Source organism: Pseudomonas sp. 8AS (assembly GCF_902506505.1).
Classification (GTDB): domain Bacteria; phylum Pseudomonadota; class Gammaproteobacteria; order Pseudomonadales; family Pseudomonadaceae; genus Aquipseudomonas.
This window is the reverse complement of sequence record NZ_LR733406.1, coordinates 2,731,809-2,845,078: the sequence shown is the minus strand read 5'-3', so window position 1 is coordinate 2,845,078 and position 113,270 is coordinate 2,731,809. Positions and strand designations below refer to the sequence as shown.

103 protein-coding genes (2 of these 103 cut by a window edge) are annotated in these 113,270 nt (G+C 66.0%); 39 read left to right on the top strand and 64 right to left on the bottom strand.

Annotation, left to right across the window (positions count from 1 at the left end):
- On the top strand, positions 1-582 hold the 3' portion of the coding sequence (locus tag GV001_RS13175; protein ID WP_160080538.1) for an ABC transporter ATP-binding protein. The gene continues 135 nt to the left of window position 1, outside the view; 582 of the gene's 717 nt are visible here — the last part of the coding sequence; its start codon lies off the left edge, out of view; the stop codon is at positions 580-582.
- A gap of 145 nt (positions 583-727) precedes the next feature.
- On the opposite strand, the gene GV001_RS13170 is transcribed toward GV001_RS13175, so the two are convergent.
- From GV001_RS13170 to GV001_RS13160, 3 genes are all read right to left on the bottom strand, one after another.
- Positions 728-2,314, bottom strand: coding sequence for an ABC-F family ATPase (locus GV001_RS13170; protein ID WP_160080536.1), 1,587 nt, complete (start codon positions 2,312-2,314; stop codon positions 728-730).
- Positions 2,315-2,423: 109 nt separating this feature from the next.
- The gene (locus GV001_RS13165; protein WP_160080534.1) at positions 2,424-2,771 is read right to left on the bottom strand and encodes an MmcQ/YjbR family DNA-binding protein; all 348 of its coding nucleotides are present in this window, start codon (positions 2,769-2,771) and stop codon (positions 2,424-2,426) included.
- A 7-nt stretch (positions 2,772-2,778) separates the two neighbouring features.
- Positions 2,779-3,057, bottom strand: coding sequence for a peptidylprolyl isomerase (locus GV001_RS13160; protein ID WP_160080532.1), 279 nt, complete (start codon positions 3,055-3,057; stop codon positions 2,779-2,781).
- Positions 3,058-3,204: 147 nt separating this feature from the next.
- On the opposite strand from GV001_RS13160, the gene GV001_RS13155 reads away from it, so the two are divergent.
- Complete coding sequence (locus tag GV001_RS13155; protein WP_178091824.1) at positions 3,205-4,407, top strand: PilT/PilU family type 4a pilus ATPase; 1,203 nt, start codon at positions 3,205-3,207, stop codon at positions 4,405-4,407.
- A gap of 36 nt (positions 4,408-4,443) precedes the next feature.
- Here the strand turns inward: GV001_RS13155 and GV001_RS13150 are convergent, their stop codons facing one another.
- The 3 genes from GV001_RS13150 to GV001_RS13140 form a co-directional block, all read right to left on the bottom strand.
- On the bottom strand, positions 4,444-5,340 hold the full coding sequence (locus GV001_RS13150; protein ID WP_160080530.1) for a ribose-phosphate diphosphokinase: 897 nt from the start codon (positions 5,338-5,340) through the stop codon (positions 4,444-4,446).
- Positions 5,340-6,917, bottom strand: a complete 1,578-nt coding sequence (locus tag GV001_RS13145) for a thymidine phosphorylase family protein (protein WP_160080528.1) — start codon at positions 6,915-6,917, stop codon at positions 5,340-5,342. The genes GV001_RS13150 and GV001_RS13145 overlap by 1 nt, the downstream gene beginning before the upstream one ends.
- 140 nt (positions 6,918-7,057) lie before the next feature.
- Positions 7,058-7,720, bottom strand: a complete 663-nt coding sequence (locus GV001_RS13140) for a hypothetical protein (RefSeq protein WP_160080526.1) — start codon at positions 7,718-7,720, stop codon at positions 7,058-7,060.
- A gap of 350 nt (positions 7,721-8,070) precedes the next feature.
- Here GV001_RS13140 and GV001_RS13135 point away from each other — a divergent pair, with 350 nt between their 5' ends.
- Positions 8,071-9,264: a Fic family protein gene (locus GV001_RS13135; protein WP_160080524.1), complete on the top strand. Its 1,194-nt coding sequence runs from the start codon at positions 8,071-8,073 to the stop codon at positions 9,262-9,264.
- 30 nt (positions 9,265-9,294) lie between these two features.
- On the opposite strand, the gene GV001_RS13130 is transcribed toward GV001_RS13135, so the two are convergent.
- The 15 genes from GV001_RS13130 to GV001_RS13060 all read right to left on the bottom strand — a co-directional run bounded on the left by GV001_RS13130 (position 9,295) and on the right by GV001_RS13060 (position 24,734).
- Positions 9,295-11,250 (bottom strand): acetoacetate--CoA ligase, encoded by a 1,956-nt coding sequence (locus GV001_RS13130; RefSeq protein WP_160080522.1) that lies wholly within the window; start codon positions 11,248-11,250, stop codon positions 9,295-9,297.
- A 195-nt stretch (positions 11,251-11,445) separates the two neighbouring features.
- Entirely contained in the window at positions 11,446-12,348 is a 903-nt protein-coding gene (locus GV001_RS13125; RefSeq protein WP_160080520.1) for a hydroxymethylglutaryl-CoA lyase, read from the bottom strand.
- 79 nt (positions 12,349-12,427) lie between these two features.
- Complete coding sequence (locus GV001_RS13120; protein WP_160080518.1) at positions 12,428-14,371, bottom strand: acetyl/propionyl/methylcrotonyl-CoA carboxylase subunit alpha; 1,944 nt, start codon at positions 14,369-14,371, stop codon at positions 12,428-12,430.
- Between the two features lie 79 nt (positions 14,372-14,450).
- Entirely contained in the window at positions 14,451-15,245 is a 795-nt protein-coding gene (locus tag GV001_RS13115) for a gamma-carboxygeranoyl-CoA hydratase (RefSeq protein ID WP_160080516.1), read from the bottom strand.
- A gap of 79 nt (positions 15,246-15,324) precedes the next feature.
- Positions 15,325-16,932: a carboxyl transferase domain-containing protein gene (locus tag GV001_RS13110; protein ID WP_160080514.1), complete on the bottom strand. Its 1,608-nt coding sequence runs from the start codon at positions 16,930-16,932 to the stop codon at positions 15,325-15,327.
- A gap of 145 nt (positions 16,933-17,077) precedes the next feature.
- A complete protein-coding gene (locus GV001_RS13105; protein ID WP_160080512.1) occupies positions 17,078-18,241 on the bottom strand; it encodes an isovaleryl-CoA dehydrogenase in 1,164 nt (387 codons plus the stop codon).
- A gap of 28 nt (positions 18,242-18,269) precedes the next feature.
- Complete coding sequence (locus GV001_RS13100; RefSeq protein WP_160080510.1) at positions 18,270-18,671, bottom strand: MerR family DNA-binding transcriptional regulator; 402 nt, start codon at positions 18,669-18,671, stop codon at positions 18,270-18,272.
- Positions 18,672-18,789: 118 nt separating this feature from the next.
- Positions 18,790-19,311 (bottom strand): DoxX family protein, encoded by a 522-nt coding sequence (locus GV001_RS13095; protein WP_160080508.1) that lies wholly within the window; start codon positions 19,309-19,311, stop codon positions 18,790-18,792.
- A complete protein-coding gene (locus GV001_RS13090; RefSeq protein WP_160080506.1) occupies positions 19,308-20,093 on the bottom strand; it encodes a DUF2063 domain-containing protein in 786 nt (261 codons plus the stop codon). The genes GV001_RS13095 and GV001_RS13090 overlap by 4 nt, the downstream gene beginning before the upstream one ends.
- Positions 20,090-20,986, bottom strand: coding sequence for a DUF692 domain-containing protein (locus GV001_RS13085; protein ID WP_178091862.1), 897 nt, complete (start codon positions 20,984-20,986; stop codon positions 20,090-20,092). Before GV001_RS13085 ends, GV001_RS13090 begins: the two co-directional genes overlap by 4 nt.
- A 23-nt stretch (positions 20,987-21,009) precedes the next feature.
- Positions 21,010-21,324, bottom strand: a complete 315-nt coding sequence (locus GV001_RS13080; protein ID WP_160080502.1) for a DUF2282 domain-containing protein — start codon at positions 21,322-21,324, stop codon at positions 21,010-21,012.
- A gap of 254 nt (positions 21,325-21,578) precedes the next feature.
- Complete coding sequence (locus GV001_RS13075) at positions 21,579-22,361, bottom strand: DNA-binding domain-containing protein (protein ID WP_160080500.1); 783 nt, start codon at positions 22,359-22,361, stop codon at positions 21,579-21,581.
- A complete protein-coding gene (locus GV001_RS13070) occupies positions 22,352-23,197 on the bottom strand; it encodes a DUF692 domain-containing protein (protein ID WP_160080498.1) in 846 nt (281 codons plus the stop codon). The genes GV001_RS13075 and GV001_RS13070 overlap by 10 nt, the downstream gene beginning before the upstream one ends.
- A 58-nt stretch (positions 23,198-23,255) precedes the next feature.
- Positions 23,256-23,516 carry a hypothetical protein gene (locus GV001_RS13065; protein WP_160080496.1) on the bottom strand — a complete coding sequence of 87 codons (261 nt, stop codon included), beginning with the start codon at positions 23,514-23,516 and terminating at the stop codon, positions 23,256-23,258.
- Positions 23,517-23,816: 300 nt separating this feature from the next.
- Complete coding sequence (locus tag GV001_RS13060; protein WP_160080494.1) at positions 23,817-24,734, bottom strand: LysR family transcriptional regulator; 918 nt, start codon at positions 24,732-24,734, stop codon at positions 23,817-23,819.
- Between the two features lie 160 nt (positions 24,735-24,894).
- On the opposite strand from GV001_RS13060, the gene GV001_RS13055 reads away from it, so the two are divergent.
- On the top strand, positions 24,895-26,124 hold the full coding sequence (locus GV001_RS13055; RefSeq protein ID WP_160080492.1) for an acyl-CoA dehydrogenase: 1,230 nt from the start codon (positions 24,895-24,897) through the stop codon (positions 26,122-26,124).
- A gap of 147 nt (positions 26,125-26,271) precedes the next feature.
- Positions 26,272-29,478 (top strand): DUF1631 family protein, encoded by a 3,207-nt coding sequence (locus GV001_RS13050; RefSeq protein WP_160080490.1) that lies wholly within the window; start codon positions 26,272-26,274, stop codon positions 29,476-29,478.
- Between the two features lie 16 nt (positions 29,479-29,494).
- Here the strand turns inward: GV001_RS13050 and GV001_RS13045 are convergent, their stop codons facing one another.
- From GV001_RS13045 to xthA, 4 genes are all read right to left on the bottom strand, one after another.
- Positions 29,495-29,683 (bottom strand): hypothetical protein, encoded by a 189-nt coding sequence (locus GV001_RS13045; protein ID WP_160080488.1) that lies wholly within the window; start codon positions 29,681-29,683, stop codon positions 29,495-29,497.
- Complete coding sequence (locus GV001_RS13040) at positions 29,683-30,681, bottom strand: TerC family protein (RefSeq protein ID WP_160080486.1); 999 nt, start codon at positions 30,679-30,681, stop codon at positions 29,683-29,685. The genes GV001_RS13045 and GV001_RS13040 overlap by 1 nt, the downstream gene beginning before the upstream one ends.
- A 343-nt stretch (positions 30,682-31,024) precedes the next feature.
- Positions 31,025-32,401 carry a substrate-binding domain-containing protein gene (locus GV001_RS13035; RefSeq protein ID WP_160080477.1) on the bottom strand — a complete coding sequence of 459 codons (1,377 nt, stop codon included), beginning with the start codon at positions 32,399-32,401 and terminating at the stop codon, positions 31,025-31,027.
- 251 nt (positions 32,402-32,652) lie between these two features.
- On the bottom strand, positions 32,653-33,465 hold the full coding sequence (gene xthA, locus GV001_RS13030; protein WP_160080475.1) for an exodeoxyribonuclease III: 813 nt from the start codon (positions 33,463-33,465) through the stop codon (positions 32,653-32,655).
- Positions 33,466-33,598: 133 nt separating this feature from the next.
- Here xthA and GV001_RS13025 point away from each other — a divergent pair, with 133 nt between their 5' ends.
- The 8 genes from GV001_RS13025 to GV001_RS12990 all read left to right on the top strand — a co-directional run bounded on the left by GV001_RS13025 (position 33,599) and on the right by GV001_RS12990 (position 45,603).
- Positions 33,599-34,243 carry a GNAT family N-acetyltransferase gene (locus tag GV001_RS13025; RefSeq protein ID WP_160080473.1) on the top strand — a complete coding sequence of 215 codons (645 nt, stop codon included), beginning with the start codon at positions 33,599-33,601 and terminating at the stop codon, positions 34,241-34,243.
- 206 nt (positions 34,244-34,449) lie between these two features.
- On the top strand, positions 34,450-35,796 hold the full coding sequence (locus tag GV001_RS13020) for a sodium:alanine symporter family protein (protein ID WP_160080471.1): 1,347 nt from the start codon (positions 34,450-34,452) through the stop codon (positions 35,794-35,796).
- Positions 35,797-35,853: 57 nt separating this feature from the next.
- Positions 35,854-36,354: a thiol peroxidase gene (tpx, locus tag GV001_RS13015; RefSeq protein ID WP_160080469.1), complete on the top strand. Its 501-nt coding sequence runs from the start codon at positions 35,854-35,856 to the stop codon at positions 36,352-36,354.
- A gap of 158 nt (positions 36,355-36,512) precedes the next feature.
- Positions 36,513-37,721 carry an MdtA/MuxA family multidrug efflux RND transporter periplasmic adaptor subunit gene (locus tag GV001_RS13010; RefSeq protein WP_160080467.1) on the top strand — a complete coding sequence of 403 codons (1,209 nt, stop codon included), beginning with the start codon at positions 36,513-36,515 and terminating at the stop codon, positions 37,719-37,721.
- Positions 37,718-40,810, top strand: a complete 3,093-nt coding sequence (locus tag GV001_RS13005; RefSeq protein ID WP_160080465.1) for an MdtB/MuxB family multidrug efflux RND transporter permease subunit — start codon at positions 37,718-37,720, stop codon at positions 40,808-40,810. Before GV001_RS13010 ends, GV001_RS13005 begins: the two co-directional genes overlap by 4 nt.
- A gap of 85 nt (positions 40,811-40,895) precedes the next feature.
- Positions 40,896-44,003 (top strand): efflux RND transporter permease subunit, encoded by a 3,108-nt coding sequence (locus tag GV001_RS13000; protein ID WP_160080463.1) that lies wholly within the window; start codon positions 40,896-40,898, stop codon positions 44,001-44,003.
- On the top strand, positions 44,000-44,140 hold the full coding sequence (locus tag GV001_RS12995; RefSeq protein WP_160080461.1) for a hypothetical protein: 141 nt from the start codon (positions 44,000-44,002) through the stop codon (positions 44,138-44,140). Before GV001_RS13000 ends, GV001_RS12995 begins: the two co-directional genes overlap by 4 nt.
- Positions 44,137-45,603, top strand: a complete 1,467-nt coding sequence (locus GV001_RS12990) for an efflux transporter outer membrane subunit (RefSeq protein WP_160080459.1) — start codon at positions 44,137-44,139, stop codon at positions 45,601-45,603. The genes GV001_RS12995 and GV001_RS12990 overlap by 4 nt, the downstream gene beginning before the upstream one ends.
- A 1-nt stretch (position 45,604) precedes the next feature.
- Here GV001_RS12990 and GV001_RS12985 read toward each other — a convergent pair whose 3' ends face one another.
- Positions 45,605-46,264: a glutathione S-transferase family protein gene (locus GV001_RS12985; RefSeq protein WP_160080457.1), complete on the bottom strand. Its 660-nt coding sequence runs from the start codon at positions 46,262-46,264 to the stop codon at positions 45,605-45,607.
- A gap of 231 nt (positions 46,265-46,495) precedes the next feature.
- On the opposite strand from GV001_RS12985, the gene GV001_RS12980 reads away from it, so the two are divergent.
- From GV001_RS12980 to GV001_RS12965, 4 genes are all read left to right on the top strand, one after another.
- Positions 46,496-46,885, top strand: coding sequence for a DUF2946 domain-containing protein (locus tag GV001_RS12980; protein ID WP_160080455.1), 390 nt, complete (start codon positions 46,496-46,498; stop codon positions 46,883-46,885).
- An 81-nt stretch (positions 46,886-46,966) separates the two neighbouring features.
- Positions 46,967-49,132 carry a TonB-dependent siderophore receptor gene (locus GV001_RS12975; protein WP_160080453.1) on the top strand — a complete coding sequence of 722 codons (2,166 nt, stop codon included), beginning with the start codon at positions 46,967-46,969 and terminating at the stop codon, positions 49,130-49,132.
- 16 nt (positions 49,133-49,148) lie between these two features.
- Complete coding sequence (locus GV001_RS12970; protein ID WP_256664999.1) at positions 49,149-50,681, top strand: PepSY domain-containing protein; 1,533 nt, start codon at positions 49,149-49,151, stop codon at positions 50,679-50,681.
- The gene (locus GV001_RS12965) at positions 50,672-51,133 is read left to right on the top strand and encodes a copper chaperone PCu(A)C (protein WP_160080451.1); all 462 of its coding nucleotides are present in this window, start codon (positions 50,672-50,674) and stop codon (positions 51,131-51,133) included. The genes GV001_RS12970 and GV001_RS12965 overlap by 10 nt, the downstream gene beginning before the upstream one ends.
- Before the next feature lie 3 nt (positions 51,134-51,136).
- Here GV001_RS12965 and GV001_RS12960 read toward each other — a convergent pair whose 3' ends face one another.
- From GV001_RS12960 to GV001_RS12940, 5 genes are all read right to left on the bottom strand, one after another.
- Positions 51,137-52,426, bottom strand: coding sequence for a glycosyltransferase family 4 protein (locus tag GV001_RS12960; RefSeq protein ID WP_160080449.1), 1,290 nt, complete (start codon positions 52,424-52,426; stop codon positions 51,137-51,139).
- Between the two features lie 133 nt (positions 52,427-52,559).
- Positions 52,560-53,948, bottom strand: coding sequence for a TolC family protein (locus GV001_RS12955; protein ID WP_160080447.1), 1,389 nt, complete (start codon positions 53,946-53,948; stop codon positions 52,560-52,562).
- Between the two features lie 68 nt (positions 53,949-54,016).
- On the bottom strand, positions 54,017-57,196 hold the full coding sequence (locus GV001_RS12950) for an efflux RND transporter permease subunit (RefSeq protein WP_160080445.1): 3,180 nt from the start codon (positions 57,194-57,196) through the stop codon (positions 54,017-54,019).
- An 11-nt stretch (positions 57,197-57,207) separates the two neighbouring features.
- A complete protein-coding gene (gene mexE, locus GV001_RS12945) occupies positions 57,208-58,449 on the bottom strand; it encodes a multidrug efflux RND transporter periplasmic adaptor subunit MexE (protein ID WP_160080443.1) in 1,242 nt (413 codons plus the stop codon).
- 246 nt (positions 58,450-58,695) lie between these two features.
- Entirely contained in the window at positions 58,696-59,613 is a 918-nt protein-coding gene (locus GV001_RS12940) for a LysR family transcriptional regulator (RefSeq protein ID WP_160080441.1), read from the bottom strand.
- Positions 59,614-59,825: 212 nt separating this feature from the next.
- On the opposite strand from GV001_RS12940, the gene GV001_RS12935 reads away from it, so the two are divergent.
- The 3 genes from GV001_RS12935 (at position 59,826) to GV001_RS12925 (ending at position 62,299) form a co-directional block, all read left to right on the top strand.
- On the top strand, positions 59,826-60,839 hold the full coding sequence (locus tag GV001_RS12935) for a zinc-dependent alcohol dehydrogenase family protein (RefSeq protein WP_160080439.1): 1,014 nt from the start codon (positions 59,826-59,828) through the stop codon (positions 60,837-60,839).
- Positions 60,840-60,959: 120 nt separating this feature from the next.
- Positions 60,960-61,649: a phosphoribosyltransferase gene (locus GV001_RS12930; protein WP_160080437.1), complete on the top strand. Its 690-nt coding sequence runs from the start codon at positions 60,960-60,962 to the stop codon at positions 61,647-61,649.
- A complete protein-coding gene (locus tag GV001_RS12925) occupies positions 61,649-62,299 on the top strand; it encodes a dienelactone hydrolase family protein (protein WP_160080435.1) in 651 nt (216 codons plus the stop codon). The genes GV001_RS12930 and GV001_RS12925 overlap by 1 nt, the downstream gene beginning before the upstream one ends.
- Here GV001_RS12925 and GV001_RS12920 read toward each other — a convergent pair whose 3' ends face one another.
- Positions 62,300-62,866 carry a phosphoribosyltransferase family protein gene (locus GV001_RS12920; RefSeq protein WP_160080433.1) on the bottom strand — a complete coding sequence of 189 codons (567 nt, stop codon included), beginning with the start codon at positions 62,864-62,866 and terminating at the stop codon, positions 62,300-62,302.
- A 57-nt stretch (positions 62,867-62,923) separates the two neighbouring features.
- Positions 62,924-63,664 (bottom strand): fumarate/nitrate reduction transcriptional regulator Fnr, encoded by a 741-nt coding sequence (gene fnr / locus GV001_RS12915; RefSeq protein ID WP_160080431.1) that lies wholly within the window; start codon positions 63,662-63,664, stop codon positions 62,924-62,926.
- Positions 63,665-64,212: 548 nt separating this feature from the next.
- Between fnr and GV001_RS12910 the strand changes: the two genes are divergently transcribed.
- On the top strand, positions 64,213-65,109 hold the full coding sequence (locus GV001_RS12910) for a universal stress protein (RefSeq protein ID WP_160080429.1): 897 nt from the start codon (positions 64,213-64,215) through the stop codon (positions 65,107-65,109).
- Between the two features lie 122 nt (positions 65,110-65,231).
- Here the strand turns inward: GV001_RS12910 and GV001_RS12905 are convergent, their stop codons facing one another.
- Positions 65,232-65,774, bottom strand: a complete 543-nt coding sequence (locus GV001_RS12905) for an Hsp20/alpha crystallin family protein (RefSeq protein ID WP_160080427.1) — start codon at positions 65,772-65,774, stop codon at positions 65,232-65,234.
- Between the two features lie 195 nt (positions 65,775-65,969).
- On the opposite strand from GV001_RS12905, the gene fdhF reads away from it, so the two are divergent.
- The 4 genes from fdhF (at position 65,970) to GV001_RS12885 (ending at position 72,680) form a co-directional block, all read left to right on the top strand.
- Positions 65,970-68,054: a formate dehydrogenase subunit alpha gene (gene fdhF, locus GV001_RS12900; protein WP_160080426.1), complete on the top strand. Its 2,085-nt coding sequence runs from the start codon at positions 65,970-65,972 to the stop codon at positions 68,052-68,054.
- Complete coding sequence (locus GV001_RS12895; protein WP_160080425.1) at positions 68,041-69,060, top strand: 4Fe-4S dicluster domain-containing protein; 1,020 nt, start codon at positions 68,041-68,043, stop codon at positions 69,058-69,060. Before fdhF ends, GV001_RS12895 begins: the two co-directional genes overlap by 14 nt.
- Positions 69,057-69,902, top strand: a complete 846-nt coding sequence (locus tag GV001_RS12890; protein ID WP_160080424.1) for an FAD/NAD(P)-binding protein — start codon at positions 69,057-69,059, stop codon at positions 69,900-69,902. Before GV001_RS12895 ends, GV001_RS12890 begins: the two co-directional genes overlap by 4 nt.
- 126 nt (positions 69,903-70,028) lie before the next feature.
- Positions 70,029-72,680 (top strand): cation-transporting P-type ATPase, encoded by a 2,652-nt coding sequence (locus GV001_RS12885; RefSeq protein WP_160080423.1) that lies wholly within the window; start codon positions 70,029-70,031, stop codon positions 72,678-72,680.
- Between the two features lie 319 nt (positions 72,681-72,999).
- Here the strand turns inward: GV001_RS12885 and GV001_RS12880 are convergent, their stop codons facing one another.
- The 4 genes from GV001_RS12880 to gorA form a co-directional block, all read right to left on the bottom strand.
- Entirely contained in the window at positions 73,000-73,653 is a 654-nt protein-coding gene (locus GV001_RS12880) for a paraquat-inducible protein A (RefSeq protein ID WP_160080422.1), read from the bottom strand.
- The gene (locus GV001_RS12875) at positions 73,640-74,311 is read right to left on the bottom strand and encodes a paraquat-inducible protein A (RefSeq protein ID WP_160080421.1); all 672 of its coding nucleotides are present in this window, start codon (positions 74,309-74,311) and stop codon (positions 73,640-73,642) included. Before GV001_RS12875 ends, GV001_RS12880 begins: the two co-directional genes overlap by 14 nt.
- A 73-nt stretch (positions 74,312-74,384) precedes the next feature.
- Positions 74,385-75,008: a trimeric intracellular cation channel family protein gene (locus GV001_RS12870; protein ID WP_160080420.1), complete on the bottom strand. Its 624-nt coding sequence runs from the start codon at positions 75,006-75,008 to the stop codon at positions 74,385-74,387.
- Between the two features lie 5 nt (positions 75,009-75,013).
- Positions 75,014-76,372: a glutathione-disulfide reductase gene (gorA, locus tag GV001_RS12865; protein ID WP_160080418.1), complete on the bottom strand. Its 1,359-nt coding sequence runs from the start codon at positions 76,370-76,372 to the stop codon at positions 75,014-75,016.
- Between the two features lie 84 nt (positions 76,373-76,456).
- On the opposite strand from gorA, the gene GV001_RS12860 reads away from it, so the two are divergent.
- Positions 76,457-76,879, top strand: coding sequence for a VOC family protein (locus GV001_RS12860; protein ID WP_160080416.1), 423 nt, complete (start codon positions 76,457-76,459; stop codon positions 76,877-76,879).
- 59 nt (positions 76,880-76,938) lie between these two features.
- Here the strand turns inward: GV001_RS12860 and galU are convergent, their stop codons facing one another.
- From galU to ppsA, 10 genes are all read right to left on the bottom strand, one after another.
- The gene (gene galU / locus GV001_RS12855) at positions 76,939-77,778 is read right to left on the bottom strand and encodes a UTP--glucose-1-phosphate uridylyltransferase GalU (RefSeq protein ID WP_160080414.1); all 840 of its coding nucleotides are present in this window, start codon (positions 77,776-77,778) and stop codon (positions 76,939-76,941) included.
- Between the two features lie 44 nt (positions 77,779-77,822).
- A complete protein-coding gene (locus GV001_RS12850; protein ID WP_160083350.1) occupies positions 77,823-79,184 on the bottom strand; it encodes a UDP-glucose/GDP-mannose dehydrogenase family protein in 1,362 nt (453 codons plus the stop codon).
- Positions 79,185-79,348: 164 nt separating this feature from the next.
- Complete coding sequence (locus GV001_RS12845) at positions 79,349-80,380, bottom strand: OmpA family protein (RefSeq protein WP_160080412.1); 1,032 nt, start codon at positions 80,378-80,380, stop codon at positions 79,349-79,351.
- A gap of 113 nt (positions 80,381-80,493) precedes the next feature.
- Entirely contained in the window at positions 80,494-81,084 is a 591-nt protein-coding gene (gene sigX, locus GV001_RS12840) for an RNA polymerase sigma factor SigX (protein WP_160494024.1), read from the bottom strand.
- 84 nt (positions 81,085-81,168) lie between these two features.
- On the bottom strand, positions 81,169-81,993 hold the full coding sequence (locus GV001_RS12835) for a mechanosensitive ion channel domain-containing protein (RefSeq protein WP_160080408.1): 825 nt from the start codon (positions 81,991-81,993) through the stop codon (positions 81,169-81,171).
- Between the two features lie 2 nt (positions 81,994-81,995).
- Entirely contained in the window at positions 81,996-82,244 is a 249-nt protein-coding gene (locus GV001_RS12830) for a CrfX protein (RefSeq protein WP_178091823.1), read from the bottom strand.
- Positions 82,245-82,293: 49 nt separating this feature from the next.
- Positions 82,294-83,289: a zinc transporter ZntB gene (locus GV001_RS12825; RefSeq protein WP_160080404.1), complete on the bottom strand. Its 996-nt coding sequence runs from the start codon at positions 83,287-83,289 to the stop codon at positions 82,294-82,296.
- A gap of 54 nt (positions 83,290-83,343) precedes the next feature.
- On the bottom strand, positions 83,344-83,832 hold the full coding sequence (gene rraA / locus GV001_RS12820; protein WP_160080402.1) for a ribonuclease E activity regulator RraA: 489 nt from the start codon (positions 83,830-83,832) through the stop codon (positions 83,344-83,346).
- Between the two features lie 218 nt (positions 83,833-84,050).
- Complete coding sequence (locus GV001_RS12815) at positions 84,051-85,019, bottom strand: alpha/beta fold hydrolase (RefSeq protein WP_160080400.1); 969 nt, start codon at positions 85,017-85,019, stop codon at positions 84,051-84,053.
- Positions 85,020-85,159: 140 nt separating this feature from the next.
- Positions 85,160-87,532 carry a phosphoenolpyruvate synthase gene (gene ppsA, locus GV001_RS12810; RefSeq protein ID WP_160080398.1) on the bottom strand — a complete coding sequence of 791 codons (2,373 nt, stop codon included), beginning with the start codon at positions 87,530-87,532 and terminating at the stop codon, positions 85,160-85,162.
- Here ppsA and GV001_RS20175 point away from each other — a divergent pair.
- The 3 genes from GV001_RS20175 to GV001_RS12800 are packed head-to-tail and all read left to right on the top strand — an operon-like array spanning position 87,479 to position 89,172.
- The gene (locus GV001_RS20175; RefSeq protein ID WP_256664915.1) at positions 87,479-87,667 is read left to right on the top strand and encodes a hypothetical protein; all 189 of its coding nucleotides are present in this window, start codon (positions 87,479-87,481) and stop codon (positions 87,665-87,667) included. The genes ppsA and GV001_RS20175 overlap by 54 nt on opposite strands.
- 19 nt (positions 87,668-87,686) lie before the next feature.
- On the top strand, positions 87,687-88,505 hold the full coding sequence (locus GV001_RS12805; RefSeq protein ID WP_160080396.1) for a pyruvate, water dikinase regulatory protein: 819 nt from the start codon (positions 87,687-87,689) through the stop codon (positions 88,503-88,505).
- Between the two features lie 19 nt (positions 88,506-88,524).
- The gene (locus tag GV001_RS12800; protein WP_218583027.1) at positions 88,525-89,172 is read left to right on the top strand and encodes a LysE family translocator; all 648 of its coding nucleotides are present in this window, start codon (positions 88,525-88,527) and stop codon (positions 89,170-89,172) included.
- 12 nt (positions 89,173-89,184) lie between these two features.
- Here GV001_RS12800 and prpF read toward each other — a convergent pair whose 3' ends face one another.
- The 5 genes from prpF to GV001_RS12775 form a co-directional block, all read right to left on the bottom strand.
- The gene (prpF, locus tag GV001_RS12795; RefSeq protein WP_160080394.1) at positions 89,185-90,372 is read right to left on the bottom strand and encodes a 2-methylaconitate cis-trans isomerase PrpF; all 1,188 of its coding nucleotides are present in this window, start codon (positions 90,370-90,372) and stop codon (positions 89,185-89,187) included.
- A 53-nt stretch (positions 90,373-90,425) separates the two neighbouring features.
- The gene (gene acnD / locus GV001_RS12790; RefSeq protein WP_160083336.1) at positions 90,426-93,035 is read right to left on the bottom strand and encodes a Fe/S-dependent 2-methylisocitrate dehydratase AcnD; all 2,610 of its coding nucleotides are present in this window, start codon (positions 93,033-93,035) and stop codon (positions 90,426-90,428) included.
- Between the two features lie 14 nt (positions 93,036-93,049).
- Complete coding sequence (gene prpC, locus GV001_RS12785; RefSeq protein ID WP_160080392.1) at positions 93,050-94,210, bottom strand: 2-methylcitrate synthase; 1,161 nt, start codon at positions 94,208-94,210, stop codon at positions 93,050-93,052.
- A 75-nt stretch (positions 94,211-94,285) separates the two neighbouring features.
- Positions 94,286-95,170 (bottom strand): methylisocitrate lyase, encoded by an 885-nt coding sequence (prpB, locus tag GV001_RS12780; protein WP_160080390.1) that lies wholly within the window; start codon positions 95,168-95,170, stop codon positions 94,286-94,288.
- The gene (locus tag GV001_RS12775; protein ID WP_160493746.1) at positions 95,167-95,916 is read right to left on the bottom strand and encodes a GntR family transcriptional regulator; all 750 of its coding nucleotides are present in this window, start codon (positions 95,914-95,916) and stop codon (positions 95,167-95,169) included. Before GV001_RS12775 ends, prpB begins: the two co-directional genes overlap by 4 nt.
- 278 nt (positions 95,917-96,194) lie before the next feature.
- Between GV001_RS12775 and GV001_RS12770 the strand changes: the two genes are divergently transcribed.
- From GV001_RS12770 to pabB, 4 genes are all read left to right on the top strand, one after another.
- Positions 96,195-96,728 carry an ATP-dependent zinc protease gene (locus tag GV001_RS12770; RefSeq protein WP_160083334.1) on the top strand — a complete coding sequence of 178 codons (534 nt, stop codon included), beginning with the start codon at positions 96,195-96,197 and terminating at the stop codon, positions 96,726-96,728.
- 6 nt (positions 96,729-96,734) lie between these two features.
- Positions 96,735-98,261: an inactive transglutaminase family protein gene (locus GV001_RS12765; RefSeq protein WP_160080386.1), complete on the top strand. Its 1,527-nt coding sequence runs from the start codon at positions 96,735-96,737 to the stop codon at positions 98,259-98,261.
- A gap of 6 nt (positions 98,262-98,267) precedes the next feature.
- Entirely contained in the window at positions 98,268-99,251 is a 984-nt protein-coding gene (locus GV001_RS12760; RefSeq protein ID WP_178091860.1) for an alpha-L-glutamate ligase-like protein, read from the top strand.
- A 114-nt stretch (positions 99,252-99,365) separates the two neighbouring features.
- Positions 99,366-100,709 carry an aminodeoxychorismate synthase component I gene (gene pabB, locus GV001_RS12755; RefSeq protein ID WP_160080382.1) on the top strand — a complete coding sequence of 448 codons (1,344 nt, stop codon included), beginning with the start codon at positions 99,366-99,368 and terminating at the stop codon, positions 100,707-100,709.
- Between the two features lie 69 nt (positions 100,710-100,778).
- On the opposite strand, the gene thrH is transcribed toward pabB, so the two are convergent.
- Positions 100,779-101,396 (bottom strand): bifunctional phosphoserine phosphatase/homoserine phosphotransferase ThrH, encoded by a 618-nt coding sequence (gene thrH, locus GV001_RS12750; RefSeq protein ID WP_160080380.1) that lies wholly within the window; start codon positions 101,394-101,396, stop codon positions 100,779-100,781.
- Positions 101,397-101,581: 185 nt separating this feature from the next.
- On the opposite strand from thrH, the gene GV001_RS12745 reads away from it, so the two are divergent.
- Entirely contained in the window at positions 101,582-102,316 is a 735-nt protein-coding gene (locus GV001_RS12745) for a phosphoadenylyl-sulfate reductase (protein WP_218583025.1), read from the top strand.
- Between the two features lie 71 nt (positions 102,317-102,387).
- Here the strand turns inward: GV001_RS12745 and cysB are convergent, their stop codons facing one another.
- The 5 genes from cysB to GV001_RS12720 form a co-directional block, all read right to left on the bottom strand.
- Complete coding sequence (gene cysB / locus GV001_RS12740) at positions 102,388-103,362, bottom strand: HTH-type transcriptional regulator CysB (protein WP_160080376.1); 975 nt, start codon at positions 103,360-103,362, stop codon at positions 102,388-102,390.
- A gap of 138 nt (positions 103,363-103,500) precedes the next feature.
- Entirely contained in the window at positions 103,501-103,989 is a 489-nt protein-coding gene (locus GV001_RS12735) for a universal stress protein (RefSeq protein ID WP_160080367.1), read from the bottom strand.
- 91 nt (positions 103,990-104,080) lie between these two features.
- Positions 104,081-104,986, bottom strand: coding sequence for a 5'-nucleotidase (locus GV001_RS12730; RefSeq protein WP_160080365.1), 906 nt, complete (start codon positions 104,984-104,986; stop codon positions 104,081-104,083).
- A gap of 7 nt (positions 104,987-104,993) precedes the next feature.
- Entirely contained in the window at positions 104,994-105,941 is a 948-nt protein-coding gene (locus GV001_RS12725; protein ID WP_160080363.1) for a putative 2-dehydropantoate 2-reductase, read from the bottom strand.
- On the bottom strand, positions 105,941-106,288 hold the full coding sequence (locus tag GV001_RS12720) for a co-chaperone YbbN (RefSeq protein ID WP_160083332.1): 348 nt from the start codon (positions 106,286-106,288) through the stop codon (positions 105,941-105,943). The genes GV001_RS12725 and GV001_RS12720 overlap by 1 nt, the downstream gene beginning before the upstream one ends.
- 37 nt (positions 106,289-106,325) lie before the next feature.
- Between GV001_RS12720 and GV001_RS12715 the strand changes: the two genes are divergently transcribed.
- Together GV001_RS12715 and GV001_RS12710 are read left to right on the top strand one after the other, a co-directional pair.
- Positions 106,326-106,745 carry a PilZ domain-containing protein gene (locus GV001_RS12715; RefSeq protein ID WP_160080361.1) on the top strand — a complete coding sequence of 140 codons (420 nt, stop codon included), beginning with the start codon at positions 106,326-106,328 and terminating at the stop codon, positions 106,743-106,745.
- 148 nt (positions 106,746-106,893) lie between these two features.
- Entirely contained in the window at positions 106,894-107,970 is a 1,077-nt protein-coding gene (locus GV001_RS12710) for a 3-deoxy-7-phosphoheptulonate synthase (protein ID WP_160080359.1), read from the top strand.
- Between the two features lie 57 nt (positions 107,971-108,027).
- On the opposite strand, the gene GV001_RS12705 is transcribed toward GV001_RS12710, so the two are convergent.
- Positions 108,028-108,300, bottom strand: a complete 273-nt coding sequence (locus tag GV001_RS12705; RefSeq protein WP_160080357.1) for a GNAT family N-acetyltransferase — start codon at positions 108,298-108,300, stop codon at positions 108,028-108,030.
- Positions 108,301-108,318: 18 nt separating this feature from the next.
- The gene (locus GV001_RS12700) at positions 108,319-109,584 is read right to left on the bottom strand and encodes a hypothetical protein (protein WP_160080355.1); all 1,266 of its coding nucleotides are present in this window, start codon (positions 109,582-109,584) and stop codon (positions 108,319-108,321) included.
- Between the two features lie 303 nt (positions 109,585-109,887).
- Here GV001_RS12700 and GV001_RS12695 point away from each other — a divergent pair, with 303 nt between their 5' ends.
- The gene (locus GV001_RS12695; RefSeq protein ID WP_160080353.1) at positions 109,888-110,139 is read left to right on the top strand and encodes an Lpp/OprI family alanine-zipper lipoprotein; all 252 of its coding nucleotides are present in this window, start codon (positions 109,888-109,890) and stop codon (positions 110,137-110,139) included.
- Between the two features lie 132 nt (positions 110,140-110,271).
- Here GV001_RS12695 and GV001_RS12690 read toward each other — a convergent pair whose 3' ends face one another.
- The 3 genes from GV001_RS12690 to GV001_RS12680 form a co-directional block, all read right to left on the bottom strand.
- Positions 110,272-111,240 carry a L,D-transpeptidase family protein gene (locus tag GV001_RS12690; RefSeq protein WP_160080351.1) on the bottom strand — a complete coding sequence of 323 codons (969 nt, stop codon included), beginning with the start codon at positions 111,238-111,240 and terminating at the stop codon, positions 110,272-110,274.
- 74 nt (positions 111,241-111,314) lie between these two features.
- Positions 111,315-111,596, bottom strand: coding sequence for a hypothetical protein (locus GV001_RS12685; RefSeq protein ID WP_160080349.1), 282 nt, complete (start codon positions 111,594-111,596; stop codon positions 111,315-111,317).
- Positions 111,597-111,652: 56 nt separating this feature from the next.
- Positions 111,653-112,258: an arylesterase gene (locus GV001_RS12680; protein ID WP_160080347.1), complete on the bottom strand. Its 606-nt coding sequence runs from the start codon at positions 112,256-112,258 to the stop codon at positions 111,653-111,655.
- Positions 112,259-112,268: 10 nt separating this feature from the next.
- Here GV001_RS12680 and GV001_RS12675 point away from each other — a divergent pair, with 10 nt between their 5' ends.
- Together GV001_RS12675 and GV001_RS12670 are read left to right on the top strand one after the other, a co-directional pair.
- Positions 112,269-112,952, top strand: coding sequence for an ABC transporter ATP-binding protein (locus GV001_RS12675; protein ID WP_160080345.1), 684 nt, complete (start codon positions 112,269-112,271; stop codon positions 112,950-112,952).
- A protein-coding gene (locus GV001_RS12670; RefSeq protein WP_160080343.1) for an ABC transporter permease crosses the window boundary here: on the top strand, positions 112,952-113,270 show its 5' end (the start). The gene runs 2,186 nt beyond the window's last position; 319 of the gene's 2,505 nt are visible here — the first part of the coding sequence; its start codon is at positions 112,952-112,954; its stop codon lies off the right edge, out of view. The genes GV001_RS12675 and GV001_RS12670 overlap by 1 nt, the downstream gene beginning before the upstream one ends.

Sequence of the window (113,270 nt, the reverse complement as noted above, 5' to 3'; positions counted from 1 at the left end):
ACGCTGCTGATGTCGATCTTCGGCCAGCCACGGGCCTCGGCCGGGCAGATCCTGTTCCGCGGTACCGACATCACCCACAAGTCCTCGCACTACGTGGCCTCCAACGGCGTGGCGCAGGCGCCGGAAGGACGCCGGGTGTTCCCCGACATGAGCGTGGAGGAGAACCTGCTGATGGGCACCATCCCCATCGGCACGGCGCATGCCGACGAGGACATGCAGCGTATGTTCGAGCTGTTCCCGCGGCTCAAGGAGCGGCGCAACCAGCGCGCCATGACCATGTCCGGCGGCGAACAGCAGATGCTCGCCATCGCCCGCGCGCTGATGAGCCGGCCCAAGCTGCTGCTGCTCGACGAGCCGTCGCTGGGCCTGGCGCCGATCGTGGTCAAGCAGATCTTCCAGACCCTGCGCGAGCTGGCCACGACCGGCATGACCATCTTCCTGGTGGAGCAGAACGCCAACCACGCGCTGCGCCTGTCGGATCGCGCCTACGTGATGGTCACCGGGGAAATCCGCCTGAGCGGCAGCGGCGAGGAACTGCTGGGCAACCAGGAGGTGCGCAACGCCTATCTCGGCGGGCACTGAGTTTCACGCAAACAAAAAGGGCATCCCGTGGGATGCCCTTTTTGTTTTTCATGATCGGCGTAGGTTGGGGTTGAGCGTAGCGAAGCCCAACGCAGCCAGCGCCTGGCCCTGATTGTTGGGCTTCGGCGCTGCGCCTCAACCCAACCTACACAATCACACCCTGGCTGCGCAGGTAGTCATCGTAGGTGCCGCTGAAGTCGGTCACGCCGTTGTCGCTCAGCTCGATGATGCGGGTGGCCAGGGAACCGACGAACTCGCGGTCGTGGCTGACGAAGATCAGCGTGCCGGGGTAGTTCTCCAGCGCCAGGTTGAGCGCCTCGATGGATTCCATGTCGAGGTGGTTGGTCGGTTCGTCCATCACCAGCACGTTGGGCTTCTGCAGGATCAGCTTGCCGAACAGCATGCGGCCCTGTTCGCCACCGGAGATGACCTTGACCGACTTGAGGATCTCGTCGTTGCTGAACAGCATGCGCCCGAGGGTGCCGCGAATGACCTGCTCGCCCTGGGTCCACTGGCCCATCCAGTCGAACAGGCTGACGTCGTCCTCGAAGTCGTGGGCGTGATCCTGGGCGTAGTAGCCCACTTCTGCGCTCTCGGTCCATTTCACCGAGCCGGCATCCGGCGCCAGTTCGCCGACCAGGGTGCGCAGCAGGGTGGTCTTGCCGATACCGTTGGGGCCGATGATGGCTACGCGCTCGCCGGCTTCGACGGTGAAGCCGAAGTTCTTGAACAGGATCTTGCCGTCGAAGCCCTTGGACATGTGCTCCACGGTCACCGCCTGGCGGTGCAGCTTCTTGGTCTGCTCGAAGCGGATGAACGGGCTGACGCGGCTGGACGGCTTGACCTCGGCCAGCTGGATCTTGTCGATCTGCTTGGCGCGGCTGGTGGCCTGCTTGGCCTTGGAGGCGTTGGCCGAGAAGCGGCTGACGAAGGTCTGCAGCTCGGCGATCTGCGCCTTCTTCTTGGCGTTGTCCGAGAGCAGCTGCTCACGCGACTGGGTCGCGGCGATCATGTACTCGTCGTAGTTGCCCGGGAACAGGCGCAGCTCGCCGTAGTCCAGGTCGGCCATGTGGGTGCAGACCGAATTGAGGAAGTGGCGGTCGTGGGAAATGATGATCATGGTGCTGTTGCGCTGCACCAGAATGTTTTCCAGCCAGCGGATGGTGTTGATATCCAGGTGGTTGGTCGGTTCGTCCAGCAACAGCACTTCCGGATCGGAGAACAGTGCCTGGGCCAGCAGCACGCGCAGCTTCCAGCCCGGCGCCACTTCGCTCATCGGGCCGAAGTGCTGCTCCAGTGGAATGCCCAGGCCCAGCAGCAGTTCGCCGGCGCGGGATTCGGCGGTGTAGCCGTCCATCTCGGCGAACTCGCCTTCCAGCTCGCCCACCTTCATGCCGTCTTCTTCGCTCATTTCCGCCAGCGAATAGATGCGGTCGCGCTCGGCCTTGACCTTCCACAGCTCCTCGTGACCCATGATCACGGTGTCGATCACGTTGAATTCTTCGTAGGCGAACTGGTCCTGGCGCAGCTTGCCCAGGCGCACGTTCGGCTCCAGCATCACCTGGCCGCCGGAAGGCTCCAGATCACCGCCGAGGATCTTCATGAAGGTCGACTTGCCGCAGCCGTTGGCGCCGATCAGGCCGTAGCGGTTGCCGTTGCCGAACTTGACGGAAACGTTCTCGAACAGCGGCTTGGCGCCGAACTGCATGGTGATATTGGCGGTAGAGATCACGACTGAAATCCTGGGGAGCGAGGGCGCGGCTGCGCAAAAGGGCGCGATTGTAGCGGTTTAGGCGCTAGAAAGGCAGTCGGCGGGACGGATGGGGCGCTTTGCGCGCCTACTAGAGCAGCAGGCCGAGCTTCAGGCGCTTGGGCAGCTTGCTCACCACCAGCTGGTGCGAGCGGGTCAGCAGCTCGCGCAGCTCGGCGTCGCCCAGCGGGCAGGGCTGCGCCATGCTGACCCAGTGGGCGCGGGCCAGGTAGGGCGCGGGGTGGATGCCGGGGCGGTCGCAGTAACCGAGGAACAGGTCGCTGTCGACCTTGAAGGCCAGGTCGTCGTGGCTGCGCAGGTGGAAGAGGGCGAACATCTTGTTCTGCGCCACCGAGAACACCCTCACGCCGCCCCATTTGATGTCCTCGCGGGCGCCCGGCAGGCTCAGGCAGAAGGCGGCGATCTGTTCGGGCGTCATCTGGGCGTCACTCGCGGAAGAAGACCTGGACCAGATGGTAGCCGAACTGGCTCTTGATCGGGCCGTGCACGGTGCGCAGCTCCTTCTTGAAAATCACCTGGTCGATGGCGCGCACCATCTGCCCGGGGCGCACTTCGCCCAGGTCGCCGCCGCGCTTGCCGGACGGGCAGGTCGAATACTTGCGCGCCAGCACGTCGAAGGCTTCGCCGGCGGCAATGCGCTTCTTCAGGGCGGCTGCTTCCGCTTCGGTCTTGACCAGAATGTGGCGGGCCATTGCCTTTGCCATGACGGGGTCCTCATTTTGCTCGGGCCGCTATTGTGCCAGTATTTGTTGCGCCATCAGAATGGCGCCAGTTTTAAGGCCTTCTCGTCGGGCAATGCCGCGCCGATCTTGGCCTACCTTATTAAGTCTTCACCGACGGAAGCGCTACCCATGGACCTCTCCGCAATGCTGAAAATCCTGGCGACCCAGGATGGCTCCGACCTCTACCTGTCCACGGGGGCGCCGCCTTGTGCCAAGTTCAACGGCGTACTCAAGCCGCTCAGCAACGAGCCGCTCAAACCGGGCGACGTGGCCGCGATTGCCGCCGGCGTGATGGACGCCGAGCAGCGCGCCGACTTCGAGCGCGAGCTGGAGATGAACCTGGCGATCTCCCTGCCGAACATCGGCCGCTTCCGCATCAACATCTTCAAGCAGCGCAACGAAGTCTCCATTGTCGCGCGCAACATCAAGATGGAGATCCCCAAGTTCGAAGACCTCAAGCTGCCGGAAGTGCTGCTCAAGAGCATCATGGAAAAACGCGGCCTGGTGCTGTTCGTCGGTGGTACCGGCTCGGGTAAGTCGACCTCCCTGGCGGCGCTGATCGACTACCGCAACCGCAACAGCGGCGGCCACATCATCACCATCGAGGACCCGGTGGAGTACGTGCACCGGCACAAGAAGTCGATCATCAACCAGCGCGAAGTCGGCGTGGACACCCGCAGCTTCCACGCCGCGCTGAAGAACACCCTGCGCCAGGCGCCGGACGTGATCCTGATCGGCGAGATCCGCGACCGCGAGACCATGGAACACGCCCTGGCCTTCGCCGATACCGGCCACCTGGCGATCTCCACCCTGCACGCCAACAACGCCAACCAGGCGCTGGACCGCATCATCAACTTCTTCCCAGAAGAGCGCCGGCCGCAGTTGCTCAACGACCTGGGCAACAACCTCAAGGCCTTCGTCTCCCAGCGCCTGGTCAAGACCGTGGACGGCAAGCGCCGCGCGGCGGTGGAGGTGCTGCTCGGCACCCCGACCATCCGCGACCAGATCAAGCGCAACGACTTCTCCGAGATCAAGGAGACCATGGAAAAGTCGAAGAACCTCGGCATGCAGACCTTCGACATGGCGCTGATCGACCTGGTCCACGAAGGCAGCATCAGCGAGGAAGAGGCGGTGAAAAACGCCGACTCGGCGAACAACGTGCGCCTCAAGCTCAAGCTGCACCGCGAGAACCCGACCAACGCCGCGGCCGCCCCTGTCGCCGCACCAGCCCCGGCTGCCGCAGCGCCTGCCGTTGCGGCCGGCAGCTGGGAATTGAAGCTGGAAGCCCTGCCCGAGGACGAACCGGCTGAGGACCCGGGCCGCCTCAGCTAGGGATGGCGACGCGGTTGCGGCAGTGCGGGGCGCCGTTCAGCGCAGCAGCGGCCTGAGGGCTGAGGCCAGGTAGGGCGCCATGGCCACGGCATTGCTCGGATGGGCGATGCAGTCGGTGCTCCACACCTGGCCGACCCCGGCGGCGCGGATGGTCGCCAAGGCATCGCCGGCGAACAGGGCATGGGTCACCGCCACATCCACCGAGCTGGCGCCGGCGGCCAGCAGCTGGCGGCAGGCCTGGGCCAGGGTGCGGCCGGAGCTGGCGATATCGTCGAGCAGCACCACCTGACGCCCGGCCAGCGGCATGTCGGGCAATTCGATGGAAACCTCGCGATCACCGTGGCGCACCTTCCGGCAGACGCCGTGGGCAAAGCCGTGGCCGGCGGCCGCGACCTCGATCCACTGCAGGGATTCGGCATCCGGGCCGATCAGCACCGCCTGCGGCCGTTGGCGGGCGATCAGCTCGGCCAGGGCAGGAGCGCCGGAGAGGGTCACGGCATCGGCCAGCGGCACCGCTTCATGCAGGCTGGCGACCCGGTGCAGGTGCGGGTCGACGGTGATCAGGGCGTCGAAGTGCTCGGCGAGGAAGCGACCGACGATGCGCTGGCTGACCACCTCGCCGGGGTTGAAGGCGATGTCCTGGCGCATGTAGGCCAGGTACGGGCTCACCAGCAGCAGGCGCCGGGCGCCTAGGGCACGGGCTTCCCCGGCCAGCAGCAGGAGCTCGACCAGGCGCTCGTTGGGGTGGTCGAGACCGCGGTAGATCACCAGTTGCTCGGGCAGGCGGGCATCTTCGTCCAGCGGCAGGCGCAGGCGCAGCTCGTCGTCGGGGAAACGGTGGCGCTCGATGGCGGCGGCCTCCAGGCCACAGGCCGCGGCCAGGCGCAGGGCGGCGGCGCTTTCATCGTCGAAATACAGCAACAGGCTTTGCATCAGAACTCCACGAAAACGTTGGGCACCTGGTCCGGGCGACCGAGGCTGAAACCGTTGGCCCGCTCGCAGGCCTGGCGGGCGAAGCTGAGGTCGGCGGGGAAGTCGGCATGCACGCGGTACAGGCAGTCGCCGGCCCTGACCGTCTCGCCGAGCTTGCGCAGCAGGTCGACGCCGGCGCCCTGCACCTTGGGTGCGCCGGCCAGGCGGGCGATGCGCGCCAGTTGCAGGTTGTCGATGCCGGTCACCACTGCGTCGCGCTCGGCCAGCACCTCGAAGGTCAGCGCCGCCAGTGCCGGCTGGTTGAGGTCGAAGGCCTTGGCGCCCTGGGCCTGGATGATCGCCTGCATCTTGTTCAGCGCGCGACCGGAGTCGAGGATGTCGCGGGCAATCGCATAGCCGTCGCCGCCGCGCACGTCCGGGTCGAACTCGAGCATGCGCCCGGCCAGGCGCAGGGCCTTCTGGCGCAGGTCATTGGGCGCGCGCGGATCGTTCTGCAGCACCTGCATCACGTCGCGCGCCTCCAGCACCGGGCCGATGCCGTTGCCGACCGGCTGGCGGCCATCGGTGATCACCACGTCGATGGTCAGCGCCAGGCGCGAGGCAACGAATTCGAACAGCTTGCGCAGGCGCTGGGCCTCGGCCATGGAGCGCACCTTGGCGGTGGGGCCGATGGGGATGTCGAGCAGCAGGTGGGTGGAGCCGGCGGCGATCTTCTTCGACAGGATCGAGGCGACCATCTGCCCCGGCGAATCGATGGACAGCGGCCGCTCCACCGAGATCAGCACGTCGTCGGCCGGCGACAGGTCGCTGGCGCCGCCCCAGGCCAGGCAGCCGCGCTGTTCGCGGACCATCTCGCACAGGCGCTCGAAGGGCAGCTCGACATTGGCCAGCACCTCCATGGTGTCGGCGGTGCCGGAGGGCGAGGTGATCGCCCGCGAGGAGGTCTTCGGGCAGAGCATGCCGTGGGCGGCGACGATCGGCACCACCAGCATCGAGGTGCGGTTGCCGGGGATGCCGCCGATGCAGTGCTTGTCCACCACCGGATGCTCGCGCCAGTCCAGGCGCCGGCCGACATGGGCCATGGCGTCGGTGAGGAAGTACACCTCCTCGCGGTCCAGCTCGCCCTGGTTGCAGGCCACCACGAAGGCGGTCAGTTCGATCTTCGAATAACGGTGCTCGGCGATATCGCGCACTATGGCCTGGAAATCCTCGCGCTGCAGGCGCTCGCCGGCGATCTTGCGGTGCAGCGCGGGGATCGACGCGGCCGGCTCGGCCTGGGCAATCGAGGCCAGCTCGCCGGCCTGGGCGCCGAGCTGGGCGAAGGCATCTTCGGACAGACCCAGTTCGTCGCAGCCGACAATCGCCAGATCATCGGTCAGGTTGAGGCTGGCCAGGATGCGCCTGCCATTGACGCGGATCTCCACCTTGGCCAGGGCCTGGAAACCCTCGGCACGGCAGGCCGCGCAGTCACGGTGCAGGTAGGCGACGTTTTCCCGGTAGGTATCGATGGCGACCCGGCGCAGCTTCAGGCGAACCGGCGGTTTCTCGGTGGCGGTGGCGTCGGAAGAGAGGCTCATGGGGCTGCTTCGCTGGGAACATGCCTTTATGTACCCGCATCCTCGCGGCCTTGCCAAGCGCTGCGGGGCAATTTGTCACGCCAGCTTGCGCCAGGTCAGGGAAAAGGCGCTGGCGTCGATATCCAGCGCCCCGAGCAGCCTCAGCAGCCGGGTTTGACCAACCCGCTGCCGATGCTGATGGCGTTCACCTCGACATTGGCAAAGCTCTGCTGCGCCTGGCCGTCGAAGTCGCGCTCGCAGTTGAAGCGGGTTTCCATCACCCAGTCTTCACCCTTGGCGGCGGTCATCTGCTGCTGCCAGCGGCTGGAGGCTTCGAGGGCGGCATCGCCGGCCAGCACCAGTTCCAGCATCACTTCGCGGAAGCTCACCGCATGCGGGCCTTCCCAGTGGGCATAGACCGAAGGGTCGGCCGCATTGCCGCACAGGGTCAGGCAGTCGGAGTAGAAACTCAGGTCGCCGGCGGCCTGCTGGAAACTGCCGACGGTGAGCGGCTGGCCGGCTGGCGGGGCGAAGGATTCACCGAGGAAGCTGGTCAGGTCGGCCTGGCAGCTGGGTGTCAGCTCCAGGCGCAGGGCCGTGACGCTGTTGTTCTGGATGGTGGCGGTGATGTTGCAGCCACTGATGCGGAACAGATGCTGGTCGCCATAGGACTGGCGTGGAATCCCGGCGATGGACTCGAAGTAGCGCTGGTTGGTATCCAGCATGTCGCCGTTGAACACTTCAGCAACGCTGGCGGCCTGGGCGAGCGGGGCGCAGAGGGCGAGCAGGGCGGTGGCGAAGAGGGTGCGGGCAGGCTGCTGCATGGCTGAGTTCCTTTCATGACTACGGTTTGGCAAGGCTGTTGGTGGCCCTGAAGCGCTATCGAGGGGCTCCAGCAGGCGCTCGCTGTCTAGCGCTTCGTGGCGGCGGCAGCGTGACTGGCTACTGGGGCCGGCAGATCGCGCGGGCTTGCGCCGGGGGACAGTAAACAACAGGACCAGGTTTTGCCAGCCTTAGCTGGGAGCGCCGCCTGAAATGTGAAAATAAATGTGAAGCTTGTCAGTCGAAACGCCTTTCAATTTATTGTCTGAGGCCTTTATCTAAGCAGTGTTCCAATATTTATGAATGTGAAATAAAGTGTGAAGAAACTTACTGAGGTTGGAGTCCGGATCGCATGCCTTTGATCACCTCGAAGAGCTGGCTGGACCCCGTGCTGCCGGAAGACTTGCCGCCCTCGATCATCAGCCGTGCCGACGCGCTGCCAAGCAAGGCGGCCTTCCTGGCCGGACGGCTGGCAACGGAAACCGCCGAACAGCTGACCCGCCTGCTGCGGATCACCAACACCTACTACTCGAACCTGATCGAGGGCCAATACACAGCTCCCGCCGACATGCAGCGCGCGCAGAGCGCACCGAAGCGCGAGCGACGCCTGCTCAAGGACCTGGCAATCCAGCATATGGAGGCGCAGCTGGTATTCGAGCGCGCCTTGCGCCGCTACCCAGCCGAAGATTTCCGCCAATTGTTCGACCCGGCGCTGGTGTCGGCCCTGCATTACCGGCTGTTCAAGGACGCCGACGCGGCCAGTCGCACGCTCGCCGATGGCCGCCTGATGCAACCCGGGCGGCTGCGCAGCACGGCCGACGAGCAGGTGGTGGTGGGCCAGCACGACGCACCGGATGCGGCTGCGGTACTGGCGATGCTCAGGCATCTGCAGGAGGGGTTCGGCCGTATCGTCGATCCCCGTCGGCAGTTGATCGCCGTGCTGGCCAATCATCACCGGCTGGCCTGGGTCCACCCCTTTGTCGATGGCAACGGCCGGGTCGCGCGCCTGCTCACGCATCTGCAACTGGTGCACCTGGGCTTGCAGCCCGGCCTGTGGTCACTGGCTCGCGGCCTGGCTCGCCGGCACGAGGAGTACTACCGGATGCTGGCACTGGCCGACAGGCCGCGCGAGGGCGACCTGGATGGCCGCGGGCAGATGTCGCGCCGGCATTACTTCGGCTTCATCGAATTCATGCTCGATGTCTGCCACGACCAGATCGACTACATGACGGCCGCGCTGAACCGCGAAGCTCTGCGCGAGCGGGTAACGCGGGCCTTCAGGTACAACGAACGGCTGTTGCAGCTGAAGGTCAGGCCGGAGAGTGGCCCGGCCGTGCTGGCGCTGATTCTGCAGGGGGCCATGCCGCGCAACGAGCTCAAGGTATTCACCGGCCTCACCCCGCGGCCGGCAATCGACGAGCTGCAGCGCCTGATCCAGGCCGGCGTGGTGCTCAGCCCGACGCCGAAATCCAGGCTGGTACTGCCCGGCCTGCCGGCCTGGTTCGCCCAGGAGATATTCCCGGACCTGCACCGGCGTTTTCAGTGATGGCTGTTCACCCGGGGCAGCCTGGGGCCATCAGCTCTGCAGCTCGGCCAGGTCGCGGTACAGCTCCAGCGCCTGGGGATTGGCCAGGGCGTCGGTGTTCTTCACCGGTTTGCCGTGCACCACGTTGCGTACCGCCAGTTCGACTATCTTGCCGCTGATGGTTCGCGGGATGTCGGCCACGGCGATGATCTTGGCCGGCACGTGGCGCGTGGTGGTGTTGGCGCGGATCACCTGGCGGATCTGCGTCTGCAGCTCCTCGGTGAGCGCCACGCCCTCGCGCAGGCGCACGAACAAGACCACGCGCACGTCGCCGTCCCAGTCCTGGCCGATGGCGATGGATTCCAGCACTTCCTCGACCTTTTCCACCTGGCGATAGATCTCGGCGGTGCCGATGCGCACGCCGCCGGGGTTGAGTACGGCGTCCGAGCGGCCGTGGATCACCAGGCCGCCGTGCTCGGTGATTTCCGCGTAGTCGCCGTGGGCCCAGATGCCGGGGAAGGTGGCGAAGTAGGCGGCCTGGAACTTCTCGCCTTGCGGGTCGTTCCAGAAGCCCACTGGCATCGAGGGGAAGTGCCGGGCGCAGATCAGCTCGCCTTTCTCGCCGATCACCGCCTGGCCGGCGTCGTTCCACACCTGCACGTCCATCCCCAGGCCCTTGCACTGCAGCTCGCCGCGCCACACCGGCAGCACCGGGTTGCCGAGGGCGAAGCAGGAGACGATATCGGTGCCGCCGGAAATGGAGGACAGGCAGACATCGCGTTTGATGTCGCGGTAGACGTACTCGAAGCTCTCATGGGCCAGCGGCGAGCCGGTCGAGAGAATGGCCTTCAGGCGGCTCAGTTGGTGCGTCTGGCCGGGCTTGGCGCCGGCCTTTTCCAGGGCGGCTAGATACTTGGCGCTGGTGCCGAAGAGGCTGATGTTCTCGGCATCGATCAGGTCGATCAGGCGCTCGGCACCCGGATGGAAGGGCGAGCCGTCGAACAGCACCAGGGTAGCGCCGAGGGCTAACCCTGAGACCAGCCAGTTCCACATCATCCAGCCGCAGGTGGTGTAGTAGAAGAGGGTGTCGTCGGCCGTGAGGTCGGTATGCAGGCCGAGCTCCTTCACATGCTGCAGCAGGGTGCCGCCGACGCCGTGGACGATGCACTTGGGTACGCCGGTGGTGCCGCTGGAGTAGAGGATGTACAGCGGCTGCTCGAAGGCGACCGGGGTGAATTCGAGTTCGCCGCCGGGCTGGTAGAAGTCCTGCCACAGGCTGATTCGAGCAACTGACTTGTAATCAGTAGGTCTGGCTTCGGGGCGCGAATAGGGCACCACCACCAGTTGCTTCAAGCTGGGCAGACGATCGAGGATCTCGTTGAGCTTGCCGGTCAGGTCGAGATTCTTGCCGGCGTAGCGGTAGCCGGCGGCGGCGATCAGCACCTTGGGTTCGATCTGACCGAAACGGTCGATTACGCCCTGGGTGCCGAAGTCCGGCGAGCAGCTCGACCAGGTGGCGCCGAGACTCGCCGTGGCGAGCATGCCGACCACCGTCTGCCAGGTGTTGGGCATAAAGGCTGCGACCCGGTCGCCCACGCCGACCCCGGCTGCACGTAGGCTCTTCTGCAGGCCGGCGACATGGGCGGCCAGCTCGGCATAGCTCAGTTGCTCGCGCGAACCGTCCTCGCCGATGGCGACCAGGGCCGGGTGGGCGTCGCGGCGGCGCAGCAGGTGTTCGGCGAAGTTCAGGGTGGCGCCGGGGAACCAGTGGGCGCTGGGCATGGCGGTGCCTTCGCGCAGCACGCACTCGGGCTGGGCACCGAAGCGGATGTCGAAGAAATCGACGATGGCCTGCCAGAACGCCTCGCGCTGGTCCACGCTCCAGGCGTGCAGGGCCGGGTAGTCGGCCAGCTGCAGGGCATGGCGCTGGTTGACGAAGCGGCGGAAGGCATCCATGCGCGTGGCGGCGATGCGGTCGGCGGAAGGGGCCCAGAGCGATTGGTGCATCTCGATTCCTCGATTGTTCTTGTCGTTCGCGCCACAGCCTAAAGGCGCGCCCGGCTGTCGGTAATGCCTTGCCGGCTGGTTTGCCGGCTGCCCGGCGCCGCGCCTGTGGCGTTGCCGCACCGCCGCCTGCGCAGCCGCTGGCAGCAGGCGTTGGGCGCTTTACAGGCCGTCAGGAAAAGCTGACAGCCCGGCCGCTCAGCGCTGCGCCAGGGAGGCGCGCGCCACCCGCGAGCCATTCGCCCGGCCGAGCACGTCGCAGATGCGCTGGCCGGCGGCAATCAGCCGGTCCATGTCGATGCCGGTGTCGATGCCCAGCCCGTTGAGCAGGTAGAGCACGTCCTCGGTGGCGACGTTGCCGGTGGCGCCCTTGGCGTAGGGGCAGCCGCCCAGCCCGGCGACCGAGCTGTCGAACACGCTGATGCCTTCCAGCAGGCTGGCATAGACATTGGCCAGGGCCTGGCCGTAGGTGTCGTGGAAGTGCCCGCCGAGCTTGTCGCGCGGGATCTTGCCGGCGCAGACCTCGAACAGGCGGCGGGTGGCGCCGGCGGTGCCGGTGCCGATGGTGTCGCCCAGGGAGACTTCATAACAGCCCATGGCGAACAGCTCGGCGGCCACACTGGCCACCTGCTCGGGCGCTACGCTGCCCTCATAGGGGCAGCCGAGCACGCAGGAGACGTAGCCGCGCACGCTGATGCCATGCTGCTTGGCGGCGTCCATGATCGGCACGAAGCGTTGCAGGCTGTCGCTGATCGAGCAGTTGATGTTCTTCTGTGAGAAGGCCTCGCTGGCCGCGGCGAACACCGCGACCTCCTTGACTCCGGCGGCCACGGCGGCCTCGAAGCCCTGCATATTCGGCGTCAGCGCGCCGTAGACCACGCCGGCCTTGCGCTGGATCTGCGCGAACACCTCGGCACTGCCGGCCATCTGCGGCACCCACTTGGGCGAGACGAAGCTGCCGACCTCGATATAGCCGAGGCCGGCGGCGCTCAGCTCATCGACCAGGCGTACCTTGTCGGCCACGCTGATCGGCTGTTTCTCGTTCTGCAAACCGTCGCGCGGGCCGACTTCGACCAGGCGCACGTGTTGGGGTAGGTTCATTGCCGGTCTCGTTCTTCATTACCGAATTGATGGGGATGGCTTGGGGCCCATGGTGCGCACGGCGCACCGACTGTTGCAATCAAGCGTCGTCCAGCTCCACCAGCACTGCACCTTCGCTGACCATGTCGCCTTCGCCGCAATACAGCGCCTTGACCGTGCCGGCCTGCGGCGCGCGGATGCTGTGCTCCATCTTCATCGCCTCCAGCACCACCAGGGCGGTACCGGCCTCGACGTGCTGGCCGACTTCGACCAGCACGCGGACGATGCTGCCGTTCATGGGGGCGGCCAGGCCACCCTGGTGGCTGTGGCTGGCTTCGGCGGCGGCAATCGGGTCGAAGCGGCTGACCGGATGCAGCTCGCCGTGCCACTCCAGGTACAGGGTGTCGCCCTGGCGGATGGCCGGCAGGCGGCGCTGCAGCTCGCCCTCCTGGTACACCAGGGCCTGGCCTTGCAGCTGCGCGTTGGCGCAGGGGCGCGCCTTGCGCTCATGCTCGCCGCTGCACAGGTGCAGTTCGGTTTCCGCCGGCAGGCCGGCGCGCCAGCCGTTGCGGGCGCTCCATGGCGAATGATAGTCGTCGTGGCGCGGGCACAGCGGCTCGCTCTGCACCCAGGCGGCGGCTGCCAGTTGCCAGAAACGCTCGGGCAGTTCGCCGGCGGCCGGCAACAGGGCGTCCTGGTGTCGGCCGATAAAGCCGGTATCCAGTTCGGCGCCGGCAAAGGCCGGGTGGGCCAGCACGCGTCGGAGGAAGGCCAGGTTGGTCTTGAAGCCGCCGACCGCGGTTTCCGCCAGCATGGCCAGCAGGCGCAGGCGGGCCTGCTCGCGGTCCTCGCCCCAGGCGATCAGCTTGGCCAGCATGGGGTCGTAGAAGGGCGACACGCTGTCGCCCTCGGCCACACCGCTGTCCACCCGGCGGCCTGGGCCTGCGGCCGGCTCGCGATACAGCTTGAGGTCGCCGGAGGCGGGCAGGAAGTCGTTATCGGTGTCCTCGGCGTACAGGCGCACCTCGATGGCATGGCCATTGAGCGGCACCTGTTCCTGGCTGATCGGCAGCGCCTCGCCACGGGCCACGCGGATCTGCCAGGCCACCAGGTCGAGGCCGGTGATGGCTTCGGTGACCGGGTGTTCCACCTGCAGGCGGGTATTCATCTCCATGAAGAAGAACTGGCCACGGGCATCCAGCAGGAACTCCACGGTGCCGGCGCCGACATAGCCGATGGCCTGGGTGGCCTTGACCGCCGCCTCGCCCATGGCGCGGCGCAGCTCGGGGCTCAAGCCCGGGGCGGGGGCTTCCTCGATCACCTTCTGGTGGCGGCGCTGGATCGAGCAGTCGCGCTCGTTGAGGTACAGGCAGTTGCCGTGGCTGTCGGCGAATACCTGGATCTCCACGTGGCGCGGCTGCAGCACGTATTTTTCCACCAGCATGCGCGAGTCGCCAAAGGCCGACTGGGCCTCGCGCTGGGCCGACTGCAGGGCCTCGGCCAGCTCGGCTTCGCACTCGACCACCTTCATGCCCTTGCCGCCGCCGCCGGCAGCGGCCTTGAGCAGCACCGGGTAGCCGATGGTGTCGGCGGCGCCGCGGAAGGTCGCCAGGTCTTGGGCCTCACCGTGGTAGCCGGGCACCAGCGGCACGCCGGCAGCCTCCATCAGCGCCTTGGCCGCCGACTTGCTGCCCATGGCATCGATGGCGGCGGCGGGCGGGCCGAGGAACACCAGGCCGGCTGCCTCGATGGCGCGGGCGAAACCGGCGTTCTCCGAGAGAAAACCATAGCCCGGGTGGATGGCCTGGGCGCCCGTGGCCTGGGCCGCGGCGATGATCTTGTCGATCAGCAGGTAGCTGTCGGCCGGCTTGGCGCCGCCGAGGTTCACCGCGCTATCGGCCTCGCGCACATGGCTGGCATTGCAGTCGATGGCGCTGTGCACGGCCACGGTCTTCAGGCCCAGTGCCTTGGCGGTGCGCATCACCCGGCAGGCGATTTCGCCACGATTGGCCACCAGCAGGGTGTCGATGTGCTTGTGGCTCATGCTTGCGGCTCCTGCCGGAGGTTTGAACCTTTATCCAGCGGATTGCCGAGCAGGGCGTGCAGGGGTGGAATCATCATGCTTATTGCTCCTGCCAGGCGGGCGTGCGTTTCTCCAGGAAGGCATTCAAGCCTTCCTGGCCTTCGGCGCTGACGCGGATGCGCGCGATGGCGTTCTCGGTGTAAGTACGCAGGGCGGGGCTGAGCACGCCGCTGGCGACTTCGCGCAGCAGGTCCTTGCTCACCTGCATGGCCTGCGGGCTGTTGAGCAGTAGGTTGCTTACCCAGCCTTGCACCTGGGCGTCCAGCTCGGCGGCCGGGTAGGCCTCGGCCAGCAGGCCCAGTTCACGGGCGCGGTTGCCGGAGAAGCGTTCGGCGGTCAGTGCGTAGCGGCGCGCGGCGCGCTCGCCCAGGGCCTGGACCACGAACGGGCTGATCACCGCCGGGGCCAGGCCGATGCGCACTTCGGAGAGGGAGAACAACGCATCTTCGGCGCCGATGGCCATGTCGCAGCAACTGACCAGGCCCACGGCGCCGCCGAAGGCCGCACCCTGGACCACGGCCAGGGTGGGGATCTTCAGGCCGTTGAGGTTGTACATCAGCTCGGCCAGCTCGCGGGCATCACTCAGGTTGGCGTTGTAGTCGAGCCGGGCCGAGGCCTGCATCCAGGCCAGGTCGGCACCGGCGGAGAAGTGCTTGCCGCGCCCGCGCAGCAGCAGGAAGCGCAGGCTCTGGTTGCTGGCCACGACTTCGAGGGCAAGGATCAGCTCGCGGATCATCTCGGCGTTGAAGGCGTTGTTCTTCTCCGGGCGGTTCAGCCACAGGGTGGCGAAGCCGCGCGGGTCTAGTTCCAGCTGTACGGTGGTGAAGTCGGTCATGGCCGTTCCTGTAGGGTGCGCTGTGCGCACCAGAGTCCGAGGTGATGGTGCGCATGGCGCACCCTACGGTCGATGCTGCTCACATGCGGAACACGCCGAAGGTGGTCGGCTCGATGGGCGCATTGAGGCTGGCGGACAGCGCCAGGCCGAGCACGTCGCGGGTCTGCGCCGGGTCGATGACGCCGTCATCCCACAGCCGGGCGCTGGAGTAGTAGGGGTGGCCCTGCTGCTCATACTGGGCGAGGATCGGCTGCTTGATGCGCGCCTCTTCCTCGGCGCTGAACGGCTGGCCGGCACGCTCGTTCTGTTCGCGCTTGACCTGCACCAGCACGCCGGCGGCCTGCTCGGCGCCCATCACGCCGATGCGCGCGTTGGGCCACATCCACAAAAAACGCGGCTCAAAGGCGCGGCCGCACATGCCGTAGTTACCGGCGCCGAAGCTGCCGCCGATGATCACGGTGAACTTTGGCACCCTGGCGCAGGCCACGGCGGTGACCAGCTTGGCGCCATGCTTGGCGATGCCGCCCTCTTCATATTTTTTCCCGACCATAAAGCCGGTGATGTTCTGCAGGAACAGCAGCGGGATGCCGCGCTGGCAGGCCAGTTCGATGAAGTGCGCGCCTTTCTGCGCGGCCTCGGCGAACAGGATGCCGTTGTTGGCCAGGATCGCCACCGGGTAGCCGTGGACATGGGCGAAGCCGCACACCAGGGTGGTGCCGAACAGCGCCTTGAACTCATCGAACTGGCTGCCGTCGACGATACGGGCGATCACTTCGCGGACATCGAAGGGCTGCTTGGCATCTGCCGGGATCACCCCGTACAGCTCCTCGCCAGCGTACAACGACTGGATCGGCGCACGGCTGTTTAGTACGCCCTGCTTGCGCCAGTTGAGGTTGGCGATGCTGCGGCGGGCGATGGCCAGGGCGTGCTCATCGTCCTCGGCGTAATGGTCGGCCACGCCGGACGTCTTGCAGTGCACATCGGCGCCGCCCAGTTCCTCGGCGGTCACCACTTCGCCGGTGGCGGCCTTCACCAGCGGCGGGCCGGCCAGGAAGATGGTGGCCTGGTTGCGCACCATGATGGTCTCGTCGCTCATCGCCGGCACATAGGCGCCGCCGGCGGTGCAGGAGCCCATCACGACTGCAATTTGGGGAATCCCCATGGCGCTCATATTGGCCTGGTTGAAGAAGATCCGCCCGAAGTGCTCGCGGTCGGGGAACACTTCGTCCTGGCGCGGCAGGTTGGCGCCACCGGAGTCGACCAGATAGATGCACGGCAGGCGGTTCTGCTGGGCGATGGTCTGCGCGCGCAGGTGCTTCTTCACGGTCAGCGGGTAGTAGCTGCCGCCTTTTACCGTGGCGTCGTTGGCGATGATCATGCACTCGACGCCTTCGACCCGGCCGATACCGGCGACCACGCCGGCGGCCGGCACGTCCTCGCCGTAGACCTCATGGGCGGCCAGCTGGCCGACTTCGAGGAAGGGCGAGCCGATGTCCAGCAGGCGATTGATGCGCTCGCGCGGCAGCAGCTTGCCGCGGGAGGTGTGGCGTTGCTGGGCCTTGGCGCCGCCGCCTTCGTGGACGCGGGCGAGCAGGGCGCGCAGGTCGCTGACCTGGGCGAGCATGGCTGCCTGGTTGGCGGCGAACTCCGGCGAACGGGTGTTGATCTGGGTATGCAGGATGGCCATTGAGGGCGCTCCACTGTGTTCTGATCGCTCCCACGCTCTGCGTGGGAGTGAAGCCTTTGACGCTCTGCGTCTGCTAGTGCGGACGCGGAGCGTCCTGCTCGGAGGTTCCCACGCGGGAGCGTGGGAACCATCAGTCAACCACGCCTTACTTGGTTTCGTTGTACAGCTCGCGGCCGATCAGCATGCGGCGGATTTCGCTGGTGCCGGCGCCGATCTCGTAGAGCTTGGCGTCGCGCAGCAGGCGGCCGGCCGGGTAGTCGTTGGTGTAGCCGTTGCCACCGAGCAGCTGGATGGTGTCGAGGGCCATCTTGGTGGCCATCTCGGCGGTGTAGAGAATCACTGCGGCGGCGTCCTTGCGCGATTCCTCGCCGCGGTCGCAGGCCTTGGCCACGGTGTACAGGTAGGACTTGGAGGCGTTCATGCCGGCGTACATGTCGGCCAGCTTGCCCTGCACCAGCTGGAACTCGCCGATCGACTGCTTGAACTGCTGGCGCTCGTGCACGTAGGGCAGCACCACGTCCATGCAGGCGCTCATGATCCCGGTCGGGCCGCCGGAGAGCACGGTGCGCTCGTAGTCTAGGCCGCTCATCAGCACGGCCACGCCACGGCCTTCGCCGCCGAGGATGTTCTCCTCCGGTACCTCGCAGTCCTCGAACACCAGCTCGCAGGTGTTGGAGCCGCGCATGCCCAGCTTGTCCAGCTTCTGGTGGCGGGAGAAGCCCTTGTAGTCGCGCTCGACGATGAAGGCGGTCATGCCGCGCGAGCCGGCGTTGACGTCGGTCTTGGCGTAGATCACGTAGGTGTTGGCGTCCGGGCCGTTGGTAATCCACATCTTGTTGCCGTTGAGGATGTAGCGGTCGCCGCGCTTGTCGGCGCGCAGCTTCATCGACACCACGTCGGAGCCGGCATTTGGCTCGCTCATGGCCAGGGCGCCAACGTGTTCGCCGGAGCAGAGCTTGGGCAGGTACTTGGCCTTCTGCTCGTGGGTGCCGTTCTTGCGGATCTGGTTCAGGCACAGGTTGGAGTGAGCGCCATAGGACAGGCCGACCGAGGCCGAGGCGCGGCTGATCTCCTCCATGGCCACCACGTGGGCCAGGTAGCCCATGTTGGTGCCGCCGTATTCCTCTTCGACTGTCATGCCGAGCAGGCCCATGTCGCCGAACTTGCGCCACATGTCCATGGGAAACGCGTTGTCGCGATCGATCTGCGCCGCCCGCGGGGCCAGCTCGGCCTGGGCGAACTGGTGCACCGCGTCGCACAGCATGTCGATGGTCTCGCCGAGAGCGAAGTTGAGGGTCGGGTAGCTCATGGTTCCACCTGTAATTGTTAGATTAGGTTCAGGAAGTAACACTTTGATTTTTTATGGTTTCTGCCATGGCCAGATGGCAGCGCTCCTCGGCGGTATCCAGCTCCAGTTGCATCTGTTGGATGTCCAGTAGCTGCTGGGCGAGTTGCTCGCGGCGGGCGCTGATCTTGGCCATGAAGGTTTCCAGCTGCTTGCGATTGCCGCCGGCCGGGTCATACAGCTCGATCAGTTCCTTGCACTCGGCCAGGGAGAAGCCGATGCGCTTGCCGCGCAGGATCAACTTGAGGGTGACCTTGTCCTTGGCCGTATAGACCCGCTCCTGGCCACGCCGCTCGGGGGCGAGCATGCCTTGCTCCTCGTAGAAGCGGATGGCACGGGTGGTGATGTCCAGCTCGCGGGCCAGGTCGGAAATGCTGTAGGTGATGCTGCTCATGGGGCGCTCGGGCTATTACCTTGACGTTAACGTAAAGCATGCTTGACGTTAACGTCAAGCATGCATCACGACTCTCGTCCGGGCAGTGGCTGGGCGCGACTTTCGTTCGCTGAACGGCTCAGTGACCGCGGTAGCCGCAGTGCCTGGCGATCAACCGATCGACGGCCAGGGCACCGGGCCCTTTGGCCACCAGGTAGAGCAGCACGGTGGCCCAGACGCCATGGGTGGGGTAGGCATCCGGATAGACGAACAGCTGGATCGTCAGGGTCATGCCGAACAGGGCCAGCGCCGAGAAGCGCGTGGCCAGACCGATCAGCAGCAGCACCGGGAACAGGTGCTCGCTGAAGGCGGCGAGGTAAGCCGCCAGCTCAGGCGGCAGCAAGGGCACCCGATATTCATGGGTGAACAGCGCAATGGCCGAGTCGGCCAGCCGCGGCCAGCCAAATTCGAAGGTTGCGGAAACCAGGTCGATGGTCAGGCCCTCGACCTTGGTCTGCCCGGACTTCCAGAACACCGCGGCGATGGAGAAGCGGCCGAGAAAGGCCAGCAGGCTATGGGGGATCAGGTCGAGCAGATCGATGATGCGTCCGAGCAGACGAACGGGAAAACTGCGCTGGGCGAACGGTGCGGGCGAGTTCATAGCGGTTGGCCTTGGGGGGGAGGGAGGGGGTGCAGCCGGGCGATGGCCCCGTTGCGGATCAGCAGCGCCAACTGGGCGCTCAGGTCGAAGCTCGGCTCGGTGTCTTGCGCCTGGGCGGCCGCGTCACCCAGCGGCACGCCTTGCTGCAGGCAGTGGATGAAGCGGGCGCCGCCCGCCGGCACGCGGATGACCTCGACCTCCAGAGCATTGCGCAGTACCAGGGCGTGTTCCGGCTGCCATGGATCGACGGCCTCGATCGCCAGCACACCCTGATGGGCGGCCCACAACGAGACCACGGCAAAAGGCGAGCTGAGCAGGCCCAGCGCGGGCTGCAGCTGAAACAGCAGGGGGCCCAGGCACTCGGGCCTGGCCAGCACCGCGGCCAGCTCCCGGGCCTCCAGCACGGGCGCGTCGGCGGCGTGGTAGGCGCGCACCCGCAGCGCTTCGAGGCGCGCCACATCGGCCAGATAGGGCAGGCCGGCGGCCGGTTCGAAGCCTCCGAGGAAGGCCGCGAAGTCCTCGCCATACTGGGCGAGGACCGGCGAACGGGGCGGCGCGGCATGCATGTAGACCCGCGCCATGGCGGCAAAGAATGCCTCGCCGACCAGCTCCCGGACCACCGGATAGGTTTCGCCCAGGGCGTCGATCAGCGAATGGATCACATTGTTGCGATAGACCGCGAAGCGCTTGCTCGGGTCGCAGCCGTTCCAGGCTTTCAAGCCGGGCGGGCAGGGTGCGTCGGGGTCGAGCAGCGCGGCGGCGAAGCGCTGCTGGCTGTTCATGCCCGGGCCTGCTGCAGTGGCGGGCGCTGGCTGGCGAGCAGGCGTTCGGCTTGCTCCGCCTCGGCGAGCAGCACCGCGAAGGCCGGCACCTGGTTGTCGCGCTCGATCAGCGTCGGGGTCGGGCCGATCCGTTGCAGCACCCGCACATAGAGCGCCCACACCGCATCATCCACCGCGGCGCCATGGCTATCGATCAGCAGCCGGGCACCAGCGCCGTCGCGATCCTCGGCGAAGCCGGCGAGGTGGATCTCACCCACCGCGTCCAGGGGCAGGGCGGCGATATAGGCGTCGGCATCGCGCTGGTGATTGATGCTGGACACATAGGCGTTGTTGATGTCCAGCAGCAGGCCGCAGCCGGTGCGCCGCACGACCTCCGAGATGAAGCTCGGCTCATCCATGCTCGAGCAGGCGAATTCGAGGTAGGTCGCCGGGTTCTCCAGCAACATCTGCCGTTGCAGGCGCGACTGCACCCGGTCGATATGCTCGCAGACGCGCGCCAGCGTGGCGGTGTCGTAGGCCAGCGGCAGCAGATCGTTGAAAAACAGATCACCGTGGCTGGACCAGGCCAGGTGCTCGGAAAAGGCCTGCGGGCTATAGCGTTCGATCAGGCCGGCCAGGCGCGCCAGGTGGGCCTCGTCGAGGGGGCCTTCGGCGCCGATGGAAAGGCCCACGCCGTGCAGCGACAGCGGGTAGCGTTGGCGGATCAGGCCGAGGTAGTGGTGAAAGGGGCCGCCGTCGACCATGTAGTTTTCCGCATGAACCTCGAAGAAACCCAGGTCGACCGGGTTTTCCAGTATTTCCCGGTAGTGCTGGGGCTTGAGCCCCAGACCGGCGTGCGCGGGCAGGCGCGCGCCGCCCGCGGGAGCGTCGCCAAGGGGTGAGTCGAGCTGCATCATCGGCGCTCCCGAACGGCCGGTCAGGCCTTTTCCTTGTAGGCCGCGAGTTGGCCGAAGCCGGTCGGCGAAGTTGGCGAGACGGTTTTTTCGCAAGTCCCCTTGGGCACCAGCTTCCAGGCGTTGCCCTGGTAGTCGATCCTCGAGGTCCCGGCGCAGGTGGTGCCGGGGCCCGCCGCACATTCATTCTTGCCCTTGAGCGCTATGCCGAAGCACTTCTCGTCGTCGGCGGCCTGGGCGTTGGTCGAGCTCAGCGGCGCACCGGCAATGCTCAGGGCGGTGCCCAGGGCCAGAGCCAGGGCGGCTGCCTGGGTGTTCCGGGAAATCGTGGTGTTCATGGTGTTTCTCCTTGCTGGGGGTATGTGGAACTTGTGATTTTTGCCTTCGGGCCTCGTCCAGTGGGGGCTGGTCAGGGCGGGCGCGCCCTTGGGCAACCAGGGGCGCAGCCTTCACCAGCCATTAGAGAAAGCACGGCTGCGTTTGTTACAGCCCGTTGGGGCGGGCAGTGCGCCGCTGGTTACTGGCGCCACTGGCCGCCTGCAGGATGGCCGCCTGGCCGGTCAACGACGCGGCATGATTTACCCTGCGGGGCTCATGCCTGGCGCTGCAGGATGCCTTCGCCGATCCACTGTTTGAGCCAGGTGGCGGCCTGCAGCGGCGCGGCGTCGCCATGGGTCGCCAGCTCGCCACACAGCTCGGCGAAACTCCAGCCCTGTTGGCTCATGCCGTGCAACGCCTCGGCTTCCGCCGGGTCCAGGCTGCGGTAGCGGCTGATCAGGTCCTGGCGCCAGACCAGGCAGACCTGCGGCTGCTCCAGTGCTGTGCTGGCCGGCAGCTCGTCCGCGGCCTTGGCCGCGCGCCACAGCGCCAAACTGTTGTAACGGCAGACCTGCCACTGCACGCTGGGCAGCAGGCGTACTTGCAGCCCGGGCCAGTTCGCGGCCGGGAGCGCGGCCATGCACTGCAGAGTCAGCGGTTCGCCGGCGGCGGCGTCGAAGGCCAGGGTGAAGGCCCATTCCAGGCGCGCCAGTTCGGCCAAGGGGGCGCCCTGGGCAGCGTCCAGGTATGCGTCGATGAAGTCCGCCAGCTGCGCGCCCAGCCAGCGCAGGCTGAAATGGCGGGAGGGATGGGCCTGCAGATAGGCATGGGCCAGGCGCTCGAACGGGTCGTCGCCGAGCCACTGGAGCAGGGCCGGATAGTCTTCGCGCAGGGCCTCCAACAGGCGCGCCCGGTAGGCGTTGTGATAGATGGCCAGGCCGTCCTCGGCGCTCAGGGCGGGGCTGCCGAGCAGGCTGTCGCGCAACGCCGCGTTGGGCTGCGGCTGGGTGCCGAGCAGGTAGTTCTCGAGTTCGTGTTGCCAGTCGTTCAGGCGCATGCGGCCTCCGTGCCGAGGGCCACGGCCGCCAGGGCGCGGGCCCGGTCCAGTTCGGCGAGCAGCTCGTCCAGCGGCGGGAAGTGATCGTCGCGCTCCAGCAGGGTGGCGACCGGGCCGAGGTGCTGCAGGGTGCGCTGATAGAGCTGCCAGACCGGATCGCTGACCGGCTGATCGTGGGTGTCGATCAGGTAGCTGCCGCAATCGCTGTGCCCGGCCAGGTGCAGCTGGCGGATGCGGCTGACCGGCAGCGAACTGATGAAGGTCCAGGGGTCGAAGTCGTGGTTGCGCGCGCTGACATAGACGTTGTTGACGTCCAGCAGCAGCTCGCAGCCGCTGAGTTCGCTGAGGGCGGCGAGGAACTGCCACTCGCTGAAGTCGGCGCTCGCGGTGCGCACGTAACTGGAGACATTTTCCAGCACCAGGGGCCGCTCCAGTACGTCCTGCACCTGGCGTACGCGGGCGGCCACATGCTGCAGGCTTTCCTCGGTGTAAGGTAGCGGCAGCAGGTCGTGCAGCTGATGGGCGCTGCCGCGGCTCCAGCACAGGTGGTCGGAGACCCATGCCGGCTGCACCCGTTCGGCCAGTTGCCTGAGCCGTTGCAGATAGTCGCGATCCAGCGCATGGGGGCCGCCGATGGACAGCGACACGCCATGCATCACCAGCGGATAGCGCTCGCCGATGGCATCCAGGTAATACAGCGCCTTGCCACCGTCGACCAGGTAATTCTCCGAGACGATCTCGAACCAGTCCACCGCCGGGTGCCGCTCGAGTATCTCGCTGTAGTAGGGGGGGCGCAGCCCCAGGCCGTAGCCGAGGCAGGGAATGGCTGAAGGCATGCCGGGCTCCTTCGCAGAAAAGGGCGGGGCGGCCTCACTGCGGCCGCCCCGCATGCACTTACTCGCCTTTGTCGACTTTGCCGCCGGCGGTGTTGCACTCGGCCAGGGTCATGTTCTTGAAGCCTTGCCCCTTGCAGGAGCCCTGTCCCTTGCAGGCGTTTTTCGCGGTCTTGCAGTCGTTCTGGCCCTTGCAGGCGTTGACGCCGAAACACTGCACCGTCTGGGCTTCCTCGGCCATGACCTGGGTCGGGATGCTGGCGAACAGTCCGGCGGCGGCCAGGGCCAGGGCGGCGCCGGTCATAGCAGCTTTAGTGGTCATTGGTGTCTCCTTAAGTGGGTTGGGGACGTCGGCCGTGGACGGCTCACTCAGGCCCGACACACCATAGAGTGTGGACCACCAGGTGGCGTTACAACGGGGCGAATATATTCCGCGAAGAGCCGAAAACAGGCTCTCGTGGCCGCGTGGCCGATTCAGTCATTAGAGTGCGGCGCCAGGCGACCTTGCCGCGGATCGAAGTAGCCCTGCGACTCGTCGCAGCGCCTGTCTCGCGGCCTCGCCAAGATTTCTCAACGGTCGGCGAAATGCCCTACGGCCTTTCCGGGTTGCCCCGGCGCCCGCTCAACTCTTGGCTTCCAGCGCCACCACCTGCTGGCACAGTTCGATGATCTGCTCGCGCATCCAGCGGTTGGCCGGGTCCTGGTCGGTACTTTCGTGCCAGTACAGGTGGGTTTCCAGGGACGGCACATCATTGACCGGCAGCTGCACGTAATGCAGGCCATGGCGGCGGGCGAAGCGTTCGGGTACGGTCATCGCCATGTCGGTGTTCTGCAGCACTGTGCTGGCCATCAGGTAATGCTGCGAGCGCAGCGCCACCTTGCGCTGCAGGCCCATCTTGCCCAGCGACAGGTCGACATAGCCGAGGCCGCTGCGGCGGCTGGAAATCTGGATATGGGTCAGCGACAGGTATTCGTCCAGGCTGAGCTTGTCCTTGGCCAGCGGATGGCCCTGGCGCAGGGCGCAGACGTAGCGGTCCTCCATCAGCTTGACGTGGCGCACCTGCGGGTCGGTGTTGAGCGGCGCATCGATGGCGAAGTCGAGGCGGCCGGCGGCCAGCTCCTTGGTGGTTTCCCGGCGCTTGGACAGGAAGCTCTCGATCTGCACGTTCGGCGCCAGGCGGCGCAGGCGCTGGAACAGCGGCGGCAGGATCACCGCCTCGGTGAGGTCGGTCATGCTGATGCGGTAGGTCTTGTTGGCCTGCTGCGGGGAAAAGGTGCGGCTTTCCTGCACCGACACGCGCAGCTGCTGCAGGGCGTTGCGCACCGGGCCGATGATGTTCTGCGCCATGGGCGTGGGCACCATACCCTGGGCGGTGCGCACGAACAGCGGGTCATTGAAGGTTTCGCGCAGGCGGGCGAGGGCGTTGGATACCGCCGGCTGAGTGATGCCGACGATCTGCCCGGCGCGGGTCAGGTTGGCTTCGGTGTAGATGGCGTCGAAGACGATAAACAGGTTGAGGTCGACCTTGTTCAGATTCATTGCAGGCTCTCGTCATGCCGATCCAGGGCGCCGGATCATATATCGGTGATGAATGTTAATAAGCCATGAAAATAGGTTAGATAAATCCAGGACCCTGTTCTAGCATCATTTGCAGATTGAAACCACACCCTTGCCCCGTACCGTCAAAAGGTAGCTGCCCATGGATTTCGCCTACTCCCCCAAAGTCCAGGAACTGCGTGAACGTGTCACCGCGTTCATGGAAGCCCATGTCTATCCGGCCGAAGCCGTGTTCGAACAGCAGGTCAGCCAAGGCGATCGCTGGCAGCCCACCGCGATCATGGAAGAGCTGAAGGCCAAGGCCAAGGCCGAAGGCCTGTGGAACCTGTTCCTGCCGGACTCCGAGCTGGGCGCCGGCCTGACCAACACCGAATACGCACCGCTGGCCGAGATCATGGGCCGCTCGCTGATCGGCCCGGAGCCGTTCAACTGCGCCGCGCCGGATACCGGCAACATGGAAGTGCTGGTGCGCTACGGCAGCGAGGCACAGAAGGAGCAATGGCTCAAGCCGCTGCTGGACGGCAGCATCCGCTCCGCCTTCGCCATGACCGAGCCGGGTGTGGCCTCCTCGGACGCCACCAACATGGAAGCCAACGCCCGTCGCGACGGTGACGAGTGGGTGATCAACGGCCGCAAGTGGTGGACCTCCGGCGCCTGCGACCCGCGCTGCAAGGTGATGATCTTCATGGGCCTGACCAACCCGGACGCGCCGCGCCACCAGCAGCACTCGATGATCCTGGTGCCGATGGATGCGCCGGGGGTGACCATGCTGCGCCCGCTGCCGGTATTCGGCTACGACGACGCCCCGCATGGCCATGCCGAAGTGCTGTTCGACAACGTGCGGGTGCCCTACGAAAACGTGATTTATGGCGAGGGCCGCGGCTTCGAGATCGCCCAGGGCCGCCTCGGCCCAGGCCGCATCCACCACTGCATGCGATCCATCGGCATGGCCGAGCGTGCCCTGGAACTGATGTGCAAGCGTGCCGTCAGCCGTACCGCCTTCGGCAAGCCGCTGGCGCGCCTGGGCGGCAACATCGATCACATCGCCGACTCGCGCATGGAAATCAACATGGCGCGTCTGCTGACCCTCAACGCGGCGTATATGATGGACACCGTGGGCAACAAGGTCGCCGCCAGTGAAATCGCCCAGATCAAGGTGGTGGCGCCGAACGTCGCACTCAAGGTGATCGACCGCGCCATCCAGATCCACGGCGGCGCCGGCGTCTCCAACGACTTCCCGCTGGCCTACTGGTACGCCATGCAGCGCACCCTGCGCCTGGCCGACGGCCCGGACGAAGTGCACCGCATGGCCATCGGCAAATTCGAGATCGGCAAGTACGTGCCGCGCGAGGCGATGAAGGCCGGCCGCTGACCGCCCCTGACCGCACACGCCAAGGCCCGCGACTGCGGGCCTTGGCGTTTCTGCTGGCGGCGCGATGGCGAATGCCACCTGCGTAATCCCAAGTGATGGCTATAGTGGTAGAGCAGTAGCAGAGTCATTACAGGATGTAGGGGGCGTATGTTGATGCAACAGCGCACTGCAGTCATGGGTGCTTTGTGCCAAGCGGTAAATACGCATTTGGCACCCTGCCTGGAGGCCTTGATCGATGCCTCTATTCGAGCGTTGAAAGAACAGCGTCTGGCGGCACGCAGCAACTTCGAGGCCCAGGGCTGCGAGGATTTTCTGCGCCTGTGCGCTGCGCTGCGCGAGCGCGCCATCCTGGAAACCGTCGAAGCCATCCTGGCCTTGCTGCCTGCAGGCATCACGCCTCAGGGCGTGGCGCCGACCAACGAAAGCGAGTGGCAGCTGGTCGATGATGCCGAAGTGGAGGAAATGCTCGAGGCGCGTCGCCTGGTGCGCCAGCTGCGCGAGTCCCTGGGCGCCATGGAGTGGCGCAACTGCGCCAGGCTGAACACGCTGACCGGAGCGGCGGCCAAGGACCGCGAGAGCCCACTGTCGCTGGAGTTCATGGTGCGCGAGCTGCAGACGCAGCTGCATTTGCGCGAGCAGTTGCCCGCGGTGCGCGAGCTGTTCTACGCGGTGGCGGCGAAGGAACTGGGGCACGTGCTGCACGCCTACCTCAAGCAACTGGATACGGTTTTCAGCGAATTCCAGATCGAACCGTGGATCGATCCGGCCGTGCACCCGGCCGAGGAGCGCCGGCGCGCGCGCGCGCCCAGCAAGGCGCCGGATGCGCCCTACCAGGCCATCCAGCAGCTGCGTGCGGTGGGCAGCGGCGCGGCCGGATCGCCGCCGGCCAACGCCGCGGTGGCGGTGCCGGCGCTGGATGGCGCCTTGTTGCAACAGGCGATGGCCCAGGTCAAAGGCCTCAGCCCACCGCCGCAAGGCTGGTCGGCCGAGGACTTTCTGCACCAACTGGGCGCCGCCGGGGCCGTGCTGTCACCGCGCCAGCGCGACGACGCCGGGGTGGTGGCCGAGTTGTTCCAGCACATCGAGCAGGAGCAGGGCATCGCTGCGGAGATCAAGCCGGCGCTGCGCCGTCTGATGGCGCCCGTGGCCCAGGCGGCGATGCTCGAACCCGCCGCCTTTGCCGATGCCACCCACCCGGTGCGGGCGACCCTGGACAAGCTGATCCGTCTCTGCGAGTTTTCCGACCCGCCCAATCACGTCCTAGAGCAGCGCGTACAGCAGCTGATCGAGGGCATCGTCGAGGATTACCAGGGCGACAGCACGGTGTTCAGCCGCAGCCACGAGGAGCTTGAACAGCTGCTGGCCGTGCAGCAGCGCGCCTACCACAACAACGCCGAGCGAGTGCGCCAGTACAACCGTGGCCGCGATGCCTTGCAGCAGGCGCGGGAGCAGGTGGGCCGCGAGCTGGCAGGGGTGTTCGGCGAGCAGGCGCCCCAGGTGCTGCTCGACTGGCTGGAGGCGGGGTGGCGCGACCTGCTGGTGCATGAACTGATCCGCCATGGCCAGGACGGCAGCGAATGGCGGGATGACCTGGCGCTGATCCGCCAGCTCAATGACCGCCTGCGCGCGCCTGCCGGGGGCGGCGAATCGGCCCCGCTGCTGGAACAGCTGCGCCAGCGCATGGAGAGCTTCCAGCCGGGCCAGTACCGGCATACGCCAGTGCTCAAGCAGCTGCAGCGGCAGCTGGCGGGCGAACAGGCGGTCGAACTGGTTGAGCAGGCCGAGCCGGCGCCCGAAGCACCGCTGCACAGCCCGGACCCGGCCTTGCAGCGCTGGCGCGAACGGCTGCAGCAGCTCGGCGAAGGCGACTGGCTGGTGACGCAGCGCGGGCAGCATCTGCAGCTGGTCTGGGCCAATGCGGCCAGCGATCACTATGTGCTGGTCGACCGGCAAGGGCGCGAAGCCGGCAGCTTCACCGCCCAAGAGCTGACCCAGCAGCTCGCCGCCGGCTGGATCGGCAGTTCCGCGCCCGATGGCCAGGGGCTGATCCAGGATCATCTGGAGAACATCGTCGGCAAGCTGTACCGCGATATCGCCTATGCCCGCAGCCACGATGAGCTGACCGGCCTGTTCAATCGACGCAGCTTCGAGGCGACGGCCGCGAAGGCCCTGGCCAGCAATGAGCCCTGCGCCTTCATCTACGGTCATATCGACCAGTTCAGCGTGCTCAATTCCAGCTTCGGCCCCATGGCCGGCGACACCTACCTCAAGCAGGCGGCCAGCCTGCTGGCCGAGCAGCTGCCCGCGGCGGCAACCCTGGCCCGCGTCGGCGGGGTGGATTTCGCCGTGGTCGTGCCGCAGGCCGACCTGCCGCACGCCAGGCAGCTGGCCGAGCAGCTGCGCGCCACCATCGAGGCCAACCCGCTGGAGTGGCAGGGCCATTCGCACGGGGTGACCATGAGCCTGGGCATCGTGCTGACCAGTGAATGCCACGATGTCATCAACCTGTTCCGCGACCTGCAGATCGCCTGCAATACCGCCAAGGAATTCGGCCGCAACCGCACGCACATCTACACCGACGAGATCGATGGCGCCCGCACGGGCCTGATGGCCATCGCCGGCCGGGTGGACGACATAGTCGAGCGCGGCGAACTCAGCCTGCGCGTGCAGCAGATCGCCCCAGCCGCCGCCAGCGATACGCAACTGCCGCATTATGAAGTGCTGCTGGTGATGGAGAACGAACTCAAGCTGCTGGACTTCATCAGCGCCGCCGAGCGCTACAACCGCATGACCAAGGTCGATCGCTGGGTACTCAAGCGCGTATTCACCGAACTGGCGCAGTATCCGGGGATCTGGGCGCGCTGCAGTGGGGTATCGATCAACCTGTCCGGCAGCAGCCTGAATGACGACAAGATGCTCGAGTTCATCGAGGCCCTGTTCGAGGACTACCCGGTGCCGGCGCACAAGATCTGCTTCGAACTGACCGAAACCGCCGCCGTGGCCAACCTGACCAAGACCGCCGACCTGGTGCGCTACCTGCAGCGCTTCGGCTGCACCTTCTCCATCGACGATTTCGGCACGGGCTTCTCGTCCTACGAGTACCTCAAGCGCCTGCCGGTGGATTACGTGAAGATCGACGGCAGTTTCGTCAAGGAGATCGAGCGTTCGCCCAGCGATCTGGCCATGGTCAAGTCGATCAACGAGATCGCCCACGTGCTGGGGCGCAAGACCATTGCCGAGTATGTCGAGACCCAGAGTATCCGCGAACGCCTGGTGGCGCTGGGCATCGACTATGTGCAGGGCTACGGCGTGCAGATGCCGCTGCCGCTGGACGCCTTCCTCGCCGGTTGCTAGCCGGCCCGCGGGCTAGCTAGCGCGGATTGCCGTCCTGGCCGTCGCCGGCGGCGAGCTGGCTCAGCCAGCGCAGGCGCTGGTGCAGCTGGGCGGCGAAGGTACGCGCCGCCAGTTCCTCGTGGAAGGTCAGGGCACGGCGCCCGACCTGTACCCGCCACAGCGGGCGGCCCTGGTGTTCCAGGGTTTCGATGCGTACATCCGCCATCAGCGTTCATTCTCCTGATTCTCTGGCCGGTCGCGGGTTTTCAGCAAAGACAGCAGCACGCCGCCCGCCAGCAGGCCAAAGGTTACGCCAAGGGAGAGCAGGGCGGGAATCTTGCCGATCAGGCCGTGCAGGAAAATCTTCCCGCCGATGAAGATCAGCACCAGCGCCAGGGCGTATTTCAGGTAGATGAAACGGTGCATCAGCGCCGCCAGGGCGAAATACAGCGAGCGCAGGCCGAGAATGGCGAAGATGTTCGAGGTGTAGACGATGAACGGGTCCTGGGTGATGGCGAATACCGCCGGCACGCTGTCCACGGCGAACACCAGGTCGGCCAGCTCGATCAGCAGCAGGGCGAGAAAAAGTGGCGTGGCGTAAAGCTGGTGATGGCTGGCGCCCTCCGGCCGCTTGCGCACGAAGAAGCGGCCCTCGTGCAATTCCTCGGTCACCCGCACATGCCGGCGCAGGAAACGCAGCAGCGGGTTCTGCGCCAGGTCCGGGTGATGTTCCTGATGGGCGAACAGCATCTTCACCCCGGTGAACAGCAGAAAGGCGCCGAACAGGTAGAGCACCCAGTCGAACTGTTGCACCAGCGCGGTGCCCAGGCCGATCATCAGCGCCCGCAGCACCACCACGCCGAGGATGCCCCAGAACAGCACCCGGTGCTGGTAGCGCCGCGGCACGCCGAAGAAGCCGAAGATCATCGCCATGACGAACACGTTGTCCATCGACAGCGACTGCTCGACCAGCAGGCCGGTGTAGAACTCCAGCGCACTCTGCGCGCCCAGCTGGTGCCAGACCCAGACGCCGAACAGCAGGCCGACGCTGAAGTAGCCGCTGTACAGCAGCAGGCTCTCGCGCATCTCGATCTCATGTTCGTTGCGGTGCAGCACGCCGAGATCGAGCACCAGCAGGCTGAAGACGATGGCGAAGAAGCTCAGCCACAGCCAGGTGGCGGTGCCCAGTAGCGGGGTGGCAAGAAAAGCCAGCAGGTCGTTCATGGGGCCCTCCCGTCGCTGCCTGCAAGACAGTGACTCCGACATCACGGTGAAGACTCACCGCCAGAGGGGCCCGGTGTCACTGTCTAAAGGCTAGGGTGCAAGCGGGCCCGCGGCAAATGCCCGGGCGTTACAGTTTCTTACGGCGACCTCAGAGCCTGTTTACGATCTCGCGAGCTAGGGATAAACGGTGGCGAAAACGGCCGAGGAAGCGGAGTTTACGAGTGGTAAATGAGCATGACTCGTTTCACTCGCCCTTCGGGTCGCGCTAAAGCGCGCTAGCGACAAGCCGCTTGCCGAGGTTCAACGCCGTTTAGCCGACGCGTAGCAGATCGTAGACAGGTTCTCAGTACACCCACACCTCGACCCGGCGGTTCTTGATCCGCCCTTCGTCGGCGGAGTTGGCCGCGACCGGCAGTTGCTCGCCGAGGCCGATGATGTCGCGCACGATCACGCCGCCGCGGGCCAGGCCACGACGGACTTCCATGGCGCGCAGCTTGGACAGCAGGGCGGCGCGCGCCGGGTCGTTCTTCGGGTCGCCGAAGCCGACCAGCGCCACCTTGTGCTGCAGCTTGCCCTGGCCCTTGAGGAAATCCAGCACGCGCTGGATGTCGCGTTGCGCCTTGTTGTCGAGGGTGGCGCTGTTTTCCTGGAAACGGAAGTTCACCGACAGGCGCTGGGCCTGCTCGGCCAGGTTGCGGTAAGCCTCCGGCATGGCCGGGCTGCCCTGGACCTTGACCGCCTGCACCGTCTGCGCGATGAACCCGCTGTGCTCGACGATCGCCTGGCCGCGCGGGCTATGGGCGAACTCGATCAGCGCCTTGGCCCAGGGGTTGGCCGCCTGCGGCGCGCTGTAGAGGAACAGGCGACGCGACAGCGGGTAGTCCTCGGTGGCGATCAGCGTGGCGCCGGGCAGCATGGGCTGCGACTCACCGGCGGCGATGGCCACCGCCTTGCTCTGGCGGATATAGGGCAGGCCGATGAAACCGATGCCACTGGGGTCCTGGCTGACGCCGTCGGACAGCTGGTTGCTCGACTCGAAACGCTTGGCGCCGGCAGCCAGGGTCTTGCCGTTGGCCGCCAGGACCAGCTCCTTGAAGGTGTCGAAGGTGCCGGACTTGTCGTCGCGGGCATACAGGGTGATGGCGCCGCCGCGGCCACCGAGCTGCTCCCAGGTCTTGATTTCGCCGGCGAAGATGGCGGCGAGCTGGGCGGTGCTCAGCGCCTGCAGCGGGTTGCTCGGGTGCAGGATGATGGCCAGGCCGTCGATGGCGATCACCTGTTCGGCCGCCAGGCTGCGCATGTCGCCCAGATTGGCCAGGCTGGCCGCTTCGGCGTCCTTGATCGGCCGCGAAGAGGCGGCCAGGTCGGCGCTGCCGTCCTGCAGGGCGACGAAGCCGGTGCCGGAACCATGGGCGGCAACCGTGATGCCGATCTGCCGGCCGCTGCCATCGATGGCCAGCACCTGCTGCTCGTTTTCCACTGCCGAGGGTTCGACGCGGATCTCGCGCAGCCCCTGCTGCTCGAACAGGCCCTGCACCAGGGCCGGGCCGAGCTTGGCGCCGATGGTGTTGGAACCCTGGATGCGCAGCACGGTGCCGGCATTTTCCGGCGTGGCGGCGAACACCGACCAGGGCAGGGCGTAGCAGATGAAACCGAGCAGCAGCCAGGCGTAGGCATGGCTCCAGGATTGCCGATCACTAACGGACAGGGCGCGCGACATGCAGCAGGGACCTTCTTCGAGGGAGGGAAAGTGCCGCGCAGAATAAGACGGTTAGATTGCAGTCCGGTTACAGCGACCGCTCTGGATCAGGCATTTCAGCCAGTCTGCCGGAGAGCCCCGCGGCCGCTTGGGTAGGTTGGTGTTGAGCGTAGCGAAGCCCAACAGGTGGTCAGGATCGTTGGGCTTCGTCGCGCTGCGCCTCAACCCAACCTACGAGGCATCACCAATGGCCACCCGCCGGTGGCCTTGGTTCACTCCAGTTCCAGCCAGATCGGTGCGTGGTCCGAGGGTTTTTCCATGCCGCGCAGTTCGTAGTCGATGCCGGCGTCCTTGAAGCGCGCCTGCAGCGCCTGGGTGGCGAGGATCACGTCGATGCGCAGGCCGCGCTTGGGCTCGTCCTCGAAACCGCGGCTGCGGTAGTCGAACCAGCTGAAGCGGTCGTTCACCGCCGGGTTGAGCTGGCGGAAGCTGTCGACCAGGCCCCAGCCCTTGAGGGTGGCCAGCCACTCGCGCTCCTCCGGCAGGAAGCTGCACTTGCCGGTCTTCAGCCAGCGCAGGCGGTTCGGCTCGCCGATGCCGATGTCGCAGTCTTCCGGGGAGATGTTGATGTCACCCATGACCACCAGTGCCTGCTCGGGCTTGAACGAGTCGTTCAGCAGGCGCTGCAGGTCGGCATAGAAGCGCTGCTTGGCCGGGAACTTGGTGGCATGGTCGCGGCTCTCGCCCTGGGGGAAGTAGCCGTTCATCACCGTCACCGGGTTGCCCTGGGCGTCGGCGAAGGTGCCGTAGATGAAGCGCCGCTGGGCGTCTTCCTCGTCACCCGGAAAGCCCTTGTGCAGCTCCAGCGGCGCTTGGCGCGAGAGCAGGGCGACGCCGTAGTGGCCCTTCTGCCCGTGGTAGTGCACGTGGTAGCCGAGCTGGCGGATCTCCGCCTCGGGGAACTGCTCATCGGCGACCTTGGTTTCCTGCAGGCCGATCACATCCGGCTGGTGCTTCTCGATCAGGGCCTGCAGCTGATGGGGGCGGGCGCGCAGGCCGTTGATATTGAAGGAAACGATCTTCATGGGCAGCTACCGGCAAAATTAAAACGCGATGCTAGCCCAGTCATCGGGTGACGGCCAGCGTCTGGCGGGCCTCACGGCACGGTGCTACCTTGGTTTTCGACCCGCAAAATCTATAACAAATGAGGTCAGCCCGATGCCCCATCGCACCGCCGAAGTCCGCATGCTCGACCATGGCTACAGCCGCGAGGCCCGTTCGCTGCTGTACCACGCCTACCGCCACGACCCGACCTATGCCTACCTGTTCGAGTGCGAGCGCCCCGGTTTCGACCAGCGCGTGCGCGCCACCGTGCGCGAGCTGGTACAGCAGCATTTCAACGAGGAGCTGCCGGCCATCGGCCTGCTGATCGAGGAGCGCCTGGTCGGCATCGCCCTGATCGCGCCGCCGGTGCGCCGCCTGGACATCACCGAGAGCTGGGGCTGGCGCCTGCGCATGCTGATGACCACCGGTTTCCGCTGCACCAGGCGCTACCTGGAATACCACGATGCGGTGCTCGCCTGCCTGCCGCCGGGGCCCTACCACGTGCTGCCACTGCTTGGCGTGCATCCGGAATTCCAGGGCCAGAGCCTTGGCGAGCAGCTGCTCACGGCGTTGCACAACTGGTGCGCCGAGGATGCCGGCTCCCAGGGCGTGGTGCTGGATACCGGCAACCCGCATTACCTGGAGTTCTACAAGCGCCAGGGCTACCAGGAGATCGGCGAAGTGGCGGTCGGGCCGATCCGCGAGCACGTGTTCTTCCATCCCAACCCCCATCCGGCACCGCAACGGGCTACGGCCTGAGCAGGCCGGCTGCACACAAGTCTCCTGGTTCGTGCAAGAATCCGCGGCGGCGTTGCGAGCGTCTGCCGCGGGCCTTGTTGCATGTCGTTCGTCGCGGTGCCAACCATCGTCTGACGACGGCTGATCGCGGATCGCCGCCTTACCGGCAGGCGCATCCAGTCCAGGCGCGTTACCCGCGTGCCTTACAAGAAAAAGGAGCGTGACCGATGGAGACCCTCAACTCGCTAGTCAATCAGATCAACGGCCTGGTCTGGGGCCCGCCGATGCTGGTGCTGATTCTCGGCACCGGCCTGATCCTGATGCTGATGCTCAAGTTCATGCCCGTGCTGCGTATCGGTAGCGGCTTTGCCCTGATGTGGCAGGGGCGCAAGAAGGGCGACGCCAGCAGCGGCGAAATCAGCCCGTTCCAGGCGCTGATGACCTGCCTGGCGGCCACCGTCGGTACCGGCAACATCGCCGGGGTGGCCACCGCGATCTTCCTCGGCGGCCCTGGCGCGCTGTTCTGGATGTGGTGCACGGCGCTGGTGGGCATGGCCACCAAGTACTGCGAAGTGGTGCTGGCCGTGCATTACCGCGAAATGGATGACCGCGGCGAACACGTCGGCGGGCCGATGTATGCGATCAAGAACGGCCTGGGCAAGAAGTGGGCCTGGCTCGGCGGGGCATTTGCCGTGTTCGGCGGCTTCGCCGGCTTCGGCATCGGCAACATGGTCCAGGTCAACAGCATGGCTGACGCCCTGCATGGCTCCTTCGGCATTCCCGACTGGATCACCGGCGTGGTGACCATGGCCATCGTCGGCCTGGTGATCCTCGGTGGCATCCAGCGTATCGGCAAGGTCGCCGCGACCCTGGTGCCGATCATGTGCGTGGCCTACATCATCGCCGCCATCGTGGTGCTGGCAGTCAATGCCGAAGCCATTCCCGGCGCCTTCGCCCTGATCTTCGAATCGGCCTTCAACCCGGTTGCCGCCACCGGCGGCTTTGCCGGCGCGGCGGTGATGGCGGCGATCCGCTTCGGCGTGGCCCGCGGCATCTTCTCCAACGAAGCGGGCCTGGGCACCGCCGGTATCGCCCAGGCGGCCGGCACCACCGACAGCCCGGTGCGTTCGGGCATGATCGGCATGATCGGTACGTTCATCGACACCCTCATCATCTGCAGCATGACCGGCCTGGCGATCATCTGCTCCGGCGTCTGGAGCAGTGGCGCCAGTGGCGCGACCCTCTCCGGGGCGGCCTTCGAGTCGGCCATGCCGGGCATTGGTGGCTATATTCTGACCATTGCCCTGGCAGTGTTCGCCTTCACCACTATTCTGGGCTGGAGCTACTACGGCGAAAAATGCTGGGAGTATCTGGTCGGCATTCGCGCGATCCTGCCGTTCCGCATCCTCTGGGTGCTGGCGGTACCGTTCGGGGCCATCGCTCACCTGGACTTCGCCTGGTTGCTGGCCGACACCCTCAACGGTCTGATGGCCCTACCCAACTTGCTGGCGCTGTTGTTGCTCAGCCCGGTGGTGGTCAAGCTGACCCGCGAGCACTTCGCCCAGAACCGATGATTTACCCGCCGGGCAGCCTTCTGCCCGGTTTCTCACTCGCAAAAAAAGGACACTGAAATGGCTCAAGTAACTCTCCAGGGCAATCCTATCCAGGTCGACGGCCAGCTGCCGCAAGCCGGCCAGCAGGCGCCGGCGTTCAGCCTGGTGGGCAAGGACCTTTCCGACGTGAGCCTGGCCAGCCTGGCCGGCAAGCGCAAAGTGCTGAACATCTTCCCCAGCATCGACACGCCGACCTGCGCCACTTCGGTGCGCAAGTTCAACGTTGAGGCGAGCAAGCTGGCCAACACCCTGGTGCTGTGCATCTCCGCCGACCTGCCGTTCGCCCAGTCGCGCTTCTGCGGCGCCGAAGGCCTGGACAACGTGATCAACCTGTCGAGCATGCGCGGCGCCGAGTTCTTCAAGAACTACGGCGTGGCCATCGCCAGCGGCCCGCTGGTCGGCGTCTCCGCCCGCGCGGTGGTGGTGCTGGATGAACACGACAAGGTGCTGCACAGCGAGCTGGTCGGCGAAATCGCCGACGAGCCGGACTACGCGGCGGCCATTGCCGCACTGAAGTAAGACCTGCAATACCTTGAAACGGCCTGCCTAGCAGGCCGTTTTCTTTTGCGCCTCGAACACTTGGTTACGTCAATCGAGGGTAAATGGGCGGTAAAGACCCTTTGCTTGGCCGCCGAGAGTGCTTATCGTTCACGCTCCCAAGGAAAGTGACCCGGACCATGCCTGATATTCGCTCTGCATCGCGCTCTTACCGCCCCTGGCTGATCGCCCTGGCGCTGCTCGCCGTCGTCCTGCTGCTGTGGTGGCTGTGGCCGGCGAAGCCGCTGGAGAAGGGTGGCCGCGGCGGCCCCTGGGGGCGCGACAGCGGGCCGGTGCCGGTGCGGGTGACCCAGGTCAGCCAGGGCGACTTCAATATCGAGCTCAAGGCCCTGGGCACGGTGACCGCGCTGAATACCGTGAACGTACGTAGCCGGGTGGATGGCGAACTGGTCAAGGTGCTGTTCGAGGAAGGCCAGCTGGTCAAGGCCGGCGACCTGCTGGCGCAGATCGACCCGCGCGCCTACCAGGTCGCCCTGCAGCAGGCTGAGGGCACCCTGGCGCAGAACCAGGCGCAGCTGAAGAACGCCGAGATCGACCTGGCTCGCTATCAGGGCCTGTACGCCGAGGACTCCATCGCCAAGCAGACACTGGACACCCAGGCCGCCCTGGTCGGCCAGTACCGCGGCACGCTGAAGAGCAACCAGGCTGCGGTCGCCGAGGCGCGCCTCAACCTCGAATTCACCCGCATCCGCGCGCCGATCGACGGCCGCCTGGGCCTGCGCCAGATCGACGTAGGCAACCTGGTCAGCAGTGGCGACGCCACGCCGCTGGTGGTGATCACCCAGGTCAAGCCGATCTCGGTCAACTTCACCCTGGCCGAGAATGACCTGCCACCGGTGCTGGCTCGGGTGCGCAAGCAGGAAACCCTGCGCGTGCAGGCCTGGGATCGCGGCGAGCAGCAGCTGCTGGCCGAAGGCGTGCTGCACAGCCTGGACAACCAGATCGACGTCGCCACCGGCACGGTCAAGCTCAAGGCGCGTTTCGACAATGCCGGCGAGAGCCTGTTTCCCAACCAGTTCGTCAACGTGCGCCTACGCGTGGAGACCCGCCAGGACGCCACCCTGATTCCTTCGGCGGCGCTGCAGTACGGCGCACGCGGCACCTTCGTGTTCCTCCTCGATCAGGACGACAAGGTGCAGCTGCGCAACGTCGAAGTGGGCGCCAGCGACGGCGCGCTGACCCTGGTCAGTGCCGGCCTCAAGGTCGGCGAACGCCTGGTGCTGGAAGGCACCGACAAGCTCAAGGAAGGCAGCGTGGTGCAGGTGGTCGGCGAACCCGGCGCCCTGGCCCAGCCGGCCGCCAAGACCGAGCAGAAGCACGACGCATGAATGTTTCACGCCTGTTCATCCTGCGTCCGGTCGCCACCACCCTGTTGATGGTGGCGATCTTCCTCACCGGCCTGATCGCCTACCGCCTGCTGCCGGTGTCGGCGCTGCCGGAGGTGGATTACCCGACCATCCGCGTGCTCACCCTGTATCCCGGCGCCAGCCCGGAGGTGATGACCAGCGCGGTGACCGCGCCGCTGGAGCGCCAGTTCGGCCAGATGCCGGGCTTGAAACAGATGTCCTCGACCAGTTCCGGCGGCGCCTCGGTGATCACCCTGCGCTTCACCCTGGAAGTGAACCTGGACGTGGCCGAGCAGGAGGTGCAGGCGGCGATCAACGCGGCGAGCAACCTGCTGCCCAGCGACCTGCCGGCACCGCCGGTGTACAACAAGGTCAACCCGGCCGACACCCCGGTGCTGACCCTGGCGATCAGCTCGGCGAGCCTGCCGCTGACCGAAGTGCACGACCTGATCGACACGCGTATGGCGCAGAAGATCGCGCAGATCAGCGGCGTCGGCCTGGTCAGCCTGGCCGGCGGTCAGCGCAAGGCGGTACGCATCAAGGTCAACCCCGAAGCCCTGGCCAGCCATGGTCTCAACCTGGCCGACGTGCGCACGCTGATCACCGCCAGCAACGTCAACCAGCCCAAGGGCAACTTCGACGGCCCGACCCGCGTTTCGCAGCTGGACGCCAACGACCAGCTGGAGTCGGCCGAGGCCTACCTGGACCTGATCCTCAAGTACGAGAACGGCGCCGCGCTGCGCCTCAAGGACGTCTCGACCGTTATCGACGGCGCCGAAAACGAGCGCCTGGCCGCCTGGGCCGACCGCAACCAGACCGTGCTGGTCAGCATCCAGCGCCAGCCGGGGGCCAACGTCATCGAGGTGGTCGAGCGCATCCAGAAACTGCTGCCGCAGATCACCGCCAGCCTGCCGGCCAGCATCGAGGTCCAGTTGCTCACCGACCGCACCCAGACCATCCGCGCGGCCATCGACGATGTGCGCTTCGAGCTGATCCTGGCCATCGGCCTGGTGGTGCTGGTGACCTTCCTGTTCCTGCGCAAGCTGTCCGCCACCGTGATTCCGTCGATCGTGGTGCCGCTGTCGCTGATCGGCACCTTCGGCGTGATGTACCTGGCCGGCTTTTCGGTCAACAACCTGACCCTGATGGCCCTGACCATCGCCACCGGCTTCGTGGTCGACGACGCCATCGTCATGCTGGAGAACATCGCCCGCCATCTGGAGGAGGGCGAGACGCCGCTGAATGCCGCGCTCAAGGGCGCCAGGCAGATCGGCTTCACCCTGATCTCGCTGACCTTCTCGCTGATCGCGGTGCTGATTCCGCTGCTGTTTATGGCCGATGTGGTCGGGCGGCTGTTCCGCGAGTTCGCCATTACCCTGGCGGTGGCCATCCTGATCTCCCTAGTGGTGTCGCTGACCCTCACTCCGATGATGTGCGCACGCCTGCTCAAGGCCGAAAAAGAGGAAGAGCAGGGGCGTTTCTACCGCGCCAGCGGCGCCTTTATCGACGGCCTGATCGAGCGCTATGGCGTCGGCCTGCAATGGGTGCTCAAACACCAGCCGCTGACCCTGCTGGTGGCCCTCGGCACCCTGGCGCTGACCGTGGTGCTGTACCTGGCGGTGCCCAAGGGCTTCTTTCCGGTGCAGGACACTGGGGTGATCCAGGGTATTTCCGAGGCGCCGCAGAGCATTTCCTTCGCCGCCATGAGCGAGCGCCAGCAGCGTCTGGCCGAAGTTATCCTGCGCGATGATGCGGTGGCCAGCCTGTCGTCCTATATCGGCGTGGATGGCGACAACGCCACGCTCAACAGCGGCCGGTTGCTGATCAACCTCAAGCCCCATGCCGAGCGCGAGGTCAGCGCCAGCGAAGTGATCGAGCGTCTGCGTCCCGAACTGGCGGCGATTCCCGGCATCGCCCTGTACCTGCAGCCGGTGCAGGACCTGACCATCGAGGACCGGGTCAGCCGCACCCAGTTCCAGTTCAGCCTGGAATCGCCGGATGCCGCGCTGCTGGAGGAGTGGACACCCAGGCTGGTCGAGGCCCTGAGCGAGCAAGCCGAGCTGCGTGACGTGGCCAGCGACCTGCAGAACCGCGGCCTGCAGGTGTACCTGCGGATCGACCGTGACGCCGCCTCGCGGCTTGGTGTCAGTATCAGTGCTATTGACGATGCGCTGTACGACGCCTTCGGCCAGCGGCAGATCTCCACCATCTTCACCCAGGTCAGCCAGTACCGCGTGGTGCTGGAGAGCGCCGGCGCCGGCGAGCTCGGCCCGCAGGCCCTGCAGCAGGTGCATGTGGCGACCGCCAGCGGCGGCCAGGTGCCGCTGGCCTCCCTGGCGCGCATCGACGAGCGCGCAGCCAGCCTGCTGGTCAACCATATCGGCCAGTTCCCGGCGGTGACCCTGTCGTTCAACCTGGCCAGTGGCGTGTCGCTGGGCGAGGCGGTGGCGGTGATCGAGCAGGTGCAGCAGGACATCGGCCTGCCGGCCGGCATCCAGAGCCAGTTCCAGGGCGCCGCCGAGGCCTTCCGCGCCTCGCTGTCGAGCACCCTGCTGCTGATCCTGGCGGCCATCGTCACCATGTACATCGTGCTCGGCGTGCTCTACGAGAGCTACATCCACCCGATCACCATTCTCTCGACCTTGCCCTCGGCCGGGGTCGGCGCCTTGCTGGCGCTGCTGCTGAGCGGCAACGACCTGGGCCTGATCGCCATCATCGGCATCATCCTGCTGATCGGCATCGTCAAGAAGAACGCCATCATGATGATCGACTTCGCCCTGGAGGCGGAGCGGCAGCAGGGCATGGCGCCCGAGGCGGCGATCTACCAGGCCGCGCTGCTGCGTTTCCGCCCGATCCTGATGACCACCCTGGCCGCGCTGTTCGGCGCCATCCCGCTGATGCTGGCCAGCGGTTCCGGCGCCGAACTGCGCCAGCCGCTGGGCCTGGTGATGGTCGGCGGCCTGCTGCTCAGCCAGGTGCTGACGCTGTTCACCACGCCGGTGATCTATCTGTGGTTCGATCGCCTGTCGCGTCGCTATTTCGGTCGCAGCGCGGCGGGGGTGACAGCGTGATTGTTCTTTGTAGGAGCCAGCTTGCTGGCGATCCGGTCACCAGCAGAAGCATCGCCAGCAAGCTGGCTCCTACAGGTGCATGGAAATGAACATCTCCGCGCCCTTTATCCGCCGGCCGGTGGCCACGCTGCTGCTGAGCCTGGCGATTCTGCTGCTCGGCTGGGTCAGCTTCGGTCTGCTGTCGGTGGCGCCGCTGCCGAAGATGGATTTCCCGGCCATCGTGGTCAACGCCACGCTGCCGGGCGCCAGCCCGCAGGTGATGGCCTCCAGCGTGGCAACGCCGCTGGAGCGATCGCTCGGCAGCATCGCCGGGATCAGCGAGATGACCAGCCGCAGCAGCCAGGGCAGCACGCAGATCGTCATCCTCTTCGACCTCGAGCGTAACGTCGACGCCGCCGCCCGCGAGGTGCAGGCGGCCATCAACGCCGCGCGCAACCTGCTGCCCAGCGGCATGCGCAGCATGCCCACCTACAAGAAGTTCAACCCCTCGCAGGCACCGATCATGGTGCTGTCGCTGACCTCGCCACTGCTGGACAAGAGCCAGCTGTACGACGTCGCCTCCACCGTGCTGGCGCAGAAACTGGCCCAGGTGCAGGGCGTCGGCCAGATCCAGATCGGCGGCAGCTCGTTGCCGGCGGTGCGGGTGGAGCTGCAGCCGCGCCTGCTCGACCAGTACGGCATCGCCCTGGACGAGGTGCGCAGCGCCATCGCCACGGCCAACCTCGACCGACCCAAGGGCGCCGTGGAAGACGCCAGCCGCCACTGGCAGATCCAGGCCAACGACCAGCTGGAAAAGGCCGCCGACTACCAGCCGCTGATCATCCGCTACCAGAACAACGCGGCGGTGCGCCTGAGCGATGTGGCTACGGTCCGCGACTCGGTGGAAAATCGCTACAACAGCGGCTTCTACAACGACGACGACTCGGTGCTGCTGGTGATCAACCGCCAGCCCGGCGCCAATATCATCGAGACCATCGAGGACATCCGCGCCGAGCTGCCCGGGTTGCAGGCGGTGATCCCGGCCAGCGTGCAGCTGGAAGTGGCGATGGACCGCTCGCCGGTGATCCGCGCCACCCTGCACGAGGCCGAGCGCACCCTGCTGATCGCCGTGGCGCTGGTGATCCTGGTGGTGTTCGCCTTCCTCGGCCGCTGGCGCGCCGCGCTGATCCCGGCGCTGGCGGTGCCGGTGTCGCTGGTCGGCACCTTTGCGGTGATGTACCTGCTGGATTTCTCCTTGAACAACCTGTCGCTGATGGCGCTGATCATCGCCACCGGCCTGGTGGTGGACGACGCCATCGTGGTGCTGGAGAACATCTCGCGGCATATCGAGGCTGGCGAGAAGCCCATGGCGGCGGCATTCAAAGGCGCCCAGGAAGTCGGCTTCACCCTGCTGTCGATGAACCTGTCACTGGTCGCGGTGTTCCTCTCCATCCTGTTCATGGGCGACATAGTCGCCAGCCTGTTCCGCGAGTTCTCAATCACCCTGACCGTGGCGATCCTGATCTCCATGCTGGTGTCGCTGACCCTGACGCCGATGCTCTGCGCGCGCTGGCTCAAGGCCGAGGCGGCTGAGCGCCAACCTGGGCGCCTGCAGCGCTTCGGCGCGCGCCTGCAGGAGCGGGTGCTGGACGGCTACGCACGCAGCCTGGACTGGGCCCTGCGTCACTCGCGGCTGACCCTGTGCAGCCTGCTGGCGACCATCGCGTTCAACGTATTCCTGTTCATCGAAGTGCCGAAGACCTTCATGCCGCAGCAGGACACCGGCCAGTTGATCGGTTTCGTCCGTGGCGACGACGGCCTGTCGTTCCAGGTCATGCAGCCGAAGATGGAGATCTACCGCCGCGCGCTGCTGGCCGATCCGGCGGTGCAGAGCGTGGCCGGCTTCATTGGCGGCAACGGCGGGATCAACAACGCCTTCCTGGTGGTGCGCCTGAAACCCATCGGCGAGCGCGGCGTGTCGGCCCAGCAGGTGATCGAGCGCCTGCGCGACAGCGTGCCCAAGGTGCCGGGCGGCCGCCTGATGCTGATGCCCGACCAGGACCTGCAGTTCGGCGGCCGCCAGGGGCGCAGCTCGGAGAACGAATACGTGCTGCTGGCCAGCAGCCTGGACGACCTGCGCGAGTGGCTGCCCAAGGTGCGCGACGCCCTGGCCAGGCTGCCGGAGCTGACCGATATCGACGCCAACGAAGGCGAGGGCGCCCAGCAGATCAGCCTGCAGATCGACCGCGCCACCGCCCAGCGCCTGGGCGTGGACATGGCCATGGTCACCGCGGTGCTGAACAACGCCTTCAGCCAGCGGCAGATCTCCACCATCTACGACAGCCTCAACCAGTACAGCGTGGTGATGGAGATCGATCCGACGTTTGCCGAGTACCCCGAGGCGCTGGACCAGATCCAGGTGATCAGCGCCGACGGGGCGCGGGTGCCGCTGTCCAGCTTCGCCCGCTGGCAGCGCAGCCTGGAGGAGGACCGGGTCAACCACCAGGGCCAGTTCGCCGCGGAAAGCATCGGCTATTCGCTGGCCAAGGACGTCACCCAGGAGCAGGCCAACCTGGCGATCGCCCAGGCGGTGGCGCAGGTCAACCTGCCCACCGAGGTCCAGGGCCTGGTCGGCGGCACCGGAGGGGCATTCCAGGCCGCGGCCAAGGGCCAGCCGCTGATGATCCTCAGCGCGCTGCTGGTGGTCTACATCGTCCTCGGCATCCTCTACGAGAGCTATATCCACCCGCTGACCATCCTCTCCACGCTGCCCTCGGCCGGGGTCGGTGCGCTGCTGGCGATCATCCTCAGCGGCGGCGAGTTCAGCCTGATCTCGCTGCTCGGCCTGTTCCTGCTGATCGGCGTGGTGAAGAAGAACGCCATCCTGATGATCGATCTGGCCCTGGAGCTGGAGCGCCACGACAAGCTCAGTCCGCAGGAGTCGATCCGCCGCGCCTGCCTGCTGCGTTTCCGCCCGATCATGATGACCACCCTGGCCGCCATGCTCGGCGCCTTGCCGCTGCTGCTGGGCATGAGCGAAGGCGCGGAGATGCGCCAGCCGCTGGGCCTGACCATAGTCGGCGGGCTGATCCTCAGTCAGCTCTTGACCCTCTATACCACCCCGGTGGTCTACCTGTACCTCGACCGCCTGCGCCACCAGGTCAACCGCTGGCGCGGCGTGCGTAGCGATGCTGCGCTGGACACGCCCGTATGAAGCCTGCACGGACCTCCAGCCAGCTGCTGACCCGCCATGCCACCCCGGTGGTCTATCTCTACCTCGACCGCCTGCGCCACCGCGTCAACCGCTGGCGCGGCGTGCGCACCGATGCTGCCCTGGATACCCACGTATGAAGCCTTCGCTCCTTCGCCCGCTGTGCCTCGCCGTTGCCGCCCTGACTCTGGGCGCCTGTGCCATCGGCCCCGACTACCAGCGCCCGGCTTCCGCCGAGTCGCTGCAGTTCAAGCAGGCGGCCGGCTGGAAGGCGGCGGCGCCGGCCGACACCCAGCTGCGCGGCAACTGGTGGGAGCTGTACGGCGACGGCGAACTGAACCAACTGATCGAACGGCTCAATGCCAACAACCAGAGCCTGGCCAGCGCGGAAGCCCAGTACCGCCAGGCCAGGGCTCTGGCCCGTGGGGCGCGGGCCGCGTTCTTCCCGACTATTGGCCTGGATACCGGGGTGACCCGCGCCGGCCAGGGCGGCGGCGACAGCACCATCGGCACCACCGGCGGGGTCAGCGTCAGCGGCTCGAATGCCGCGCAGGTCTCCAAGACCTATGACGCCAGCCTCGGCGTGAGCTGGGAAGTGGATGTCTGGGGCAAGCTGCGCCGCCAGCTGGAAGCCGACAGCGCCAGCCTGCAGGCCAGCGCCGCCGATCTGGCCGCCGTGCGCCTCAGCCAGCAGTCCGAACTGGTGCAGAGCTACCTGCAGCTACGGGTGCTGGATGAGCAGAAACGCCTGCTCGACGAGACCGTGGCCGCCTATAAACAGGCCTTCCGCATCGCCGAGAACCAGTACCAGGCCGGCATCGTGCCGCGCTCCGACGTGACCCAGGCGCTGACCCAGCTGAAAAGCACCGAGGCCGATGCGGTCGACCTGGAATACCAGCGCGCCCAGCTGGAACATGCCCTGGCCGTGCTGGTCGGGGTGGCGCCGTCAGAGTTCGAGCTGGCCGCGCGCGAACAGGTGCCGCAGCTGCCGGCGGTGCCGCTGAGCCTGCCTTCCGCGTTACTGGAACGCCGCCCGGATATCGCCGCTGCCGAGCGCCGGGTGATCGCCGCCAACGCCCAGATCGGCGTGGCCAAGGCCGCCTACTACCCGGACCTGACCCTGAGTGCCAGCGGCGGTTACCGCAGCGGCAGCCTCGACGAATGGATCAGCCTGCCCAACCGCTTCTGGTCGATCGGCCCGCAGTTCGCCCTCAACCTGTTCGACGGCGGGCTGATCCGCTCCCAGGTCGAGCAGGCCGAGGCCAGCTACGACCAGACCGTGGCCGACTACCGGCTGACCGTGCTGCAAGGTTTCCGCGAGGTGGAGGACTACCTGGTGCAGCTGGCCGTACTGGAGCGCGAAGCCGTGGTGCAGCAAGAGGGGCTGGACGCCGCGCGCGAGTCGCTGCGGCTGATCCTCAACCAGTACAAGGCCGGCACCGTGGAGTTCACCGACGTGGTCAGCGTGCAGACCAGCGCCCTGTCCAGCGAACGCACGCGCCTGACCCTGCAGGGCAACCGCCTGACCGCCAGCGTGCAGCTGGTCGCCGCCCTCGGTGGCGGCTGGGATGGCGTGACCGAGCCGATCGAGCCGACCGAATAGTTCAGTCGCGCTCCGGCGCACCCAGCGGGAACAGGTGCCGGTACGGCCGCGCCTCGTCCACCGCACGGGCGAAGGAGGGCCGCGCCAGCAGGCGCTGGCGGTAGGCGCGCAGGGTGCCGAACTCCGGGGCTATCGGCTCTATCCAGTCGGCATAGAACAGCGCCGGCGCGGCGGCGCAGTCGGCCAGGCTGAAGTCGGCGCCGGCGGCCCATTCGCGCCCGGCCATTTTCTTGTCGAGCCAGCAGTAGGCGGTTTGCAGCAGCTGCCGCGCCTGCGCCACGCCCCAGGCATCGCGCTGCGCCTCGGGGCGCAACTGGTCGAACACGCAGGCGGTCATCGGCGTGGAAACATACAGGTCGAAGCAGCGGTCCATGAAGCGCACCTCCAGCGCGTCGTCGGCATCCTCGGGGAGTAGGCGGCTGGCGCCGGGGTAATGCTGCTGCAGGTATTCGATGATGATGCTCGACTCGCTTAGCGCACGCTCGCCGTCGAGCAGCAGCGGGAAACGCCGGAACGGCCAGCGCGCCGCCAGTTCGGCCATGGCCTGCGGGTTTTCCGGGGCGAGCAGGCGCCACTCGAAGGGGATGGCGTTCTCATAGAGGGCGATCAGCACCTTCTGGCAGTAGGACGAGAAGGGATGGGCATAGAGCTGGATGGCCATGGTCGACTCCCTGGGTTGGTCGGGCATGCGCTGAGCATAGTGCCGGGCGCTTCCTGTACTAGTCGTTGCAGCCCTGGGGATTTCGACAGCGCCCTGATGCAATGCTCCACAGCCGCAGAGGGCAGGCCCTGCCTGGCGTACCCTATCGGTGCGCACTGACGCGCGGGTGCGGCAAATGGCCGGGGGCTGCCGGCTTCTATCCTCCGGCGCGGCGGTGGTAGAGTCGCGGCCATGACTCTGACCCGTGACCACCGCACGCTGATCGCCTGGGCGCTGTACACCAGCCTCCTGCTCAGCCTGTTCGCCTGCGGTTTGCATCACGGCCAGGCCAGCGGCCTGCGCCTCAGCGGCCTGCAGGGCGGCTTCTGCGCAGAAGGCAGTAATGTCGCGGCGGTGGACCTGGGCGAGGGCTCGCCGCAGCACCAGGCCGATGCGTTTTCCTGCCCGCTGTGCTCGTCATACGGCCTGGCCGTGGCCCTGCACAGCCACGCCTGGGCCGCGGGCTTCCCGCCGGCCGTCGGCGGCGCGCCCAGCCAGCCGCAACACTGGGCGCAACCGCCGCCGCGCTACCTGTGGCCCTCGCTCAACCCCCGCGCTTCACCCACCGACTTGCCTGCCTGAAACATTCGGCCACGTGCCTGCCTGCGCCTGCGCGCAGGGCGGCCGTAGGCCCGGTTGATTTTTCCTGCACGGAAGTCTTGCATGACCATCAGAACTACCGGCCTGGTGCTGCTGCTCGGCAGCAGCCCGCTGGCGTGGGCCGCCGGCACGCCACTCGATCTGCCCACCAGCACCATCAGCGCCAGCGCCGAAGCCCCCTCCGGGGTGATCCTCGACCAACCGATCAAGACCGGCTCGCGCCTGGGCCTGAGCGCCCGCGAAACCCCGGCCTCGGTCAGCGTCGCCGACCGCGCCCTGATCGAGGCGCGCGGCGCCAAGGACACCCAGGACGTGATCAACGGCATGACCGGGGTCAACGCCTCGGCCAACCCCGGCTATGGCGGTTTCGTCTCCTACCGCGGCTTCACCGCCGGGCAGATCACCCAGCTCTACAACGGCATCGGCATGAGCTACAGCAGCGCCAATCGCCCGGTGGACGCCTGGATCTACGACCGTGTCGAACTGCTCGGTGGGCCCTCGACCTTCCTCTACGGGGCGGGCGCCGTCGGCGGCTCGATCAACTACATCACCAAGCTGGCCAGCCGCGAGGAACAGGCGCTGCAAGGCCGCCTGCGCTATGGCAGTTACGACAGCTCGGAGCTGTCGCTCGGGGTCAACCAGGCCCTGAGCAGCGGCCCCGAACCCCGGCACTTCGCCCGCCTGGACGTCAGCCGCACGGCCGGCGACGGCTACATGGACCGCAACGAGCGCGAGTCCACCAGCACGGCGTTCTCCATCCTCAGCGACCTCACGCCCGACCTCAGCCACACTCTGGCCCTGGAGTACCAGGAGGACCGCGAAGACAGCCCCTACTGGGGCTCGCCGCTGCGCAACCCGGTCGGTGGCACGATGAAGATCGACGAGGATCGCCGCTTCGAGAACTACAACGTCGCCGACGGGCGCTACGAGCAGCGTGTGCGCTGGCTGCGCTCGATCATCGACTACCGGATCGACGACAGCAGCAGCCTGCAGAACACCCTGTACCACTACGACGCCCAGCGCGATTACCGCAACCTGGAGAACTACCGCTACAACGCCGACAACAGCCTGGTCCGGCGCTATTCGGCGCTGCTGCAGCGCCACGACCAGCGGGTCGATGGCAACCGCTTCGAGCTGCGCCACGACAACCAGCTGTTCGGCCTGTTCAGCCAGTGGTCGGCGGGGCTCGACTACTCGCTCAACCGTCAGCGCCTGCACCCCAGCTCGGCGTTTTCCAGTGCCCCGTACGACACGGTGGACGCCGAGCATTTCGACCCCGGCAGCTTCCATGACATCCCCGGGGTCAACGGCGGCCTGCGCAAGCAGCGCAAGCACGAAGTCACCACCCTGGCCGGCTTCCTGGAGAACCGCCTGGAGCTGAGCCCGCGCCTGGCGTTGCTCAGCGGCCTGCGCTACGACCACCTGCACATGGAGGTGAGCAACTACGGCGCGGTGACGCCGACCAGCCCGGCATTCTTCGAGCGCACCTGGGAGCCAGTCACCGGCCGGCTCGGCCTGGTCTACGCGCTGACCCCGGCGGCCAACGTCTACGTGCAGTACAGTACCGCCGCCGACCCGCCGGCCGGCTCGCTGGCCTCGGCTACCTACTCGCAGGTCGGTCTGTACGACCTGACCACCGGCGAGCAGTGGGAAGCGGGCAGCAAGTTCGACTTCCTCGACGGCCGCGGCTCGGCCACCCTGGCGCTGTACCAGATCGTGCGCCGCGACTTCACGGTGAAGGATTCCAGCAACCCCAACCTGACGGTGCAGGCGGGCCAGCAGACCTCGCGCGGTATCGAGCTGGCCGGCAAGCTGCAGCTCACGCCCAAGCTGCTGGCCGAGGCCAACTACGCCTACGTCGATGCCCGCTACGACGAGTTCAACGAGGCCGTCGGCGGCCAGTCGGTGTCGCGCGCGGGCAACAGCCCGAGCAACGTGCCGGACCACGTCGCCAACGCCTGGCTGAGCTACGACATCGCCCCGGCCTGGCAGGCCGGGGTGGATGCCCGCTATGTCGCCTCGGTCTTCGCCGACAACGCCAACAGCCTCAAGGCGCCGGCCTACACCCTGTACGGCGCCTTCGCCCGCTACCGGGTGGACCAGCACAGCACGCTGACCGCACGGGTGCGCAACCTGACCGACGAGGTCTACGCCAGGCAGGCCTACGCCAGCCTCTACTACATGGGCGCGCCACGCAGTTTCGAGCTGGCGCTCGATACGCGCTTCTGAGGCCGCCGGCATGCAGCTGAAACGCCATCTGTACCTGTGGCACCGCCGGCTGGGCATCGTCCTGTGCCTGTTCATGGCGCTGTGGCTGGTGTCCGGGGTGGTCATGCTGTATGTCGGCTACCCCAAGCTGACGCCGGCCGAGCATCTGGCACATTTGCCGGTTTTGCCTGCCAGTGGCTGCTGCGTCGAGCCGGGCCGGGTGGTGGCCGCCGGCACCGCACAAAGTCCGCCAGTGGGCCTGCGTCTGACCAGTATCGGCGGCCGGCCGCGCTATCTGCTCGCCTATGCCGATGGCAGCAGCCGGGCCTTCGATGCCCGCAGCGGCCGGCTGCTTCCCGCGGTGGATGCCGAGCAGGCCCTGGCCAGCGCCCGCCAGTTCGGCGCAGGGGCGCCGGCGCGGTACCTGGACCTGGTCATGGAGGACGCCTGGAGCCGCTCCCGCGCCCTGGACGCGGACCGCCCGCTGCACCGGGTGCAACTGGCCGATGAGGCGCAGAGCCTGCTGTACATCTCCAGCCGCACGGGGGCGGTGGTGCGCGATGCCAGCGCCCGGGAGCGCGCCTGGAACTGGCTGGGCGCCTGGCTGCACTGGCTGTATGCCGCGCGCGACCTGCCCTGGTGGGCAGAGCTGGTCATCTACCTGGCCCTGGCCGCCAGCCTGATGGCGCTGCTCGGCCAGGTGGTCGGGCTGCTGCGCTGGCGCTTCGGCAAACCCTACCGCAGCGGCTCACGCTCGCCTTATGCCGGCGCGGCGCGCTGGCATCATCTGGCCGGGCTGCTGTTCGGCGGCGTGCTGCTTGCCTGGATCTTCAGTGGCCTGCTGTCGATGCGGCCCTGGCAGCTGTTCGACAGTCGCTCGACGCTGAACGTCGCCGACTACCGTGGCGGCGCGCTGACGGCCGAGCAGCTGGCCTTGCCCCTCGACGAGAGCCTGGCAAGGCTGCGTCAGGCCGGCCTGCATGCCCATGAACTGGAGTGGCGCATGCTCGGCGGGCGGGCCTACCTGAGCGCCTTCGATGCGGCCGGCAACAGCCGGGTCATGGGCCAGCAGGCGCAGGACCAGGCGCAGCGCTTGCTGCCCGACGCGACCCTGCTGGCCGCGGCCCGGGCCATGCAGCCGGCGGCGCGCAGCGAAGCCGAGCTGCTGCATGACTACGATGCCTACTACTACGCCAGGGCCGAGCAGAGCATGTACGGCCATTACCCCCGGCGCCTGCCGGTGCTGCGCGTGCGCTTCGACGATGCGGCGGCCACCTGGCTCTATCTCGCCCCGCAAAGCGGCGCGCTGCTGGCCCAGCTCGACAGCCGCGCCCGCGCCAGCCGCTGGCTGTTCAACCTGCTGCACAGCTGGGACTGGCAACCGCTGCTGGAACGCCCGCACCTGCGCGAGGCACTGATCATTCTGTTCAGCCTGGGTGGGCTGGCCATCAGTCTCAGCGGCATACTGCTGGGCTGGCGGCGCCTGTCACGCCTGCGGCGGGCCGGTAAACGGCCACGCCCGGCCCCCACACCTTCGTATATCCCCCAAGGAGAAACACCATGTCCATGAAACACGCCCTCGCGCTCGCCGCCGCGCTGTGCTGCCCGCTGCTGGCCAACGCCCATGACTACGCGGCCGGCGAGCTGCACATCGAGCATCCCTGGTCGCGCGAGATGCCGCCGGTGGCGCCGACCGCCGCGGCCTATTTCATCGTGCACAACCAGGGCGCACAGGCCGACCGCCTGCTCGGCGCCGACACCCCGGTGGCGGCCAAGGCCGAGCTGCACGAGCATATCCACCAGAACGGGCTGATGAAGATGCAGCAGGTCCAGGTGGTCGAGGTGCCAGGCAAGGGCCAGGCCAGGTTCGCGCCGATGGGCTACCACGTGATGCTGTTCGGCCTGCAGCGCCAGTTCAAGGACGGCGAACGCTTCCCGCTGACCCTGCACTTCGAGCGTGCCGGCGACGTGCAGGTCGAGGTCGCCGTGGAGAAGGACGCCCCCGCCGCCGAGCACCACTGAGCCTCAGGCGCCTGGCGCGGGGCGGTTCTTCGCGGCTATCCACTGCGCCATGTACTGGGTGCTCTTGAGCGTGTGGTGGCGCAGCATGCCGCCGACGAAGTTGGCGCGGCGCTCGGCCGCCAGGTTGGAACGCAGGGCCAGCAGGCGCTCGATCAGCGCCTGGCCGGCCTGCCGGCGGTCGAAGCGTGCGCCGAGGATGCGCGCGCCGTTGCCCTGGGCCTGTAGCCACAGCGTCGGGTCCTCATGCAGGGCCACCGCGGCTTCGGCAAAGGCCTGGGCATCCTCGACCACCGCGCCACCCCAGGGCAGCTCGCCGGCCATGCCTTCGCTGCCGATCGGCGTGGTCACGCTGGGCGTGCCGCAGGCCATGGCATCGGCCAGCTTGCCCTTGATCCCGGCGCCGAACCGCAGCGGCGCCAGGCACACGCGGGCCTGGACCATCACCGCATGGGCATCGTCGGCCCAGCCCAGCACATGGAAGCCCTGCCTGGGGTTGTGCAGGGCGGTGGCCTTGGGCGGCGTGTAGGAACCGTAGACATGCAACTGGGCCTGCGGCAGGCGCTGGCGGATCAGCGGCCAGAGCTGCTGCTTGAGCCACAGCACGGCATCCCAGTTGGGCGCGTGGCGGAAGTTGCCGATGCTGAGGAAGTGCGCGCGCTGCTCGAAGGACGGCTGCACGGTGGCCGTGGGGATCAGCATCAGCGGGCAATGGTGGAGCAGGGCGGGCGGCACGCCGAACTGCTGTTGCAGCAGCGCCTGCTCGAAGTCGGAGATCAGCAGGCACAGGTCGCTGCGGTAGATGGCGGCGACCTCGCGCTGGGCCAGGTCCTCCGCGGCCATGGCGGCGAACAGTTCGTCGGGCGTGGCGGCGACGGCTCCCCGTTGCTGTTTTTCCGCCTCGCTGGCGCAGGCCTGCTGCGCGGCTTTCAGCAGGCGCTGACGGGCATCGCGCAGGCTGTGCAGGTCGCAGGTGTCGAGGATGCGCAGGGCATTCGGACAGGCGCGCTCGACCCGCCAGCCGAACTGCTCCTCGCTGAAGAAGCGGTCGAACAGCACCAGATCCGGCTGCAGCTCGCCGACGAAGGCGTCGAAGCTGTCGCAGTTGAGGGTGATCGGCACTTCCGGCACGTCGAGCGCGGCCAGGTCGGCGCGATGCTCGGACAGCGCGGCGGCGCTGGCGAAAGTCACCGGCCAGCCCTGGGCGCGCAGCAGCTCGATCAGCTCGATCATCCGGCTACCCGCCGCGGACGAGCGCGGTTCCGGCCAGACATAGCCGATGATCAGTACGTTCATGTGAGTGCCGCCCAGCCAGTGAAGGGGCGCGAGTATAACCGCAGGTAAAAAAATCCCCACGGGCTGGAGCAGCACCGCGGGGAAGGAGTAGCCGACAAAGGAGGAAGTCGACCCAGGAGGAACGTCAGTTCATTCAGGCTTGCGGCTGCCAACCTCCGCCGAGCGCCTTGTAGATGGCGACTATGCCGCGGTACAGCTCGACTTCGGCCTGGGCCTGGGCGTCTTCGGCGGCCAGGCGCTCGCGCTCGGCGTCGAGCAGCACCAGGAAGTCCTCGGTGCCTTCGCGGTAGCGAATCGCCGCCTGCTCGGCCGCCGCGCGGCTGGCCTCGACCTGGCGCACCAGCGCGACCAGGCGCTGCTGGCGTTTGGCGTAGTCGCTGAAGGCGTTTTCCGACTCTTCCAGGGCCAGCAGCACCTGCTGCTCGTAGCTGGCCAGGGCGCCATCGGCGTCGGCCTCGGCGCCGCGCAGGCGGGCCCGCACGCTGCCCAGGTCGAAAGCCGCCCAGCTGATGGTCGGTGCCACGCCCCAGGCGTTGGCTGCAGCGGCACCCAGTTGCGAGCCGCGGCCGGCGGTAAAGCCGAGGAAACCGGACAGGCTGACTCGCGGGAACAGGTCGGCGGTGGCCACGCCGACATTGGCGGTGGCGGCGGCCAGCTGGCGCTCGGCCACACGTACATCCGGACGGCGGCGCAGCAGCTCGGCGGGGTCGCCGATCGGCAGGGCCTTGGCAATTACCGGCAAGGGCTGCGGAGAAAGGTCGACCGTCAGCTGCTCCGGGCGCTGGCCAAGCAGGGTGGCGATGCGGTGCCGCGCGCGCGCTTCCTCGGCCTGCAGCTGCGGCAGGCTGGCTTCGGTGGCGGCCAGGCGGGCATCGGCGCGCAGCACGTCCAGTTCGCTGCCGATGCCGGCGTCGCGCAGCTGCTCGGTGAGGGCGCGCGACTGGCTCTGGTTTTTGAGGTTGTCGCGGGCGATGCGTTCGCGCAGCTGCGCGCCGCGCAGGTTGCCGTAGGCGTCCACCAGCTCGGCGATCAGGCTCACCTGCAGCTGGTACAGCTCGGCCTCGGCGGCCTCGCTCTGCGCCTCGCTGGCCTCGATGCTGCGCTGGATGCGGCCGAACAGGTCGAGCTCCCAGGCCATGTCCAGGCCCAGGTCGTAGCGCTCCTGGCGGATGCGCTGCTCGCTGGTGGGCGGCTGCTGGGCCTTGCCGAACTCGCCGCTGGCGCGGCTGGTGATCACCGGCAGTTGGTCGTTGCCGACATCGTCACGGATGGTGCGGGCGGCGCGCAGGCGGGCGAAGGCCACGCGCAGCTCGCGGTTTTCCTTCAGCGACTGCTGCACCAGCTGGCTCAGGGTGGGGTCGTCGAACTGCTGCCACCAGGCCGATTCGAAGTCGGTGCGGTCGTAGTCGCCGGCCTCCAGCGCAGTGATCTGTGCCGGCTGGGTGTCCGGTGCCTGGTAGTCCGGGCCGACGGCGCAGGCGCTAATAGCTAGAGCCAGGAGACTGATTCCACCGGCTTTCACGAGGCGGACGCGGAGCGTCCCGGGCTGCATTCCCACGCTGGAGCGTGGGAACGATCGGTGCTGGCGCGTCATGCGTGCACCTCCTGCAGGCGGGCGGTTTTCTTCGCCTCGCGTTTCTCCACGAAACCACGGATCAGCACATAGAACACCGGGGTCAGCAGCAGGCCGAAGAAGGTCACGCCGATCATCCCGCTGAACACCGCCACGCCCATGGCATGGCGCATCTCGGCGCCGGCGCCGGAACTCAGCACCAGGGGCACCACGCCCATGATGAAGGCGATGGAGGTCATCAGGATCGGGCGCAGACGCAGGCGGCAGGCTTCCAGCACCGCGCTGATGCGGTCGAGGCCTTCTTCCTGTTTCTCCTTGGCGAACTCGACGATGAGGATGGCGTTCTTGCACGCCAGGCCCACCAGTACGATCAGGCCGATCTGGGTGAATACGTTGTTGTCGCCGCCGGCCAGGATCACCCCGGTGATGGCGGAGAACAGCACGGTCGGCACGATCAGGATCACTGCCAGCGGCAGGCTCCAGCTCTCGTACTGGGCGGCCAGCACCAGGAAGGCCAGCAGCACGCAGAGCGGGAAGATGAAGATCGCGGTGTTGCCGGCGAGGATCTGCTGGTAGGTCAGCTCGGTCCATTCGTAGGTCATGCCGTTGGGCAGTTCCTCGTCGAGCAGCTTGGCGATCGCCGCCTCGGCCTGGCCGGAGCTGTAGCCCGGCGCCGCCGCGCCATTAATCTCGGCGGTGAGGAAGCCGTTGTAGTGCATCACCCGGTCCGGGCCCGAGGCACTGTCGACCTTGACGAAGGTGGACAGCGGGATCATCTCGCCGCGGTTGTTGCGCACCTTCAACTGGCCGATCTGCTCGGGCTCCAGGCGGAACTGCTGGTCGGCCTGGACGTTGACCTGGTAGGTACGGCCGAAACGGTTGAAGTCGTTGGCGTACAGCGAGCCCAGGTAAACCTGCATGGTGTCGAAGATGTCGCTGATGGCCACGCCGTGGGTCTTGGCCTTCTCGCGGTCGATGTTGGCGTCGATCTGCGGCACGTTGACCTGGTAGCTGGTGAACACCGACATCGGGTTCAGCTCCGGCAGTGCGCGCGCCTTGTTGAGGATGTTCTGGGTCTGCTTGTACAGCTCCTCGTAGCCCAGGCTGCCGCGATCCTGCACCTGCAGGCGGAAGCCGCCGATGGTGCCCAGGCCCTGCACGGGCGGTGGCGGGAAGATGGCGATGTAGGCGTCCTGGATGTCGGCGAACTGGGCATTCAGTTCGGCGGCGATGGCATTGGCCGAGAGGCTCGGGTCCTTGCGCTCGTCGAACGGCTTGAGCGGGGTGAACACGATGCCGCTGTTCGGGCTGTTGGTGAAGCCGTTGATCGACAGGCCGGGGAAGGCCACGGTGTTCTCCACGCCAGGGTGTTTGCCGGCGATTTCCGACATGCGCTTGATCACCGCCTCGGTACGGTCGAGGGTGGCGGCGTCCGGCAGTTGCGCGAAGGCGACCAGGTACTGCTTGTCCTGCTGCGGCACGAAGCCGGTCGGGGTGCTGGAGAAGCCCAGGTAGCCGAGCACCAGCAGGCCACCATAGACCAGCAGGGCAATCGAGCTGCCGCGCAGTACGCGCTTCACGGTGCCGACGTAGCCATGGCTGGCGCGGTCGAAGAAGCGGTTGAACGGGTTGAACAGCCAGCCGCCGAACAGCTTGTCGAGCACGCGCGAGAAGCGGTCCTTGGGCGCGTGGTGATCCTTCAGCAGCACGGCGGCCAGGGCCGGCGACAGGGTCAGCGAGTTGAACGCCGAGATCACCGTGGAGATGGCGATGGTCAGGGCGAACTGCTGGTAGAACTGCCCGGTGAGGCCGGAGATGAAGGCGGTCGGCACGAATACGGCGCACAGCACGAGGGCCGTTGCGACGATCGGGCCGGTCACTTCCTTCATGGCCTGGCGGGTGGCTTCCACCGGCGACTTGCCGAGGCCGATATTACGTTCGACGTTCTCTACGACGACTATGGCGTCGTCCACCACGATGCCGATGGCCAGCACCAGGCCGAACAGCGACAGGGCGTTGAGCGAGAAGCCGAACAGGTGCATCACGGCGAAGGTGCCGATCAGCGACACCGGCACGGCGGCCAGCGGAATGATCGAGGCACGCCAGGTCTGCAGGAACAGCACCACCACCAGCACCACCAGCACAATGGCTTCGAGCAGGGTATGCACCACCGCCTCGATGGAGCCACGCACGAAGATGGTTGGGTCGTAGACGATCTCGTAGTCCACGCCCTGCGGGAAGCTCTGCTTCAGCTCGGCCATGCGCGCGCGAACCGAGTCGGAGATCTCGATGGCGTTGGAGCCGGGGCGCTGAAACACCGGGATGGCCACGGCCGGCTGGTTGTTCAGCAGCGAGCGCAAGGCGTACTGGCTGGAACCCAGCTCGATGCGCGCGATGTCCTTCAGGCGGGTGATCTCGCCGTCGTCGCCGGCGCGGATGATGATGTTCTCGAACTCTTCCTCGCTGACCAGGCGGCCCTGGGTGTTGATCGACAGCTGGAAGCTGTTGCCGGCGTCCGAGGGCGGCGCGCCGAGGGCACCGGCGGCGACCTGGCGGTTCTGCTCGCGGATGGCGGCGACCACATCCGAGGCGGTGAGGTTGCGCGAAGCCACCTTGTTCGGGTCGAGCCACACGCGCAGCGAGTAGTTGCCCATGCCGAACAGCTGCACGTCGCCCACGCCGTCCAGGCGCGCCAGCTCGTCCTTGACGTTGAGCGCGGCGTAGTTGGACAGGTAGAGCATGTCGTAGCGCTGATCCGGCGAGGTCAGGTGCACCACCATGGTCAGGTCCGGGGAGGCCTTGTCCACGGTCACGCCAAGGCGCTGCACCTCGGTGGGCAGGGTCGGCATGGTGCGGGTCACGCGGTTCTGCACCTGCACCTGGGCGTTGTCCAGGTCGGTGCCGAGGGCGAAGGTGATGGTCAGGGTCAACTTGCCGTCGGCAGTGGACTGCGACGACATGTAGAGCATGCCTTCCACGCCGGTGATGGCCTGCTCCAGCGGCGAGGCGACGGTCTCGCCGATCACCTTGGGGTTGGCGCCGGGGAAGTTGGCGCGCACCACCACGGTGGGCGGCACCACTTCCGGGTATTCGCTGATCGGCAGCTGGAACAGCGAGATCGCACCGGCGATCAGCACCAGCAGGGACAGCACGGCGGCGAAGATCGGCCGCTTGATGAAGAACTGGGAGAAGTTCATGGCGTTCTACCTCAGCCGCGCGGTGCGTTGCTGGATTTGGCTTGCTGCTCGGCTACGCGCGGGGCGTCGCGGCCATCCACGGCCTGGCGCAGGCGCGCCAGCTGGGCGAGAGTGGCTTCGTCGGCCATCGGCACGGACTGCGGATCGACGGTGGAGCCGGGCATGACGCGCTGCAGGCCGTTGACCACGATCTTCTCGCCCTTGGCCAGGCCCTGGCGGACGATGCGCAGGCCTTCCAGCTTCGGGCCGAGCTCGATGGCGCGGTACTGCACGGCGTTGTCCTTGTCGAGGACCAGGACGAACTTCTTGCCCAGGTCGGTACCGACCGCTTCGTCCTTGATCAGCGCGGCCGCGTAGGTACCGCTGCCGACCAGCTTGAGGCGGGCATAGAGGCCGGGGGTGAAGCGGCCGTCACGGTTGTCGAACACGGCGCGGCCACGGATGGTGCCGGTCTTCGGGTTGACCTGGTTGTCGAGGAAGTCCAGCTGGCCCTGGTGCGGATGGCCGGCTTCGCTGGACAGGCCGAGGTACACCGGGCTGGCGCCGCGGGCGTCGCTGCCGGCCTGGCGGGCCAGCTCGAGGTACTTGAGGAACACGCGCTCGTCGGCGTCGAAGTAGGCGTAGACCTTGTCGGTGGAGACCACGGTGGTCAGCAGTGACTGGCCGGCGCCGACCAGGTTGCCCTCGGTGATCTCGGCGCGGCTGACGCGACCGTCGATCGGGGCCGTGACGCGGGTGAAACTGAGGTTGAGCTGGGCGTTCTCCAGTTCCGCCTGGCTGGCAGCGACATTGGCCTGGGCGGCGGCGGCCGCACTGCTGCGGGCATCGGCCAGTTCGGCGGAGATCGCGTTGCTCTGGCGCAGGCGATCGCCACGACGGGCCTCGTTGGCGGTGCGGGTCTGGTTGGCGCGGGCTTGCTGCACTTCGGCCTGCAGGCGCTTGACCTCGGCCTGGAACGGACGCGGGTCGATCTGGAACAGCAGGTCGCCTTTCTTAACCAGGCTGCCTTCGTCGAAGGCCACGCGGTCGATGTAGCCGGACACGCGCGGGCGCACCTCAACAGACTCCGGGGCTTCCAGGCGGGCGGTGAACTCGTCCCACTCGTTGATCGGTTGCTGAATCACCTCGGCCACGCTGACCTTGGCGGCCGGGTGTTGCGCGGCGCTATCCGCGGCCTTGCCGCAGGCGCTGAGTAGCAGAACGGCGGCGAGGGCCAGGGGGTAGCGCAAGAGGGGGGTAGTGAACCGTTCCATGTGAGAACTCCGCCAGATTGGATTTACGAATGGGCGGAGTCTGCGGCGGGGTGTTGCAGGGAACGAATCGAACAATTCGAAGATGAATATCAGCCGGAATGATGATTGGCAGGCTTGTATCGATACACCGCCATGTAAGCACAGGGGACGGAGCTGAGCGCAGCGAAGCCCAACAGCCTGGGGCAGAGTTGCTTGGGCTTAGTCGCGTTGCTCCTCAGCCTTTGCAACAGGTAGTCGGGGCGGATTTCAGCCCAGGCTGTCCGGGTCGCCGCAGAACATCTGGATGCGCGAGCGCAGCCAGCGCTCGGCCGGGTCGTTGTCCTGGGCGCCGCGCCAGGCCATGTGCAGCTCGAAGCTGGGGCAGTCCAGCGGCAGCTCCTCGGCGCGCACGCCACCGGCGGCGGTCAGGGCCGCGGCGGTGTAGTCGGGCACGGTGGCGAGGATGTCGGTGCCGCTGAGCAGGGTGCCGAGGCCGTTGAACTGCGGCACGGCCAGCACCACCCGGCGCTGGCGGCCGAGCTTGTGCAGCTCCTCGTCGATGAAGCCGCTGAGGTCGCCGGCAAAGGACACCAGCGCGTGCGGGCGGGCGCAGAACTCGTCCAGGCCGAGCTTGCCCGGGGCGGTGTCGGCGCGCAGCAGCTTGGGCTTGCTGCGCCGCAGCACCTTGCGCTTGGCGTTGGCCGGCAGCTCTTCGGTGTAGCCGACACCCACGGAGATTTCCCCAGAGGCCAGCAGGCCGGGCATCAGCAGGTAGTTGGTGCGCCGAATGACCAGCACCACGCCCGGCGCCTCTGCGCGCAGGCGCTTGATCAGCGGCGGTAGCAGGCCGAACTCGACATCGTCGGACAGGCCGATGCGAAACACCGCGTTGCTGGTGGCCGGGTTGAATTCGGCGGCGCGGCTGACCGCGGTGGAGATAGAGTCCAGGGCCGGCGCGAGCAGGGCGAAGATCTCCACCGCCCGCGCCGAGGGCTCCATGCTGCGCCCGGTACGCACGAACAGCGGGTCGTCGAACAGGGCGCGCAGGCGGGCGAGGGCGGCGCTGATCGCCGGCTGGCCGAGGAACAGCTTTTCCGCGGCGCGGGTGACGCTGCGCTCGTGCATCAGCGTCTCGAACACGATCAACAGGTTGAGGTCGACTCGGCGAAGATCGTTGCGGTTCATCCGGTGTCCATTCTGGCGTGGTTGCGCAAGCGGCTGCACCATGCAGGCTAATGCGGTTGGTGGTCGCCAGGCAATACACTATACGAAGTGGATGATGCAGCGGCAGCTCATCATCATCGGCAGAGATGGTCACTATTAGCCCCGGCAGGTGGCGTTGCCGGCTAAGCCCGGATAAAGTCCGTGGCCATAGGGGTTAACCGGCGAGGTTCGCGATGTCCCGCATCATTCGTTTCCACCAGTTCGGCGAGGCCGACGTCCTCAAGATCGAAGAGCGGCAGAGCCCTGTGCCTGTCGCCGGCGAAGTGCTGATTCGCGTCGAGGCGATCGGCGTCAGCTGGTACGACGTGCTCTGGCGGCAGAACCTGGCGCCCACCCCGGCCCAGTTGCCGGCCAGCCTCGGCCACGAGATGGCTGGCGTGGTGCTGGCCGTGGGCGAGGGTGTGACCGACCTGGCGGTGGGCGACAAGGTGGCCAGCTTCCCCGGCCACAGCCTCAACCGTTACCCGAGCTACGCCGAGCACGTGGTGCTGCCGCGTACCTCGCTGACCCGCTATCCGGACACCCTCACCGCGCAGCAGGCCAGCGTGCACTACCTGCCATCGCTGGTCGGCTGGTTCGGCTTCATCGATCTGGCCAAGCTCAAGCCCGGCGAAAGCGTGCTGGTCACCGCGGCCAGCCAGTGCTGGGGGCCGTACATCGTGCAGTTGGGCAGGGCGCTGGGCGCCAGGGTGATCGCCGCCACCGAATTTGCCGAGGATGCCGACTACCTGCGCGAACTGGGCGCCGACGCGGTGATTCTCACCGAGGAACAGGACCTGGTCAGCCGCGTTGCTAAGCTGACCGACGGGCGCGGCGTCGATATCGTCATGGACGCCCTGGGCGGCCCGCAGATGTGCCTGCTCGGCGACGTCCTGGCGCCACGCGGGCGTCTGATCCTGTTCGGCCTGCAGGGCGGCAACGAAACGCCGTTCCCGGCCTGTGCCGCGTTCCAGAAGAACATCCAGTTCTTCGTCCATTGCCTCGGCAACTTCACCGGCAAGGAAGAACTCGGCATCCCTCAGGACACTGACGCCGTGGCCAAGGCCCTGCAAGGCGTCAACCAGCTGACCAGCGACGGCCTGCTGCGCACCCAGATCGAGCGGGTGTTCGCCTTCGACCAGGTGGTGGCCGCCCACCGTCTGATGGAAACCTGCCCGCGCCGCGGACGCCTGGTTCTGCAGGTCTGACCCAGCGTGGCCGGCCCACACGGGCCGGCCACGCACATCGCTCGGCAATTTGATCGTGATCAAAAAATGATCGACCGATAGGGCGCATGGTGTCCGCATCACCTCATCGAGGGGATTCGGATGTGCCCGCACGCTGCCCTTGAAGCTCCCATCCCTGATCGTGCCACCGCCGGCAAGGCGCTGGCGCGGCTGCTGTCCGCCTATCGCCGGCACCGCGATGTGCTGGTGCTGGCGCTGCCCCGTGGCGGCGTGCCGATCGCCTATGAAATCGCCATGGCCCTCGATGTGCGCCTGGATCTGCTGCTGGTGCGCAAGCTCGGCGTGCCCTGGCATGCGGAGCTGGCCATGGGCGCCATCGCCGGCGACGGCGTGCAGGTGCTCAACGAGGACGTGATCGCCTCCTGCCATGTCAGCCGGGCGGCCATCGCCGCCGTCGTCGCCCAGGAAACCCGCGAACTGCTGCGGCGCACCCATGCCTATCGCGGCGAGCGACCCTGGCCGCAGCTGCGCGGCCAGCAGCTGATCCTGGTCGACGACGGCGTGGCCACCGGCGCCAGCATGCGCGCGGCGATCAAGGCCGCCCGGCAGCAGGACCCGGCGCGCATCGTGCTGGCCGTGCCGGTGGCCGCGGCGGACAGCGTGGCGCAGCTGCAGGCGGAGGTCGACGAGATCGTCTGCCCGCTGGTGCCGGACATGCTGACCGCCATCGGCTACTGGTATGACGCCTTTCCCCAGGTTGCCGACGGCGAAGTGCGCAGCCTGCTCGGGCTGGCCTGGCAGCGCCCCTGCGAACAGGGCGAGGCGGGCTGATGACGCAACGCACCCTGCAGCTGCAACTGCCCGACGTACGGCTGGGCGCCGACCTGCTGCTGCCGGAGGGCGCCCCGGGGCTGGTGCTGTTCGTCCATGGCAGCGGCAGCAGCCGCCGCAGCCCGCGCAATCGCCAGGTGGCCCGGGAGTTCGCCGCGCGGGGCCTGGCCACCTTGCTGTTCGACTTGCTCAGCGAAGCCGAGCAGCGCATCGACCAGGTCACCTGCGAGCTGCGCTTCGACATTGCGCTGCTGGAGCGACGCATCCTCGGGGTGATCGACTGGCTCGACCGCGACGCCGAGCTGGCGCCGCTGCGCCTGGGCCTGTTCGGTGCGAGTACCGGCGCCGCTGCGGCCTTGCGGGCCGCGGCCGAACGGCCGCAGCGCATCTGCGCGGTGGTGTCCCGGGGCGGGCGCAGCGACCTGGCCGGCGCCGCGCTGGCCCGGGTGCAGGCGCCGACCCTGCAGATAGTCGGCAGCGCCGACCCCGCCGTGTGGCGGCTGAACCGCGAGGCCAGCCGCCAGCTGCCTGGCGAGCAGCAGTTGCAGGTGATCCCCGGCGCCAGCCATCTGTTCGAGGAACCGGGCGCCATGGAGGAGGTGGCCCGGCTGGCCGGGGACTGGTTCCTGCGCTACCTGGGCACGGCCTAGCTAGCCCGCGGCGCCGTGGCGGATCACCTCGATGCGCAGCTGCGCCTCATAGGGCGGCACGTGGCATTCGACGATATCGCCGGGTGCCACCTGCAGGTGCACGCCGACGATATCGGCATGCACCGGCTGGCGGCAGACATGCCGGTCGACCAGCACCGCGGTGCGTACCTCGCGCGCGCCGAGGCGGGTCAGGTAGGCGCAGGTGCGCAGCAGCGAGTGGCCCTCATAGAGCACGTCATCGACCACCAGCAGGGTGGTGTTGGCCAGGTTCAGGGCGGCCAGCTGCGGGTTGTCGGTCAGCGCCGTCTGCGCATGCAGCAGACCGAGATCATCGGCATAGCGCTTGACCTTCAGCGCATACAGCGGCAGCTCGGCCTGCCCGCTCAGGCGCGCCAGGTGCTGCTGCAGGCGGCGCGCCAGCGGCTCGCCGCGGCGCAGGATGCCGACCAGTGCGCACGGCCCGGCGGGCAGCAGGGCGGCGGCGCGCCGGGCCATCGCGGCGAGAATGGCCTCGACTTCATCGGCCTCGTACAGGCACAGGCGCCTGACGGAAGGAGTGGACTGCATCGGCGCTATCCCCGTGCCTGGCTGCTGGTTGGTGCTGCACACAGGGCGGGCCGCCGGCTAGGCGCAGGCGGCGCCCATCTGCTGCAGGGCGGGCAAGTCGGTCAGCTGGATTTCCCGGCCATTGAGGCGAATCAGGCCGCTGTTGCGATAGCGGGTGAATAGGCGGCTGACCGTCTCGGTGGTCAGCCCGAGGTAATTGCCGATCTCCCCCCGGCTCATCGGCAGGCTGAACAGCTGCGCCGACAGGCCGCGCTGGCTGTGGCGCTGCGACAGCTGGACGAGGAAGGTCGCCAGGCGCTGCTCGGCGCTTTCCCGGTTATGCCCGAGGTGCTCCTGCTCGGCATGGATCTCCCGGCTCAGGATGCTCAGCAACTGCTTGCGCAGCTGGGGAATGCTGCCGGCCAGTTCTTCCAGCTGGGCAAAGGGCAGGCTGCACACCAGCGAAGTCTCCAGGGCCACGGCATAGCTGAGGTAATGCTCGGTGCCCAGCGCATCGAGGCCGAGCAACTCGCCCGGTAGGTGGAAGCCGGTGATCTGTTCGCCGCCCTCCTGATTGAGCAGAAAGGTCTTCAGCGAGCCGCAACGCACGACGAATACCTGGCGCATGGGCTCACCAGCACGGAACAGATAGTCGCCCTTGTGCAGCGGCGGAGGGCGCCTGACGATGCCTTCCAGCTGGGCGATTTCCGTCTCCCGCAGACTGAACGGCAGGCAGAGGCGACTGATGCTGCAGCTGTGACAACTAACGGGCGACTCGGCGGCGGGGCGCGTCGCCGCGTGGCGCTTGTCGGCGGGCAAGGGTTTCCACCTCCACGCTGCTGGAACCTGAGCAAGTTAAGGCTAGTCGCTTTGCGCGGGATCGGCAGCGGTTCGCCGCGCGATCCTGCGCCCTTGGTCGGAATGGCCCGGGCCGGGCGAGCCCTGGAGGCAAGTGGTGCTGCATCGAGCACCGCTTCGTCAAGGATGGCCGAGTGCTCTGCAGGCTCACCCTGCGCGGCCTGATTCGTGGCCGCAAAGGCAACAGGTCATCCGCGGAGTTCACCTGCGAGCCGGGCTTGACGGTGCAATCGCCGAAACAGCTCGTGTGGCTGACGGACTGGCCGACGAGCTGCGACCAACCGAGCCTTCAACTGCGTGGCGGAGGGCGACCGGCATCATAAAGTCCGCCTGTGACGTTCAGCGCCACAGGCGATGCTTGGCCCGCCACTTGATGCAAATCAAAGCGGGCGCCGCCGTGCGGGGGGAGGCTGAAGGGGTAGTGGTGATTCAGGCCGGTGTCGCTGTGCTGGCCGCGCAAAGCCGCGCCCGGTTACCTACAGCGAACCCCAACGCCCCGGAGGTTTGCCATGAGCCAGTATCAACAACTGCTGCTGATCATCGATCCCGAGCAGCATGATTGCGCCGCGCTGCAGCGTGCCACCGCCCTGGCCCGGGCCTGTGGCGCGGCGCTGCACATCTGCGCCTTCGTCGAGCCGTTCAGCAACTCGCCGTGGCTGGACCAGGCGACGCAGGACCAGGTCCGCGACACTTACCTGCAGGAACAGCGCAAGCGTCTCGACGAGCAGGCCGCCTTGCTGCGCAGCCAGGGCATCCGGGCCACCACGGAAGTGGTGTGGACCGCTGCGGTGCTGGAGGAAATCCTCCAGCACGTGGCGGAAATGCAACCGGACCTGCTGATCAAGGACGTGCGGCACGAGTCGGCGTTCAAGCGCGTCTTCTTCACGCCGCTGGACTGGCATCTGCTGCGCGAGTGCCCGGTGCCGGTGCACCTGGTCGGCGTCGCCGGCCAGGCGTTGCCGCGCAAGATCATGGCGGCGGTCGACCCCTCGCGCGCGGAAAACTCGATCAGCGGGCTCAACGAGCGGATCATCCAGGCCGCCAACGCCCTGGCCCTGCAGTGCGATGCCGAACTGCACCTGGTGCATACCTACGACGTATCGTCGGTCTACCTGTCCGATGCCGGCGGCGGTGGCCTGGTGCTGGCCGACCTGGCCGAGCAGTTGCGCCATTCGCTGGAGAAGGCCTTCTTCGCCCTGGCCGAGCAATACAGCGTGCCGGCCGAGCGCCGGCATTTCATCCGCGGCATGCCGACCCGGGCGCTGGCCGATTACGCGGCGCGCAACGGGGTCGACGTGATAGTGCTGGGCAGCCTGCACCACAAGGGCTTGGACAAGCTGGTCGGCAGCACCACCGAGCACCTGCTGTACCGCGCGCCGTGCAGCATTCTGGTGGTCAGGGCTTAGCGGGCTGTATGGGGCAGGGGCGCTTTGGCCTAGGGTGCGCCGCGCGCACAGGGCACTTCGCCGGGTTATGGGGAGTACGGCAGGCCCCGGTCGCCAGCGGCCGGGGCGCCTCCATCTGTCATTCAGCCCGACTTCACCGGGATGACCTGCTCCGGCTTGATGGCCTCGGGCTTCTTCGGCAGCGAGATGGTCAGCACGCCCTTGGCGAAGCTGGCCTCGATCTTGTCGGTGTCGATGCCCTTGGGCAGGTTGAACATGCGCTCGAAGGAACCGTAGTGACGTTCGCTGAGGTGGTAATCCTTCTTCGTCTCCTCGGTTTCCTGCTTCTTCTCGCCACGGATGATCATGTTGCCGTCGCTCAGCTTGAGCTCGATGTCCTTCTCATCCAGGCCGGGCAGCTCGGCGGTGATCTCGAAGCTGCAGGCCTTCTCGGAGATATCCACGGCGGGCATGCCCTGACCGAACAGGCCGCGCGGCCAGAACGACTCGGCATCGAAGGCACTGCGGCCGAACGGCAGATGCCGGGGACTGCGGCCGAAGTCCTCGAACAGGCTATCGATCTGCCGGCGCAGGGAGTCGAGGAAATGCCGCGGTTCGGCCTGGGTGAGGCCCTTCTCGGGCGACTCCTCGCTGCTTATCGGCAGTTTTTTCTCGGTGCTGGACATGTTCGCTCCCTCCTTTCACAGGTGGTCCGCAAGTGGACGCCATCCATTGTGCGCGGCACCCTTGGGCCGGCTTTGATCCTGATCAAAAAGCGACCAGTTCCGGCGCCGGGCCGGCGTCCCGAGTTTTTGATCCGGATCAAACCGGGCGCGCGGAGCAGGGCCTAGCCTGAAGCAAATCCAGCGGCGGGGTGTCCGATGCACGTCATTCCGAGCGTATGCACCTTCTGTGGCGTCGGCTGCGGCATCGGTTTGCGCGTGGAGGGCGGCCGCGTGGTGGGCGTGGAGCCCCAGCCCGGCCACCCGGTGAGCCAGGGCCAGCTGTGCGCCAAGGGTTGGGCCAGCAGCTTCGCCATCGACTCCGCCAAGCGCCTGACCCAGCCGCTGATCAAGGAGCACGGCCGGTTCCGCCCGGCGAGCTGGGACGAGGCGCTGCAGCGGGTCGCCGACGAATTTCGCACGGCGCTGGAGGAGCTGGGGCCGAGCGGGGTAGGGGTGATCAGCTGCGCCCGCGCGACCAACGAGGATAACTACGCCGCGCAGAAGTTCGCCCGCGCCGTGCTCGGCAGCCACAACATCGACCACTGCGCGCGCATCTGCCACAGCCCATCGGTGGCCGGCCTGGCGCGCACCCTGGGATCGGGGGTGATGACCAACAGCATCGCCGACATCGACCAGGCCGAGCTGATCCTGGTGATCGGCGCCGATGTCACCGAGAACCACGCGATGATCGGCGCGCGCATGCTGCGCGCCCAGGCCCGCGGCGCCACCCTGATCGTCGTCGACCCGCGCCGCACGCGCCTGGCGCGCCTGGCCGACATCCACCTGCAGCTGCGCCTGGGCAGCAACATCGCGCTGCTCAATGGCCTGCTGCAGATCATCCTGGCCAACGGCTGGGAGAATCGCGAGTTCATCGCCACGCGCTGCGAGGGCATCGAGCCGCTGCGCCGCCATCTGGCCACGCTGAACCTGGCCCAGTGCAGCGCGCAGACCGGCATCGGCATCGCCGAGCTGGAGCGGGTGGCCTACCTCTACAGCCATGCGCGCAGCGCCTTCACCGCCTACGGCATGGGCATCACCCAGTTCCAGAGCGGGACCAACAACGTCATCGCGGTGTCTAACCTGGCGCTGGCCTGCGGCCAGGTCGGCCGCCCCGGCAGCGGTATCAACCCGCTGCGCGGGCAGAACAACGTGCAGGGCGCCTGCGACATGGGCTGCCTGCCCAACGTCTACCCTGGCTACCAGGCCGCCGCCGACCCGGCGGTGCAGGCCAAGTTCGCCACGGCCTGGGGCGTGCCGCCGCCCGCCCGGCCGGGGCTGACCTCGCTGGGCATGACCCAGGCGGCGCTGGCCGGCGAGCTGCGCGCGCTGATGATCATGGGCGAGGAACCGCTGCTCACCGACCCGGACCAGAACCACGTGGCCCGCGCCCTGGCGGCCCTGGACTTTCTCGTGGTGGTCGAGCTGAGCCTGACCGAAACCGCCAGGCTGGCCGACGTGGTGCTGCCGGCCGCCTCCTTCGCCGAGAAGCACGGCACCTTCACCAACTGCGAACGCCGCGTGCAGCGCATCCGCCAGGCCACCGAGCCACCGGGCGCGGCGCGCGGCGACTGGCAGATCCTCGCCGATCTGGCCGCGCGCATGGGCTATGCCGGCATGGCCTGGGCCGATGCCGAGGCGGTGTTCGCCGAGATGGCCGGGCTGACGCCGATCTTCACGGCCATGAATTACCCGGCGCTGGAGCGCGGCCACGGCCTGCAATGGCCCTGCGACGGCGAGCATCCGCAAGGCTCGCCACTGCTGCATGCCGACAGTTTCCCCCGTGGTCGCGGGCGCCTGCTGCCGGTGAGCCAGGTGGCACCGGACGAGTGCCCGGACGCCGAATACCCCTTCGCCTTCACCACCCATCGCCTGCATTTCCATTACGGCTGCGGTTCGATGACGCGCCAGTCGCCGCTGCTCGAGCGCGAGACGCCGGCCGCGTTGCTGTTCATGCACCCGGACGACGCTGCCGCACTCGGCCTGCACGACCAGCAGGCGGTATGCGTGCGCTCGCGGCGCGGGCGCCTGGAAACCCGGGTCAGGCTCACCGATGACGTGCCGCGGGGGCTGCTGGCCATGCCGTATCATTTTCGCGAAGCGCCCTGCAATCAGCTGACCAATGGCGCCCAGGACCCGCAGAGCAAGATGCCCGAGCTGAAGGCCTGCGCGGTGGCGGTCGAGGCGCTGGCGACGGGTGTTCAGCCACGCATGCCCAAGGGCGACGACCATGCGCGCCTATAGCCTCGACCGGCCCGAGCGCCTGCGCGCCCACCTGGCGCTGAGCCACCGCCTCTACGAAGTGCGGGCCGACGGGCAGGGCGGCCAGCATTGGCAAACGGTCGCCAGCAGTGACCTGAGCGCGTTCGAACCGCCGGCCGAGCCGCCGCCGTTTTCCGCCAAGAGCTTCTTCTTCGCCGAGCGCGAGCTGCTGTTTCGCTTCGACGGCGGGCAGTTCTACTCGGCCTTGCCGGAGGTGGCGCCGCAGGTGCTGTTCGGCCTGCATGCCTGCGACCTGCAGGCGGTGGCCTACCAGGACCGCTTCTTCGCCGAGGACCCGCACTACCAGGTGCGCCGCCGCGCCACCCTGCTGGTCGGCCTCGACTGCCTGCACAGCTGCGCGGGCGGCTTCTGCAGCGCCCTCGGCAGCGGCCCGCTGGTGCAAGCGCAGAACGCCGACCTGATCCTGCTGCCACGCCAGGACCCGGCCGCCGACTGGCTGCTGCTGGTGGCCTCGGCGGCCGGCCAGGCGGCCCTGGATGGCCTCCGGCTGGACCCGGCCGAGGAGGACTGGCAGGCCGAGCGGGCAGCCAACGGCCGCTGCGTGAGCGCCGAGCAGGGCGCGCAGCAGGAGGTGCTCGCCGGCATCGCCGCGCTCAACCAGGGCAGCATCGCTGCCGCTACCTGGGAGGAACTGGGCCTGCGCTGCCTGGGCTGCTCGGGCTGCACCTCGGTGTGCCCGACCTGCTCCTGCTTCGCTCCGCTGGAGCGCCAGGCGGACGAGGCGCAGATGCTGCGCGAGCGGGTCTGGGACTCCTGCCTGTACCAGGGCTTCCAGCAGGAGGCCAGCGGCCACAACCCCAGCGCCAGCGCCGGGCAGCGGGTGCAGCGCTTCTGGTTCCACAAGTTCGGCGAGGCCTTCAAAGAGCGCTTCGAGCACTACGGCTGTGTCGGCTGCGGTCGCTGCGACCGGGTCTGCCCCGGCGGCATCGGCGTGCACGGGGTGATGCACAAGGTGGCCGGGCCATGATCAACCTGACGCCGCGCCGGCTGCTGCTGGAAGAGTCCTACGAGGACGGCGAGGAATCGCGCCACTTCAGCTTCCGCATCGAGGCGCCGACGGCGGCCGACCTGGCCGCCATGCCCGGGCAGTTCTTCGTGCTCGCCGTGCCGGGCCATGGCGAGGCGCCGTTCACCTACGTCAGCCTGCCCAACGCCGCCGGCCGCTTCAGCGCCCTGATCCGCCGCTGCGGCGCCCTGACCGCGGCGCTGTTCGAGCGCCCGGGCGGCAGCGTGCTGGGCTATCGCGGCCCGTTCGGCAAGGGCTGGCCGCTGTTCCTGCACCAGCAGCAGGTGCTGCTGGTGGCGGGCGGCTGCGGCCTGGCACCGCTGGCCGGACTGCTCGACGAGGCCAGCGCGCACCGGTTGCCGGCGCGCCTGGGGGTGATCTACGGCGCCCGGCATGCCGCGACCCAGGTGCTGGCCCGCGAGCGCCAGCGCTGGCGGCAGGCCATGCCCTTCATCGAAACCTTCGACACGGCGGCACCCGACCAGCGCCAGGGCCTGCCCTGTGCCCATATCGACGAGCTGTTTCCCGGGCAGCCGCCCGATGCGCTGCTGTGCTGTGGGCCGGAGGCGCTGATGCGGGTCAGCGCCGAGGAATGCGTGCAGCGCGGCGTGGCGCCCAGCCGCATCTGGCTGTCCATCGAGCGGCGCATGCACTGCGCCGACGGGCTGTGCGGGCACTGCTATGTCGGCGCCAGCTACGCCTGCCGCGACGGCCCGACCTACCGCTACGACCGCTACCTGCACCTGCTGGCCCAGCAGGCCGGGCAGGGCAGCGCCGTACTCCCGCCACGGTCCTGCAGCTGAGAGGCCAGCCATGCGTGCATCGATCGGCGAGCCACACCTGGCCGAGCGGCCCACGAGGCGCCGGACAGCAATGCCGCGCGGCTGGCCGAGCGGGGTGGGCCGTGCGCCACGGCGAGAGCCACGCGGATGAAGATCCAGGCCCTCGACACGCAGCAGGCGCTGGCCAGCCTGCACACCCAGGCCAGCGGCCTCGGCGAGGCCGAAGCGGCCCGCCGGCTGGAGGAGTTCCAGCCCAACCAGATCCTCCGGGCAGCCTCAATCCCCTGGTGGCGGCAGTTGCTCGCCGGCTTCACCCACTTCCTGGCGATTGTCCTGTGGCTGGCGGCCCTGCTGGCCTTCTTCGCCCAGGCCAGCGACCCGGGCTCGGGCATGGGTGCGCTGGGCGTGGCCATCGTCAGCGTGATCGTGATCAATGCGCTGTTCTCGTTCGCCCAGGAATACCGTGCCGAGCGCTCGATCCAGGCGCTGGAACAGCTCCTGCCGGACTCCGTACGGGTGCTGCGCGGGGGCCGCCTGGGCAAGCTCAAGCGCACGCTGCTGGTCCCTGGCGACATCATCCTGCTGTCGGCCGGTGACGAGGTGCCGGCCGACTGTCGCCTGCTCAAGGCCTTCGATGTGCGGGTTAACACCGCGCCGCTGACGGGCGAGTCCTACCCGCTGGACCGCGACAGCCAGCCGGCCAGCGGCGACGACCTGCTGCATTGTCGCAACATCCTCCTGGCCGGCAGTGTGCTGACCAGCGGCGAGGCGCAGGCCCTGGTTTTCGCCACCGGCATGCACACGGAGTTTGGCCGCATCGCCCACCTGACCCACAGCGGCGGCGAGGTGCAGAGCCCGCTGCAGAGACAGATCAATCGCCTGAGCCGGCTGATCGCCGGGCTGGCGGTGCTGCTGGGCGTGCTGTTCTTCGTCCTCGGCCAGTGGATCGGCCTGGGCTTTCGCGACAGCTTCCTGTTCGGCATCGGCATCATCGTGGCCAACGTGCCGGAGGGCCTGCTGCCGACCGTCACCCTGGCCCTGGCCCTGGGCGCGCAGCGCATGGCGGCGAAGAATGTGCTGATCCGCAACCTGCCCAGTGTAGAGACCCTCGGTTCGTCCACGGTGATCTGCACCGACAAGACCGGCACCCTGACCGAGAACCGCATGCGTGCCCGGGTAGCCATCTGGGCCGATGGCGAGGTCGAGCTGCCGGCCGCCGGGGCTGACCTGCCACCGTCCTTGCGCGCGGCTGCCGCGTTGTGCCACACGCTGCAGCCCGGGGAAGTCGATGGCCGGCCGGCCCTGCTCGGCGACCCGCTCGAACAAGCGCTGCGGCAGATGGCGGAGGAGGCCGGGGCAGGGGACGAACTTCCGCGACTGGACCAGCTGCCGTTCAGTGCCGAGCGGCGCATGCTGTCCACCCTGCACCAAGGCGCAGCGGGCCTGGTCCTCTACAGCAAGGGCGCCCTGGAGGCGCTGCTGCCGTTGGCCAGCCGGGTGGAACTGGGCGGCGAAGCCCGGCCGCTGGATGACGACTACCGGGAACGCTTGCGCGCCGCCGAGCAGCGCCTGGGCGACCGCGGGCTGCGGGTGCTGGCCTTCGCCTACCGGTCGGTCGCCCCGGACTACCAGCGCGACAACCTGGAGCGCGAACTGGTTCTGGTCGGACTGGTTGGGCTCGAAGATCCGCCGCGCGCGGAAGTCCCGGCGGCGGTGGCCCGCTGCCGGGAGGCCGGCATCCGGGTGATCATGGTCACCGGCGACCATCCGCGCACCGCCGTGGCTGTGGCCCGCGAAATCGGCCTGTGTGCGGGCCAGCCCAGCGTGTTGAGCGGCAGCGCCCTGGCCGCCATGTCCCATAGCCAGCTGCGCCTGGCCCTGGACGCCAGCGAGCTGATCTTCGCGCGGGTCAGCCCCGAGCAGAAGCTTCTGATCGTCAAGATGCTCCAGGAAAAAGGCGAGACAGTGGCGGTCACCGGCGACGGGGTCAATGACGCGCCGGCCCTGCGCCAGGGCGATATCGGCATCGCCATGGGCCTGTCCGGTACCGATGCCGCGCGCGAAGCCTCGGACATGGTGCTGCTGGACGACAACTTCGCCAGCATCGTGGCCGCCGTAGAGGAGGGCAGAGCGGTGTTCCAGAACATCCGCCGCTTCATGACCTATATCCTCACCTCGAATATCCCCGAGGTCGTGCCTTACCTGGCCTTCGTCCTGCTGCGCATTCCCTTGCCGCTGACCGTGGTGCAGATCCTCGCCGTGGACCTGGGCACCGATATCGTGCCGGCCCTGGGTCTGGGCGCCGAGCGACCAAGCGCCGAGCTGATGCGCCGGCCACCGCCGACCCGGCACGAGCGCCTGCTGGACCGCCATCTGCTGGCCCGAGCCTATCTGTTCCTCGGGCCGATCGAGGCCGCGGCGGCCCTGGCGGCGTTTTTCTACATCCTGCTCGGTGGCGGCTGGCAGTTCGGCGAAACCCTGGCCCGGGATGCGCCGCTGTACCGCGAGGCGACCACGGCCTGCCTCAGCGCCATCGTGGTGATGCAGGTGGTCAATGTGTTCCTGTGCCGCAACGAACGCGGCGCCTTGTTCGGCACCGGGCCAGCCAACCGCCTGATCTGGGCCGGCGTAGCCTTCGAGTTGCTGCTGATTGTCTTGATCAATTACACCAGCCTCGGCAACTGGCTATTCGGCACAGCGCCTTTGGCCCTCGACGCATGGCTGTTCATGCTGCCGTTCGCGCTGGCCATGGTGCTGCTGGAAGGATTGCGCAAGCGTGTGATGCTGCGCGGCCGTTAGGCACGGACGATCAGTGCGAGGGCGCATCCGTGTTTGGCGTTGTTACCCGCGACGCGCATGAATGCACAAGCACGAGCCAATGGGTGGCGATCGGCAGAAAGCCTGGTGGATTGGCAGCAGGCCAGACGCCGAGCGCAGATGAAGCGTGGCGCTTGATATCTGGCCAACCCCGTAATCTACCGATGCAATGGTTCGCATAATATATATTATGTTAAATAGTATATTGCCGTGGCATCAGCCAAAGGCCATGTATCCGGCTCTGCTGGCCAGCTTGAGCTCTTCCCTGGCTCCCACCTTCCTGCCTGGCGCCCAGCGTGCATCAGTGCGCCCTGTCACCAGGCAGTGATGCGTCCTCGTCCTCGTCTTCGGCCACATCGATGTTGTCCCAGATCAGCCGCGGGTCGAAGGTCACCGCCGCCAGCATGGTGAGGATGACCACGCTGCAGAACGCGGCGGCCCCGCTGCCGGCTTCGATGCTGGCCAGGTTGCCGAAGTTGACCAGCGCGACCAGGATCGCGATGACGAAGATATCCAGCATCGACCAGCGCCCGATCCACTCGATGAAACGGTACATCAGGATGCGCTGACGCGCGGACATCGGCTGGTGGCGCTGCACCGAGTACAGCAGCAAGGCGATGCCGACCAGCTTGAAGGTGGGTACCAGGATGCTGGCGACGAACACCACCACGGCAATCGGCAGCATCTCCGCCTGGATCAGCTCGATCACGCCGCCCATGATGGTGGCCGGCGCGCCGTTGCCGAAGAAGTTGATGGTCATGATCGGCAGCAGATTGGCCGGGATATAGAGAATCGCCGCGGTGATCAGCAAGGCCCAGGTTCGCACGATGCTGTCCGGCCGGCGCATGTGCAGCCTGGCACCGCAGCGGACACAGTGCTGTTCCTGGCCTTCGATCTGGTATTCGAGCTGGTGGCATTCACCGCAGACCAGAATACCGGCATCAAGTGCGCGCATGACCGTCCTCCTCCTCGCTCAGGGCATCCCATACCTGATGGGGCGACATGCTCACCTCCAGCCATACCTGCGCCAGCATCATGGCGATGAAGCACGCCATACCGACGCCCAGGTGCAGGTCCGCCAGATCGATCAGCTTGACGATCGAGACCAGGATGCCGAACAGATAGACCTCGAGCATGCCCCACTCACGCAGGTGGTGATAGGTCCGGTACAACTGGATGCCCAAGGGGCGCATGGCCTTGAAGGGCATGCTCAACAGAACCAGCAGCTGGCAGACCAGCTTGAGCAGCGGTATCAGCATGCTGCAGAGGAACACCACCAGCGCCACCGGCTGCATGCCCGAGTGGTACAGCCCCACTACCCCGCTCCATACCGTATCGACCGCGTTCTGCCCGAGCAGGTTGAGGCTCATGATCGGCAGGAAGTTGGCCGGGATGAACAGCAGCAGCGCGGTGATGGCCAGCGCCAGCGAGCGGCGGCGCATCTGCGTGCGGTGCACGATCATTTCGTAGCCGCAGCGTGGGCAGCAGGCCTTCTGCTCTTCGCCGATGTGCGGATGGTGCATGAGCAGGTCGCATTCGTGGCAGGCGATCAGCTCCGCCAACGGTGGCAGCGCCTGACTGCGATCCACCGGCTGTCCCGAATCCTGGCTCATCGTATGACTCCGTGAATGTTCATGGCCTGCTGCCTCCCCTGCCCTGATATTAGCCTGCCAGCCGGGTTCATCGTCAGTCGCGATCGAGCAGATGGAAGCGCGGCAAGCCCAGGTGCCAGTGGATCGCCGCCAGGCGTACCGCCAGCACGCTGAGCATGGCCACCCCGGTGTCCAGCCAGTGCGGCGTAGCCAGTTCGCGCAGGCCGATGAACACCAGCGAGCCGAAGATACAGGCGGTGGCATAGATCTCCTTCTGGAAGATCAGCGGGATCTCATTGCAGATCACATCGCGCATCACCCCGCCGGCCACGCCGGTCATGACCCCCATGATCACCGCGGTGCTGTAGGGCATGTTGTGCTGCAGGGCGACTTCGGTGCCGATCACGGTGAACACGGCCAGGCCGAAGGCATCGGCGAGCAGCAGGCCGCGCTCGTGAATCGGCCGGGTCAGGCGCACCCAGAGCACGGTACCGATGGCAGCCAGCGAGGCGACCAGGATATAGGTGTCGTTGCGGATCCAGCTGACCGGGTGGTTATCCAGGATCAGGTCGCGCAAGGTGCCGCCGCCCAGCGCGGTGATGATGGCGATCACCAATACGCCGAACAGGTCCATGGACTTGCGTCCGGCCATCAAGGCGCCGCTGATGGCGAAGACCAGCACGCCGAACAGATCGGATAGATAGAAGAGCTGTTGCATGGGCTTCAGACCGTCACAGGCGTGCGCATGGTGACAAACTCCTCGGCGGCCGTCGGGTGGATGCCCAGGGTCTCGTCGAAGACCTGCTTGGTCGCGCCGGCTTTCAGCGCCACGGCCAGGCCCTGGATGATCTCGCCGGAGTCCGGGCCAACCATGTGGCAACCCAGCACGCGGTCGTCGGCGGCGTTCACCACCAGCTTCATCAACGTGCGTTCCTGGCAATCGGTGAGGCTCAGTTGCATCGGCCGGAAACGGCTCTCGAAGACCTTGACGGCATAGCCGGCCGCCCTCGCCTGCTCCTCGCTGAGGCCGACCGTGGCGATATTAGGCAAGCTGAACACCGCGGTGGGAATCAGCTGGTAATCCACCTTGCGGTATTCCTCCGGGCGGAACAGGCGCCGGGCCACCGCCATGCCTTCGGCGAGGGCCACCGGGGTCAGCTGCACCCGCCCGATCACGTCGCCAATGGCGAGAATGGACGGTTCGGCGGTGACATAGCTGTCGTCGACCTTGATGAAGCCGCGCTGATCCAGCTCGACGGCGGTATGTTCCAGGCCGAGGTCGTCCAGCATCGGTCGCCGGCCGGTGGCGTAGAACACGCAGTCGGTCGGCAACTGGCGACCATCCTGCAGGGTGGCCAGCAGGCTGCCGTCGGCCTGTTGCTCGATGCGCTCGATGTCGCTGTGGAACTGCAGGTCCAGGCCCTTGCGGGTCAGCTCGTCCTTGAGGTGCTGGCGCACGGCCCCGTCGAAGCCGCGCAGGAACAGTTCGCCGCGATAGAGCAGCGAAGTCTGTGCACCCAGGCCGTGGAAGATCGAGGCGAACTCGACGGCAATGTAGCCACCGCCGACAACCAGCACGCGCTTGGGCAGCTGCTTGAGGTAGAAGGCTTCGTTGGAGGTGATCGCCAGCTCCTTGCCCGGGATGTCCGGCACCTGTGGCCAGCCGCCGGTGGCGATGAGGATCTTCGCGGCGCTGTAGCGCTGGCCATCGACCTCGACGCTGTGCGGGTCGAGCAGGCGCGCATGGCCTTCGAGCAGCTGGACGCCACTGTTGACCAGCAGGTTGCGATAGATGCCGTTGAGGCGCTGGATCTCGCGGTTCTTGTTGGCGATCAGGGTGGGCCAGTCGAAGCTGGGCTGCTGGCTGCTCCAGCCATAGCCCTGCGCCTGGGCGAAGCCTTCGGCGAAGTGCGCGCCATAGACCAGCAGCTTCTTCGGCACGCAACCGACGTTGACGCAGGTGCCGCCCAGGTAGCGGCTCTCGGCCACGGCCACCTTGGCGCCGTAACCGGCGGCGAAACGGGCGGCGCGCACGCCGCCGGAGCCGGCGCCGATAACGAAGAGGTCGAAGTCGTAAGGCATGGGTTGTGCTCTCCTCAGCAGGCTGCCAGCATAACCCAATCGTCCCTGCCGCTTGCGCGCAAAAGCGCCCTCGGGAGTGCCCAGATGCGTCCATGCCTGACTCATATCGCCCTGCACGTGCCGGACCTGGAGGCCTGCATGACCTTCTACCGGGACTTCTGCGGCATGCGGGTGATCCACGAACGGGCCGGCAAGGGCTCGAAGATCGTCTGGATGGCGGAACCGGGCAAGGAGCACCAGTTCATCTTCGTCATCATGCCCGGCGGTCAGGCGCGGCAGCTGGCCGCTGACGACTACAGCCACTTCGGTTTCGCCGTGGACAGCCGCGAAGCGGTCGATGCCATTGCCGCACGCGCCGCCGAAGCGGGCTGCCTGATCTGGGCGCCGCGCGATGAGCCCTACCCGGTCGGCTACTACTGCGGCCTGCGCGACCCGGCCGGCAATTATGTCGAGTTCAGCTACGGCCAGCCGCTCGGGCCGGGCTCGCAGGACATGCCCATTCCCTGAAACGAAGGGCCTGAAACAGCAAAGCCACCCGCAGGTGGCTTTGTCGTACGGCGGCTGGATCAGTAAGCGCGGCCGGTCTTGTACAGGTTCTCGAAGCAGTAGTTGGTCGCCTCGATGTAACCTTCCGCACCACCGCAGTCGAAACGCTTGCCCTTGAACTTGTAGGCGATCACGCAGCCGTCCTGGGCCTGCTTCATCAGCGCGTCGGTAATCTGGATCTCGCCACCCTTGCCCGGCTCGGTCTTTTCGATCAGGTCGAAGATGTCCGGGGTGAGGATGTAGCGGCCGATGATCGCCAGGTTCGACGGGGCGTCTTCCGGCTTGGGCTTCTCGACCATGGCGTTTACCCGGTAGATGTCGTCGCGGATCATCTCGCCGGCGATCACACCATACTTGGAGGTTTCCTCCGGCGGCACTTCCTGGATGGCCACGATGGAGCAGCGGAACTGGTTGTACAGCTTGACCATCTGCTGCAGCACGCCGTCGCCTTCGAGGTTGAAGCACAGGTCGTCGGCCAGAACCACGGCGAACGGCTCGTCACCGATCAGCGGGCGACCGCAGAGGATGGCGTGACCCAGGCCCTTCATCTCCACCTGGCGGGTGTAGGAGAAGGAGCATTCGTCGATCAGGCGACGGATACCAACCAGGTACTTTTCCTTGTCGGTGCCCTGGATCTGATGTTCCAGCTCGTAGCTGATGTCGAAATGGTCTTCCAAGGCGCGCTTGCCGCGACCGGTGACCATGGCGATCTCGGTCAGCCCAGCCTCCAGCGCTTCCTCGACGCCGTACTGGATCAGCGGCTTGTTGACCACCGGCAGCATCTCTTTGGGCATGGCCTTGGTGGCGGGCAGGAAACGGGTGCCATAACCGGCAGCCGGGAATAGACATTTCTTGATCATGGGAGTCCTAGGCACTACGGCGGATAAACTGCCGCGCAGTCTAATCAGGCGGCGCTGGCCTTACAATGACCCAGCGCAGGGCGCCCGATGCCTCGGTAGATAAAGCCCAGGGCCGCCAGCTCCTGGGCATTGTAGATGTTGCGCCCGTCGAACAGCACCGGCATGCGCATGCTGCCACGGATACGCTGGAAGTCCGGCTGGCGGAACTGCTTCCACTCGGTGACCAGCACCAGGGCATCGGCCCCTTCGGCGGCGGCATAGGGTGACTCGCCAAGCTGCAGCTGGCCGTTACTGAGCGCCTCTGCATAGCGCGCCGCGACCCCGGCGCAGGCCGCCGGATCGCAGGCCTGCACCCGCACCCCGGCCGCCAGCAAGGCATCCAGCAGCACCAGGCTGGGCGCCTCGCGCAGGTCGTCGGTGCCCGGCTTGAACGCCAGCCCCCACAAGGCCACCACCCGCCCCTGCAGGTAGCCGGCGAAATGCTCGCGCAGCGCCTGGAACAGCAGGGTCTTCTGCAGGGCATTGCGCGCCTCGACCGCGCGCAGGATGCCCGGTTCGAAACCTTCAAGCTCGGCGCTGCGGATCAGCGCCCGCACATCCTTGGGGAAGCACGAGCCGCCATAGCCGCAGCCGGCATAGATGAAGTGGGTGCCGATGCGCTTGTCGCTGCCGATACCGCGGCGCACATCCTCGATGTCCACCTCCAGGCGCGCGCACAGCCCGGCCATTTCGTTCATGAAGGAAATCTTGGTGGCGAGGAAGGCGTTGGCGGCGTACTTGCTGAACTCGGCGGCACGCACGCCCATGTCCAGGACCCGCTCGTGGTTGCGCAGGAACGGGGCGTACAGGCGCCGCAGCAATTGCGCGGTTTCGGCTTCGGCACAACCCAGCAGCACACGATCGGGGCGCATGAAGTCCTCGACCGCCGAACCTTCCTTGAGGAATTCTGGGTTACTGGCCACCCGCACGCTGATGTTGCGCCCTCGCGCGGCGAGAGCCTTGTCGATGCGCTGGCGCACCCGCTCGGCCGTGCCGACCGGCACCGTGGACTTGTTCACCACGACGCAGGAATGCTGCAGCCTGGCCCCCAGCTCGTCGGCTACCGCCAGGACATGCGAGAGGTCGGCCGAGCCATCCTCGCCGGAGGGCGTGCCCACGGCGATGAAGATCACTTCCGCGTGCCGGACGCCCTCCTCCAGCTGCGCGCTAAAGCTCAGCTGACCACTGCCCAGATGCGCTTTGAGCATGGCCTCCAGCCCCGGCTCGTAGATCGGCGCTTCGCCGGCGGTCAACCGGGCGAGCCGCAGCGGGTCACGCTCGACACACACGACGCGGTTACCCATCTCGGCAAAGCAGCACGCCGTCACCAGCCCCACATATCCCGCTCCGATCACGCAAAGTCGCATCGCCATATCCTCGTCCATTTGCAGCGATTGCAGCGAATGCTAATGGCAAGGCGATGACCGCAGAGCGTCGGTTTGGTGACAAGGTGCGGCGCTTGGCAAAAACAGGTTCTCGCAGGCAACAAAAAACCCGGCCGAGGCCGGGTTTCTTGTGACGCCTAGACCAATTACTTGGATTGGGCTTCTACTTCAGCTTCTACGCGACGGTTAACGGCGCGGCCAGCTTCGCTAGCGTTGTCGGCAACCGGGCGGGATTCGCCGTAACCAACCGAGTTGACGCGCTCGGCGCCAACGCTGTACTGGTTGACCAGTACATCACGAACGGCGTTGGCACGACGCTCGGACAGCTTCTGGTTGTAAGCGTCGGTACCCACGGAGTCGGTGTGACCTTCAACGGTGGTAGCGGTTTGCGGGTACTGGTTCATGAAGTCAGCCAGGTTCTTGATGTCACCGTAGCTTTCTTCTTTGACCTGGGCCTTGTCGAAGTCGAACTTCACGTCCAGTTCAACGCGAACTACTTCGGCAACAGCCGGGCAGCCATCGGCATCAACGGTGGTGTTGGCCGGGGTGTCCGGGCACTTGTCGACGTTGTCGCACACGCCATCGTTGTCGCTATCGCTGCAGACTTCGGCAACCGGCTCGGCAGCCGGGGCCGGCTTGGAGCCGCCGCCGAAGTTCAGGCCGATACCAACGCTCGGGGCCCACTCGGTGTCGCCCTGGTCGATGTTGTACTGAGCTTCAACGCCAGCACGGGCGTAGAAGTTCTCGGTGAAGTACAGCTTGGCACCGCCGCCCAGGTTGGCGAAGGTGGAGCCGTTACGACCGCCATTGCCGTTCTGACCGATGCTCTGGTCGGAGAAACCAGCGGATACGTACGGACGCAGGGTGTCGCCCGGAGCATTGAAGTGGTACAGGGCATCCAGGGCAGTGTTGGAGCCCTTGATGTTACGGCCGTCGTCGCCGCGAGCGTTGTGTACTTCGTCGTAGCCCAGACGCAGTTCAACAGCGTCGGTCAGGAAGTAGCCAACGGAGGCGCCGAACAGGTTGCCGTTGTTGTCGAAGTCGCGAGCGCTATCGAAGAACTCTTTCTTGGCAAAGCCTTCGACTTCAACAGCGCCTTGGCCTTGGGCCAGTGCATTCAGCGAAGAAGCAGCAATCAGCGAGCCGATGACTGCGCCCAAGGTGTTTTTCAGTTTCATCCGTAAATCCCCATCATTTTATGACTGTGAGTTGCCCTACGGTCATGCGGAACAACTTGGCGGCGAGTTTACCAGAAGTACTCACCGCTGCGCTTCAGATAATTTGCAGAGCATCAAGTTTCGACCACACCGGAAAATTTCTCCCGCAGTCGGTCGAGTGCACGCTTGTAGCGCATCTTGGTGGCGCTAAGTCCCATGTGCATGATGTCGGCAATTTCCTGGAACTCCAGCTCTGCGACAAAACGTAGCACCAGAATTTCCCGGTCAATGGGATTGACATGCACCAGCCAGCGATCAAGTCCGCCACGCTCCTCGGTTTTCGGCGCCTTTTCTTCGGACGCTTCCTCCAGCGGGTCGAGACTTAGCGCATCCAGCAGGCGGCGCTTGCGACGCTCTTTGCGATACTGAGTAATGCACTCGTTATAGGTGATGCTATATAGCCATGTCTTGAACTTGGATTTGCCCTCGAAGTTCTTCAGGCCATATAGAACCTTGAGCATGACCTCTTGGCATACATCGTCGGCATCGCGCTCATTGCCCAAGTAACGGGCGCAGACATTGAACAGCGTACGCTGATAGCGACGCATGAGCTCTTCGTAGGCGCGGGTAACATGAAACAGTTCGACATGCGCACGCTGCACAAGCTCTTCGTCGGAGAGCTCACGCGGGTCATAACGCATGGATAACGATTGGCCTGTGTTCAAAACGGGTTGTGCCGACAAAGAGGTCAGATGGCAGCCAGCCCCAATCACGGGTACTGGCCGCATACATTAGCAGGGATTGGCGAATCAGCGACTGCTGACGTGCTGCTCGAGCAGGGTACGGTTGGCCAGCGAGACCAGATCCCCTTCTGCAGTCAGGAGGACGGTTTTCACCGTGCCGATCTCCTCGATCTGCCCTTCGACATCGCCAACCCGGACTTGTTGCCCAACCTCGTAGAGTTCGCGCACATAGATGCCGGCCAGAATCTGCCCGGCTATCTCACGGCTGCCCAGCCCCAGGGCCAGCGCAATGGCCAGGCCAACGGAAATCAGCACGATGGCGATCACGTTGTTGAGCAGGTCGGTCTTCACTTCCAGCTGACCGATGGCCACCGAGATGCTGATGATGATCACCAGGCCCTGGGCAATCCGGCCCAGACCGGCCGCGTAATCCAGACCGACCCCTTCGGCGGCGCCACGCACGATGCCGCTGAGCAGCTGGGCCAGCAGCACGCCGGCCAGCATGATGGCGGCGGCACCGAGGACCTTGGGCAGGTACAGGGCAAGGACATCGAGCGTGGCTGAAACCCGGTCAAGGCCGAGCGATTCGGCGGCCGAAACCAGGAAGATCAGCAGGACGAACCAGTAGACGATCTTGCCGATCAGGGTCGAAACCGGCACCTGAATGCCCACGCGGGACAGCATCTTGGTCAGCCCGGTACCCGACATCAGCCGGTCCAGCCCGACCTTGGCCAGCAACTTGGACAGCAGGGTGTCGAGCAGCTTGGCCACGACGAAACCGAGCAGCACCACCACCAGGGCTCCGAAGAGCCGGGGAATGAAGCCGGCGATGGGTGCCCATACCGAGCTCATGGCGGTGACGAGACTTTGAGTCCAGGGATCGAGTTCCATATTCAATCAGCCTTGTGTGCGGAGCGCGGGGATGGGGTGCGAGAAACCGGGGCCACATGGGCCGAACCATTGTTCAGCGCAATCATCAGGGCTTCGATGCAATGCCCCATCAGACTAAACAAGTCGCCGACGCCAACCTGGCGGTTGGCCGTTTTCAGGACGCGGCCCAGCGTGGCGTCGTCGTCATGACTGCTGGCGTTTGACTTGAGCAGGTCACGCAATGATTCTTCGAACGGATCGTGCATGCGCACCTCACGTGGATATGTTGCCTAGACGCCACCCTGTCAGGCGGGGTCACATCTAGAGCCAGCGCAACCGGCGGAACAGCCACCACTGGAAGGTGGCGACCGCTCCGATCGATACGCAGGCAATGAAAAAGCCGTAACTGCTGTCCGCCCCGGGGATGCCGCCGACATTGATGCCGAGCAGACCGGTGATGCAGCTTATCGGCAGGAAGAAGCCGGTGATGATGCCGAGCCAGTACATGGTGCGCCCCATGCGCTCGTTCAGGCGCCGGTGCTCGGACTCCAGCACCAGCCCTACCCGTTCGCGCAGCAGTTCCAACTCTTCCAGGTAGCGGGTCAGGCGGTTGTGCAGCTCGTTCCAGTAGCTGGCATCGTCGACGACGAACCAGGCGAAGCCGTTGCGCACCAGCTGCGCGTAGATGTCGCGCTGCGGGGCGAGAAAGCGCCGCAAGCCTGCCGCGCGCCGGCGGATCTGCAGCATCATGCCGTGATCCGGCATATAGCGCTCGTCGCCATCCAGGCGTTCTTCCTGCTCGTCGAGCAGCTCCGACAGCTGGCTGACCAGGGTGTCGACACGATCGGTCAGGTTCTCGGCGAGGAACAGGATCAGTTCGGCCGAAGTCTTCGGCCCCGTGCCCTTGGCCAGCTGCGCGATCAGTTCCTCGGTCGCGCGCAACGGGCGCAGACGCAGGGAGATGACCCGCCAGGCATTGGCGAAGATGCGTACGGAAACCATGTCCTCCGGCTCCGCACCGGGGTTCAGGTTGACCCCGCGCAGAAACAGCAACAGTTCATCGGCCGGCAACGCCAGCACACGGGGCCGGGTGTTCTCCTCCAGCAGCAGGTTGCAGCTGAACTCATCCAGCCCGCTCTGCGTACGCAACCAGGCCTGCGCCTGCAGGTGACTGCGATCCCAGTGCAGCCACAGGCTTTCCTCGGCCTTGAGCTGCAAGTCATCCAGCGCCGCGCGGGCAACGCTGCGCGCGCCGCCCTGGCCGTCAAGAACGAAGGCGTGCACCAGCCCCCAGTGCAGGTTTTCCTGTTCAAGCATGCCGCATCACCTTACCTGGCAATCACCAGGCCCGGGGTTACCGGGCCCCGCCTGTTACTCGGGCATCTTCAGGGCTTGCGGGGAAACGATGATGCCGTTGTTGTCGGCGTACACGAACTCGCCCGGGCGGAAGGTCACGCCGGCGAAGGTGACGACTACGTTGAGATCACCGATTCCGCGCTTGTCGGTCTTCATCGGGTGGCTGGCCAGGGCCTGCACGCCCAGATCGGTCTGCGCCAGGACGTCGACGTCACGCACGCAACCGTAGATGACCATGCCTTCCCAGCCGTTCTTCGCGGCTTTCTCGGCGATCATGTCGCCCAGCAGGGCACGGCGCAGCGAGCCACCACCATCGACCACCAGGACCTTGCCGTTACCGGGCAGATCAGCCTGGGACTTGACCAGCGAGTTGTCCTCGAAGCATTTCACCGTGACGATCTCGCCACCGAAGGAGTCGCGCCCGCCGAAGTTGGCGAACATCGGCTCGACCACCTGCACCAGTTCCGGGTAGGCGTCGCACAGATCGGGAGTGATGTATTGCATGGGAAAAACTCCTGTAGGTGAAAATGCGTCAAACATCGATGCCGATACGATCGCCATCGTAAGCCAGGGCCAAACGGCTCAGCCCCGAAAGGTCCGCGATAACCCTCGTCGAGATTGATCAGCCGCTCGAGCGCAACGAACACGCGGGTATCGCCCTGTCAAAGCACCGGCATGGCCCGGATGCCCCATATTAGCCGCAAGCCTGAGCGGTTGAAACGTCAGGCGGGCTGCAGATGCGGCGGCAGCTGCGCCTCGCGCAGCCAATGCTCGACCAGCGGCCAGACTTCGGCCTGCGCCTGCTTGCTGACCAGCATCTCGACATGGCCATAGTCGCTGCTGAAACCCTGCTTCTTCGACAGTTCGAGGAAGGCGCGCGGCGCCGAGGCAAACTGTTCATGCAGCTTGCGACAGGACCAGGTCGGATCCTGCATGTCGCCGGCGGCGCTCACTGCCAGCACTGGCATGCGCACCTCGGCCATGCCCGCCCACCAGTCGCGCTGCTTGTCGCCGAAACGGCCGAACAGGCGGTGCCAGCGCAGGCTTTCGCGCACCAGGCCGATGGGTTCGTCCTCCGGCCCGCGCTTCAGGCGAGCGCCGGAAACGTGCCGGAAGCCCTTGAGCAACAGGCGGCTGCCCCACTCCACCGGCGGCACCTTGAGCGGCCAGTAGATGCGGCTGATCTGGCTGCCGAAAAGGGCCGCCGAGGCCACCTCCTCCTCGCCCAGGTAATGCCCACCCAGCGCTGCGGCCAGGGTAATGCCGCCCAGAGAGTGGCCCACCCAGTGCGGCACCTGGCCGCTCTGTTCGCGGACGAAGGCGGCAATGGCCGGCAGGTCATAGCGCGCATAGTCGGCCACGGTGTTGTGGCTGTAGCCGTGGTTGCGCGGCGACAGGCCGTGGCCGCGCATTTCGGCGATCCATACGTCGAATCCGGCCCGAGCCAGATGCGGGCCCAGGCCTATGCCACGTGGCGAATACCAGAAGCGTCGGTTGGAAAAACTGCCGTGCAGCAGGATCACCGGCACGCCGCGACTCTCCTCGGCAGCCAGGCCGAGACGGGTCAGCGCCAGCTCGACGGAGAAATCCGGGCTATTACCGGGCTTCAGGCGATACACATCCTCGCTCAGATCGCCGCGTAACTCGGCGCTGATCAGGGCAACGGGGAATAACTCGCTACTGCTTTGCATTCTGCGTCTTGTACAAAAAATTGCCGGGAGCGATTTTTGACCTCGCCCCAGGGCGACGACCCCAAGGGTAGCCGCCAGGGATGGCGAGCCACAAAAAAGGGCGGGATTGCGCCCGCCCTTCCTTGAAACGGCTGATCAACTCAGGCTTGCTGGCCTTCGGCGAGGAAGAACCAGGTGTCCAGCACCGAGTCCGGGTTCAGCGACACGCTTTCGATGCCCTGCTCCATCAGCCAGCGCGCCAGGTCCGGGTGGTCAGAAGGACCCTGGCCGCAGATGCCGATGTACTTGCCGGCCTTGTTGCACGCGGCGATGGCATTGCTCAGCAGCTTCTTCACCGCCGGATTGCGCTCGTCAAACAGGTGGGCAACGATGCCGGAGTCGCGGTCCAGGCCCAGGGTCAGCTGGGTCAGGTCGTTGGAGCCGATGGAGAAACCGTCGAAGAATTCGAGGAATTCCTCGGCCAGAATGGCGTTGGACGGCAGCTCGCACATCATGATGACCTTCAGGCCATTCTGCCCGCGGGCCAAGCCGTTGGCGGCCAGCAGGTCGACCACCTGGCTGGCTTCGCCGAGGGTGCGCACGAACGGCACCATGATCTCGACGTTGGTCAGGCCCATCTCGTTGCGCACCTTCTTCAGCGCGCGGCATTCCAGCTCGAAACAGTCGCGGAACGACTCGCTGATGTAGCGCGAGGCGCCACGGAAGCCGAGCATCGGGTTCTCTTCTTCCGGCTCATACAGCTTGCCGCCGATCAGGTTGGCGTATTCGTTGGACTTGAAGTCCGACAGGCGCACGATGACTTTCTTCGGCCAGAAGGCCGCGGCCAGGGTGCTGATGCCTTCCACCAGTTTCTCGACGTAGAAGCCGACCGGATCGTTGTAGCCGGCGATGCGTTTCTCGACGCTGTCCTTGATCTCCGCCGGCAGGCTGGCGAAGTTCAGCAGGGCCTTGGGGTGCACGCCGATCATGCGGTTGATGATGAATTCCAGGCGAGCCAGACCCACCCCTTCGTTCGGCAACTGGGCGAAGTCGAAGGCGCGATCCGGGTTGCCGACGTTCATCATGATCTTGAACGGCAGATCCGGCATGGCATCCACGGAGTTCTTGCGGATGTCGAAGCCCAGTTCGCCTTCGAAGATGAAGCCGGTGTCGCCTTCGGCGCAGGACACGGTCACGCCCATGCCATCCTGCAGCACCTGGGTGGCGTTGCCGCAACCGACCACGGCCGGAATGCCCAGTTCACGGGCGATGATCGCCGCGTGGCAGGTGCGCCCGCCGCGGTTGGTGACGATGGCGCTGGCGCGCTTCATCACAGGTTCCCAGTCCGGGTCGGTCATGTCGGAGACCAGCACGTCGCCCGGCTGGACCTTGTCCATCTCGGAAACGTCGTGGATCACCTTGACCTTGCCGGCGCCGATCTTCTGGCCGATGGCACGGCCTTCGACCAGCACGGTGCCCTTCTCTTTCAGCAGGTAGCGCTCCATGACGTTGGCGCTGCTGCGGCTCTTCACGGTCTCGGGGCGGGCCTGGACGATGTACAACTGCTGGTCGTCGCCGTCTTTGGCCCACTCGATGTCCATCGGCCGGCCGTAGTGCTTCTCGATGATCAGCGCCTGCCTGGCCAGCTCGGTGACTTCGGCATCGCTGAGGGCGAATCGGGCGCGCTCGGCACGGTCGACTTCGACGGTTTTCACCGACTTGCCGGCCTTGGCTTCCTCGCCGTAGATCATCTTGATCGCCTTGCTGCCCAGGTTGCGACGCAGGATCGCCGGGCGGCCGGCTTCCAGGGTCGGCTTGTGCACGTAGAATTCGTCGGGGTTCACCGCGCCCTGCACCACGGTCTCGCCGAGGCCGTAGGCGCCGGTGATGAACACCACGTCACGGAAACCGGATTCGGTATCCAGGGTGAACATCACGCCGGCGGTGCCGGTTTCCGAACGGACCATGCGCTGCACGCCGGCGGACAGGGCGACCAGCTTGTGGTCGAAGCCCTGGTGTACGCGGTAGGCGATGGCGCGGTCGTTGAACAGCGAGGCGAAGACTTCCTTGGCCGCGCGGATCACGTTGTCCACGCCGCGGATGTTGAGGAAGGTCTCCTGCTGGCCGGCGAAGGAGGCATCCGGCAGGTCTTCGGCGGTGGCCGAGGAACGCACGGCAACGGCCATGTTGGCGTTGTCGCCGGCCATGGCGGCGAAGGCGCTGCGGATTTCGCTGTCGAGGCGCTCGGGGAACGGCGCGTCCATCACCCACTGGCGGATCTGCGCGCCGGTCTTGGCCAGGGCGTTGACGTCTTCCACGTCCAGGGCGTCGAGGGCGGCATGGATGCGGTCGTTCAGGCCGCTTTGCTCGAGGAAGTCACGGTAGGCCTGGGCCGTGGTGGCAAAGCCGCCCGGCACCGAGACGCCAGCACCGGCCAGGTTGCTGATCATTTCGCCCAGGGATGCGTTTTTGCCCCCTACATGCTCCACATCGTGGACGCCGAGCTTATCGAGGGAAACTACGTACTCTACCAAGGTGAACTCTCCACTGTGCTTGGCCCAGCCGCGCAGCAATGCTGCATCCTGGCTTTGCCTCAAGGAAATAAGTCACAATGCCGGCCAGTACGGGCCCGACAGAGGGGGCCTATGATAGCCAAGAAACGTTCCTGACTTAAGGCCTTTGGCGCAAATGAAACGAACCGCTTTCTTCATCTCCGATGGTACCGGCATTACCGCCGAAACCCTGGGCCAGAGCTTGTTGGCCCAGTTCGAAACCATCAGCTTCACCAAGCTCACGCGCCCCTATATCGACAGCGTGGACAAAGCGCGCGCCATGGTACAGCAAATCAATAATGCTGCCGAGAAGGACGGTGGCCGACCGATCATCTTCGATACCGTGGTCAACCAGGAAATTCGCGAGATCCTGGCCGAATCACAGGGCTTCATGATCGACATCTTCTCCACCTTCCTCGCCCCGCTGGAGCAGGAGCTGACCTCCCACTCCTCCTACTCGGTCGGCAAGTCCCACTCCATCGCCAGCAACAGCAACTACATGGAGCGCATCGAGGCGGTCAACTTCGCCCTCGACAACGACGACGGCGCCCGCACCCACTACTACGACAAGGCCGACCTGATCCTGGTTGGCGTATCGCGCTGCGGCAAGACCCCGACCTGCCTGTACATGGCCATGCAGTTCGGCATCCGTGCCGCCAACTACCCGCTGACCGAAGAGGACATGGAGCGCCTGCAACTGCCCAGCGCGCTCAAGCCCTACAAGCACAAGCTGTTCGGCCTGACCATCGACCCGGACCGGCTCACCGCCATCCGCCACGAGCGCAAGCCCAACAGCCGCTACGCCAGCTTCGCCCAGTGCGAGTTCGAAGTCCGCGAGGTGGAAAACCTGTTCCGCCGCGAGAACATCCCCTACATCAACTCCACCCATTTCTCGGTGGAGGAAATCTCCGCCAAGATCCTGGTGGAAAAAGGTGTCGAACGCCGACTCAAGTAACCCCTGCCCGGTGGCCGCCATGACCCTGATGGATGCAGTACTGTTCGCTCCGATAGCCGCACTTATCTCGCTCGGACCGGGGCCCAACAACTTCTGCGCACTGAACAACGGCATCAATTACGGCGTTCGCGCCGCCCTGCTGGCCACCTTCGGCCGCCTGGCCTCCTACGCCATCTTTCTGCTTATCTCAGCCGTCGGCCTGGGCGCCATGCTGCTGGCCTCGGAAACCGCCTTCACCCTCATCAAGTGGGTCGGCGCGCTCTACCTGGTTTACCTGGGCATCAAGACCTGGCGCAGTACCAGCTTCAGCGGCCTGCAACTGAGCGACAGCGATCGGGCCGCAAGCCAGCCGACGAAGGCGCCTATCGGCCGCCTGATGTTCAACGAATTCCTCGTCGGCATCAGCAACCCCAAGGCAATCCTGCTGTTCGCCGCGATCTTTCCGCAGTTCATCAAGCCGGGCGAGCCGGCGGCCGAGCAGTTCCTCTATCTCGGCGCCACCTACCTGCTGGCGGAGCTTTGCATCGCCTCGCTCACCTATGCCCTGTTCGGCATGCAGATTCGCCGCCTGGTTCGCAGCCCGCAGGGGATCAGTCGACTGAACAAAAGCACCGGCGCCTTCTTCGTCGGCGCCGGCGGCCTGCTGCTGGGCGTCAACAACCACTGACCCCGGCTACCCTTAGAACGCATCGCCCGGCACGCGCACCCAGCCTTCCATAAGGATCCGCGCACTGCGGCTCATGATGGCCTTGGTCACCGTCCATTCGCCGTCGACCAGCTTGGCTTCGGCGCCAACCCTCAGGGTGCCGGATGGATGACCGAAGCGCACCGCCTCGCGCTCACCGCCACCGGCCGCCAGGTTGACCAGGGTGCCGGGCACCGCAGCCGCCGTGCCGATGGCCACCGCGCAGGTGCCCATCATGGCGTGGTGCAGCTTGCCCATGGACAGCGCACGCACCAGCAGGTCGACCTCGCCGGCCTCGACCGTCTTGCCACTGGAAGCCTGGTAGGACTTGGCCGGCGAGACGAAGGCGATCTTCGGCGTGTGCTGGCGGGTCAGCGCTTCTTCCGCCGTCTTGATCAGGCCCATGCGCAGGGCGCCGGCCACGCGAATCTGCTCGAAACGCGCCAGTTGCAGCGGGTCGCCATTGATCGCCTCGCGCAGTTCGGTGCCCTGGTAGCCGATGTCCTCGGCATTGACGAACACGGTGGGAATGCCGGCGCTGATCATGGTCGCCTTGAAGGTGCCGACACCCGGCACTTCCAGGTCATCGACCAGGTTGCCGGTGGGGAACATCGAGCCGCCCTCCTCGCCGTCGTCGGACGGATCGAGGAACTCCAGCACGATCTCGGCTGCCGGGAAGGTCACCCCGTCCAGCTCGAAGTCGCCGGTTTCCTGCACCTGACCGTTGGTCACCGGCACGTGGGCGATGATGGTTTTCTGGATATTGGCCTGCCAGATGCGCACCACGCAGGTACCGTTCTGCGGAATACGCGAAGGATCAACCAGCCCGGCGTGGATGGCGAAGGCGCCGGCGGCGGTGGACAGGTTGCCGCAGTTGCCGCTCCAGTCGACGAAGGCCTTGTCGATGGAGACCTGGCCGTAAAGGTAGTCGACATCGTGGTCCGGCTGGCTGCTTTTCGACAGGATCACGCACTTGGAGGTCGACGAGGTGGCGCCGCCCATGCCGTCGATATGCGCGCTGTACGGATCGGGGCTGCCGATCACCCGCATGAACAGCTTGTCACGCGCGGTGCCCGGCACCTGGCAGCTTTGCGGCAGGTCCTGCAGACGGAAGAACACGCCCTTGCTGGTACCGCCACGCAGGTAGGTAGCGGGAATCTTGATCTGGGCTGCATGAGCCATGAAAAGCTTCTCCTGAAATGGACCGGGGCGACTTGCGTCGCCCCGGTAATGCATCAGCCCTGGGACGACTCGAGGAAGTCCTGGGCGAAGCGCTGCAGCACGCCACCGGCGTTGTAGACGTTGACTTCGGCAGCGGTATCCAGACGGCAGGTCACCGGCACCTTGACCACTTCACCGTTGCGGCGATTGACCACCAGGGTCAGGTCGCAGCGCGGCGACACGTCGCCCTGGATGTCGTAGGTCTCGGTACCGTCGAGGCCGAGGGTCAGGCGGGTGGTGCCCGGCTTGAACTCCACCGGCAGCACGCCCATGCCCACCAGGTTGGTGCGGTGGATGCGCTCGAAGCCTTCGGCGACGATCACTTCCACACCGGCCAGGCGCACGCCCTTGGCCGCCCAGTCGCGGGACGAGCCCTGGCCGTAGTCGGCACCGGCGACGATGATCAGGTTCTGCTTGCGGTTCATGTAGGTTTCGATCGCTTCCCACATGCGCATGACCTTGCCCTCGGGTTCCACGCGCGCAAGCGAACCCTTCTTCACCACACCGTCAACCACGGCCATTTCGTTGACCAGCTGCGGGTTGGCGAAGGTGGCGCGCTGGGCGGTCAGGTGGTCACCGCGGTGGGTAGCGTAAGAGTTGAAGTCCTCTTCCGGCAGGCCCATCTTGTGCAGGTACTCACCGGCAGCCGAGTCCATCAGAATCGCGTTGGACGGCGACAGGTGGTCGGTGGTGATGTTGTCCGGCAGGATCGCCAGCGGCAGCATGCCCTTGAGCGTGCGCTCGCCGGCCAGCGCGCCTTCCCAGTACGGCGGGCGGCGGATGTAGGTGGACATCGGGCGCCAGTCGTAGAGCGGGCTCTCGGCTTCCTGAATGGTGCCCAGGTCGAACATCGGGATGTAGACCTGCTTGAACTGCTCCGGCTTCACGCTGGCGGCGACGATCGCGTCGATCTCCTCGTCGCTCGGCCACAGGTCCTTCAGGGTGATCGGCTTGCCGGCTTTATCGGTACCCAGCACGTCCTGCTCGATGTCGAAGCGCACGGTACCGGCGATGGCGTAGGCAACCACCAGCGGCGGCGAGGCCAGGAAGGCCTGCTTGGCGTACGGATGGATGCGTCCGTCGAAGTTGCGGTTGCCCGACAGCACGGCAGTGGCGTACAGGTCGCGGTCGATGATTTCCTGCTGGATCACCGGATCCAGCGCACCGGACATGCCATTGCAGGTGGTGCAGGCATAGCCGACGATGCCGAAGCCGAGCTTTTCCAGCTCCGGCAGCAGACCGGCTTCTTCCAGGTACAGCTTGGCGACTTTCGAACCCGGCGCGAAGGAGGTCTTGACCCAGGGCTTGCGCACCAGACCCAGCTCGTTGGCCTTCTTCGCCAGCAGGCCGGCAGCGACCACGTTGCGCGGGTTGGAGGTGTTGGTGCAGCTGGTGATGGCAGCGATGATCACCGCGCCATCCGGCAGCTGACCGGCAGCTTCTTCGGCCTTGGCCGCCGCCAGCTTGCCTTCGTCGGCAATCCCGCGCTCGTGCAGAGCCGAGGTCGGCAGGCGCTTGTGCGGATTGGAGGGGCCGGCCATGTTGCGCACGACGGTGGACAGGTCGAAGCTCAGCACGCGCTCGTACTCGGCGCTGACCAGGGCATCGGCCCACAGGCCGGTGGTCTTGGCGTAGTTCTCTACCAGCTCCACTTGCTCCGGCTCGCGACCGGTCAGCTTGAGGTAGTCGATGGTCTGCTGGTCGATGTAGAACATCGAGGCAGTGGCGCCGTATTCCGGGCACATGTTGGAGATGGTCGCGCGGTCGCCGATCGACAGGCTGTTTGCACCCTCGCCGAAGAACTCGACATAGGCGCCGACCACGCGCTCCTTGCGCAGGAACTCGGTGATGGCCAGAACGATATCGGTGGCGGTAATGCCGGGCTGGCGCTTGCCAGTCAGTTCAACGCCGACGATATCGGGCAGGCGCATCATCGACGGCAGGCCGAGCATTACGGTCTCGGCTTCCAGGCCGCCGACGCCGATGGCGATCACGCCCAGGGCATCGACATGCGGAGTATGCGAGTCTGTCCCCACGCAGGTGTCGGGGAAGGCCACGCCACCGCGCGCCTGGATCACCGGGCTCATCTTCTCCAGGTTGATCTGGTGCATGATGCCGTTGCCGGCCGGAATCACATCGACGTTCTTGAACGCGGTTTTGGTCCACTCGATGAAGTGGAAACGGTCCTCGTTGCGACGGTCTTCGATGGCTCGGTTCTTGGCGAAGGCATCCGGATCGAAGCCCGGCGCCTCCACGGCCAGGGAGTGGTCGACGATCAGTTGGGTCGGCACCACCGGGTTGACCTTGGATGGGTCACCGCCCTTCTCGGCGATGGCATCACGCAGGCCGGCCAGGTCGACCAGCGCGGTCTGGCCGAGGATGTCGTGGCAGACCACGCGAGCCGGGTACCAGGGGAAGTCCAGGTCGCGCTTGCGCTCGATCAGCTGCTTGAGCGAATCGGTCAGGGCTTCCGGCTCGCAGCGGCGCACCAGTTGCTCGGCCAGTACACGGGAGGTGTAGGGCAGCTTGGCGTAGGCGCCCGGAGCAATGGCATCGATCGCCTCGCGGGTGTCGAAGTAATCCAGCGCGGTGCCGGGCAGTTGCTTGCGGTACTGAGTATTCAGCTGGCTGTTCATGATTATTTGCGATCCTTGAGTTCAACGAACTTCAGGTCTTCCGGGCCGACGTAGTTGGCGCTGGGGCGGATGATCTTGCCGTCGATGCGCTGCTCGATGACGTGGCTGGACCAGCCGGCGGTGCGGGCGATGACGAACAGCGGAGTGAACATGGCGGTGGGCACGCCCATCATGTGGTAGCTGACGGCGCTGAACCAGTCGAGGTTGGGGAACATCTTCTTGATTTCCCACATCACGCTTTCCAGACGCTCAGCGATGTCGAACATCTTGCTGTTGGACTGCTCGTCGGACAGCTGTCGAGCGACTTCCTTGATCACCTTGTTGCGCGGGTCAGCCACGGTGTAGACCGGGTGACCGAAGCCGATCACCACTTCCTTGCGCTCGACGCGGGCGCGGATGTCGGCCTCGGCCTCGTCCGGATTGTCGTAGCGCTTCTGGATCTCGAAGGCCACTTCGTTGGCGCCGCCGTGCTTGGGCCCGCGCAGGGCGCCGATGGCGCCGGCGATGCAGCTGAACATGTCGGAGCCGGTGCCGGCGATCACCCGCGAGGTGAAGGTGGAGGCGTTGAACTCGTGCTCGGCATACAGGTTGAGCGAGGTGTGCATGGCGCGCACCCAGGACTCGCGCGGCTTCTCGCCATGCAGCAGGTGCAGGAAGTGGCCGCCGATGGAGTCGTCGTCGGTTTCCACGTCGATGCGCTTGCCGTTGTGGCTGAAGTGGTACCAGTACAGCAGCGCGGAGCCCAGCGAGGCCATCAGCTTGTCGGCGATATCGCGGGCGCCCGGATGATTGTGATCCTCTTTCTCAGGCGACACGCAGCCGAGCACGGATACCGCAGTGCGCATCACGTCCATCGGGTGGGCGGACGGCGGCAGTTGCTCCAGGGATGCCTTGAGCGCCGCCGGAATGCCGCGCAGAGCTTTGAGCTTGGCCTTGTAGGCGGTCAGTTCGGCGACGTTGGGCAGCTTGCCGTGCACCAGCAGGTGGGCGATTTCCTCGAATTCGCAGCGGTTGGCGAAGTCGAGCACGTCATAGCCACGGTAGTGCAGGTCGTTGCCGGTACGGCCGACAGTGCACAGCGCGGTGTTGCCGGCGGTGGTACCGCTCAGGGCCACGGACTTCTTCGGCTTGAAGCCGGTGGTGGTTTCTGGGGTCGCACTCATCGCGGGTCTCTCCTCATCTAATCCGGTTGATTCTTGTTGTGCGCAGGCCGTCCGAACCGGGCGGCCTGCTGCCGCTCATTTCTTGGCGGCGAACAGCGCGTCGAGGCTCTGCTCGAAGGCGTGGTAGTTGATGCGCTCGTACAGCTCCATGCGGGTCTGCATGGTGTCGATCACGTTCTTCTGGGTGCCGTCGCGGCGCACGGCCATGTAGACGTTCTCCGCCGCCTTGTTCATGGCGCGGAAGGCCGACAGCGGGTACAGCACCAGGGACACGTCGACCGCGGCCAGTTCCTCGGTGGTGTACAGCGGCGTGGCGCCGAATTCGGTGATGTTGGCCAGGATCGGCGCCTTCACCCGGTCGGCGAAGGTCTTGTACATCGCCAGCTCGGTGATCGCCTCCGGAAAGATCATGTCGGCGCCGGCCTCGATGCAGGCGGCGGCGCGGTCCAGCGCCGAGTTGAGGCCTTCCACGGCCAGGGCGTCGGTACGCGCCATGATCACGAAGCTGTCGTCGGTACGGGCATCCACGGCCGCCTTGATGCGGTCGACCATCTCCTGCTGGGAGACGATTTCCTTGTTCGGACGGTGGCCGCAGCGCTTGGCGCCGACCTGGTCCTCGATATGGATGGCGGCAGCGCCGAACTTGATCATCGACTTGACGGTACGCGCCACGTTGAACGCGGAGGCGCCGAAGCCGGTGTCGACATCCACCAGCAGCGGCAGGTCGCACACGTCGGTGATGCGGCGTACGTCGGTGAGCACGTCATCCAGGCCGGTGATGCCCAGGTCCGGCAGGCCCAGGGAGCCGGCGGCCACTCCGCCGCCGGACAGGTAGATGGCCTTGAAGCCGGCACGCTTGGCCAGCAGGGCATGGTTGGCGTTGATCGCGCCGATCACTTGCAGGGGATGTTCGCTGGCGACCGCATCGCGAAAGCGCTGGCCGGGAGTGTTCGAACTCATGACTCACCTCGTGGGGTAGATGGGGTGGTGGTGGCGCCCTGCTCCCGGGTAGCGGAGTAGTGGCGTTCGATATTGCGTTTGGACGCGGCGATATGCCGGCGCATCAGCAGCTCGGCCAGCTCGCCGTCACGCTCGGCGATGGCGTCGAGAATGCGGTGGTGTTCGGCGAACGCCTGGCGCGGACGCTTCGGCGTGGCGGAGAACTGCAGGCGGTACATGCGCACCAGCTGGTACAGCTCGCCGCAGAGCATCTGGCTGAGGGTCTTGTTGCCACTGCCCTGGATGATCCGGTAGTGGAAGTCGAAGTCGCCTTCCTGCTGGTAGTAGCCGACACCAGCCTGGAAGGCCGCATCGCGCTCGTGCAGGTCGAGCACCCGGCGCAGCTCGTCGATCTCGGCCTGGGTCATGCGCTCGGCGGCCAGGCGGCAGGCCATGCCTTCCAGCGATTCGCGGATCTCATACAGCTCGATCAGCTCGGCATGGCTGAGCGAAACCACTCGTGCGCCCACATGCGGCACCCGCACCAGCAGGCGCTGGCCTTCCAGGCGATGGATCGCCTCGCGCAGCGGTCCGCGGCTGATGCCGTAGGTACGCGCCAGTTCGGGCTCGGAAATCTTGCTGCCCGGCGCAATTTCACCCTGGACGATGGCAGCCTGGATGCGCCGGAACACATGTTCGGAAAGCGTCTCGGAGTCATCCGCAAAAGTGGCAGTCGTTTCTGAAGGCTCAAGCACGATTGTTGACATCCGCAAGTGACAATGCGGGAAAAACTACGCCGCAGAGAGATATCTGTCAAACACAACCATGCGATTGTCGACAATCTGCACGTCGCAGGAATTTGCCGAATTGCGCATTTCACCTGCACAAACGCCGCTAAGCGTCTGTCGCCACAGAAAAACCCCATGCTAGAATGCCGCCGGCATAGGCTGTGCGGGCGTTTCACCATGCCTGCTAGACTGCTTTGCCGACCGCCCGCCCAATGCCGCCGATCACCGGATCCGACGACGCGACCATCACAGGATTTATGAGACTCGAGCCCTTCACCCTTCTTTTTTGCTGCGCCCTGCTCCCCGGCCTGAGTTTCGCCGCCGAAAAAACCGTCTATGGCCTCAATGAATACATCAGCCTTTCCGATCTCGACATGGAAGTGGCGGCCAAACTCGACACCGGCGCCAAGACCGCCTCGCTCAGCGCGCGCGATATCAAGCGTTTCAAACGTGACGGCGAAACCTGGGTGCGCTTCTACCTAGCCATCGACGATGCACACCAGCACCCCATCGAGCGTCCGCTGGCACGCATCAGCAAGATCAAACGCCGCGCCGGCGACTACGACCCCGAGGAAGGCAAGACCTACACAGCCCGACCGGTCATTGAGCTTAGCGTGTGCATGGGCAAGACTCTGCGCACCATCGAAGTGAACCTGACCGACCGCAGTGCCTTCCAGTACCCGCTGTTGATTGGCTCCGAGGCGCTCAAACGCCTCGATGCCCTGGTTGATCCAAGCCTCAAATATGCTGCCGGCAAACCCGGCTGCTCCCTTACTACCGCTGCCGAGTAATTGCTCATGCGATCCTTGACCCTGCATCTGAAAGTCCTCATCACCCTCCTGGTGACGGTGGGCATTCTGGTTACGGCCTACCAGATCTTCATTCTCGGCATCCCGGTGACCGAGGATGAAACCGACGACCTGTGGAACATCGACGCCAAGGTCGAGTTCCAGGCCAGCGCCCGCGAGCCGGTCAAGGTGCAGATGTTCGTGCCGCCGCTGAATCAGGACTACGTCAGCCTGAACGAGAGTTTCATCTCGAATAACTACGGGGTGAGCATCAACCGCACCGACGGCAACCGCAAGGTGACCTGGTCGGCGCGCCGCGCCAACGGCAACCAGACCCTGTACTACCGCCTGGTGCTGACCAAGCGCTACAGCGGCGAGCAGCCGAAGGCCAAGGGGCCGATCTACCGCGACAGCATCGCCGTGGAAGGCGCCGAGAAGATTGCCGCCGAAGCCCTGCTGGCCCCGATTCGCCAGCACTCGGCCGACGTCGAGACCTTCATCAGCGAGACCATCAAGCGGGTCAACAATGTCGGCGACGACAACGTCAAACTGCTGATGGCCGGCGATGCTTCCACGCCGAACAAGGCGAAGATCATCGAGCTGCTGCTGTCCATCGCCCATGTGCCGATGGAGCGGGTACACACCATCCGCCTGGCCGCCGACATCCAGCAGAACCCGGAGCTGTGGCTGCGCAGCTTCAACGGCAAAGACTGGCTGTACTACAACCCGGACACCGGCGAGCAGGGCCTGCCGGCCGATCGTCTGGTCTGGTGGACCGGTGACGACCAGCTGGTGAGCATCGAGGGCGGCAAGAAGGCCCAGGTCAGCTTCACCCTGAACAACAGCGAAATGAACGCCATCCGCCTGGCCAAGCTGACCGACGAGAACACCGACGTCGACTTCCTCGAATACTCGCTGTACGGCCTGCCGCTGCAGACCCAGCAGACCTACCAGATCATGATCATGATCCCGATCGGCGTGCTGGTGATCCTGATCCTGCGCAACCTGGGCGGCCTGCAGACCCTCGGCACCTTCACCCCGGTACTGATCGCCCTGGCCTTCCGCGAAACCCAGCTGGGCTTCGGCATCGTCCTGTTCACCATCATCACCGCGCTCGGCCTGTCGCTGCGCTCCTATCTGGAGCACCTCAAGCTGCAGATGCTGCCGCGCCTGTCGGTGGTACTGACCTTCGTCGTGGTGCTGATCGCCGTGATCAGCCTGTTCAGCCACAAGCTGGGCCTGGAACGCGGCCTGTCGGTGGCGCTGTTCCCGATGGTGATCCTGACCATGACCATCGAACGCCTGTCGATCACCTGGGAAGAGCGCGGCGGCGGCCATGCCTTCAAGGTGGCGGTCGGCACCCTGTTTGCCGCGACTCTGGCGCACCTGCTGATGAGCATTCCGCAGCTGACCTACTTCATCTTCACCTTCCCGGCCGTGTTGTTGATCATGGTGGGCTTCATGCTGGCGATGGGTCGCTACCGCGGCTACCGCCTGACCGAGCTGTTCCGTTTCAAAGCCTTCTTGAAGGATTGAGCCATGATCGGTCTGTGGAAGACATGGAAAGCCCTGGAAGCCAAAGGCATCATGGGCATCAACCGACGCAATGCGGACTACGTGCTGAAGTACAACAAACGGCATCTGTACCCCATCGTCGACGACAAGATCATCACCAAGGAGCGCGCGATCCAGGCCGGCATTCATGTGCCGCAGATGTACGGGATCATCTCCACCGAGAAGGAAATCGAGAAGCTCGACGAGATCATCGGCGAGCACAACGACTTCGTGATCAAGCCGGCGCAGGGCGCCGGCGGTGACGGCATCCTGGTGATCGCCGACCGCTTCGAGGGGCGCTACAAGACGGTATCCGGCAAGATCATCAGCCACGAGGAAATCGAGCACCAGATTTCCAGCATCCTGACCGGCCTGTACTCCCTCGGCGGCCACCGCGACCGTGCGCTGATCGAGTACCGGGTCACCCCGGACCCAATCTTCAAGAGCATCAGCTACGAAGGCGTGCCGGACATACGCATCATCGTCCTGATGGGCTACCCGGTCATGGCCATGCTGCGCCTGCCCACCCGCCAGTCCAACGGCAAGGCCAACCTGCACCAGGGCGCCATCGGCGTGGGGGTCGACCTGGCCACCGGCCTGACCCTGCGCGGCACCTGGCTGAACAACAAGATCAGCAAGCACCCGGACACCACCAATGCGGTGGATGGCGTGCAGCTGCCCAACTGGGACGGCTTCATGAAGCTGGCCGCCGGTTGCTACGAGTTGTGCGGCCTGGGCTACATCGGTGTGGACATGGTGCTGGACCAGGACAAGGGCCCGTTGATTCTCGAACTCAACGCCCGCCCCGGCCTGAACATCCAGATCGCCAACGATTGCGGCCTGACCCATCGCGCCCACGCAGTGGAAGCCCATATCGCCGAGCTGGAAAAGCAGGGCGTGAAGGAAAGCGCGGAAGAACGCGTGCGCTTCTCCCAGCAGCTGTTCGGCCACGTCAAACCGGCAGAAATCTGATTCGACGCGGCACCCGAAGCCCGGCTCCGGCCGGGCTTTTTCATGCCCGCGCTTCTAGGCCCGCGCACCCTGCGCGGTCTACAATCCTGTTCCGCGTTTGCCTGACCGATCCGCATGTCCATCTGTAGCGTCCACCCCCTGCCCTACCAGGCCGACCCCGCCCACTACTTCGCCCGCGTGCGCCAGGCGCCCGGCGCGCTGCTGCTGGATGCCGGTCGCCCCCAGGCCGAGCGCGGGCGTTTCGATCTGCTCAGCGCCTGGCCATTGCAGAGCTTCGAGCCTGCGCAAGCCGAGCCTGCCGGCGCATTCTTCCAGCGCCTGCGCCAGGGCCTGAACCGGCTCGGGCGCGCCGAGGCACCGGCCGACTGCGAGCTGCCATTTACCGGTGGGCTGGTCGGGTACCTGAGCTATGACTTCGGTCGCCGCTTCGAACAGCTGCCCAGCCACGCGCAGGATGACCTGCACCTGCCGGATGCACGTTTCGGTTTGTATGGCTGGGCCCTGATCAGCGACCACCAGCGCCAGACCAGCCAGCTGATGTTCCACCCGCAACTGGGTGAGGACGAACGGACGCGCCTGCTCGAACTGTTCCGCCGCCCCGTGCAGGATGCCGCGCCGGTCTTCAAGCTGCTGCAGCCATTCCATGCGGACCTGCAGCAGCACCAGTACCGCCAGGCCATCGCACGCATCCAGGCCTACATCCAGGCCGGCGACTGCTACCAGGTGAACTTCGCCCAGCGTTTCCAGGCGCCTTGCGCGGGCGATCCCTGGGCCGCCTACCAGGCCTTGCGCGCGGCCTGCCCGACGCCGTTTGCCGGCTTCCAGGCCCTGCCCGACGGCGGCGCGATTCTCAGCCTGTCGCCCGAGCGCTACCTGCAGGTCAGCCAGGGCCGGGTGGAAACTCGCCCGATCAAGGGCACCCGCCCGCGCGGCGCCACGCCCGCCGAGGACCAGGCCAATGCCGCCGAGCTGCTGGCCAGCGCCAAGGATCGCGCGGAGAACCTGATGATCGTCGACCTGCTGCGCAACGACCTGGGCCGCAGCTGCCGCATCGGCTCGGTGCGGGTACCCGAGCTGTTCGCCCTGGAGAGCTACCCCAACGTGCATCATCTGGTCAGCGCGGTGACCGGCGAGCTGGCCGAGGGCCGCGATGCGCTGGACCTGATCGCCGGCAGCTTTCCCGGCGGCTCGATCACCGGCGCACCGAAGATCCGCGCCATGCAGATCATCGACGAGCTGGAGCCGACCCGCCGCGCGCTGTACTGCGGTTCCCTGCTCTACCTGGATGTGCGCGGCGAGCTGGACAGCTCGATCGCCATCCGCAGCCTGCTGGTCAAGGATGGCCACATCAGCTGCTGGGGCGGCGGCGGCATAGTCGCCGACTCGAACTGGCAGGCCGAGTACCAGGAATCCATCACCAAGGTGAAGGTGCTGCTGCAGACCCTGGAAGCCCTCTGAGAAATCGAGGCACTGAAGCCCACAATGAACAAGGCCCGCAATTGCGGGCCTTGTTCATCTTGCCGGGCCTTACAGGCTCAGCTCGCGATTGGACGCCTTGAGGAACTCGCGCTTGAGGTCGTCATAGGTGTGCACCGCCGGGAACTGCGGGAACTCGCGGATCACGTTATCCGGCGCATGGAACAGGATGCCGGCATGGGCTTCGCTGAGCATGGTGGTGTCGTTATACGAGTCGCCCGCGGCGATCACCCGGTAGTACAGGCTCTTGAAGGAGATCACCGACTGGCGCTTGGGATCCTTCTGGCGCAGCTGGTAGCCGACCACGCGATCGGTCTCGTCGGTGACCAGCTTGTGACACAGCAGGGTCGGGAAGCCCAGCTGGCGCATCAGCGGCTGGGAGAACTCATAGAAGGTGTCGGAGAGGATCACCACCTGGAAGCGCTCGCGCAGCCAGTCGACAAACTCGACGGCGCCTTCCAGCGGCTTGAGGGTGGCGATCACTTCCTGGATGTCGCGCAGCTTCAGGCCATGTTCGTCGAGGATGCGCAGGCGCTGCTTCATCAGCACGTCGTAATCGGGAATATCCCGGGTGGTCGCCTTGAGGGCGTCAATGCCGGTTTTTTCGGCGAAGGCGATCCAGATTTCCGGAACCAGAACACCTTCGAGGTCGAGACAGGCAATTTCCACAGGACACTCCTAGCTAGCTATTTGACAGAAGGCGGCACTCTAGCGATTCACCTGGGCGGACGCAACGCGCCACTTATATCCATATAGGTCAGTCCAACTGGCATATGGTTATTTAGACGCATATGTCCTTTTTGCTACCATCGACGCACAGAGCGTTAAGCGCCATCCACCAGGAAACCAGCCCGATGAGCCAAGCCTTCAACGTTGCCGAACTGGCAGCGGCCTATGCCAACAAATCCCCCCAGGACATCCTCAAACTGGCCTTCGAGCACTTCGGTGACGAACTGTGGATTTCCTTCAGTGGTGCCGAGGACGTGGTGCTGGTCGACATGGCCTGGAAGCTCAACAAGAACGTCAAGGTATTCAGCCTGGATACCGGCCGCCTGCACCCGGAAACCTACCGGTTCATCGAGCATGTGCGTGAACACTACGGCATCGCCATCGACGTGCTCAGCCCGGATCCCCAGCGCCTGGAAGCCCTGGTGCGCGAGAAAGGCCTGTTCAGCTTCTACAAGGACGGCCATGGCGAGTGCTGCGGCATCCGCAAGATCGAGCCGCTCAAGCGCAAACTGGCCACCGTCAAGGCCTGGGCCACCGGTCAGCGCCGCGACCAGAGCCCCGGCACCCGCAGCCAGGTGGCCGCGCTGGAGCTGGACGCCGCCTTCTCCACGCCCGACAAGCCGCTGTACAAGTTCAACCCGCTGGCGCAGATGAGCAGCGAGGAGGTTTGGGCCTATATCCGCATGCTCGAGCTGCCCTACAACAGCCTGCACGAGCGCGGCTATATCAGCATCGGTTGCGAGCCCTGCACCCGCCCGGTCCTGCCCAACCAGCACGAGCGCGAAGGCCGCTGGTGGTGGGAAGAGGAAACCCAGAAGGAATGCGGCCTGCACGCCGGCAATGTGATTGCCAGGGCCTGACCGGCTCGACCGATCGCAGGCTCCAATGAAAAAGCCCGGCACTGGCCGGGCTTTTTCGTTCTGGACGCCACTCAGTAGGTCGGCAGCTCGACGCCGTCGAACAACTCTTCCAGCTCGGCCTTGGTGTGGCACTGCACGGCCTTGGCCATCATGTCGCGGGTCAGGTGGGGAGCGAACTTCTCGATGAAATCGCACATGAAGCCGCGGAGGAAGGTGCCGCGGCGGAAACCGATCTTGGTCACGCTGGACTCGAACAGGTCGCTGGCATCCAGGACCACCAGGTCGCTGTCGAGCTTAGGGTCGACCGCCATGCGCGCCACGATGCCGACCCCCAGGCCCAGGCGGACATAGGTCTTGATCACGTCGGCATCGGCCGCGGTAAACACTACCTTGGGCGTCAGCCCACGGTGGCTGAAGGCTTCGTCGAGCTTGGAGCGGCCGGTGAAGCCGAATACATAGGTGACGATCGGGTATTCGGCCAGGGCCTCCAGCGACAGCTTCGGCAACTTGGTCAGCGGATGCCCCTGCGGCACCACCACGCAGCGGTTCCAGCGGTAGCACGGCATCATCACCAGGTCACCGAACAGCTCCAGCGCTTCGGTGGCGATGGCGAAGTCGACGGTGCCGTCTGCCGCCATTTCGGCGATCTGCATCGGGGTGCCCTGGTGCATGTGCAAGGCGACGTCCGGATACTGCTTGATGAAGCTGCTGATCACTGGCGGCAGGGCATAGCGCGCCTGGGTGTGGGTGGTGGCGATCGACAGCGTGCCCTTCTTCTCGTTGGAGAACTCCTGGGCGATCTGCTTGATGCTCTCCACCTTGCGCAGAATCTCACCGGCGGTGGTGATGATGCGCTCGCCGGCCGGGGTCACCCGGGTCAGGTGCTTGCCGCTGCGGGCGAACACCTCGACCCCCAGCTCGTCCTCCAGCAGGCGAATCTGTTTGCTGATGCCGGGCTGCGAGGTGTACAGGCTCTGCGCGGTCGCGGAAACGTTGAGATCGTGGTGCGCCACTTCCCAGATATAGCGCAGTTGCTGGAGCTTCATAGATATCCCTCTAAAGCAGATAGACGCCGCCTGAATGTGCCAGCCGCGTTTTATAACCATATTAATGGTTCAAGGATTAAAACTAGACGATTTTTTTAGTTTTGCATGCCGTTCGTCTAACGCTTACTCATAAGCCACTCATCCGCGGTGCTGCAGCATCGGCACCAGGTACACCGGGATCTCCGACAACTGCAGTACCCGTGCGGCGGTGCGGCCCAGGGCCGTATCGGTGATGGCGCCATGACTGTGACTGCCAACGATCAGTAGATCGACGGCAAGCCTGCGCGCCTCATCGAGAATCACCTGGGAGGGATCGCCCTGGGTCACGCACACATTGCGGATCAGCTCACCGTCGCGCTGCGCATCGCCCAGCTCGTCGCGAAAGCCCTCCAGCACCCGCTGCTCGATGTTCGCCATGACATTGCCCAGGCCCTTGCTGCGCAATTCCTGCAACGTGCTCTCATCCAGGTAGGTCTGCAGCACCGACTCGGCGAACAGGCCCATGGGTTCTACCGCATGCACCACATAGAGCTCGGCCCGCAGCCCGCGCGCCAGAGCCAAGGCATGCTGCAAGACGTAGGGGGCATATAGGCCAAGGTCTGTGGCATAGAGAATGGATCGGATCACATGGCCTCCCGCACTCGCGCTCACGGCCTTTTTTCAAGCTTAGCAGCGTGCCGGCGCGGGCGGGCCCACGAGCCGCCGACGGACAGGCGGATCAGGGCTGCAGCTCATTGCTCACGCCATGGGGCACATGGCCGGTGGCAACCACGTCGCGGGCTTTTTCACAGTGTCCGCTCTGGTCATCGAAGAACACATCGGCGGCAAAGGCCTCGAGAAACGCCGCCTTCTCCAGGCCGCCGAGAAACAGCGACTCGTCCAGGCGGATGTCCCACTCGCGCAGGGTGCGGATCACCCGCTCGTGGGCCGGCGCCGAACGCGCGGTCACCAGCGCCGTACGGATCGGGCACTGCTCTTCGCCGAACTCGCGCTGCAGGTGATTGAGGGCCGCCAGGAAGGGCTTGAACGGCCCACCGCCCAGCGGTTCGCGCGCAGATGCCTTCTCGTGATTCTGGAAGGCCTCCAGGCCGCCCTGCTGATAGACCCGCTCCGACTCATCGGAAAACAGCACGGCATCGCCGTCGAAGGCGATGCGCAACTCGGTGCTGGCCGCTCGCTGCGCGCCACCGGAGAGGATGGTGGCCGCGGCGAAGCCGGCCTCCAGGGCACTGCGCACATCCTCGGCATGGGTCGACAGGAACAGGTGGCAGCCGAAGGCGGCCAGGTAGGGATAGGGGCTGCGCCCACCGACGAAGGCCGCCCGCGAGATGTTCAGACCGTAGTGCTGGATCGAATTGAACACGCGCAGACCGGTATCGGCACTGTTGCGCGACACCAGGATCACCTCGACCCGCGCCTGACCCAGGCGGGAGTTGATATCGAGCAGTTTCTCCACCAGGGGAAAGGCGTCGCCCGGGCCGAGAATCTCTTCTTCATGGTCGATCTGATACTGGCGGTAGGCCGCGACCCCTTCGCTCTCGTAGATGCGATGGCTCTCGCGCAGATCGAACAGGGCTCGCGAGGAAATCGCCAGCACCAGCTTGTCACCCAATCCCTTGCCCATATCGACCTCAGCCTCTCTCCAGAAAGCCCAGCGCCTGATGCAGCATGCGCACCTTCGGCAGCTCGCACCCTGCCGCACTCGCGGCTGCCAGCGGTGCCGCATAAATGGCCTCGAGCTCCAGCGGGCGCTGCAGCGCGAAGTCGTGGTACATGCTCGGCAGATAGTCGGGCATGTCATCGGTGACCGCCAGCAGTTTGTCGGCGTAGCCGGCCGGCAGCGGATGGCCGCAAGCGGCGGCACCCTCGACTACCTCGAGCATGATGGCGTGGATCAGCGCACGGCTCCCGGCATTGCCCATCAGGCGCCGGGTGCCGGCATTGAGCAGCACCGCGAGGCCGTTGTATGGCACGTTCCACACCAGTTTCTGCCAGCGCGCCTGCTGCAGGTCGGCCATCGCCGTGGACTCCAGGCCTGCCGCACGGAACAGCGCGGCGCCCTCCTCGGCAATCGCCTGGCCCAGCGCCTCGCTGCCGCCCGGCCCCGAGTGGTAGCCCAGGTTCACCGCCCCCAGTGCCTGATGCTCGATCACCCCCGGAGCCGCGCGATTTGCACAGATGAAACAGAGCCCGCCGAGCAGGTGCACACTGTTCGGCAGCAAGGGACGCAGGCGCTCCTCCACCGCCAGGCCATTCTGCAGCAGCACGACTCTGGCCCCAGGTGCCACCACCTGGGCGATCGAGGGCGCCAGCTCGGCATTGCTGGTGGTCTTGCTGCCGACCAGCAGCCAGTCGCAGGCGGGCATCTGCTCGACGTTTTGCCAGGCATTTACCCGTGGCAGCTGTAACTTGCCGTGTACAGCACTGTTCACCTGCAGGCCGTGTTCGGCTACCGCGGCATACTCGCTGCGCAGCAGAAAATGCACCTCGAAACCGGCACGAGCCAGCATCAGGCCGTAGAAACCGCCAATCGCACCAGTGCCAATGATGCCGATACGAGGGCGCTTGCAGTCTTGCATCAGGGTAACTCCTCGGGTTCCAGCTGTAGCGCGCGCAGTACAGCCCTGTTGATCTCCGGGCCAGTCAGGCGGCAGTGCAACTCGCCAAAGAACTGACCATCGCGAACCAGGAACAGGCTGGGCAGGCGAAACACCTCGTAGCGCCGCACTAGGCCGCCATTATTGCCGCCATCCACCCAGCACAGCCGCACAACGTCCAGCGCCAGCTGGGGAAGCGCCTGGCGCGCCCAGCGGCAACTGGCACAACCTGTGCTGGTAAATATGAGCAGGGAAGTGCCGTGCAGCTGCAACAAGCGCTGCTCCGCATCGAAGTCGGTCAACTCCAGAGCGGGCACTATACTGTTCATGTGCGATGTCAAATAAGTGGCATCCGGAGTAGTCAAAATGCGTCATTTCTTGCGTCATCCCAGCGACATGCCAGTCGAGCTGGTTCCACGCAGACAGGCGTTCCTACCGCGACAAAGGCTGAACAATATCAGTCTCGGCGGGGTGGCATGCAATTCCAGCAAGGGTTTTCGCAGAGGCACGGCGGTCGAATTGCGCATCCCCTTGCTCGGCGAGCAGGCACGCTACCCCGGCGTTGTCGCCTGGTGCCGCAAGCAGGCCGATGACTATCTGGTCGGCGTTGCCTTCATCGATGAAGACACCCTGTTTCGCGCTCGCATGGTCGAGCAGGTCTGCCAGATCGAGCACTATCGCCACCAACGTGAACTGGAGCTGGGCGAAGCGGTCCCGGTCGAGGCCGTTGCCCGGGAGTGGATCGCCCTGCATGCCGCGGAGTTCTCCAGCGCCAGCCTGGCCTAGGACTTTCGCAGCAGTGCGCGGGTTTTAGCAGCCGCGCCCATTGTCGAGCCCGCCCGTTACGCGCTAAGGTTCCGCTTCCCCGCTGCGCCCATGATTCGCCGTGCCTCTGGCACCCGTGACCTGATGACCCTGACTGATGAATAGCACGATGGCTGATTTACCGATCGACGATCTTAACGTTGCCTCCAACGAAACCCTGATCACTCCGGCGCAGCTCAAGCGCGAAATCCCGCTCACCGCAGCCGCCCAGCACACCGTCGCCCACGGTCGCGAAGTGGTGCGCAATATTCTCGATGGCAAGGACCACCGCCTGTTCGTGGTGGTCGGCCCGTGCTCCATCCACGACATCAAGGCTGCCCACGAATACGCCGAGCGCCTCAAGGCACTGGCTGCGGAAGTCTCGGACAGCCTGTTCCTGATCATGCGCGTTTATTTCGAAAAGCCGCGCACCACGGTCGGCTGGAAAGGTCTGATCAACGATCCCTACCTGGATGACTCGTTCAAGATCCAGGACGGCCTGCACATCGGCCGCCAGCTTCTGCGCGACCTGGCCGAAATGGGCCTGCCGACCGCCACCGAAGCCCTCGACCCGATCTCCCCGCAGTACCTGCAGGACCTGATCAGCTGGTCGGCCATCGGCGCCCGCACCACCGAATCGCAGACCCACCGCGAGATGGCCTCCGGTCTGTCCTCCGCAGTTGGTTTCAAGAACGGTACCGACGGCGGCCTGACCGTGGCAATCAACGCGCTGCAGTCGGTGTCCAGCCCGCACCGTTTCCTCGGCATCAACCAGGAAGGCGGCGTCTCCATCGTCACCACCAAGGGCAATGCCTACGGCCACGTGGTGCTGCGCGGCGGCAACGGCAAGCCGAACTACGACTCGGTCAGCGTCGCCATCTGCGAGCAGGAACTGGCCAAGGCCAAGATCAAGCCCAACATCATGGTCGACTGTAGCCATGCCAACTCCAACAAGGACCCGGCCCTGCAGCCACTGGTGATGGAGAACGTGGCCAACCAGATTCTCGAGGGCAACCAGTCGATCGTCGGCCTGATGGTGGAAAGCCACCTGGGCTGGGGCAGCCAGTCGATCCCGAAGAACCTCTGCGACCTCAAGTACGGGGTTTCCATCACCGATGCCTGCATCGACTGGGAGACCACCGAGAAGACCCTGCGCAGCATGCACGCCAAGCTCAAGGATGTGCTGCCGAAACGCCAGCGCGGCTGAACCCAGCCGCAATGAAAACGCCGGGCAGATGCCCGGCGTTTTCATTGGTGCGGCCGATTAGTGGTTGCGCTGGCGGCGTTCGAGGTAGCGCTCGACGTACGAGCAGGACGGAATCACCGTGTAGCCCATGCTGTGCGCATACTCCAGGGCCTGCTCGGTGAGCGCCGCGGCGATACCGCGGCCACGCAGGGGGTTCGGCACAAAGGTACGGTAGATATCCAGGGTCTGCTTGCCCAGATCCATATAGGCCAGATATGCCCGATGACCATCGATGACGGCTTCAAACTGATGGCCAGCCTGATCATGGTGGATGGACAACCCTTCGCTCATTTCTACTCCTCTAGGGTTCTAGAACAGAACCCTTACCTTATCGATCTTTTCCAGGCTGAGAAACATCTCTGCCGAACCACTGCCAAACTGGACACTCAGGAAAGCCTTGCCGTTCGCTACCTTGTGCAGGATGCCCTGATAGTAGGTTCCATCATAGGTAATGAACTGTAGTCGCTTGCCGGCGTGCTCGGGCAGGCTGGCGACCGTGACGAAATCATACTGCGGCGAACGCATTGCCTGCTCGGTTTCTGGCGCCCGCACCAGCTCATCGACTTCCGGAACGGGAGCCGCATCTGGGTCCACCCAGGTAAAGGCCAGGTTTTGCACGGCCTGCTGGTTGATCAGCAACACCGGCCGCAGCATGGCCACCACATCCTTGGCCTCGAAGAACTGCAGGCCATCCCACGCCATGCCTTCGCTGGGCGCCAACTCCAGGCGCAGAGCCTGGGGATCTTTATAGTAGCCGCCCAGCGCTTCGAGCAACTGCGGATCCAGCGCGATGCGCTGCGCGCGCAACGACCGGTCGAGCTGGTCCAGCGTGGTCTGCAGGTAGGCTTGCGCATCCTGTCCGAGCTTGCCGGCACAGTAGCCCTGCACTTTACGCAGATACTGGTTGTCGTTGAGCTCCACCGTCACCCCGGACAGGCGTGGCGGGTTGACTCGCAGATCCCCGGGTTTTTCCGACATGTTGGCCAGGGCGAAGCTGACCCGATACTCGCCCATGTCACGGGTATCGGCGGTCAGGTTGAATGTCAGGTTCTGCGCGCCGGGCTGATACAGGTAGGAAAACTGCGCATCCGTCTCCAGGGTGCGGTAGCCCATCTCCAGCAAGTCATCGGTACCGATGACACGGGTGTTGCCGCAGGCCACTTGCGACCAGGCGTCATACAGGGACGGCTCGTCCGCCTGCTGGTTCAGCTGCGCCATGAGCGGCCCGTGCACATCCAGCTGCAGGCCCTTGATGTTGACTGCCATCTGCTCGGGGAACTTGCCTTCGGCCAGGCGCTCCTTGAAACGCAGCAAGTCCATCAGCCCCTTGAACTTCAACTCGGCATGTTCGATGCGGAACTGATCATTCAGCAGCGGCACCTGCACCTTGATCCCGCTGACCCCGACACGCCCATCGAAGGAGGAGGTAATCCCCGCGTAACTCACGTTCATGAACGGCGAGAGTTGCTCGACGGCATCGTTCATGATCGAGCGCACGGACAACCACAGCGACGCCTTGATAAGTAGCGCAATTGCCAGAATGCCCAACACGGCCCATTTAACAAGTTTCGACATACCCACATCCTTGAAGTATCGCGGGGCAACATCCGCCCCGAAAGCCAGCCCGGATGCTATCAGGCCGGCTGCCTGCCAGCCACGCCCGTGCACACTTTTGCGGCACTGGCGAGCCGCCGCTAATCGTCAGATCTGTATGTTTTTTAAACAGAAATTAATCTGCACGGGGCTCAAGTGAAAAAAAAACGCCACGCTTGCGCAAGGTCAGTTTACTTACTACAGGTAATGGGTACTATGTAGCCCGGCTAATTTCCCAGTGTTGGGAAATTGCTTTTATGGAAAGTCCACCTTAAGGGGAACACGATGAACAACGTTCTGAAATTCTCTGCTCTGACTCTGGCAGCAGTTCTGGCTACCGGTTGCAGCAGCATGTCCAAAGAAACCGAAGCCCGTCTGACCGCTACCGAAGACGCCGCTGCCCGCGCTCAAGCTCGTGCTGACGAAGCTTACCGCAAGGCCGACGACGCTCTGGCCGCTGCTCAGAAGGCTCAGCTGACCGCTGACGAAGCCAACGAGCGCGCTCTGCGTATGCTGGAAAAAGCCAGCCGCAAGTAATTCTTGCCAAGGCTTTAAAAGCCGACCTGGTTTCAGGTCGGCTTTTTTATTGCCTGCAGTTTTTACAGGCGACAAAAAACCCGTCGGGCGCATGGCGCCGGACGGGTTGTTTGCAGCCCGGTCAGCTGTGCATCAGAGCTCTACGGGAGCAGCGCCGGTGCTGGCCACGGCGCCCTGCTGCGGCTCGGCGATCTCGATGGGCATGCCGTCCTCGGCCGCCACCACCTCGCGCACCACTTCCCAGTCCAGATGCATCTGGCCGGCCATGTCGTCGCGCTTGAGCAGCGCATTGATCACAGCGGTGTGCTTGTCGACCACCGAAGGCTCGCCATGATCATCCAGCGGTGCATGGGCCTCGAGATAGACCTTGCCGTTGCTCACGCCGAACTTGTACGGCTCGTTGACGATACGCACCGAAGTGCCCACCGGCGCCATCTTGGCCAGTTCCAGCACGTTGTGGTTGAGCATGCGGAAGCAGCCGTGACTGACCCGCATGCCGATGCCGAACTTCTTGTTCGAACCGTGGATCAGGTAGCCCGGGGTGCCCAGGGTGAACTTGAACGGCCCCAGTGGATTGTTCGGCCCTGGCGGTACGTAGGTCGGCAGCGGATCGCCATCGGCGGCATGCTCGGCGCGGATCGAAGCAGGCGGCGACCAGCCCGGATTCGGCGTCTTGGCGGTGATGGTGGTGTGCGCGATGGGCGAGCCCCAGCCTTCGCGACCGATCCCCAGCGGGAAGGTGTGCACCACATTCTGCCCCTTCGGGAAGTAGTACATGCGGTACTCGGCGAGGTTGATGACGATGCCTTCGCGCGGGCCGGGCGGCAGGATGAAGCGAGTCGGCAGGACGATTTCGGCGCCCTCGCCCGGCAACCAGGGATCGACGCCCGGGTTGGCCACCACCATCTCCAGGTAGCCCAGGTCGTTGGCCACACCGATATCGGCGAAGGTGTCTTCGTACTTGGCCTTGATCACCTGCACCTGGCCGACGATGTCGTCACCGGGAGCGGGAAGAGGCAGCTCCAGGGCTGCTACGGGCCCCGCCGCACAGAGGCTGGCGAGAGTCAGGGAGCGGGCGACGGCTGGAACGCGCGACAACATCCGGAAATCCTTGGCTTGAATGGTTGATAGGTAGGCTCGGAATTGTACACCCGTGCCGCGCCCACAGGGAGGGCTCAGGCGTCCGGCCAGACGGACCGCTCGCCACGCCGCTGCGCCTGCAGCACGGCCTTACAGGCCTGGCACAGGCGCTTGTCGCGCATACTGGCCTGCTTCACCGCACGCATCACCGGCAAGGCCGGGAGCAGGCCGCCGCACAGCGTGCGGTCGGCGAAACCGTGCAGTTCCAGCTGCCGGGCGACCAGGTGCACGCGCGCTTCGCGGCAGGCGAACAGGTCGAGCTGTTCGTCCGGCACGATCAGTTGGTAGGCATGCAGGGACCAGGCAGGGCGCGGCATGGGGTGCTCCGAAAGAGGGCCGCCAAGATAGCCGAAAGGCTGCAGGCGGGGAAGGCTCAGAGCATGGGATGCAGGATTGGCCAGACGTTATCCAGCAAACGCGCCTGGGCCGCCTGGGTCGGGTGGATGCCGTCGGCCTGCACCATGTCGGCCACGCCGCCGACGCCCTGCAGGAAGAACGGCACCAGGGGCACCTGCTTCTGCTCCGCCAGTTGAACATAGACCTCGGCAAAGGCACGGGTGTAGCGCTGGCCATAGTTCGGCGGCAACTGCATGCCGAGCAGCAGCACCTTGGCGCCGGCCTCGCGGGAGCGATCGATCATCGCCGCAAGATTCTGTTGCAATTGCGCCGGTGCCTGGCCGCGCAGGCCGTCGTTGCCGCCCAGTTCGATGATCACCAGCTCCGGGCGATGCTGCGCAAGCAGCGCGGGCAGCCGCGCCAGGCCGCCGGCACTGGTGTCGCCACTGATCGAGGCATTGATCACCGGCCGGCCGAAACCACCCTCGGCCAGGCGCTTTTCCAGCAGTGCGACCCAGCCCACGCGGGTATCCAGGCCAAAAGCGGCGCTGATACTATCGCCGACGACCAGCACGTTGCCGGCCAGCGCGCCCTGAGCCCACATCAGTAGTGCCACGGCACCGCCTACCCACCACGCACGCATCGGATTCTCCATGAGCGCAAGCATTCTCACTGCGCGGTACCTTAGCAAAGTGGTTCCCAGCACGGAAGGCGCGCTGAGCATCCTCCACGACCTCAGTTTCGAGCTCAACGCCGGCGACAGCCTGGCGATAGTCGGCAGCTCCGGCTCGGGCAAATCCACCCTGCTCGGCCTGCTGGCCGGCCTGGACCTGCCCAGCAGCGGCGACGTGCAGCTGGCCGGGCATACCCTCACCGCCCTCGACGAGGACCAGCGCGCCCGCGTGCGCGCCGAGCACGTCGGCTTCGTGTTCCAGTCCTTCCAGCTGCTCGACAATCTCAATGCCCTGGAAAACGTCATGCTGCCGCTGGAGCTGGACGGCCGCCGCGATGCCCGCCAACGGGCCCGCGAGCTGCTCGAGCGGGTCGGCCTCGGCCAACGCCTGAGCCATACCCCGCGCCAGCTTTCCGGTGGCGAGCAGCAACGCGTCGCCATTGCCCGCGCCTTCGCCGCCGAGCCGGCGGTGCTGTTCGCCGACGAACCCACCGGCAACCTCGACAGCCATACCGGCGAACGGATCAGCGACCTGCTGTTCGAGCTGAACCAGGAGCGCGGCACCACCCTGGTCCTGGTCACCCATGACGAACGCCTGGCCCACCGCTGCCGCCGCCTGATTCGCCTGGAAGGCGGCCTGCGGGTCGACAACCTGGAGCCTTGATGCGCGCCCTGCCGCTAACCCGCCGCCTCTCCCTGGCGACCCGCCAGCTGCGCCGGGACGCCCGCGCCGGCGAACTGCGCGTGCTGTTCTTCGCCCTGCTGGTGGCCGTGGCCGCCAGCACCGCCATCGGCTATTTCAGTGCGCGGCTGAATGCCGCCATGCTGCTGCGCGCCACCGAGTTCCTCGGCGCCGACCTGGTCCTGTCCGGCAGCGCACCGGCCGGCGCCGATCAGCTCGCCAGCGGCCGCCAGCTGGGCTTGGAACACGTCCAGGTGGTCGAATTCAGCAGCGTGATCGCCACCGACGCCGGCATCCAGC

Excerpts from the sequence above, each read along its gene's own strand:
- GV001_RS12905 (WP_160080427.1), bottom strand. The coding sequence starts at position 65,774 with ATGTCCAGCACCGAGAAAAAACTGCCGATAAGCAGCGAGGAGTCGCCC.
- GV001_RS12935 (WP_160080439.1), top strand. The coding sequence starts at position 59,826 with ATGTCCCGCATCATTCGTTTCCACCAGTTCGGCGAGGCCGACGTCCTC.
- GV001_RS13050 (WP_160080490.1), top strand. The coding sequence starts at position 26,272 with ATGTTGATGCAACAGCGCACTGCAGTCATGGGTGCTTTGTGCCAAGCG.
- GV001_RS12815 (WP_160080400.1), bottom strand. The coding sequence starts at position 85,019 with ATGCAAAGCAGTAGCGAGTTATTCCCCGTTGCCCTGATCAGCGCCGAG.
- GV001_RS12860 (WP_160080416.1), top strand. The coding sequence starts at position 76,457 with ATGCGTCCATGCCTGACTCATATCGCCCTGCACGTGCCGGACCTGGAG.
- GV001_RS13165 (WP_160080534.1), bottom strand. The coding sequence starts at position 2,771 with ATGACGCCCGAACAGATCGCCGCCTTCTGCCTGAGCCTGCCGGGCGCC.
- GV001_RS12745 (WP_218583025.1), top strand. The coding sequence starts at position 101,582 with ATGAGCCAAGCCTTCAACGTTGCCGAACTGGCAGCGGCCTATGCCAAC.
- GV001_RS12680 (WP_160080347.1), bottom strand. The coding sequence starts at position 112,258 with ATGCGTGCGTGGTGGGTAGGCGGTGCCGTGGCACTACTGATGTGGGCT.
- GV001_RS12800 (WP_218583027.1), top strand. The coding sequence starts at position 88,525 with ATGACCCTGATGGATGCAGTACTGTTCGCTCCGATAGCCGCACTTATC.
- GV001_RS13100 (WP_160080510.1), bottom strand. The coding sequence starts at position 18,671 with ATGAGCAGCATCACCTACAGCATTTCCGACCTGGCCCGCGAGCTGGAC.
- GV001_RS12995 (WP_160080461.1), top strand. The coding sequence starts at position 44,000 with ATGAAGCCTGCACGGACCTCCAGCCAGCTGCTGACCCGCCATGCCACC.
- GV001_RS12690 (WP_160080351.1), bottom strand. The coding sequence starts at position 111,240 with ATGTTGTCGCGCGTTCCAGCCGTCGCCCGCTCCCTGACTCTCGCCAGC.
- GV001_RS12920 (WP_160080433.1), bottom strand. The coding sequence starts at position 62,866 with ATGCAGTCCACTCCTTCCGTCAGGCGCCTGTGCCTGTACGAGGCCGAT.
- prpF (WP_160080394.1), bottom strand. The coding sequence starts at position 90,372 with ATGGCTCATGCAGCCCAGATCAAGATTCCCGCTACCTACCTGCGTGGC.
- GV001_RS13095 (WP_160080508.1), bottom strand. The coding sequence starts at position 19,311 with ATGAACTCGCCCGCACCGTTCGCCCAGCGCAGTTTTCCCGTTCGTCTG.
- GV001_RS12710 (WP_160080359.1), top strand. The coding sequence starts at position 106,894 with ATGGCTGATTTACCGATCGACGATCTTAACGTTGCCTCCAACGAAACC.
- GV001_RS12765 (WP_160080386.1), top strand. The coding sequence starts at position 96,735 with ATGCGATCCTTGACCCTGCATCTGAAAGTCCTCATCACCCTCCTGGTG.
- GV001_RS13110 (WP_160080514.1), bottom strand. The coding sequence starts at position 16,932 with ATGGCCATCCTGCATACCCAGATCAACACCCGTTCGCCGGAGTTCGCC.
- GV001_RS13010 (WP_160080467.1), top strand. The coding sequence starts at position 36,513 with ATGCCTGATATTCGCTCTGCATCGCGCTCTTACCGCCCCTGGCTGATC.
- GV001_RS12890 (WP_160080424.1), top strand. The coding sequence starts at position 69,057 with ATGATCAACCTGACGCCGCGCCGGCTGCTGCTGGAAGAGTCCTACGAG.
- GV001_RS13040 (WP_160080486.1), bottom strand. The coding sequence starts at position 30,681 with ATGAACGACCTGCTGGCTTTTCTTGCCACCCCGCTACTGGGCACCGCC.
- GV001_RS13155 (WP_178091824.1), top strand. The coding sequence starts at position 3,205 with ATGGACCTCTCCGCAATGCTGAAAATCCTGGCGACCCAGGATGGCTCC.
- prpC (WP_160080392.1), bottom strand. The coding sequence starts at position 94,210 with ATGAGTGCGACCCCAGAAACCACCACCGGCTTCAAGCCGAAGAAGTCC.
- GV001_RS12720 (WP_160083332.1), bottom strand. The coding sequence starts at position 106,288 with ATGAACAGTATAGTGCCCGCTCTGGAGTTGACCGACTTCGATGCGGAG.
- GV001_RS12715 (WP_160080361.1), top strand. The coding sequence starts at position 106,326 with ATGCGTCATTTCTTGCGTCATCCCAGCGACATGCCAGTCGAGCTGGTT.
- GV001_RS13035 (WP_160080477.1), bottom strand. The coding sequence starts at position 32,401 with ATGTCGCGCGCCCTGTCCGTTAGTGATCGGCAATCCTGGAGCCATGCC.
- GV001_RS12825 (WP_160080404.1), bottom strand. The coding sequence starts at position 83,289 with ATGCTTGAACAGGAAAACCTGCACTGGGGGCTGGTGCACGCCTTCGTT.
- GV001_RS13025 (WP_160080473.1), top strand. The coding sequence starts at position 33,599 with ATGCCCCATCGCACCGCCGAAGTCCGCATGCTCGACCATGGCTACAGC.
- GV001_RS12775 (WP_160493746.1), bottom strand. The coding sequence starts at position 95,916 with ATGTCAACAATCGTGCTTGAGCCTTCAGAAACGACTGCCACTTTTGCG.
- GV001_RS12885 (WP_160080423.1), top strand. The coding sequence starts at position 70,029 with ATGAAGATCCAGGCCCTCGACACGCAGCAGGCGCTGGCCAGCCTGCAC.
- gorA (WP_160080418.1), bottom strand. The coding sequence starts at position 76,372 with ATGCCTTACGACTTCGACCTCTTCGTTATCGGCGCCGGCTCCGGCGGC.
- GV001_RS12685 (WP_160080349.1), bottom strand. The coding sequence starts at position 111,596 with ATGCCGCGCCCTGCCTGGTCCCTGCATGCCTACCAACTGATCGTGCCG.
- GV001_RS13145 (WP_160080528.1), bottom strand. The coding sequence starts at position 6,917 with ATGAGCCTCTCTTCCGACGCCACCGCCACCGAGAAACCGCCGGTTCGC.
- GV001_RS13090 (WP_160080506.1), bottom strand. The coding sequence starts at position 20,093 with ATGAACAGCCAGCAGCGCTTCGCCGCCGCGCTGCTCGACCCCGACGCA.
- GV001_RS12965 (WP_160080451.1), top strand. The coding sequence starts at position 50,672 with ATGTCCATGAAACACGCCCTCGCGCTCGCCGCCGCGCTGTGCTGCCCG.
- GV001_RS13115 (WP_160080516.1), bottom strand. The coding sequence starts at position 15,245 with ATGACCGACTTCACCACCGTACAGCTGGAACTAGACCCGCGCGGCTTC.
- GV001_RS20175 (WP_256664915.1), top strand. The coding sequence starts at position 87,479 with ATGCTCCACATCGTGGACGCCGAGCTTATCGAGGGAAACTACGTACTC.
- GV001_RS13005 (WP_160080465.1), top strand. The coding sequence starts at position 37,718 with ATGAATGTTTCACGCCTGTTCATCCTGCGTCCGGTCGCCACCACCCTG.
- GV001_RS13000 (WP_160080463.1), top strand. The coding sequence starts at position 40,896 with ATGAACATCTCCGCGCCCTTTATCCGCCGGCCGGTGGCCACGCTGCTG.
- xthA (WP_160080475.1), bottom strand. The coding sequence starts at position 33,465 with ATGAAGATCGTTTCCTTCAATATCAACGGCCTGCGCGCCCGCCCCCAT.
- fdhF (WP_160080426.1), top strand. The coding sequence starts at position 65,970 with ATGCACGTCATTCCGAGCGTATGCACCTTCTGTGGCGTCGGCTGCGGC.
- GV001_RS12770 (WP_160083334.1), top strand. The coding sequence starts at position 96,195 with ATGAGACTCGAGCCCTTCACCCTTCTTTTTTGCTGCGCCCTGCTCCCC.
- GV001_RS13150 (WP_160080530.1), bottom strand. The coding sequence starts at position 5,340 with ATGCAAAGCCTGTTGCTGTATTTCGACGATGAAAGCGCCGCCGCCCTG.
- GV001_RS13120 (WP_160080518.1), bottom strand. The coding sequence starts at position 14,371 with ATGAGCCACAAGCACATCGACACCCTGCTGGTGGCCAATCGTGGCGAA.
- GV001_RS13125 (WP_160080520.1), bottom strand. The coding sequence starts at position 12,348 with ATGAACCTACCCCAACACGTGCGCCTGGTCGAAGTCGGCCCGCGCGAC.
- GV001_RS13085 (WP_178091862.1), bottom strand. The coding sequence starts at position 20,986 with ATGCAGCTCGACTCACCCCTTGGCGACGCTCCCGCGGGCGGCGCGCGC.
- GV001_RS12985 (WP_160080457.1), bottom strand. The coding sequence starts at position 46,264 with ATGGCCATCCAGCTCTATGCCCATCCCTTCTCGTCCTACTGCCAGAAG.
- GV001_RS12835 (WP_160080408.1), bottom strand. The coding sequence starts at position 81,993 with ATGGAACTCGATCCCTGGACTCAAAGTCTCGTCACCGCCATGAGCTCG.
- GV001_RS12975 (WP_160080453.1), top strand. The coding sequence starts at position 46,967 with ATGACCATCAGAACTACCGGCCTGGTGCTGCTGCTCGGCAGCAGCCCG.
- GV001_RS12730 (WP_160080365.1), bottom strand. The coding sequence starts at position 104,986 with ATGGGCAAGGGATTGGGTGACAAGCTGGTGCTGGCGATTTCCTCGCGA.
- GV001_RS12990 (WP_160080459.1), top strand. The coding sequence starts at position 44,137 with ATGAAGCCTTCGCTCCTTCGCCCGCTGTGCCTCGCCGTTGCCGCCCTG.
- GV001_RS13130 (WP_160080522.1), bottom strand. The coding sequence starts at position 11,250 with ATGCACCAATCGCTCTGGGCCCCTTCCGCCGACCGCATCGCCGCCACG.
- pabB (WP_160080382.1), top strand. The coding sequence starts at position 99,366 with ATGTCCATCTGTAGCGTCCACCCCCTGCCCTACCAGGCCGACCCCGCC.
- GV001_RS12960 (WP_160080449.1), bottom strand. The coding sequence starts at position 52,426 with ATGAACGTACTGATCATCGGCTATGTCTGGCCGGAACCGCGCTCGTCC.
- GV001_RS12910 (WP_160080429.1), top strand. The coding sequence starts at position 64,213 with ATGAGCCAGTATCAACAACTGCTGCTGATCATCGATCCCGAGCAGCAT.
- GV001_RS12870 (WP_160080420.1), bottom strand. The coding sequence starts at position 75,008 with ATGCAACAGCTCTTCTATCTATCCGATCTGTTCGGCGTGCTGGTCTTC.
- GV001_RS13055 (WP_160080492.1), top strand. The coding sequence starts at position 24,895 with ATGGATTTCGCCTACTCCCCCAAAGTCCAGGAACTGCGTGAACGTGTC.
- rraA (WP_160080402.1), bottom strand. The coding sequence starts at position 83,832 with ATGCAATACATCACTCCCGATCTGTGCGACGCCTACCCGGAACTGGTG.
- GV001_RS13105 (WP_160080512.1), bottom strand. The coding sequence starts at position 18,241 with ATGAGCTACCCGACCCTCAACTTCGCTCTCGGCGAGACCATCGACATG.
- GV001_RS13020 (WP_160080471.1), top strand. The coding sequence starts at position 34,450 with ATGGAGACCCTCAACTCGCTAGTCAATCAGATCAACGGCCTGGTCTGG.
- GV001_RS12950 (WP_160080445.1), bottom strand. The coding sequence starts at position 57,196 with ATGAACTTCTCCCAGTTCTTCATCAAGCGGCCGATCTTCGCCGCCGTG.
- GV001_RS13135 (WP_160080524.1), top strand. The coding sequence starts at position 8,071 with ATGCCTTTGATCACCTCGAAGAGCTGGCTGGACCCCGTGCTGCCGGAA.
- GV001_RS12880 (WP_160080422.1), bottom strand. The coding sequence starts at position 73,653 with ATGCGCGCACTTGATGCCGGTATTCTGGTCTGCGGTGAATGCCACCAG.
- GV001_RS12845 (WP_160080412.1), bottom strand. The coding sequence starts at position 80,380 with ATGAAACTGAAAAACACCTTGGGCGCAGTCATCGGCTCGCTGATTGCT.
- GV001_RS13070 (WP_160080498.1), bottom strand. The coding sequence starts at position 23,197 with ATGCCTTCAGCCATTCCCTGCCTCGGCTACGGCCTGGGGCTGCGCCCC.
- GV001_RS12875 (WP_160080421.1), bottom strand. The coding sequence starts at position 74,311 with ATGAGCCAGGATTCGGGACAGCCGGTGGATCGCAGTCAGGCGCTGCCA.
- GV001_RS12930 (WP_160080437.1), top strand. The coding sequence starts at position 60,960 with ATGTGCCCGCACGCTGCCCTTGAAGCTCCCATCCCTGATCGTGCCACC.
- GV001_RS12940 (WP_160080441.1), bottom strand. The coding sequence starts at position 59,613 with ATGAACCGCAACGATCTTCGCCGAGTCGACCTCAACCTGTTGATCGTG.
- GV001_RS12675 (WP_160080345.1), top strand. The coding sequence starts at position 112,269 with ATGAGCGCAAGCATTCTCACTGCGCGGTACCTTAGCAAAGTGGTTCCC.
- GV001_RS13075 (WP_160080500.1), bottom strand. The coding sequence starts at position 22,361 with ATGCGCCTGAACGACTGGCAACACGAACTCGAGAACTACCTGCTCGGC.
- GV001_RS13045 (WP_160080488.1), bottom strand. The coding sequence starts at position 29,683 with ATGGCGGATGTACGCATCGAAACCCTGGAACACCAGGGCCGCCCGCTG.
- GV001_RS12895 (WP_160080425.1), top strand. The coding sequence starts at position 68,041 with ATGCGCGCCTATAGCCTCGACCGGCCCGAGCGCCTGCGCGCCCACCTG.
- prpB (WP_160080390.1), bottom strand. The coding sequence starts at position 95,170 with ATGAGTTCGAACACTCCCGGCCAGCGCTTTCGCGATGCGGTCGCCAGC.
- GV001_RS12925 (WP_160080435.1), top strand. The coding sequence starts at position 61,649 with ATGACGCAACGCACCCTGCAGCTGCAACTGCCCGACGTACGGCTGGGC.
- GV001_RS12980 (WP_160080455.1), top strand. The coding sequence starts at position 46,496 with ATGACTCTGACCCGTGACCACCGCACGCTGATCGCCTGGGCGCTGTAC.
- GV001_RS13140 (WP_160080526.1), bottom strand. The coding sequence starts at position 7,720 with ATGCAGCAGCCTGCCCGCACCCTCTTCGCCACCGCCCTGCTCGCCCTC.
- GV001_RS13080 (WP_160080502.1), bottom strand. The coding sequence starts at position 21,324 with ATGAACACCACGATTTCCCGGAACACCCAGGCAGCCGCCCTGGCTCTG.
- cysB (WP_160080376.1), bottom strand. The coding sequence starts at position 103,362 with ATGAAGCTCCAGCAACTGCGCTATATCTGGGAAGTGGCGCACCACGAT.
- GV001_RS12705 (WP_160080357.1), bottom strand. The coding sequence starts at position 108,300 with ATGAGCGAAGGGTTGTCCATCCACCATGATCAGGCTGGCCATCAGTTT.
- tpx (WP_160080469.1), top strand. The coding sequence starts at position 35,854 with ATGGCTCAAGTAACTCTCCAGGGCAATCCTATCCAGGTCGACGGCCAG.
- GV001_RS12850 (WP_160083350.1), bottom strand. The coding sequence starts at position 79,184 with ATGCGACTTTGCGTGATCGGAGCGGGATATGTGGGGCTGGTGACGGCG.
- GV001_RS12725 (WP_160080363.1), bottom strand. The coding sequence starts at position 105,941 with ATGCAAGACTGCAAGCGCCCTCGTATCGGCATCATTGGCACTGGTGCG.
- galU (WP_160080414.1), bottom strand. The coding sequence starts at position 77,778 with ATGATCAAGAAATGTCTATTCCCGGCTGCCGGTTATGGCACCCGTTTC.
- GV001_RS13065 (WP_160080496.1), bottom strand. The coding sequence starts at position 23,516 with ATGACCACTAAAGCTGCTATGACCGGCGCCGCCCTGGCCCTGGCCGCC.
- GV001_RS12695 (WP_160080353.1), top strand. The coding sequence starts at position 109,888 with ATGAACAACGTTCTGAAATTCTCTGCTCTGACTCTGGCAGCAGTTCTG.
- mexE (WP_160080443.1), bottom strand. The coding sequence starts at position 58,449 with ATGGAACGGTTCACTACCCCCCTCTTGCGCTACCCCCTGGCCCTCGCC.
- GV001_RS12700 (WP_160080355.1), bottom strand. The coding sequence starts at position 109,584 with ATGTCGAAACTTGTTAAATGGGCCGTGTTGGGCATTCTGGCAATTGCG.
- GV001_RS13060 (WP_160080494.1), bottom strand. The coding sequence starts at position 24,734 with ATGAATCTGAACAAGGTCGACCTCAACCTGTTTATCGTCTTCGACGCC.
- GV001_RS12805 (WP_160080396.1), top strand. The coding sequence starts at position 87,687 with ATGAAACGAACCGCTTTCTTCATCTCCGATGGTACCGGCATTACCGCC.
- GV001_RS13160 (WP_160080532.1), bottom strand. The coding sequence starts at position 3,057 with ATGGCAAAGGCAATGGCCCGCCACATTCTGGTCAAGACCGAAGCGGAA.